This window comes from Spiroplasma endosymbiont of Aspidapion aeneum (assembly GCF_964031045.1).
Taxonomy (GTDB): Bacteria; Bacillota_I; Bacilli_A; order Mycoplasmatales; family Mycoplasmataceae.
In genome coordinates this window covers 346029-461371 of sequence record NZ_OZ034994.1, presented here as the reverse complement: position 1 = coordinate 461371, position 115343 = coordinate 346029, and the positions used below count along the sequence as shown (strand labels likewise).

At 25.8% G+C, this 115343-nt stretch carries 101 protein-coding genes, 1 tRNA gene and 1 pseudogene (1 of these 103 only partly in view); 29 read left to right on the top strand and 74 right to left on the bottom strand.

All coding sequences use genetic code 4. The features are described 5' to 3' along the window. Window positions 1–299: 299 nt before the first annotated feature. The 10 genes from AAHM97_RS02145 to AAHM97_RS02100 all read right to left on the bottom strand — a co-directional run bounded on the left by AAHM97_RS02145 (window position 300) and on the right by AAHM97_RS02100 (window position 15203). Window positions 300–3320, bottom strand: a complete 3021-nt coding sequence (locus tag AAHM97_RS02145) for a hypothetical protein (protein WP_342269311.1) — start codon at window positions 3318–3320, stop codon at window positions 300–302. Between the two features lie 194 nt (window positions 3321–3514). After that, entirely contained in the window at window positions 3515–4252 is a 738-nt protein-coding gene (locus AAHM97_RS02140; RefSeq protein WP_342269438.1) for a DUF3800 domain-containing protein, read from the bottom strand. A 256-nt stretch (window positions 4253–4508) separates the two neighbouring features. After that, a complete protein-coding gene (locus tag AAHM97_RS02135; protein ID WP_342269310.1) occupies window positions 4509–6095 on the bottom strand; it encodes a hypothetical protein in 1587 nt (528 codons plus the stop codon). A gap of 62 nt (window positions 6096–6157) precedes the next feature. Then, window positions 6158–6901 carry a hypothetical protein gene (locus AAHM97_RS02130; RefSeq protein WP_342269309.1) on the bottom strand — a complete coding sequence of 248 codons (744 nt, stop codon included), beginning with the start codon at window positions 6899–6901 and terminating at the stop codon, window positions 6158–6160. Between the two features lie 207 nt (window positions 6902–7108). Further along, a complete protein-coding gene (locus tag AAHM97_RS02125) occupies window positions 7109–7591 on the bottom strand; it encodes a hypothetical protein (RefSeq protein ID WP_342269307.1) in 483 nt (160 codons plus the stop codon). A gap of 1107 nt (window positions 7592–8698) precedes the next feature. Beyond that, window positions 8699–10246, bottom strand: a complete 1548-nt coding sequence (locus tag AAHM97_RS02120) for a hypothetical protein (protein WP_342269306.1) — start codon at window positions 10244–10246, stop codon at window positions 8699–8701. Window positions 10247–10308: 62 nt separating this feature from the next. Then, window positions 10309–11052, bottom strand: coding sequence for a hypothetical protein (locus AAHM97_RS02115; RefSeq protein WP_342269308.1), 744 nt, complete (start codon window positions 11050–11052; stop codon window positions 10309–10311). 207 nt (window positions 11053–11259) lie between these two features. Next, the gene (locus AAHM97_RS02110; protein ID WP_342269307.1) at window positions 11260–11742 is read right to left on the bottom strand and encodes a hypothetical protein; all 483 of its coding nucleotides are present in this window, start codon (window positions 11740–11742) and stop codon (window positions 11260–11262) included. A 1107-nt stretch (window positions 11743–12849) separates the two neighbouring features. After that, window positions 12850–14397: a hypothetical protein gene (locus tag AAHM97_RS02105; RefSeq protein ID WP_342269306.1), complete on the bottom strand. Its 1548-nt coding sequence runs from the start codon at window positions 14395–14397 to the stop codon at window positions 12850–12852. Between the two features lie 62 nt (window positions 14398–14459). Continuing rightward, window positions 14460–15203 (bottom strand): hypothetical protein, encoded by a 744-nt coding sequence (locus AAHM97_RS02100; RefSeq protein WP_342269305.1) that lies wholly within the window; start codon window positions 15201–15203, stop codon window positions 14460–14462. Between the two features lie 385 nt (window positions 15204–15588). Here AAHM97_RS02100 and AAHM97_RS02095 point away from each other — a divergent pair, with 385 nt between their 5' ends. Next, window positions 15589–16305, top strand: a complete 717-nt coding sequence (locus AAHM97_RS02095) for a SprT-like domain-containing protein (RefSeq protein ID WP_342269304.1) — start codon at window positions 15589–15591, stop codon at window positions 16303–16305. Between the two features lie 523 nt (window positions 16306–16828). On the opposite strand, the gene AAHM97_RS02090 is transcribed toward AAHM97_RS02095, so the two are convergent. The 10 genes from AAHM97_RS02090 to AAHM97_RS02045 form a co-directional block, all read right to left on the bottom strand. After that, window positions 16829–17080: a hypothetical protein gene (locus AAHM97_RS02090; RefSeq protein WP_342269303.1), complete on the bottom strand. Its 252-nt coding sequence runs from the start codon at window positions 17078–17080 to the stop codon at window positions 16829–16831. 492 nt (window positions 17081–17572) lie between these two features. Continuing rightward, window positions 17573–18211, bottom strand: coding sequence for a bifunctional 4-hydroxy-2-oxoglutarate aldolase/2-dehydro-3-deoxy-phosphogluconate aldolase (locus tag AAHM97_RS02085; RefSeq protein ID WP_342269302.1), 639 nt, complete (start codon window positions 18209–18211; stop codon window positions 17573–17575). 13 nt (window positions 18212–18224) lie between these two features. Next, window positions 18225–19271, bottom strand: a complete 1047-nt coding sequence (locus tag AAHM97_RS02080) for a hypothetical protein (protein ID WP_342269301.1) — start codon at window positions 19269–19271, stop codon at window positions 18225–18227. Between the two features lie 4 nt (window positions 19272–19275). Then, window positions 19276–19794 (bottom strand): citrate lyase holo-[acyl-carrier protein] synthase, encoded by a 519-nt coding sequence (locus tag AAHM97_RS02075; protein ID WP_342269300.1) that lies wholly within the window; start codon window positions 19792–19794, stop codon window positions 19276–19278. Then, on the bottom strand, window positions 19794–21305 hold the full coding sequence (gene citF / locus AAHM97_RS02070) for a citrate lyase subunit alpha (RefSeq protein ID WP_342269299.1): 1512 nt from the start codon (window positions 21303–21305) through the stop codon (window positions 19794–19796). Before citF ends, AAHM97_RS02075 begins: the two co-directional genes overlap by 1 nt. Beyond that, complete coding sequence (locus AAHM97_RS02065; protein WP_342269298.1) at window positions 21305–22213, bottom strand: aldolase/citrate lyase family protein; 909 nt, start codon at window positions 22211–22213, stop codon at window positions 21305–21307. Before AAHM97_RS02065 ends, citF begins: the two co-directional genes overlap by 1 nt. Before the next feature lie 3 nt (window positions 22214–22216). Beyond that, complete coding sequence (locus AAHM97_RS02060; protein ID WP_342269297.1) at window positions 22217–22480, bottom strand: hypothetical protein; 264 nt, start codon at window positions 22478–22480, stop codon at window positions 22217–22219. Between the two features lie 15 nt (window positions 22481–22495). Beyond that, window positions 22496–24889, bottom strand: coding sequence for a 2-hydroxycarboxylate transporter family protein (locus tag AAHM97_RS02055; RefSeq protein WP_342269296.1), 2394 nt, complete (start codon window positions 24887–24889; stop codon window positions 22496–22498). Between the two features lie 16 nt (window positions 24890–24905). After that, complete coding sequence (locus tag AAHM97_RS02050; RefSeq protein WP_342269295.1) at window positions 24906–25709, bottom strand: triphosphoribosyl-dephospho-CoA synthase; 804 nt, start codon at window positions 25707–25709, stop codon at window positions 24906–24908. Between the two features lie 285 nt (window positions 25710–25994). Next, the gene (locus AAHM97_RS02045) at window positions 25995–26117 is read right to left on the bottom strand and encodes a hypothetical protein (protein ID WP_342269294.1); all 123 of its coding nucleotides are present in this window, start codon (window positions 26115–26117) and stop codon (window positions 25995–25997) included. A gap of 562 nt (window positions 26118–26679) precedes the next feature. On the opposite strand from AAHM97_RS02045, the gene AAHM97_RS02040 reads away from it, so the two are divergent. The 14 genes from AAHM97_RS02040 to AAHM97_RS01975 all read left to right on the top strand — a co-directional run bounded on the left by AAHM97_RS02040 (window position 26680) and on the right by AAHM97_RS01975 (window position 44416). Further along, a complete protein-coding gene (locus AAHM97_RS02040; RefSeq protein WP_342269293.1) occupies window positions 26680–27882 on the top strand; it encodes an arginine deiminase in 1203 nt (400 codons plus the stop codon). A gap of 23 nt (window positions 27883–27905) precedes the next feature. Next, window positions 27906–28901: an ornithine carbamoyltransferase gene (argF, locus tag AAHM97_RS02035; RefSeq protein WP_342269292.1), complete on the top strand. Its 996-nt coding sequence runs from the start codon at window positions 27906–27908 to the stop codon at window positions 28899–28901. Between the two features lie 40 nt (window positions 28902–28941). Then, window positions 28942–30525: a YfcC family protein gene (locus AAHM97_RS02030; RefSeq protein WP_342269291.1), complete on the top strand. Its 1584-nt coding sequence runs from the start codon at window positions 28942–28944 to the stop codon at window positions 30523–30525. 17 nt (window positions 30526–30542) lie between these two features. Beyond that, entirely contained in the window at window positions 30543–31475 is a 933-nt protein-coding gene (gene arcC / locus AAHM97_RS02025; RefSeq protein ID WP_342269290.1) for a carbamate kinase, read from the top strand. Window positions 31476–32012: 537 nt separating this feature from the next. Next, the gene (locus AAHM97_RS02020; RefSeq protein ID WP_342269289.1) at window positions 32013–32138 is read left to right on the top strand and encodes a hypothetical protein; all 126 of its coding nucleotides are present in this window, start codon (window positions 32013–32015) and stop codon (window positions 32136–32138) included. Next, window positions 32131–33066 (top strand): hypothetical protein, encoded by a 936-nt coding sequence (locus AAHM97_RS02015; protein ID WP_342269288.1) that lies wholly within the window; start codon window positions 32131–32133, stop codon window positions 33064–33066. The genes AAHM97_RS02020 and AAHM97_RS02015 overlap by 8 nt, the downstream gene beginning before the upstream one ends. Continuing rightward, window positions 33059–34705, top strand: coding sequence for a hypothetical protein (locus tag AAHM97_RS02010; protein WP_342269287.1), 1647 nt, complete (start codon window positions 33059–33061; stop codon window positions 34703–34705). Before AAHM97_RS02015 ends, AAHM97_RS02010 begins: the two co-directional genes overlap by 8 nt. Then, window positions 34705–36150, top strand: a complete 1446-nt coding sequence (locus AAHM97_RS02005; RefSeq protein WP_342269286.1) for a hypothetical protein — start codon at window positions 34705–34707, stop codon at window positions 36148–36150. Before AAHM97_RS02010 ends, AAHM97_RS02005 begins: the two co-directional genes overlap by 1 nt. An 8-nt stretch (window positions 36151–36158) precedes the next feature. Then, the gene (locus AAHM97_RS02000; protein WP_342269285.1) at window positions 36159–38543 is read left to right on the top strand and encodes a type IV secretory system conjugative DNA transfer family protein; all 2385 of its coding nucleotides are present in this window, start codon (window positions 36159–36161) and stop codon (window positions 38541–38543) included. 3 nt (window positions 38544–38546) lie between these two features. Continuing rightward, window positions 38547–38837 carry a hypothetical protein gene (locus AAHM97_RS01995; protein WP_342269284.1) on the top strand — a complete coding sequence of 97 codons (291 nt, stop codon included), beginning with the start codon at window positions 38547–38549 and terminating at the stop codon, window positions 38835–38837. 24 nt (window positions 38838–38861) lie between these two features. Beyond that, entirely contained in the window at window positions 38862–40295 is a 1434-nt protein-coding gene (locus AAHM97_RS01990) for an Mbov_0396 family ICE element transmembrane protein (protein ID WP_342269283.1), read from the top strand. A 9-nt stretch (window positions 40296–40304) separates the two neighbouring features. Continuing rightward, the gene (locus tag AAHM97_RS01985; protein WP_342269282.1) at window positions 40305–42896 is read left to right on the top strand and encodes a VirB4 family type IV secretion system protein; all 2592 of its coding nucleotides are present in this window, start codon (window positions 40305–40307) and stop codon (window positions 42894–42896) included. 1 nt (window position 42897) lies between these two features. Then, the gene (locus AAHM97_RS01980) at window positions 42898–43401 is read left to right on the top strand and encodes a hypothetical protein (protein ID WP_342269281.1); all 504 of its coding nucleotides are present in this window, start codon (window positions 42898–42900) and stop codon (window positions 43399–43401) included. Window positions 43402–43600: 199 nt separating this feature from the next. Further along, window positions 43601–44416, top strand: coding sequence for a hypothetical protein (locus AAHM97_RS01975; protein ID WP_342269280.1), 816 nt, complete (start codon window positions 43601–43603; stop codon window positions 44414–44416). A gap of 213 nt (window positions 44417–44629) precedes the next feature. On the opposite strand, the gene AAHM97_RS01970 is transcribed toward AAHM97_RS01975, so the two are convergent. The 8 genes from AAHM97_RS01970 to AAHM97_RS01935 form a co-directional block, all read right to left on the bottom strand. Beyond that, the gene (locus AAHM97_RS01970) at window positions 44630–46375 is read right to left on the bottom strand and encodes a hypothetical protein (RefSeq protein ID WP_342269279.1); all 1746 of its coding nucleotides are present in this window, start codon (window positions 46373–46375) and stop codon (window positions 44630–44632) included. A 152-nt stretch (window positions 46376–46527) separates the two neighbouring features. Further along, window positions 46528–47325, bottom strand: coding sequence for a hypothetical protein (locus AAHM97_RS01965; protein ID WP_342269278.1), 798 nt, complete (start codon window positions 47323–47325; stop codon window positions 46528–46530). Between the two features lie 31 nt (window positions 47326–47356). Next, window positions 47357–48073, bottom strand: coding sequence for a YebC/PmpR family DNA-binding transcriptional regulator (locus AAHM97_RS01960; protein ID WP_342269277.1), 717 nt, complete (start codon window positions 48071–48073; stop codon window positions 47357–47359). Window positions 48074–48100: 27 nt separating this feature from the next. Further along, window positions 48101–48709 (bottom strand): deoxynucleoside kinase, encoded by a 609-nt coding sequence (locus tag AAHM97_RS01955; RefSeq protein WP_342269276.1) that lies wholly within the window; start codon window positions 48707–48709, stop codon window positions 48101–48103. Between the two features lie 35 nt (window positions 48710–48744). After that, complete coding sequence (locus AAHM97_RS01950) at window positions 48745–49482, bottom strand: pseudouridine synthase (protein ID WP_342269275.1); 738 nt, start codon at window positions 49480–49482, stop codon at window positions 48745–48747. A 2-nt stretch (window positions 49483–49484) separates the two neighbouring features. Continuing rightward, window positions 49485–50033 (bottom strand): SMC-Scp complex subunit ScpB, encoded by a 549-nt coding sequence (gene scpB, locus AAHM97_RS01945; RefSeq protein WP_342269274.1) that lies wholly within the window; start codon window positions 50031–50033, stop codon window positions 49485–49487. 102 nt (window positions 50034–50135) lie between these two features. After that, complete coding sequence (locus AAHM97_RS01940) at window positions 50136–50879, bottom strand: segregation and condensation protein A (RefSeq protein WP_342269273.1); 744 nt, start codon at window positions 50877–50879, stop codon at window positions 50136–50138. A gap of 53 nt (window positions 50880–50932) precedes the next feature. After that, complete coding sequence (locus tag AAHM97_RS01935; protein WP_342269272.1) at window positions 50933–51751, bottom strand: hypothetical protein; 819 nt, start codon at window positions 51749–51751, stop codon at window positions 50933–50935. A gap of 169 nt (window positions 51752–51920) precedes the next feature. Between AAHM97_RS01935 and ispG the strand changes: the two genes are divergently transcribed. Next, window positions 51921–53006 carry a flavodoxin-dependent (E)-4-hydroxy-3-methylbut-2-enyl-diphosphate synthase gene (ispG, locus tag AAHM97_RS01930; protein WP_342269271.1) on the top strand — a complete coding sequence of 362 codons (1086 nt, stop codon included), beginning with the start codon at window positions 51921–51923 and terminating at the stop codon, window positions 53004–53006. A gap of 36 nt (window positions 53007–53042) precedes the next feature. On the opposite strand, the gene AAHM97_RS01925 is transcribed toward ispG, so the two are convergent. The 15 genes from AAHM97_RS01925 to AAHM97_RS01855 form a co-directional block, all read right to left on the bottom strand. Next, window positions 53043–53759, bottom strand: a complete 717-nt coding sequence (locus tag AAHM97_RS01925) for an ABC transporter ATP-binding protein (RefSeq protein ID WP_342269270.1) — start codon at window positions 53757–53759, stop codon at window positions 53043–53045. Window positions 53760–53780: 21 nt separating this feature from the next. Beyond that, window positions 53781–54812, bottom strand: a complete 1032-nt coding sequence (locus tag AAHM97_RS01920) for a hypothetical protein (protein ID WP_342269269.1) — start codon at window positions 54810–54812, stop codon at window positions 53781–53783. Window positions 54813–54911: 99 nt separating this feature from the next. Then, window positions 54912–55343, bottom strand: coding sequence for a 50S ribosomal protein L19 (gene rplS, locus AAHM97_RS01915; protein WP_425288828.1), 432 nt, complete (start codon window positions 55341–55343; stop codon window positions 54912–54914). A gap of 1 nt (window position 55344) precedes the next feature. Beyond that, window positions 55345–56067 (bottom strand): tRNA (guanosine(37)-N1)-methyltransferase TrmD, encoded by a 723-nt coding sequence (gene trmD / locus AAHM97_RS01910; protein WP_342269268.1) that lies wholly within the window; start codon window positions 56065–56067, stop codon window positions 55345–55347. A gap of 3 nt (window positions 56068–56070) precedes the next feature. Then, window positions 56071–56562, bottom strand: a complete 492-nt coding sequence (locus AAHM97_RS01905; protein WP_342269267.1) for a hypothetical protein — start codon at window positions 56560–56562, stop codon at window positions 56071–56073. A 5-nt stretch (window positions 56563–56567) separates the two neighbouring features. Beyond that, on the bottom strand, window positions 56568–57011 hold the full coding sequence (rpsP, locus tag AAHM97_RS01900) for a 30S ribosomal protein S16 (RefSeq protein WP_342269266.1): 444 nt from the start codon (window positions 57009–57011) through the stop codon (window positions 56568–56570). A 225-nt stretch (window positions 57012–57236) separates the two neighbouring features. Beyond that, window positions 57237–57313: transfer RNA gene (locus AAHM97_RS01895), tRNA-Arg, on the bottom strand. A gap of 113 nt (window positions 57314–57426) precedes the next feature. Continuing rightward, window positions 57427–58644, bottom strand: a complete 1218-nt coding sequence (locus tag AAHM97_RS01890) for a phosphatase PAP2 family protein (RefSeq protein ID WP_342269265.1) — start codon at window positions 58642–58644, stop codon at window positions 57427–57429. Between the two features lie 321 nt (window positions 58645–58965). Beyond that, window positions 58966–59886, bottom strand: coding sequence for a hypothetical protein (locus AAHM97_RS01885; protein ID WP_342269264.1), 921 nt, complete (start codon window positions 59884–59886; stop codon window positions 58966–58968). Beyond that, window positions 59876–60577: an ABC transporter ATP-binding protein gene (locus AAHM97_RS01880; RefSeq protein WP_342269263.1), complete on the bottom strand. Its 702-nt coding sequence runs from the start codon at window positions 60575–60577 to the stop codon at window positions 59876–59878. Before AAHM97_RS01880 ends, AAHM97_RS01885 begins: the two co-directional genes overlap by 11 nt. A 10-nt stretch (window positions 60578–60587) precedes the next feature. Next, window positions 60588–63254, bottom strand: coding sequence for an endo-beta-N-acetylglucosaminidase (locus AAHM97_RS01875; RefSeq protein ID WP_342269262.1), 2667 nt, complete (start codon window positions 63252–63254; stop codon window positions 60588–60590). 330 nt (window positions 63255–63584) lie between these two features. After that, window positions 63585–64439, bottom strand: a complete 855-nt coding sequence (locus tag AAHM97_RS01870; protein WP_342269261.1) for a polysaccharide deacetylase family protein — start codon at window positions 64437–64439, stop codon at window positions 63585–63587. 626 nt (window positions 64440–65065) lie between these two features. Next, complete coding sequence (locus tag AAHM97_RS01865; protein ID WP_342269260.1) at window positions 65066–66559, bottom strand: hypothetical protein; 1494 nt, start codon at window positions 66557–66559, stop codon at window positions 65066–65068. Then, entirely contained in the window at window positions 66559–67293 is a 735-nt protein-coding gene (locus AAHM97_RS01860) for an ABC transporter ATP-binding protein (protein ID WP_342269259.1), read from the bottom strand. The genes AAHM97_RS01865 and AAHM97_RS01860 overlap by 1 nt, the downstream gene beginning before the upstream one ends. 406 nt (window positions 67294–67699) lie before the next feature. Continuing rightward, window positions 67700–68494, bottom strand: a complete 795-nt coding sequence (locus AAHM97_RS01855) for a MurR/RpiR family transcriptional regulator (RefSeq protein WP_342269258.1) — start codon at window positions 68492–68494, stop codon at window positions 67700–67702. Between the two features lie 221 nt (window positions 68495–68715). Here AAHM97_RS01855 and AAHM97_RS01850 point away from each other — a divergent pair, with 221 nt between their 5' ends. The 5 genes from AAHM97_RS01850 to AAHM97_RS01830 are packed head-to-tail and all read left to right on the top strand — an operon-like array spanning window position 68716 to window position 72577. Continuing rightward, window positions 68716–70284 carry a hypothetical protein gene (locus AAHM97_RS01850; protein ID WP_342269257.1) on the top strand — a complete coding sequence of 523 codons (1569 nt, stop codon included), beginning with the start codon at window positions 68716–68718 and terminating at the stop codon, window positions 70282–70284. After that, complete coding sequence (gene srlD, locus AAHM97_RS01845; RefSeq protein WP_342269256.1) at window positions 70285–71055, top strand: sorbitol-6-phosphate dehydrogenase; 771 nt, start codon at window positions 70285–70287, stop codon at window positions 71053–71055. Beyond that, on the top strand, window positions 71056–71475 hold the full coding sequence (locus tag AAHM97_RS01840) for a PTS sugar transporter subunit IIA (RefSeq protein ID WP_342269255.1): 420 nt from the start codon (window positions 71056–71058) through the stop codon (window positions 71473–71475). Beyond that, entirely contained in the window at window positions 71466–72248 is a 783-nt protein-coding gene (locus AAHM97_RS01835; RefSeq protein ID WP_342269254.1) for a hypothetical protein, read from the top strand. The genes AAHM97_RS01840 and AAHM97_RS01835 overlap by 10 nt, the downstream gene beginning before the upstream one ends. Next, on the top strand, window positions 72170–72577 hold the full coding sequence (locus tag AAHM97_RS01830) for a hypothetical protein (RefSeq protein ID WP_342269253.1): 408 nt from the start codon (window positions 72170–72172) through the stop codon (window positions 72575–72577). Before AAHM97_RS01835 ends, AAHM97_RS01830 begins: the two co-directional genes overlap by 79 nt. A 147-nt stretch (window positions 72578–72724) precedes the next feature. Here AAHM97_RS01830 and AAHM97_RS01825 read toward each other — a convergent pair whose 3' ends face one another. Together AAHM97_RS01825 and AAHM97_RS01820 are read right to left on the bottom strand one after the other, a co-directional pair. After that, window positions 72725–73507 (bottom strand): ABC transporter permease subunit, encoded by a 783-nt coding sequence (locus tag AAHM97_RS01825; RefSeq protein ID WP_342269252.1) that lies wholly within the window; start codon window positions 73505–73507, stop codon window positions 72725–72727. After that, window positions 73500–74489: an ATP-binding cassette domain-containing protein gene (locus tag AAHM97_RS01820; RefSeq protein WP_342269251.1), complete on the bottom strand. Its 990-nt coding sequence runs from the start codon at window positions 74487–74489 to the stop codon at window positions 73500–73502. Before AAHM97_RS01820 ends, AAHM97_RS01825 begins: the two co-directional genes overlap by 8 nt. Window positions 74490–74741: 252 nt before the next feature. Between AAHM97_RS01820 and AAHM97_RS01815 the strand changes: the two genes are divergently transcribed. Next, entirely contained in the window at window positions 74742–75518 is a 777-nt protein-coding gene (locus AAHM97_RS01815; protein WP_342269250.1) for a hypothetical protein, read from the top strand. Between the two features lie 110 nt (window positions 75519–75628). Here AAHM97_RS01815 and AAHM97_RS01810 read toward each other — a convergent pair whose 3' ends face one another. The 4 genes from AAHM97_RS01810 to AAHM97_RS01795 are packed head-to-tail and all read right to left on the bottom strand — an operon-like array spanning window position 75629 to window position 80311. Next, entirely contained in the window at window positions 75629–76531 is a 903-nt protein-coding gene (locus AAHM97_RS01810; RefSeq protein WP_342269249.1) for an ROK family protein, read from the bottom strand. A 5-nt stretch (window positions 76532–76536) separates the two neighbouring features. Continuing rightward, window positions 76537–76857: a PTS sugar transporter subunit IIB gene (locus tag AAHM97_RS01805; RefSeq protein ID WP_342269248.1), complete on the bottom strand. Its 321-nt coding sequence runs from the start codon at window positions 76855–76857 to the stop codon at window positions 76537–76539. 38 nt (window positions 76858–76895) lie between these two features. After that, window positions 76896–78293, bottom strand: a complete 1398-nt coding sequence (locus AAHM97_RS01800) for a glycoside hydrolase family 1 protein (RefSeq protein WP_342269247.1) — start codon at window positions 78291–78293, stop codon at window positions 76896–76898. Window positions 78294–78337: 44 nt separating this feature from the next. After that, entirely contained in the window at window positions 78338–80311 is a 1974-nt protein-coding gene (locus AAHM97_RS01795) for a PTS transporter subunit EIIC (RefSeq protein WP_342269246.1), read from the bottom strand. 227 nt (window positions 80312–80538) lie between these two features. Between AAHM97_RS01795 and AAHM97_RS01790 the strand changes: the two genes are divergently transcribed. Next, on the top strand, window positions 80539–80868 hold the full coding sequence (locus AAHM97_RS01790) for a PTS lactose/cellobiose transporter subunit IIA (protein WP_342269245.1): 330 nt from the start codon (window positions 80539–80541) through the stop codon (window positions 80866–80868). Between the two features lie 313 nt (window positions 80869–81181). On the opposite strand, the gene AAHM97_RS01785 is transcribed toward AAHM97_RS01790, so the two are convergent. Further along, window positions 81182–84181: a hypothetical protein gene (locus tag AAHM97_RS01785; RefSeq protein ID WP_342269244.1), complete on the bottom strand. Its 3000-nt coding sequence runs from the start codon at window positions 84179–84181 to the stop codon at window positions 81182–81184. Between the two features lie 831 nt (window positions 84182–85012). On the opposite strand from AAHM97_RS01785, the gene AAHM97_RS01780 reads away from it, so the two are divergent. Then, window positions 85013–85189, top strand: a complete 177-nt coding sequence (locus AAHM97_RS01780) for a hypothetical protein (protein WP_342269243.1) — start codon at window positions 85013–85015, stop codon at window positions 85187–85189. Between the two features lie 42 nt (window positions 85190–85231). Beyond that, window positions 85232–85384, top strand: a complete 153-nt coding sequence (locus AAHM97_RS01775) for a hypothetical protein (RefSeq protein ID WP_342269242.1) — start codon at window positions 85232–85234, stop codon at window positions 85382–85384. Window positions 85385–85436: 52 nt separating this feature from the next. Here AAHM97_RS01775 and AAHM97_RS01770 read toward each other — a convergent pair whose 3' ends face one another. The 22 genes and pseudogenes from AAHM97_RS01770 to AAHM97_RS01665 form a co-directional block, all read right to left on the bottom strand. Next, window positions 85437–85724 (bottom strand): hypothetical protein, encoded by a 288-nt coding sequence (locus AAHM97_RS01770; protein ID WP_342269241.1) that lies wholly within the window; start codon window positions 85722–85724, stop codon window positions 85437–85439. 83 nt (window positions 85725–85807) lie between these two features. After that, complete coding sequence (locus AAHM97_RS01765; protein WP_342269240.1) at window positions 85808–86053, bottom strand: hypothetical protein; 246 nt, start codon at window positions 86051–86053, stop codon at window positions 85808–85810. 76 nt (window positions 86054–86129) lie between these two features. Then, window positions 86130–86837, bottom strand: coding sequence for a hypothetical protein (locus tag AAHM97_RS01760; RefSeq protein WP_342269239.1), 708 nt, complete (start codon window positions 86835–86837; stop codon window positions 86130–86132). A 137-nt stretch (window positions 86838–86974) separates the two neighbouring features. After that, window positions 86975–87166, bottom strand: a complete 192-nt coding sequence (locus tag AAHM97_RS01755; protein ID WP_342269238.1) for a hypothetical protein — start codon at window positions 87164–87166, stop codon at window positions 86975–86977. Between the two features lie 212 nt (window positions 87167–87378). Beyond that, on the bottom strand, window positions 87379–87741 hold the full coding sequence (locus tag AAHM97_RS01750) for a hypothetical protein (RefSeq protein WP_342269237.1): 363 nt from the start codon (window positions 87739–87741) through the stop codon (window positions 87379–87381). A gap of 487 nt (window positions 87742–88228) precedes the next feature. Then, window positions 88229–91249, bottom strand: a complete 3021-nt coding sequence (locus AAHM97_RS01745) for a hypothetical protein (RefSeq protein ID WP_342269236.1) — start codon at window positions 91247–91249, stop codon at window positions 88229–88231. 964 nt (window positions 91250–92213) lie between these two features. Continuing rightward, a complete protein-coding gene (araD, locus tag AAHM97_RS01740) occupies window positions 92214–92906 on the bottom strand; it encodes an L-ribulose-5-phosphate 4-epimerase AraD (protein ID WP_342269235.1) in 693 nt (230 codons plus the stop codon). Beyond that, on the bottom strand, window positions 92900–93772 hold the full coding sequence (locus AAHM97_RS01735) for an L-ribulose-5-phosphate 3-epimerase (protein WP_342269234.1): 873 nt from the start codon (window positions 93770–93772) through the stop codon (window positions 92900–92902). The genes araD and AAHM97_RS01735 overlap by 7 nt, the downstream gene beginning before the upstream one ends. Further along, entirely contained in the window at window positions 93760–94413 is a 654-nt protein-coding gene (locus AAHM97_RS01730; RefSeq protein ID WP_342269233.1) for a 3-keto-L-gulonate-6-phosphate decarboxylase UlaD, read from the bottom strand. The genes AAHM97_RS01735 and AAHM97_RS01730 overlap by 13 nt, the downstream gene beginning before the upstream one ends. A 9-nt stretch (window positions 94414–94422) precedes the next feature. Further along, window positions 94423–94902 carry a PTS sugar transporter subunit IIA gene (locus AAHM97_RS01725; RefSeq protein WP_342269232.1) on the bottom strand — a complete coding sequence of 160 codons (480 nt, stop codon included), beginning with the start codon at window positions 94900–94902 and terminating at the stop codon, window positions 94423–94425. A 1-nt stretch (window position 94903) separates the two neighbouring features. Beyond that, window positions 94904–95176, bottom strand: coding sequence for a PTS sugar transporter subunit IIB (locus AAHM97_RS01720; protein WP_342269231.1), 273 nt, complete (start codon window positions 95174–95176; stop codon window positions 94904–94906). 13 nt (window positions 95177–95189) lie between these two features. Next, window positions 95190–96938, bottom strand: a pseudogene (locus AAHM97_RS01715) (PTS transporter subunit IIC). A gap of 5 nt (window positions 96939–96943) precedes the next feature. Then, window positions 96944–97936: a hypothetical protein gene (locus AAHM97_RS01710; RefSeq protein ID WP_342269230.1), complete on the bottom strand. Its 993-nt coding sequence runs from the start codon at window positions 97934–97936 to the stop codon at window positions 96944–96946. Between the two features lie 188 nt (window positions 97937–98124). Next, window positions 98125–99621: an HTH domain-containing protein gene (locus AAHM97_RS01705; protein WP_342269229.1), complete on the bottom strand. Its 1497-nt coding sequence runs from the start codon at window positions 99619–99621 to the stop codon at window positions 98125–98127. Window positions 99622–100016: 395 nt separating this feature from the next. Continuing rightward, a complete protein-coding gene (locus AAHM97_RS01700) occupies window positions 100017–100673 on the bottom strand; it encodes a hypothetical protein (protein WP_342269228.1) in 657 nt (218 codons plus the stop codon). A gap of 13 nt (window positions 100674–100686) precedes the next feature. Next, window positions 100687–102324: a 1-deoxy-D-xylulose-5-phosphate synthase N-terminal domain-containing protein gene (locus tag AAHM97_RS01695; RefSeq protein WP_342269227.1), complete on the bottom strand. Its 1638-nt coding sequence runs from the start codon at window positions 102322–102324 to the stop codon at window positions 100687–100689. Between the two features lie 17 nt (window positions 102325–102341). Then, window positions 102342–103700 carry a Sapep family Mn(2+)-dependent dipeptidase gene (locus AAHM97_RS01690; RefSeq protein WP_342269226.1) on the bottom strand — a complete coding sequence of 453 codons (1359 nt, stop codon included), beginning with the start codon at window positions 103698–103700 and terminating at the stop codon, window positions 102342–102344. 360 nt (window positions 103701–104060) lie between these two features. Continuing rightward, window positions 104061–104717 carry a deoxyribose-phosphate aldolase gene (gene deoC / locus AAHM97_RS01685; RefSeq protein WP_342269225.1) on the bottom strand — a complete coding sequence of 219 codons (657 nt, stop codon included), beginning with the start codon at window positions 104715–104717 and terminating at the stop codon, window positions 104061–104063. 740 nt (window positions 104718–105457) lie between these two features. Beyond that, window positions 105458–108514 (bottom strand): hypothetical protein, encoded by a 3057-nt coding sequence (locus AAHM97_RS01680; RefSeq protein WP_342269224.1) that lies wholly within the window; start codon window positions 108512–108514, stop codon window positions 105458–105460. Between the two features lie 614 nt (window positions 108515–109128). Next, a complete protein-coding gene (locus AAHM97_RS01675) occupies window positions 109129–109401 on the bottom strand; it encodes a hypothetical protein (protein WP_342269223.1) in 273 nt (90 codons plus the stop codon). Window positions 109402–109406: 5 nt separating this feature from the next. Then, window positions 109407–110426: a hypothetical protein gene (locus AAHM97_RS01670; RefSeq protein ID WP_342269222.1), complete on the bottom strand. Its 1020-nt coding sequence runs from the start codon at window positions 110424–110426 to the stop codon at window positions 109407–109409. Between the two features lie 143 nt (window positions 110427–110569). Beyond that, window positions 110570–110785, bottom strand: coding sequence for a hypothetical protein (locus AAHM97_RS01665; RefSeq protein ID WP_342269221.1), 216 nt, complete (start codon window positions 110783–110785; stop codon window positions 110570–110572). Between the two features lie 390 nt (window positions 110786–111175). Between AAHM97_RS01665 and AAHM97_RS01660 the strand changes: the two genes are divergently transcribed. The 4 genes from AAHM97_RS01660 to AAHM97_RS01645 are packed head-to-tail and all read left to right on the top strand — an operon-like array spanning window position 111176 to window position 112537. Beyond that, complete coding sequence (locus AAHM97_RS01660) at window positions 111176–111376, top strand: hypothetical protein (RefSeq protein WP_342269220.1); 201 nt, start codon at window positions 111176–111178, stop codon at window positions 111374–111376. Beyond that, window positions 111361–111996 carry a hypothetical protein gene (locus AAHM97_RS01655; RefSeq protein ID WP_342269219.1) on the top strand — a complete coding sequence of 212 codons (636 nt, stop codon included), beginning with the start codon at window positions 111361–111363 and terminating at the stop codon, window positions 111994–111996. Before AAHM97_RS01660 ends, AAHM97_RS01655 begins: the two co-directional genes overlap by 16 nt. A gap of 47 nt (window positions 111997–112043) precedes the next feature. Further along, the gene (locus tag AAHM97_RS01650; protein ID WP_342269218.1) at window positions 112044–112304 is read left to right on the top strand and encodes a hypothetical protein; all 261 of its coding nucleotides are present in this window, start codon (window positions 112044–112046) and stop codon (window positions 112302–112304) included. Between the two features lie 14 nt (window positions 112305–112318). Continuing rightward, window positions 112319–112537 (top strand): hypothetical protein, encoded by a 219-nt coding sequence (locus tag AAHM97_RS01645; RefSeq protein ID WP_342269217.1) that lies wholly within the window; start codon window positions 112319–112321, stop codon window positions 112535–112537. Between the two features lie 73 nt (window positions 112538–112610). Here AAHM97_RS01645 and AAHM97_RS01640 read toward each other — a convergent pair whose 3' ends face one another. Together AAHM97_RS01640 and AAHM97_RS01635 are read right to left on the bottom strand one after the other, a co-directional pair. Continuing rightward, complete coding sequence (locus AAHM97_RS01640; RefSeq protein ID WP_342269216.1) at window positions 112611–113579, bottom strand: LD-carboxypeptidase; 969 nt, start codon at window positions 113577–113579, stop codon at window positions 112611–112613. 1125 nt (window positions 113580–114704) lie between these two features. Further along, a protein-coding gene (locus AAHM97_RS01635) for a ThiF family adenylyltransferase (RefSeq protein ID WP_342269437.1) crosses the window boundary here: on the bottom strand, window positions 114705–115343 show its 3' portion. Its footprint extends 120 nt past the window's final position; only the last 639 of its 759 coding nucleotides appear in the window; its start codon lies beyond the right edge, outside the window — the gene reads right to left on this strand; its stop codon occupies window positions 114705–114707.

The following is a 115343-nucleotide window of genomic DNA, read 5'->3' as shown; positions in this document are numbered from 1 at the left end:
CTTATTTGGAACTGTCTAAGAGAGTGTTAAGGATAAATATTTTTTCACTTGTAAATACTAATTTAAATATTAATCACAAAAATAAATTTTGAAATATTTTAAAAAGATTTGAGATATTCTTGGTGTTTATAATTGTAAAAAAATAATAGGCAAACATTATGGTCTATACTTGTTAGGTTAATTAAAAAAATAAAATGTCATTTCTTTATAGAAATGACATTAAATTTATAAAAAAATATATTATATATACTATCTTACAAAGAATGTGTACAAATAACTTATATTTTAAATTTAGTTGGTTATTTTAGGTCCTGATATCTATATACATGTTCATATGAAAATACACCACCATCAATATTAGCTTGTTTACCATTAGCCTTGATATTAAAATTTTGAACATACCCAGAACCTGACGCCACTACCGCGAGTATATACATAGCACTTATATTTCCATATTTATCAGGTGGAAGATTATTAATATCTATTTCTCCAATTGCAAAAATACTTGATTTATCTGATGTGTTATATTCTGAATAAAGAATACCGTCAATCGGAGCATCATCTCGGAAAAGACCCGTATTTCCTTCAAATTGAAGTTTTGATTTAGGGGCATAAAATTCGTCAATATTGTAAATTATTGCGTGTTGTTCCATATAACCATTTAGCGTTTCTCATGTACCATTAATTTTAGCATCTCCTTTTATATCCAAACCAGCAAGACTTTGAATGTTATAATCATTGTCTTTACAATTACTATTTGAATAGATTATACCAGCATAAATAACTTCGCTTGTTGTAAGTTTCACATTAGTTGCATCAATTATTACATTTTTCTCAGCATTAACTTGGCCAATAGCACCCGACTTAATTGTATTGATAAATCCAATCCCAGCACCCATATTTGAAGATGGGATAATATTTACATTTCCTTTAATTTGAACTCCCTCATCAACAGCAATTCTGGTTGAATTTTTAATTCCAGAATTAGATGTATAATATTCACTTATAACACCACATGATTCTGCATTGTTATCATTTATACCAGTGTAATTAATATCTCCGTTGAATAATATTTTTCCACTAATGATGTTATCATATGTTACAGAAATTACACCTCTCCCAGTTACATTAACATTTCCATCAAAAGTAACATTTCCAAGCTCATTTGATTTATCTTTAAAAACAAATGGTGAATTAGAACCAGAATATGAATATTTATCTGCAAATTCTAAATTAGGAGCATTCTGAACTCCATAACTTGCAGAATATGATATAGATACAGCTCTACTTGATGCAGATGATGCTACATAGTAATTAGCAGATCCTTGTGTTTTTTGATTATTTATTGAATAGTCTCCTACGCTTGCATCAGCACCAATAAATGTTCCATAAAAAATATCAACATTTGTGCTTCCAGCTCCACTTCCATCATTAAGAGAAATTGTTACTTTTCCACTTGCAACATCAGTAGATTTTTGACCAATAAGACGCATTTTTATATACCACTTACCATTTTTTTGTTCTAATGATTGTTCTACACTTATAATTGTTGGAGCAGAACTGGTTACAGAAATATTTGATAAATCAACATTTGTATCATTTGCAGATTGAACTTGGTATGAATCGGAAAATTGTTCAGAACTGTCATTATTTAAGTGAATAGAATTTGAAAATGTTTCACCAGTATTATTTTGGCCATCAATTTTTCCAGGAGTTATTATTAAATTCTTATGTACAGGTTTTGATTGTGCATATGAAAATGTTGCAGAAGCTGCACAATAATTTCCTAAAGAATTTGTAAACCTTGAAACGAGATAAATTACTCCACCATCATCAATTTGCTTTGATAAGGCTTTAATGTTTAAATGTAGATTATTGTCACTATCAAATGAAATATCATTAATTGTAAATTTTGTAATATTATCTATAGTTTTTTGTGCATCATAGTTTTTGAATGTTTCCACATCAGTTTCTTTTGTTAAATCCAATTTTTCAACTTTTGCCCATTCAGAAGCATTAGATGATGAATCAAAAACTATAGTATCTTTATATGAAAAACCATCTTTTTTTAATTCAGCTAAATCAGCTGATGAAGTCACTTTAACGTTATTATCAATTGGATTACTTTCATTTCAATCATTAAATTTTTTATCTGAATATACACTAGTATAACCATTTTCTGTGTATATATGAGTAAATCCTGAGGGTTGAACATTATAGGATTTATATTTAACTGATAGAAAACCTGAATATGTAAAAGCATTCGCTGTGAAAATAATGCTGACATCTATTTTCCCTTCCCCATAACTATTTTTTGGGGGTATAAACTCGATATGAAGGTTTGGTTTATCATTATTTTCATTTATTTGGGAAGTGAATTTAAACTCATTTCCTCCAGATCCAGAAAAGGTTACCCCTATCTTAGGAGAATATTTTTTTATGTCATCTGCACTAAATTTTTGGCCATCTCCAAATGATAAACCTAGATCAACGCTATTTTTCAAATCAATTGGAGTATTGGCTGGAGGGTCTATAATTATTTGCTTATTAAGCTTAACATCGCTAAATTTTAAAGGAAAGGCATTTGAAACATATTTAGCAGCAGTATTCTTTAATACAATATTAGCGGCAGCAATTTTTATGGATTCTTTTGTTGTTTTTGGTTTAAAATTAGAATAATCAATTTTAAAATAAATATCCCCATTACCATCAAGATATCCACCTGTTAAAAAATTATTTGGATCAACATTATTATCTCCATCTTTTTTTGTTAATGAGACAGTAAAGTCTGTAAAATTGAATTTTTTAAAATCATCATAATTTGGAAGACTACCTACTTCTACATCAGAATCTGAATCGGATAAATCTATAGATATTGGTTTAGTATCTATTTTTGGTTGGTATGTAGAAAAATCAACAACATTTACATCAAAGCTTCCTTTCTTTATAACAAGATCATTAACATTTGTAAAACTAACTGATACTTTTGTATGACCAGCCTTAATTCCAGAAATTTGAATTGTTTGATAATTTTGAATACCATCTTTGTTCAAATTTATATATTGTGCAACACTATCATCGTCACTATAAATACTACATGCTTTTGTAAAACCATCAGCACTTAACTTACTAAAGTTTGTGACAACAACACTAGCAGCAGCCCCTTTTACAATATTGTATTCACTATGCTCAAAATTAACCTCCCCATCTAAAACAGATTTGTCTTTTTTTGGTGATGATGTTCCAAAACATGAGGTTATTGACATTGATGATGAAAATGGTAAACTAATTAAACACAATAATGACAATAATTTTTTCATATTATTTCCTCCTTATTATAAATTCTTTTATATTTTTTTAGACTTTTTGTGTCAAATATATACATTTATTATACCCTATAAAGAGAGAATTTTAAAAAAAAAAACAATAATGTGCTTATTTAGTGCTATTTTATACAATTTGTTGGAAAGAGGTAAACCGAGTATACTAATAAAAATTAGTATTATAAAACACTTTATTTATAGCTAAAATTTTGCCTTCTTATTACATCTGGGACTTCAGCATAAAAAGTATAACACTTAAAATCTACTTTTTTTGAGATAATTTTAAAAACATCGTCTATACCTTCGTCTCACCGATCATAATTTCTAGATTGATATTTGAATAAAGAATTAATCATTCCACTATAATAATCAGCATACCTAATAAGTGGCTGGTCGTGTGATTTTTTATATTTTACAATAAAATTATATTCGCCCTTAAAATTGAGATTTGTTTTTATTTCAACATTTAAGTAGTCTTCAAGGCTTTTGAGACCTTTATCTGATATACCTCTATTATCACACATAATATAAAATTTGATATTTCTATTGTCATTAAATCCAATGTAATTGCTAAGTAAAATTTTTACAAGATAATTAAAGTATAGATTACAAGATATTGGACTATTTTGATTATTTTTAATTTTTCTATACTTTTTTTGGTCAGCTGTTATTGATATATTAACTTGACCAAAATTTATTATATTTTCAAAAATATATTTTCTTTCCTCTAAAGATTCAAGAATACTTCATTTGCATTCATTATTGTTAGGATATTTTTTCATTATAGTATTTTCAATTTTCTTAATATTTCTACCAATATTTTTTCTGTTAATTAATGCATCAATAATAATTCCCCCAACCGTAAAAAATGAACTTTTCATAGGGTTACCACTCTCATCTAAAAATATATAAACTTCTTTTATATCCATAGAAATTATTATATCAAAAAAAATCAAAAAAAGGTAGAAAACTACCTTTTTTCTTGGCGTAGGGAATCTGCAGTTACACTACAGTTAAGATTTACTAATCACCTACGACTTACATATATATATTAACATTTTGTTGTGCTATTTGTCAAGTACTTTTTACTACAGGGTTGTGTAATTAATTTTGTGGTAGAAAATTTTGGTACCCCTTATTATAATTAACCTGAAGAAATTAAAATAATAAAATTGATAATTATTATTAGTTATTTTGTACATCAATTCTAAATACATATGAACCAATAGTTTTTTGGAATTGAGGAACTAATGGGACCGTCATATCCATTCCAAAAATAGTAACATTTTTAACCATGGCATCTCTTTGAACAATATCCATAATTCTTGATCCAAACTTTGGAGCAAGATATAAATAACCATCATTGTTGCTTATTAAAGATATTTCATCATCAAGAAATACACCAAAATCCAATTTTGAACCAGTAATACTATTAAGTTTATTTACAAATTCTTTTTTAATATCTATATTACTTTCAGTAGAATTTTTTAATTTAAAGTCATCAAATTCATATTCAGTTAAATAGTCTTTTCCAATATTTGTTTTTGAAAAAGCATCTTTACTTTTTTTATCACTTGTTAAGTCTTTAATTCCTGTAACTGGATGACCTAAATTATTCAAAGTATTTTCCTTTACTTCTCATAGATTAGTTTGTTCTTTTCCATTAGCATCTTTTTGAATAATATATCTTGCATAATAATCATATTCATCTGTATCTGGCATAACTGTTGTAAAATTAATATTTATATTAAAAATATTTCCTTCTCCATCTGAACTAATTAATCCAGAATCATTTTTATAATTATCTATATTTTTAAGAGTAAAATTAAGAACTCCTGCTTTGCCAGAACTATCTAGTGTTTTTTTAATAGATATTCCGCTATTATCACCACCAAGACCCATTATTCCTGAAAACAAATCAACAATATCATCTTTATAATAACCATAAAAATTATTTGCATAATTGCCTGTTGCAAAATAATAATTCATATATGCTTGAAATGGTCCCCCAGTAGTTGAAGCTCCTCCTAAGGCGGAAAAATCATCTTTAGTAATATTTGTCATAGCTTCTGGTAAATAAATATTATATATATCGTCGCAGTCAAAGAATTCATCAACTGGAATTGCATTTTTTTCTACATTTACATCAATAGTATCTGTTGAGTCATTTTTATTCACAACTGTTAATATTCCTTTTAGGTTAGGATTGGACAGATCAGAAGCATTTTTATAACTATATGTATAAATATTTGCATCCATTTCTTTTCCTGACATGTATTTTAAAACATTAAAATAATCATCAGCTAATGTTTGTTTATCAATATCTGTTTTTGCATTTTTTTCCAAAGATTCAATATATGGTATTTTAAGTTCCACTTGTGTTAATGGACACTCGTCTTTTAATGTAGACAAACTGTCATTTTTTGAAATTGAATTATAACCACTATCTAATCGATAATCGACTAATGATGTCATTGTGTTTCTTAGAGAGGTTCCAGGCATTGGAACCAGTCTTACAGTTTGAGAACTTGTTCAAGTCATTGTAAATTCATCTAGTTGAAGATTAAATTTTTTTGCAAGAAATTTTCTAGCAGAAAAGAAATCCTTGATATTATTTTCAACTAATAGATTGCTATATGCTTTTCCAGACTCAGGGTCTGTTCCGGGTTTTGTTGGAGTTTTACTTTTATTTGGAGAAGAACAAGAAGTCACTGGCAATGATGCAGATATTGCAAGGCTTAATGAACCAAATAATGTTAAAAATTTTTTCATAAAATATACCTCTATTCTATTTATAGTTTTGTTTAATATAAAATTGTACAATTAAAAAATTACTATAAATAGATAGGGTAAATATTTCCTTTTTGGATTGTTATTATTTTTGTATTTTTTATACATTTAAATAAACCATCCATTTCAATGAAATAGTTTGGCAATTGTTTATTATTTTTGTTATTGTCAATTGTTTTATATTTATAAATAAAAGATATTTTATTGTCTAAAAATTTAAAAAGTGTAAGATCATTATTTTCTAAAATAGATAATAAAGAATATTCTTTTCTTTTAATTAATTTTTTTCTTAATTTGTTATTATACGCTATTAATAAAATTAAAATAATCAATGACATTGTAAATACAATTGTACTAAGAACAATAAAGACAATATAAGCGTTGTAAAGAAGTTTATGGTTAATAAAGGTAAAAGCGTCTCTAAAGATTAAAAAGTAAAATATAAATGTTATAAAGAAATAGATTTTTAGAAATGAAGAAATTTCATTAATTACTAGTAATTTATTAATTTTTTGTGTTCTACTAATTGCATTTCTAATGATTAAATTATAGTTATAAATCAATTCTGAAAGAAAATAAGCAGCATATGAAATTCCAGCTATTATGAGAGAAAAGTTAAATATTAACAAATAAATAGAAGATAGACTAAATGGATTATAAACCCCAACTAAAGAAAGTAAAAAACTTAAAAAAATATCAAGACACCCAATAATTAAAATAGCGTTTATTGAATTTTTTATTCTTGACGGTCATTTTTGTTTTACTTTGTTTTTTACTTCTTTAAACATGCAGTCACCATTTCTTTGTTTCTTATTTTTAAAAAAATAAATGCATAATAATATTTATTAACAACATAACTAATTTTATTATATATTCAATATTGATAAAATGGCATAAAAAGTTATATAAAATTACTATTTTAAAATTAAGAAATAATTTTTAAAGTGGGAGTAACTATATTAGAAAAATCATTTCTATCCATTGGTAAAATTAATTTACGCAACTATGTCATTAAATTTTTGTTTAAAGCAAGATATTGCTTCCTTGTACTCTTTTTTATAATATTTAATATTTTTTGCAATATCAATTTCTTGATTATCCTCTGCTTGGATATATGAAGGGTCACAATGAGTGATTTCATACAATTCGGTTGACGAGGCATCGATAAAAAAATTATTTATTGCATCTAAAAAAAATTTTATTTTATCTTCTAAATTATAGTCCTTATCAACCAATTTAAAATATTTTCTAATTTTAGTATTAGCAGGTCCATTTTTTCATTTTTTTCACTTCATTGGATCGATTAAATAATTATTATTTAATAGATAATAAAAAATATTTGCCAAATATAATATTTTATATAAGCAAAATTCTCCCTCATACATTTCTAAACCATTAATTTTAATAAGTTTTCGACTTTTAAATTTATCAGTGTTTATTGATCTTAAATATTTAACAATATTAAGTGAATTTTCCACAAGAATGTTCCTTCCACGTATTTTCTTTTATCATTATTATATCAAAAGATGTTACCAATTAATACTTAAATCATCATTATAGGTTAATTTTTCAATATACCAAACAAGATATTGAAAAATTAATTAAATTGCTTACTAAATTTAAATTTAAAATAATATATCGTGATTAAGACTAGTAATTAAATGATTATATTTAACAAATAATTCTTTAGATACATAGTTTACCAATTAAAATATCTAAAATATTTTTTCTAGATTATTTTCATTAAAAATTCTATTAGAGAATAATCGTTCTATAGGAAATATAACTAAATAATTTGAATTTTTTTTTAAAATTTTCTCAAATCAGATATTAATTTTTTTATAATATACTTGCTTAAAGAGCATTAAATTCATCATATGTAGGGATGAAACGGTCCTTTAGATATACTTGTAATTTTATTTGCTATTTAATTATATGCAGATGGTCAATTTTTATCCACCACATATTTTAATGATTTTACATCTGACAGAGTTTTTGGTAGTTATTTGAAATATATTTTTATTATCTACAACATAGTTTAACTTCATTTACTTAAATTTACTTTTACCAACTATTTTTTGAGTAAGATATTGTACTTTTTTTATATAAAAGGTTCTTCTATTTTTTAATAAGTTAACTAAAAAATATTCAATAAAGGTAAAAAAATAAGAAATTTATTTTAAATACAAAATAAATTAATGATAGTTTTTTCATAAAAACATCTATTATTTTAAATCAACTCTATAAATTTAATAATAATCTATTTTTATTATTTAAGAAAATTTTTTTATTACAATATTAACATCTCAGAATGTTATCTAATTACTTATTAAAAATATATAGCTTTTAATAACAATATGCATTTACAACAAAATAAAGGCTAAATAAAAAATGATCTGAGAAAATAATAATTCACGCAGATCATAACAATTTAGTACACCGACTATAATGCTAAATTATACAGATTAATATTTATGTTACTTGCTTTTTTTATGTATTATCAATTACTACTACATTCTTTTAAATAATAGTAATTTATTATAATTAACCTATAAGAATTAAAATAATAAAATTGATAATTATTATTAGTTATTTTGTACATTAACCCTAAAAACATATGAGCCAATGGTGTTCTGAAATTTAGGGACTAATGGTGTTATTGTAATAAAATTATTCACCATAGCATTTTTTTGCATAATACTCATCACTCTTGAACCAAACTTTGGAGCAAGGTAATAATAACCATCATCCTCTTTTATTAAAGATATTTCGTCGTCAAGAAATACACCAAAATCCAATTTTGAACCAGTAACACTATTAAGTTTATTTACAAATTCTTTTTTAATATCTATATCACTCTCTGTAGGATTTTTTAATTTAAATTCATCAAATTCATATTCAGTTAAATAGTCTTTTCCAATATTTGTTTTTGAGAACTTGTCTTTACTTTCTTTTTCACTTGTTAAGTCTTTGATATGCTTAACTGGGCCATACTTAAGATTAACACCTGATGACGTATCTCATAGATTAGTTTGTTCTTTTCCATTAGCATCTCTTTGAATAATATATCTTGCATAATAATCATATTCATCAGTATCTGGCATAACTGTTGTAAAATTAATATTTATATTAAAAATATTTCCATCTTCATCTGAACTAATTATTCCAGAATCATTACTATAATTATCTTTATTATTTTTAAGTGTAAAGTTAAGAACTCCCGCTTCGCCAGAACTATCTAGTGTTTTTTTAATAGATATTCCGTTATTACCAGGACCAAAAGGCATCATTATTACAGTGAACAAATTAACAATATCATCTTTATAATAACCATAAAAATTATTAGCATAATTTCCTGTCGCAAAATAGTAATTCATAAATGCTTGAAATGGTCCACTTTCACCTGCTCCTAATAATGAAAAATTATCTTTAGTAATATTTGTCATAGCTTCTGGTAAATAAATCTTATATATATCATTACAATCAAAGAATTTATCAACTGGAATTGCATTTTTTTCTACATTTACATCAACAGTATCTGTTGAGTCATTTTTATTCACAACTGTTAATATTCCTTTTAGGTTGGGGTTATTTTGATCAGATGCATTTTTATAACTATATGTATAAATATTTGCATCCATTTCTTTTCCTGACATGTATTTTAAAACATTAAAATAATCATTAGCTAATGTTTGCTTATCTGTTGGTGGTGCGGTGTTCAGAGGATGTTCTAAAGAAGACATATATGGTATTTTAAGTTCTTCTTTTGTTAAAGGACACTCATTTTTCAATGTAGACAAACTCTCATTTTTTGAAATTGAATTATATCCACTATCTAGTCGATAATCGACTAATGATGTCATTGTATTTCTTAGAGAGGTTCCAGGCATTGGAACCAATCTTACAGTTTGAGAACTTGTCCATGTCATTGTAAATTCATCTAGTTTGAGATTGAATTGTTTTGCGAGAAATTTTCTAGCAGAAAAGAAATCCTTGATATTATTTTGGATTAATAAGTTGGTGGTTGGTTTTGTTGGAGTTTTACTTTTATTTGGAGAAGAACAAGAAGTCACTGGCAATGATGCAGATATTGCAAGACTTAATGAACCAAATAATGTTAAAAATTTTTTCATAAAATATACCTCTATTCTATTTATAGTTTTGTTTAATATAAAATTGTACAATTAAAAAATTACTATAAATAGCTAGGGTAAATATTTCCTTTTTGGATTGTTATTATTTTTGTATTTTTTATACATTTAAATAAGCCATCCATTTCAATGAAATAGCTTGGTAGTTGTTTATTATTTTTATTATTTTCAATTGTTTTATATTTATAAATAAAAGATATTTTATTTTCTAAAAATTTAAAAAGTGTAAGATCATTATTTTCTAAAATAGATAATAAAGAATATTCTTTTCTTTTAATTAATTTTTTTCTTAATTTGTTATTATACGCTATTAATAAAATTAAAATAATCAATGACATTGTAAATACAATTGTACTAAGAACAATAAAGACAATATAAGCGTTGTAAAGAAGTTTATGGTTAATAAAGGTAAAAGCGTCTCTAAAGATTAAAAAGTAAAATATAAATGTTATAAAGAAATAGATTTTTAGAAATGAAGAAATTTCATTAATTACTAGTAATTTATTAATTTTTTGTGTTCTACTAATTGCATTTCTAATGATTAAATTATAGTTATAAATCAATTCTGAAAGAAAATAAGCAGCATATGAAATTCCAGCTATTATGAGAGAAAAGTTAAATATTAACAAATAAATAGAAGATAGACTAAATGGATTATAAACCCCAACTAAAGAAAGTAAAAAACTTAAAAAAATATCAAGACACCCAATAATTAAAATAGCGTTTATTGAATTTTTTATTCTTGACGGTCATTTTTGTTTTACTTTGTTTTTTACTTCTTTAAACATGCAGTCACCATTTCTTTGTTTCTTATTTTTAAAAAAATAAATGCATAATAATATTTATTAACAACATAACTAATTTTATTATATATTCAATATTGATAAAATGGCATAAAAAGTTATATAAAATTACTATTTTAAAATTAAGAAATAATTTTTAAAGTGGGAGTAACTATATTAGAAAAATCATTTCTATCCATTGGTAAAATTAATTTACGCAACTATGTCATTAAATTTTTGTTTAAAGCAAGATATTGCTTCCTTGTACTCTTTTTTATAATATTTAATATTTTTTGCAATATCAATTTCTTGATTATCCTCTGCTTGGATATATGAAGGGTCACAATGAGTGATTTCATACAATTCGGTTGACGAGGCATCGATAAAAAAATTATTTATTGCATCTAAAAAAAATTTTATTTTATCTTCTAAATTATAGTCCTTATCAACCAATTTAAAATATTTTCTAATTTTAGTATTAGCAGGTCCATTTTTTCATTTTTTTCACTTCATTGGATCGATTAAATAATTATTATTTAATAGATAATAAAAAATATTTGCCAAATATAATATTTTATATAAGCAAAATTCTCCCTCATACATTTCTAAACCATTAATTTTAATAAGTTTTCGACTTTTAAATTTATCAGTGTTTATTGATCTTAAATATTTAACAATATTAAGTGAATTTTCCACAAGAATGTTCCTTCCACGTATTTTCTTTTATCATTATTATATCAAAAGATGTTACCAATTAATACTTAAATCATCATTATAGGTTAATTTTTCAATATACCAAACAAGATATTGAAAAATTAATTAAATTGCTTACTAAATTTAAATTTAAAATAATATATCGTGATTAAGACTAGTAATTAAATGATTATATTTAACAAATAATTCTTTAGATACATAGTTTACCAATTAAAATATCTAAAATATTTTTTCTAGATTATTTTCATTAAAAATTCTATTAGAGAATAATCGTTCTATAGGAAATATAACTAAATAATTTGAATTTTTTTTTAAAATTTTCTCAAATCAGATATTAATTTTTTTATAATATACTTGCTTAAAGAGCATTAAATTCATCATATGTAGGGATGAAACGGTCCTTTAGATATACTTGTAATTTTATTTGCTATTTAATTATATGCAGATGGTCAATTTTTATCCACCACATATTTTAATGATTTTACATCTGACAGAGTTTTTGGTAGTTATTTGAAATATATTTTTATTATCTACAACATAGTTTAACTTCATTTACTTAAATTTACTTTTACCAACTATTTTTTGAGTAAGATATTGTACTTTTTTTATATAAAAGGTTCTTCTATTTTTTAATAAGTTAACTAAAAAATATTCAATAAAGGTAAAAAAATAAGAAATTTATTTTAAATACAAAATAAATTAATGATAGTTTTTTCATAAAAACATCTATTATTTTAAATCAACTCTATAAATTTAATAATAATCTATTTTTATTATTTAAGAAAATTTTTTTATTACAATATTAACATCTCAGAATGTTATCTAATTACTTATTAAAAATATATAGCTTTTAATAACAATATGCATTTACAACAAAATAAAGGCTAAATAAAAAATGATCTGAGAAAATAATAATTCACGCAGATCATAACAATTTAGTACACCGACTATAATGCTAAATTATACAGATTAATATTTATGTTACTTGCTTTTTTTATGTATTATCAATTACTACTACATTCTTTTAAATAATAGTAATTTATTATAATTAACCTATAAGAATTAAAATAATAAAATTGATAATTATTATTAGTTATTTTGTACATTAACCCTAAAAACATATGAGCCAATGGTGTTCTGAAATTTAGGGACTAATGGTGTTATTGTAATAAAATTATTCACCATAGCATTTTTTTGCATAATACTCATCACTCTTGAACCAAACTTTGGAGCAAGGTAATAATAACCATCATCCTCTTTTATTAAAGATATTTCGTCGTCAAGAAATACACCAAAATCCAATTTTGAACCAGTAACACTATTAAGTTTATTTACAAATTCTTTTTTAATATCTATATCACTCTCTGTAGGATTTTTTAATTTAAATTCATCAAATTCATATTCAGTTAAATAGTCTTTTCCAATATTTGTTTTTGAGAACTTGTCTTTACTTTCTTTTTCACTTGTTAAGTCTTTGATATGCTTAACTGGGCCATACTTAAGATTAACACCTGATGACGTATCTCATAGATTAGTTTGTTCTTTTCCATTAGCATCTCTTTGAATAATATATCTTGCATAATAATCATATTCATCAGTATCTGGCATAACTGTTGTAAAATTAATATTTATATTAAAAATATTTCCATCTTCATCTGAACTAATTATTCCAGAATCATTACTATAATTATCTTTATTATTTTTAAGTGTAAAGTTAAGAACTCCCGCTTCGCCAGAACTATCTAGTGTTTTTTTAATAGATATTCCGTTATTACCAGGACCAAAAGGCATCATTATTACAGTGAACAAATTAACAATATCATCTTTATAATAACCATAAAAATTATTAGCATAATTTCCTGTCGCAAAATAGTAATTCATAAATGCTTGAAATGGTCCACTTTCACCTGCTCCTAATAATGAAAAATTATCTTTAGTAATATTTGTCATAGCTTCTGGTAAATAAATCTTATATATATCATTACAATCAAAGAATTTATCAACTGGAATTGCATTTTTTTCTACATTTACATCAACAGTATCTGTTGAGTCATTTTTATTCACAACTGTTAATATTCCTTTTAGGTTGGGGTTATTTTGATCAGATGCATTTTTATAACTATATGTATAAATATTTGCATCCATTTCTTTTCCTGACATGTATTTTAAAACATTAAAATAATCATTAGCTAATGTTTGCTTATCTGTTGGTGGTGCGGTGTTCAGAGGATGTTCTAAAGAAGACATATATGGTATTTTAAGTTCTTCTTTTGTTAAAGGACACTCATTTTTCAATGTAGACAAACTCTCATTTTTTGAAATTGAATTATATCCACTATCTAGTCGATAATCGACTAATGATGTCATTGTATTTCTTAGAGAGGTTCCAGGCATTGGAACCAATCTTACAGTTTGAGAACTTGTCCATGTCATTGTAAATTCATCTAGTTTGAGATTGAATTGTTTTGCGAGAAATTTTCTAGCAGAAAAGAAATCCTTGATATTATTTTGGATTAATAAGTTGGTGGTTGGTTTTGTTGGAGTTTTACTTTTATTTGGAGAAGAACAAGAAGTCACTGGCAATGATGCAGATATTGCAAGACTTAATGAACCAAATAATGTTAAAAATTTTTTCATAAAATATACCTCTATTCTATTTATAGTTTTGTTTAATATAAAATTGTACAATTAAAAAATTACTATAAATAGCTAGGGTAAATATTTCCTTTTTGGATTGTTATTATTTTTGTATTTTTTATACATTTAAATAAGCCATCCATTTCAATGAAATAGCTTGGTAGTTGTTTATTATTTTTATTATTTTCAATTGTTTTATATTTATAAATAAAAGATATTTTATTTTCTAAAAATTTAAAAAGTGTAAGATCATTATTTTCTAAAATAGATAATAAAGAATATTCTTTTCTTTTAATTAATTTTTTTCTTAATTTGTTATTATACGCTATTAATAAAATTAAAATAATCAATGACATTGTAAATACAATTGTACTAAGAACAATAAAGACAATATAAGCGTTGTAAAGAAGTTTATGGTTAATAAAGGTAAAAGCGTCTCTAAAGATTAAAAAGTAAAATATAAATGTTATAAAGAAATAGATTTTTAGAAATGAAGAAATTTCATTAATTACTAGTAATTTATTAATTTTTTGTGTTCTACTAATTGCATTTCTAATGATTAAATTATAGTTATAAATCAATTCTGAAAGAAAATAAGCAGCATATGAAATTCCAGCTATTATGAGAGAAAAGTTAAATATTAACAAATAAATAGAAGACAGACTGAATGGGTTATAGATCCCAACTAAAGAAAGTGAAAAACTTAAAAAAATATCAAGACACCCAATAATTAAAATAGCGTTTATTGAATTTTTTATTCTTGACGGTCATTTTTGTTTTACTTTGTTTTTTACTTCTTTAAACATGTGACTTCCTTCCATTTTACAAAGTTTAATTCATAAAATACCCACAATAAATATAATTTGTTATACATTTATGAACATATTATGCACTTCATAGTTAAAGTTTTACCTTTAATAATTAATAGTACAATACTTTTCATTATAATTATACAATATGTTTCTTAAACAAGTGTATTATTATCTTACTTTAAGACAAATTTACAGTTTTTATATTTTTGCAAATTTGATAATTGAACATATTATAATACTATTACCTTAAACAAGTATTTCAATAACTTTGATGGAATTTTTAATGCCACAAATTGATATTATTATGATTAAAAAATTTTTTTTCAAAAAAATACTAAAAAACAAGAATATTAACTAAATTTAATGTGATAATCATAATATGCTTAATAATAAAATTTCAAATATGGAAAATAAAAAAACCTTAATAATTGATCTTATTGGTCAATTACACAATGTTCATAGTCAGATTAATAGAATATTATTTGACAACAAACTTAAAGATGTTAATATTACAATTAATGGTCTTGCAAAAAGAAGAGTTGGTTGTTCGGTTACACTGGGTATATATAGTCATCTGATAGAATCTGATCGAAATATTTTTTCAAATAATGCTCAATTAATAACTATTAATAACTATGCGCTAACTGGAGATATCTATCAAATAATAGCTGTTCTTATCCACGAAATGTGTCACCAAATGAATCATGAACTTAAAATTCAAGATACAAACGGAAAAAGACATAATGCATTTTTTAAGGAAATGGCACTTAAAGCTAAGCTTAACGTTGATAGAGATGGATGAAGAGGATATTCTTCAACATCCCCAACTAATGAACTATTGGACATAATTAACAGTCTTGATATAGATAGACACATTTTTGAAGATATTGTATATTTTGATAACTACAAAATTATTGAAGAAAAACTATTGGAGGAGAAAATAGATAAAGAACAAAAATTGAAGATATCAAGAGAAAAAATAGTTGATTATAGTTGTGCAAAATGCAACTATAAATTTAGACTTCGTCAAGAGGTGAATATTAGGTGTGAAACTTGTAATGAACCACTATTAGTTGAAAAACCCTATATCGACTAGTGTTATAAAATAATATATTTTTAAACTTATCATCAATTAAAATCTAAAATTACTAATTAGTTATTATACTTTTTCAAAAAAGTATAATAATGAGTAAAATATGTTGCAATTTATAGTTAGTATTATATAGTATAGATAATGGCGATAACCTAACAACCCCCCAGCTATTAGTATATTCAAATGTGGATAATCTACGCTTTTTACCCCTGTAGATTATTTTTTTATTACAAAAATATATTTATTTAAAAACCAGGCTTAATTATAAAACTTCTTAATCCAATATTATCCTTTCATCAAAATAAAAGGATAATTCATTCATATTTATATAATTTAATACACCATAAAAAATAAAAAATGGTTGAAAACCACCTTTTTTTAGTACAGAACTTCCCTACTTTATAAAAATGTATACGATTAAGTTAACCCAAAGGTATACTAAGACTTCTAAGACCTACATATGTATATTAAATATCTTTATATTATTTGTCAATTCTTTTTGATTTAATTTATAAAAACATAAACACTAGTGTTTCTTATTTTTCTTTGCTTTCATTTCCTCCTCTTCATCAATTTCCTTACCAACAGCATCAAGTGCACCCTCAACAGCTACAAGCATTTTTTTTAAACTCATTTTTTTACCGATATCATTGACAGTATCAACAGTTGTTGTTCATCCTTTAAGACAACTCATACAAACTAAAGCTACTCCTTTATTTTTACATCTCCCAAATATATCCTTGGATCTACATCTGGGCTCTTTTGGTTTTGCTGCCATCTATTCTCTCTCCATAAATATTTCTCTCTTTAATTATATCAAAAAAATATATTATTGACTTATGATATATGTTAGTTTGTTTCAAAAAAATAAGAACAAGTTAAAATGGGAGAATTGTTACCTTGAAGATGATGTAAAAATAATAACTCCCCGCTTTTTTATTTATAAATGTGTGCCTATAATATTTTTTTATTGTTAATAATTTTTTGAAAGATTGTAAAAAGTAATGCGTTTTAAGAGTTAAGAAATTGTTTATTAATTCAAAAATTTTTGATTGAATTATGAGTGAATTTATAATAAACACTTATATTGTAAAATTGTATTAATGATATCGTGGTTGAAAAGCTCATATCTTGTTACTTAGTTCTCAAGGTACCTTAAATAGCTTCTCTTATACTATTAAACAAAATAAAACAAGAATTATAAAACCATTTAAAAAACCAAACTTGAATGCTTGGTTTTTTTACAATATATTAATATTTATAATATTTTTTAGTTAGTGATGCTTTTTACTATTTGCACATATTCTTTTGCTATCTTTGTTATTTCTTCAAGACTGGTTCCAACTTTAGCTCCACCCAATTCTTCAGTAACACCAACAGCTAACGCTCCGTTTTTCAATAATTCTATTACATTTGATTTATTAACTCCACCAGTTGCCAATATTTTTAGTCCTGGAAATGGATTTTTAATTATTCCCATATAATTTAATGGAAATGCTGTTGAAGGATAAAATTTAATAATTGGAGCGTTATTTTTATATAGTTCATAAAACTCAGTTGGAGTAACTGCCCCAAGCGCTGATAAAATATCATTTTTATTAGCTCATTTCAATACATCAATAGTCACAACTGGACTAACTATATATGTTGCTCCAGCCTTGATTGCTTTACTAGCCTCATCTACTGTAAAGATTGTTCCTGCTCCGATATTTAAATCTGGAAACTCTTTTGAACATCTCTCAATTAATTCATAAGCTTTTGGAATTGTCAATGTTATTTCAACAAATTTAATTCCTCCTAAATAACTACCTTTAACAATGTTATATGCATTATCATGATCATCTGTTCTTATAATTGTTGAAATTCTTTCTTTTTCTAATAATTCTAAGTGTTTTTTAATTTTACTCATTTTATTACCATCCTTAATTTTTTTTATAAATTTTATCCTTATGATTAATTGCTCTATCATATATTTCTTTACTAGATATAAAATCAATATTTGTATCTAAGCAATATTTTTTTAATAGTTCAATATCTTGGTTTAATATCGCCTCTCTTATTTGAGAGGCAGATATTGGTTTTCCATCAACTTCTAATCTCTTAATTATATTTAATTTTATTTTTTTAGATTTTAAAAATTCTTCTAATACATAATTGTAAATATTTGTTGTTCTTGAGAAGGGCTCTTCTCCAACATATCTATTGACAATATTTAGATTTTTACAATAAATTTGTCAAAATAGGCCAGCATCTAGTTTAGACTGTTCTTCTACAATTTCCTTTTCTTGATTTAAAAAATAACTTGGAAATGTTGATTTTGAAATTAGAAATTCACTACCCTCAAGTAAATATACATTATCATATTTTTTAATCGAGTTTCTTATCATCTCTACTCTTTCTTTATATGTAAAGAAAGAAACATCCTCATAAACAGGAATTATATAAACCAACTCATTTTGCGTTGCTGCTGTATTTATTAAATAATCGTGACCTTTAGATAATGGATTTGCATTAACAACAACGGCGGCAGCTTTTTCTCGATCATTTTTCTTTGATATATCAAATAAGTATCTTTCATATTTTTTTAATTTTTCATAATTATTTGTAAAGAAAATAATATTATCATTTTGATATACCTTATACAATCCTATTTGTTCAAACTTTGATTTATTCGATATTTTCGTAATTAAAAATGAACAGTCATAACCCTCTTCATTTATCTTGTAAAACATTTTCGTAATAAGTGTATTTAGAAGATTTCTTCCTGTATATTTTTCGCATATTGCACTACACTTTATAAGATTTCCATATTTGCTAACAGTAGCTATAATATTATTATCATCCCTAAAAACAATAGTATAATCAATATTATCTATTTTAAGATCAAACCTTAAGAGAAATTCTGATAGTTCATTATATTTTTGGCTATTAGTAAGATCTAACTCCTCAATTTCAAAATTGTTACTCATTTATTTACCTCATTTTTAATAATTTATAAATATCATTTTTTACAAATCTTACCAATTCATCTATAGAATGGTTTTTGTTTCTTGTACAAATTTTTGCATCATTATTGCAAATAAAACATTTTTTATTTGCAATATTAAGATCACTTCTACTTATTAATTTATCGTTTTTAATATATAAATCTAAATCTATATATTTTGAATAGTTTTGAAAGTTATTTTCTATTGCTATAAGTTCTAATTTACTTTCAACCCCGTCATTGGTTTTATCTATAACATACAATTTCGTTATTCCAGAATTGTTTTTAATAACAATAAATGATTGAGGATTAAAAATTTCATTAATTTTTACTGATATTTGTTTTTCAATTTTATTAAAAAACTTTTTATAAAGGGGAATATTTTTTTTCTTTCCTGGGAAATTTGTGTTTAAAGAAATTATATAAATATCTTTTTTAAATAAATTATTTATAATTTCTTGTTTTTCTTCTTTTCCTTTTAATATTTTTTGTAAACTTTTTAACACTATTTAACTTTATAAACAACATCGATAACACTGCCATCTCGATACTCGACAACAGCAACGGGTTTGGAATAATCAAAATCAATTGGTTTAGCTACTCCAATTACACTCTCTGCCATTTCCTTCATTTGTGATAATGTTATTAAGGGAATATTTTTTTCTTTTAGTTCTTTAATTAAATCTGTTCGTATTGGATTAACGGCAATACCAAAGTCACTAACAACAATGTCAACTGTATTTCCGGGGGTAATAATTGTATTTACTTTTTCTGAGATACAACTAATTCTTCCTCTAATTAATGGAAGTGCAATTATTGAAATTTTAGCTCCATCAGCTGTGTCTGAGTGTCCACCACTTGCCCCTCTAATAATTCCATCAGAACCAGTAATTACATTAACATTAAAATCTAAATCAACCTCTAGGGCAGATAAAATTACATAATCTAACTTATTAACAAATGGGGATTTATTACTAGGGTTTGCATATTCTGATGCAGATATTTCCATATGATTTGCATTATTTGATATTGATTCTACTGCGCCATAATCAAAACATTGTGTATCAATTAATCTTTCAACAAGACCTTCATCCAATAATTTAACTTGGTGTGATGTTATCCCCCCCAAGCAAAATGAAGCTTTAATATTTCTTTTAATCATCTCTTCTTTAATAACTTTAATAGCAGAAAGAGAGGCTCCACCAGAACCCATTTGAATTGAAAATCCATCCTGAAATAAACTAGTGTTGGTTACAATCTTTCCAATATTTTTAGCAATTATTTCTTCTTTTGGTGCAGATGTTAAACGAATCTCTCCACCAACAATTTTTTTTGAGTCACCAATTGTATCAACCTTAACAACTCAATCAACATCTGATTGAGAAATTGATTTTTTTTGATTTGGATAATCAACAATGGTGTCTGTAATTATAATTGTTTTAGTAGCATATTTAGCATCAACCATAGCATATCCCAAGGACCCACATAATGATTTTCCGATTGTTCCGTTAGAATTTCCCAAACAATCACTAGATGATGCTGCAATAAATGCAACATCAATTTTTAAATCACCGCTTTCAATAGCGCGAGCTCTTCCACCGTGACTTCTAATTATCATCGGTTTTGGACACTTTCCAGAAGATATAAATCTTCCCAATTCATCTCGACAACCAGAAGTTTCTAAACCAACAACATAACCATCTTCAATATATGTTGTTAAAAAGTTATGAGCATCTGTAAAACTACTACTTGCAATTGTTAATTTTTTTATTTTTAAATCTTTGATTGTTTCCATTACATGTTTAACAGTTAAATCACCTCCACGAAAATGGTGATGAAATGATATTGTCATTCCATCTTTAAGACCACAATTTTTTATTGCAGTTTTCATATCTACAATTTTGTCTCTAACAATATGTTTTGCTTTTGGTTTATTTTCATTTGGCTTAAATGGTGTTAATTTATAATTTAAGTTTTTTATTTGTGATAAAGTTTTTTCATCAATTATTCTACTCATTATTTAATATCTCCTTTTGAAATTAATCCAAATTCAATTGCAAGATCAATTATTTCTAATTGTTTTTCAATAACGGGTTTATCAACCATATTACCTCTAAACAAGAATACTCCAACACCTTTTTTAATTGATTCATCAAATGCTTTTTTCATTTCTAAAGCATATTCTATTTGTTTTGAAGTTGGTTTATATACTTCATTGATTAAACCAATTTGATTTGGATGAATTACAGATTTTCCTGTAAATCCTAAGGCTTTTATAAATTTAAATTCTTTTATAAATCCCTCATCATCTGTTGTATTTGAAAACAATAAATCAAAGGCATCAATTTTATTGGCTCTAGCAACATGAACTAAATGTTGTCTAGCGTATAATAATTCAGTACGATCTGGTAGTTTTTCTGCTTTTAAATCTAGAAGATAATCCATTCCACCTAAAGCAATTCCAACCACTCTTTTAGATGCTTGAACAATCTCATTAGCATTTAATACACCTTTAGCAGATTCGATTGCTACAAATATTAATGTTTCATCCTTAGAAAATTCTTTTTCATATTTTTCCATAACAGCAATAGCAGCAATGATATCTTCTTTTGATTCAACTTTTGGAAGTCTAATCATATTAACTCCACCATTAATAACAGCTTTTACATCTTCTTCAAATCATTGTGTATCTAATCCATTAACACGCGCACAAACTTCAATTCCATATGTATTATAATCAATTGTTTGTAACATTTGATTTAACAATATTCTAGTTGAATTTTTCTCAGAAAAACTTATTGCATCTTCTAAGTCAAACATAATTGTATCTGGTTTATAAAATATAACATCACGATACATTGCAGGTTTGTCAGCTGGGACAAATAGCATATGCTTTCTGGTTGTTGTTCTTTTTCAACCTTTCATAAATTATTTATCCCCTTTCATTTTATCAACAACACCAAGGATTCTTGCTTTTAAAACAGCAGGAATTGCTCCTTGATCATTTAAAAATAATTCGCCTTTTGTAAGCCCTATCTCTTTACAATATTGTGCAGATAAATGCTTTATCTCGTCACCAAATTGATATATAACTTTTGACTCAATTACTATTTTTAGTGGTGATTCTGTTTTTGTATATTTTACAAGCACATCACTAGATTCTACACTTCCACACATAAATACATTATCCATTATAATCTCCTTTTTTTAAAATACTAGTTGTCCGACTGAACCATCATTGTAAATTGAGAATAGTCCAGCTGCTAATACTAAAATTAGTGAACCACCTATCCTACATGTTATTTGACCAAAAGCCATTAATTCCATTCTATTTGAAACTCCAAGGACCGAGACAACACCGGTCCCTCCTTGGGTTGTCATACACAATCCACCAGATAAAACAGCTTCAACAGTATTCATTTTTAAAATTTTAGAAACTAACATAATTCCAACAATAGAACCAATAACAAATAGTGTACAAATAAACACTGATGTTAGGTTCAGAGCATTTAGAAATTTATCCAAATCAATGTAAACAATTCCAACACCAAGCATTAATAACCATGTTGTTTGTTTGGCAACCCATTTATTAGTTTCTAGGGCACCTTTTTTAATATCTTCTGGTAAAACGTCAGCCACGTTTATAATTAAACAAATAATAACCATTCAAGCATAATTTGGAATTGCTATTCCAATTAAGTCTTTTGTAATAATTGCATCTGAAATAATTGTTGAGAAAATAAAGATAACAGTTACCATTAAAAGTGATATTGTAATGTGTTTATGAGAAGTTTTTGTTTTTCTCTCAGCAATATGTATATCTTGTTTCATAAGTTGTCCATTACCAGAAAGCTTTGGAACTGCTTTTCCTAAGTTATCAATTATTGCTGCAAATAAGATTGAAACGATAGATGCAATTGTTGATATTGCCAATGCACCAGATAATCATGAAGACTTATCAAAACCTGCATTACCAGCCATTGTTGCAATTGGTTGGACTCCACCACCATTTCCAGCACATAGAATTGGCAATGCATATCCAAGTAATAATTTTTTATTAGACATTCCAATTAGTTTTGCCCCAAAAAAGGCAAACATAATTGAAAATATAGTTCCAATAACAATTACTACAAAGAACCCACCAAATGCTTTAATAATCATTTTTCTTGGAATTGATAGCACGGCACCAATTAGTAAAACAGAAACGTATAAGTCTAAGAATCCCTGTTTATCAAATCAAGTACTTATACAATTATACAAGACTCCGCTTTTATCAATTACTTTTGTAGATACCATAGTAACTCCAACAAGCATACAACCTAAAACAGCACCTCCCATATAACGATTAAAAATTGGAATTGCTTCAAATATAACCCCAAAAACAGTTGCTGTTACGAGTAAAAATGCAAAAGCCCAAATCATGTTTACTTTTATAACATTTATCCCATACGCTAGACATATAATTAAAACAAAAAAAGCTAATAAGTAAAATGGTATTCCTCAAATTTTTGCCCTAACAAAGTCAATCAAGCGTCAATTTCTCATCTCTGAAAATTTATCACCTAAATCTTTGAAATAATTAATAATATTTGTTTTAAAATTTACAAAGATCTTTTTAATCATAATTGTAAATGGAGTGTATAATTTATCACTTTCTTCATATAATTGAATATACTTATATTTTAAGACTAAATTATTCAATTTTGATTTTATAATTTTTGTATTTGCTTTAACACTTGAGATATTATGCCTTAATGTATTTTTTAAACTTATTTTAAGCATTTTTTTATCATAGCTAGCATCTGAAGATGCTTTAAGAACTTTCATTGATTTTCGATATTCTAGTGTTTTAAATGAAATAAAAGTATCTAACCAAATTTTTTCTTCAGGAGAAGCGTTACTATTTATTTTTGTTTGTTCTTCGGCAATTTCTTTTGCCAATTTATCTGCTAATTGGTTTTTTTTAGCAGTAAGTTCTTGTTCTGACATTGTAAATGTATTATTTAAGATTTTATCTGCCAGTTCTTGTTTATATGCTTTTTTAAATTCAGCAATTTTTATTTTTTCTTGTGCAACAGCGTTTTTATATTCTTCTTTAAGTTTAATGATTTCTGTCTTGCTTTCTGGTGTTGCTATCCATCTTTTATATTCATCTTTAATTATTTTTGCATTCATCTTATAATTCATTTTTGAATATTTTTTATTAATTGGATTAATATAAAACTTTATATTTAATTGCGCTGCCTTATAAACACCACTTTCAATATCTTCTTTTGCTAAAGCAAAATTCTTTTCAACAATTTCTAATGATTCTTTATATCATTCAAAACGACCTTTTATGAACTTTTCAATTTTAGCGTATTTTTTTTCATTTTTATTTGTGTCATTGTACTTATAATGAGCAAGTTTTAACTTTCTTTCATATTTTCCAACAACGTGTTCAATATTCATTTTAGAAATTAAGTACTCTTTTTCTGCAATTATAAGCTTTTTTATTTTAAAGTCATCAAGTTTTTGAGCTTTTTTAGCAATTTTTAATTGCGATTTTGAAATCATCTCATTTTTTGTAACAAGCATCTCTTTCGTTAATAATTCTTTCATATTTTTCCTCTCGTTTTTAATTTATAACTATCATATTGGTGAATAATAATAATACAAAAATATCAGCACTTCCTCCGGGAGAAGCATTATTTTCAATACATCATTTGTTAAAATTATATATCTCTTCTTCTTTATAACTACATAGTAATATTTTAATCTTTTTTTTGTATAATTTATATTTTTTTAGACCGATTTTGTTAATTAATGTTGTATCTTTTATCTTAATACTAATATATCCAAGTAAAAGAAATAATTTTAAAGATTTATCAATATCTTTTTTGACAATATTTAAATGATAATAATTTAAAGCCTTATAAATGATTTTATAGCCTTTATAGGCTTGATATTTAGCGCCTAAGATCTTGTATTTTCGATATAATTCATCACCAATTGATTGTGATTTTCCGTACTCTTTTTTTATATTCTTACAAAGAAGTGAAATATTTTTAATATGACTTTTTAAATCTTTTGGTTTAAATTTTAAGAGACAATAAAAATAGACTGAGGTACAAAATATTAACCCCTTGTGAGTGTTGATATTTTTTGTTAGTAAAAACATCTCTTTTTCATTTTTATAACCGATTTTTTTCAAATCATTAAAATCTTTTATTTTATCAATATTTTTTATAATGTCTTTTAATAAATTTTCTATTGCTAGACTACTCTTTTTAAATAGTTTATAATCCATATCCTTATGACAACCATTATTTATTTTGGAAACAAGGCCCATACACGGATATTGTTCTATTTCTGTTAAAACACAACTTATAAATATGTCCGCCAATTCATCTGGTTTTTTTTGTATAAAAAAATAATTCATTATTATTATTTTACACAAAAAACTATTAGGTTTTAATGTAAATGTTGGATATTTTAAACAAAAGTTAAGAAGCTTTATTTACTGATAATAAATGATAATAATTAATAAATTACTTGTTTAATAAAATTTGCTAATCGTTCCTATTTTAATTATTATTGCTTATAAAAAAAGCATAGATATTATCTAGCTTTAATTTATATATAAATATAATTATTTTGGCTGAGATATTAATAAAAAGAATAATATATTTATTAATTATAATTTGTAGTGTCAAATTATAACTTTTTATTCTTCATTCTCAATTTCTTCAATTTTAACTCCATTTGGGGTTACTTTTAGAGTGTCAACCTCATTAAAAAGAACATCATATTCTGTTTCAAAAATTTCTTTCTCGCTTTTTGGTGCCATGTTTTCTCCTTATATAGAATAGCTATTGCATCTAAACTACATATAGATTATAACATTTTAACAGTATAAATATGAAAATCAACAAGATAATTATGCAAGTTTCATAAATTAATAAAATTAAAGATATTGATAGAATATAAGGAAAATAACTAAATTATTGTTATTTTTATAGTTAACTAAATGTTGGATATAAGATCAATTAACTACTTTTTCTATAAAATCTTAATAATAAAATTTATTTGCAATAATTTTGTACAAATATTTATCATATTATTATATCAAAATTTTTGTTGTTCTTATAAATCATATAAATAAAATATAGTACTACACGAAACTTGTAGTACTATATACATTAAATTACTTTCTAAAAATATTCCTTTTTTTACAAAAAAAAAAAAAAAGCAGAAAATAACAAGTGAGATAGCTAATAAAAAAATGGCAACTATTGTCCTATCTAAACATACGAGTTTATATAAAAACAATTGTTTGACCAGTTTGATATTACAATTTTCAAATAGAGTCATAAAAATTATTGGCTATCTTTAAACAGGAGGTAATAAAAATGACAGCAAAAATTAATGTATTTTCAGAAATTGGAAGGCTAAGAACTGTTTTAGTTCATAGACCTGGTGAAGAAATTGAAAATCTAACACCCGAATTATTAGACAGGTTATTGTTCGATGATATCCCTTTTAAAGATGTTGCAATCAAAGAACATGATTTATTTACAAAATTAATGAAAGATAATGGTGTTGAGGTTTTATATATCGAAACACTTGTTGCAGAAACATTAGACCAAAACCCAAAATTAAGAACATCATTTATAAACCAATTTATTTTAGAAGCAGAAGTTGATAAAAAATATGAAAAAGTTTTTTTTGATTATTTGTTTAATCTTGACAATAAACGCTTAGCAAAAAAAATGATTGCTGGGACTAAAAAAATAGAATTAAACATCAATGAAAAAAATACTTATCCATTTGTGGCAGACCCTTTGCCAAATATACTATTTCAGCGTGATCCTTTTTCATCAATTGCACACGGAATAACAATGCATAGAATGTGGTCTGTTACTAGAAATCGAGAAACCCTATTTCCAGATTTTGTTTTTAAAAATCATAAAAATTATGCTGGAAATGTTCCATATTATTATCAAAGAGATTGAAAAGATGCCCATATTGAAGGTGGAGATATTCTCGTTCTTAATAAAGAAACTTTGATTATCGGTGTTTCTCAACGAACAACAATTGAAGCTGTCGAAAAAGTAGCTGAACTTTTATTTAAGGAAGGAATATACAAAAAAATCATTGCCTTAGACCTTCCAAAAAGTAGAAGTTTTATGCATTTAGATACAGTATTTACAAATATAGATTATGACAAATTTATTGCACACCCTTTAATCTTTGAAAGTATGGATGAATTTAAAATATATGAATTAACACCAAAAGGTAAAAAACTACTAGATATAAATTTAGAAGAACTACTATCTGATTTAACTGGTCGCAAAGTAACAATTATTAAATGTGGTGGTGATGACCCGATTTCTGAAGGTCGTGAACAATGAAATGATGGGACTAATGTTTTAACATTAGAACCTGGTAAAGTAATTGCTTACAATAGAAACACTGTTACAATTGAACTTTTAAAAAAAGCAGGTGTTGAGGTTTTATTAACAGAATCTTCTGAACTGTCACGTGGACGTGGTGGTCCTAGATGTATGTCAATGCCCTTATGACGTGACGAAATGCAATCATTTAAAAAATAAAAATAAAGAAAAGGAATAAATATATGGCACTTAATTTAAAAGGAAAAAGTTTTTTAAAATTATTAGACTTTACACCAAGAGAAATAAAATATTTGTTAGATCTTGCGAGAGACCTAAAGAGAGCAAAATACGTAGGAAATGAAATTAAAACAATGGAAGGAAAAAATATTGTTCTTCTCTTCCAAAAAGATTCAACAAGAACACGTTGTGCCTTTGAAGTTGGAGCAATGGACCAAGGGGCACATGTTACTTATCTTGGTCCTAGTGGGTCACAGTTTGGAAAGAAAGAATCTGTCGAAGATTCTGCAAAAGTATTGGGAAGAATGTATGATGCCATTGAGTTTCGTGGTTATTTACAATCTGATGTCGAAAGTCTTGCAAAATATTCAAAAGTACCAGTTTACAATGGTCTTACCAATGAATTTCATCCAACTCAAATTTTAGCAGATTTTCTTACAATTATTGAATACAAAGATACACTTAAAAACATAAAACTTGTTTTTGCTGGAGATGTTAAAAATAATATGGGGAACTCATTAATGGTTGGATGTGCTAAAATGGGAATGCACTTTGTTGGAGCTGGCCCAAAAGAATTATGGCCTGATGAAAAATTAATAAATGAATGCAAAACAATAGCTAAAGAAACTGGAGCTACAATTAATTTTTCAGACGATCTTAAAAAAGCTTGTAAAGATGCTGATGTTGTTTATACAGATGTTTGAGTTTCAATGGGAGAGGAAAAATCTGTATGAAAATCAAGAATACAACAATTAAAACCTTTTCAAGTTAATAAGGTGGTATTAAACGAAGCTAAAAGTGATATGCTTTTCATGCACTGTTTACCAGCCTTTCATGATCTTAACACAGATGTTGCAAAAGACATCCAAAAAGAATTTAATCTCAAAGAAATGGAAGTAACAGATGAAGTCTTTAGATCTAAAAACTCTGTTGTCTTTGAAGAGGCAGAAAATAGACTTCATACAATTAAAGCAGTAATGGTTGCAACAATTGGAAAATAAATTATAGAACTCAATTAGTAAATAGACGGGGGTGAAAATAATGCAAGAAAAAGAAGAACAAAATAGCAAAGTAAATAACATAAACCAAGATAATTTACATATTAGCAAAAACCGTAAAAAAATAAAATTTAAGATGTTATCTGCTTTTACTATTCTTTTATTAATAATTTTTGCAATTATTCTAATATCTTGAGTTTTGAAATGGTCTGGGACTACAACAGAAGTAAATAATGTCCCCACCAAAATAAAAGCACTTGGAATATTTGATGTATTCCTAGCACCAATGAAAGGTTTTGTACAAAAAGCAGATATTATTATTTTTATCCTAACTCTTGGTGCATTTATAAATGTATTAATGTCAACAAAATCATTAGAAGGTTTTTCTCAAGCAATAACTTCAAAATTAAAAGGTAAAGAAGTGTGAGCAATTATTCCACTTATGTTATTCTTCTCTTTCTGTGGTACAACAGAAGGAATGGCTGAAGAATCATTAGGATTTTATATGATATGTATCCCCTTAATGATGGCAGCTGGTTTTGATAAAATAACTGGGTTGTTCATTGTTTTGGTTGGTGCTGGTGTTGGAGTTATTGCTTCAACAGTTAATCCATTTTGTATTAGTGTCGCTGTTAACGCTTTAACAAGTACTAAACAAATAACCACATCTGTTGGTGATGGGATTGGACTTAGATTAATATCTTGAGTAGTCCTAACATCAATAGCAATAATTATGGTAATGTTATATGCTCGTAAAGTAAAACTTGATCCACAAAAATCTTACACTTTTGCAACTATGGAAGGAGATAAAAAATTCTTTTTATCTGAGAGTGTAGAAATAATTGATATGAATTGAAGACGTAAATTATCTATTGTAGTTTTTGGATTTGTATTTCTAATTATGATTCTTTATATGGTTGGATGAGATAGTATTCTTGGTTATAAAGATGTTGATGGTGACCCTTTAACTTATGGACCATCTATGAGATTGCAAAATTTTGTAATTGACAAATTACCATACCTTTCTGGTATGGCAGAGGGATTTGGTATTGGTGGTTTAGATACTGCTGCTGCATTCTTCTTAATTGGTTCAATAGCATTGGCTATAATCAATTGTTACAAAGAATCAACTCTATTAAAAGAATTTATGACAGGAGCTGGAGATATACTTAGTGTTTGTTTAATAATTGCAACAGCTGGTGGTGTTGGTGTTGTGCTTCAAAATAGCCATATTCAAGAATTAGTTATTATTGGATTAAGTAATTCTATTGGAGGAATTGGCTCTAGTATTGGAATAATTATAATCTTATTTATTATTTTCATTTTATTATCATTTGTAATTCCATCAACATCTGGTTTTGCAACCGCAGTCTTTCCCCTATTAACTGGGATCGTTGCAAAAGATTCAAGTATTTTAGCATCTGGTTCAATCACAGCATTTTCATTTGCAAGTGGGTTGGTAAATATTATAACCCCAACATCTGGAGTTGTTATGGGAGCTATTGCATATGCAAGAATTGATTATGCAATGTTTTTAAATTCAATTTGAAAAATAATTTTAGCCCTAACCGTTGCTTGCTTTATCTTACTTTTAATTGGTGGAGCAATAGGAAAACCTATTATTTAATATAAAGGAGAAAAATAATGTCAAAAATAGTAATAGCAATTGGTGGAAACGCTTTAGGAAGTACTCCTATAGAACAATTAGAAATTGTAAAGCAAACTGCCAAACAATTAGTTAATTTTGTAGAAAAGAAGAATGAGTTAATAATAGTCCATGGAAATGGCCCTCAAGTTGGTATGATTAATAATGGTTTTGATATTGCTCATCTTAATAATGAAGAGTCCCCTATTGTTGACTTTCCCGAATGCGGAGCAATGAGCCAGGGATATATTGGTTATCATCTCCAACAGGCTTTAAAAAATGAACTAAGGCATAAAAAAATTAATAAGGATGTTGCTTCAATAATAACGCAAGTTATCGTAGATAAACAAGACCCTGGGTTTAAAAATCCTACAAAGCCAATTGGTTCTTTTATGAGTTTAGAAAAAGCGAATGAACTTTCTAAAAGTAAAGGATGAAACATTGTTGAAGATTCTGGTAGAGGATGGAGACGAGTTATTGCATCTCCAGTTCCTGTAGACATCATAGAAAAGGATATGATCTTAAAATTAGTTGAAAACAAATTTTTAGTTATATGTTGTGGTGGTGGTGGTGTTCCTGTTATAGAAGATAAATCACAATATACAGGAATCGCTGCTGTCATTGATAAAGATTTTGCCGCTGCAAAAGTTGCTGAAGTTATAAATGCAGATATGTTAATAATTTTAACAGCTGTTGATAGAGTTGCAATTAATTTTAATAAAGATAATCAAAAAGAACTTGATGTATTGACAAAAGATCTTATCAACAAATACATTGACGAAGGTCAATTTGGATCTGGTTCAATGTTGCCAAAAATAAAAGCAGCCCTATCCTTTGTTGAAAGAACAAAAGGAAAAAAAGCATACATTGGATCTTTAAAAAAAGCAATTGATGTATTAGAAGAAAAATCTGGAACAAAAATAATTTTATAAAAATAAATTATAGACTTATAAAAATTATCAAATAATAATAAATTATATTTTCAATATCATTTCGTTTTAGAAATGGTATTTTTTTTGTCAATATGAAATATCTTATTAAGAAATAAAAAAATATAAATTATTTTATTAAATAAGTAATAATTTTTAAAAAAAAAATAATTTTTTAACAAAAAAAAGTTTTTTTTAGTATTTACTAAAAATATTGTGCTAAAATAATAACAATTTTAGTTCAAATTATTATTTGTAAATGATAGCTACGTTTACAATATTACTTGTCTAGAAGGCTGGAACAAATAAATCCAGATACAGGAATTATAAAATAGGTGAAAAAGTTTTTTATATCTTATTTATATCTACATGTAAACGTAGCTATAGTATTTTTTAATAACATTCAAATTGCAATTCAATATGGAGAAGAAATATCAATTCCTGTATTTTTTATGATTATTTTATTAGTGATTTTGAATACTTTTTTATTTATTTTCAATGTTTTCTGTATGAATTTATAAATTCAACTTAGGAGGATAAATGAAAAAATATAAAAACAAATATGTAGATAAACATATTTACGAAGAAATAACAAAATTAATAACAGATTTAGAAGCAACAGATTTTATTTATGATATTGATAAAGGAGATACTACAAATGAATAGTGTCTTACTTTATTTTAATGAAAAATACGAAGGTGACTTTGGTAAAATCTATAATGCTTTAGAACGAAAAGAAAAAATAAATAAAACTGAAATAATAAAAGATTGAACAAAAGGTTATGATTATATATCACTTACATCAAGTGAATATTGTCATCCTTTAAAGTATGCAAAAGAGCCCCCCTTTTTATTATTCACTCAAGGGGATAAAAATCTTTTAAATTATTTTGAAAGAGGAATTTCAATCGAAGGTTCGGATTATATTCGCCAAGATGGCTATGAACACGTTGAAAATATTGTTACTGAATGTAAAAGACAACAATTAATTCCATATATAAGTCCAAATAGCACATTTTCAAAATTTTTAGCAGAAACATTGGCTGTTAATCGTGTTCCTTATGTATTGGTTCTTGAAAATGGGATTGAAGATTATAAACTTCAACCAGATAATTTAATTGCAAAAACAGTTGATTGTGGTGGTATAGTTGTTAGCCATGCGTTAAATATGAAAAATAGACCAATTTTGTCTAGATCTCAACAAGCAGATGAATTTAAAGCGACAATGACCACTGGACTATTGGCTTTACCATTTGATAAAACAGAAAAATTAAAATTTATTAAAAAAGCGACAACTTACGCTTCTAATATGACACCAGTTTTTACATATAGAAGTAAAAATGAAAAAACAATTGATCTTTCAGAATATCGAGAGGTTGCTGTTATAAATAAAATTTATGATTTATGTAGTAAATTGGGCTTATCTTATAATAGCCAAGAAATACAATTTTTAGTTAAGGATGCGCAAAAACTAGCTACAAAATACTACAATTTCTTTAAAACGACTAGAGAAAAAGAATTAGAACTAAAGAGTAAAATAAATAAAGAATTAGAATCTCATATAACAAAGGATTTTAATTTTAACAATGAGTAAAAAGCTATTAAAATCACTCTTGTGTCTTGATAGTCTCTTTACATCATTTGGTTCTATTTATATTTCGACTACAAGTTTTAATCTTCAAGATAAAAAAACAGAGGGCAAAGAAAACGACCCAAATGGTCAACCAAAAAATAATAGTCTCCCTTTGTTAAATCTTGATAAAAATCAAATAACACTTTCCTTACTAAAAAGAAATGACTCTATCCAAATAATAAATTATTTAGAGTTTGTAAGTGAAGGTTGAGTCTTAAAAATAATCAATAATGATGAAAATCTTACAGTAGAACAACCATCTTTAAGTTCAAGTATAAATGTTAGATGAAATAAAAATCAAATAACAGAAACTAAAACAAGTTTTGATATTTGTTTTTCAAAAAACAATAAAATAATAAAAAAAACAATAAATGTTTTGTTGGTTGAGTATAATATAAATCTTAATAGTGAATATGATATAAATCCTGGGGAGACAACTCTTATTATTCCCATTATAAACTACCAGTTAATGGTTAGAAATGGGTATAAATTTAAACTTGATATTGATGATTATAAAATATGTAGCTTTAAGATTACAAATCAAAATATAACATTAACAAAAAGAGGTTTGGGAAGTTGTAAAATAAAATTAACAGCATCCAGAAATATATTTTTACAAGAATTAGAATTTACTTTAAATTGCAAATACACAAATTCTATTATCTTAGATACAAAAAGTATTTTATTTTCTGAAAACGAATTGTCAAAAAATGTTTTCATTAAAAATTTTAAAGAATTAAAAGCTGATAATATTTCATTATCCCTATCAACCACAGATGACAGTGTTGAAGCAAAAATAGTCGAGGATAAAATAATTATCTCTTGTAAAAAACTTAATAATTGCCAAGTAAAAGTAATTGGGAAAGTTCCAAATGGAAAGGATATTTTAAGTACTATAGATATCTCAACTAAAAATTCAGATGATATTATAACAGATCACGACCAAATACAAGTAACAGTTGGCAAAACTGTAGATATTAATATATTGAATTTAGAAAAGTTAAATCAAAAATTTAACGGGAGTCTTTCTATAACCCTAGATAATAATTTAGTTGATACATTTTCAAATAAAAATGGGAACATAAAGATAACTTCTTATTTTAACATCAAAAATTCAATAACATTAAAATATATCTACAATAATAAGTTTTTAATAAAAAAAATAAATATCAATAACACTTATTCTAACAACGCAAATGAGTTACAAGACTTATATGCAAAAAACCTTCAATCATATATTGAGTACGATGGTAATTTGCAATTTTCAATATATAATATTCATAAATATGATATTTACAAAATAATATCTACAAATTCATCTAAAGATGTAAAAATTGATGATATCACTGATAATGACTTGTGAAAAGTTAATAAAAATAATATAACAGATGTTTTAACAACTTCATATCAAATGTGAAAAATAAATCAAGATTATACAAAAATAGAAAATTCTCCATCTAGTTTTATATTTTATTCAATAACAGATAAGAGTAAAAAAGAAATTCCTATTTCTTCTTTATCTAAAAGTTACTTCTCATCATGTGCAAATATTTTTTCAAACTATATTCAAGATGATTTAAAAGCTATTTTACAAAATTAATGTATCTTGATAAATATAAAAACAACACAGATCTAATCTTTAAAATTGTTAGATTTAATCGAGTTTATGATCATCGTGGATATTTGCAAAAAAGTGGAGAAAAAAGAAGAGACAAATATATAAAACAGTTTAAACATCTCGATTATATTAGCAGAGAAATAGCTGCTCTCAATTATCATATCGAAGAAGACGATATACAAAGACTTTTATATCTAAAAAATAATAACTTAGAAAAATACTACATATATTTAGAAGAATTATCAAAAAAGGAGGAAAAACATAGTGGTATTTATACAAAGTATGGACCAATAGGACAAGAAAATATCAGCTGAATTAAAAACAAGATAAAAAATCTTGATGATAATCAAAATATATGAGAAACAATATTATGATTCAATATTTATATCGTGAAAAAATCGAGATTATATAATTATAAAAATATTAATCATATATTAAAGAATAGTCTAGAATATTTATTTTCAAGATATATGTTAAAGGAAAAAGATTTATTTTGATACTATGCAATTCATATAAATACTAATGGATTTCATATTCATTTAGATATATTAGAAGATAAAAAAACCTTAGTTGGTTTAGATAAGAATAACAATAAGATTAACACATATATTAATTTTGGAATGTTTAAAATAGACCATATTAATATATTTAAAAATATAATTAGAAAAGAGTGTGATAAATTAGCATATCAGTATAAATTAAATACATTAGAAAAACAAAAGTGGTTTTTAAAAACAAATTTAACAAATAATAATAACATAAAAGATTATGATTGAAATTGATTTGATGTTAGACAAGTATTTATAGATTTAAAATATAAAAATAGTATATTTTTAAAAAAAAGTTTAATGTTCATTCGCCATAATTATAAAAATTATGATTCGCTTAATAATAAAAGCAAATTATCAATTGATAATTTTGACAATCAGTCTAAAGAACTATTTTATGAAATTTTAATTAATTTTTTTGACACAAATAATTATTTATATGATTATGTCAAAAATAAAGAAGTAGAAAATAATAAAATAGAGTTATTTTTAAAAACAAATAAATTACAAAAACCAAATATAGATACATTCTTAGATAGTGATTTTATTACTTCAAAAGATTTTAAGAAAATTGAAAATATTTTACTAGATATTTTAATAAGTGAAATTGTAAATTCTAATAAAAATTGAAAAAATTCTTTTTTATCATTTATAAATTTAAGTTACTATAAAGAACCAGAAGTTCTAAAAAATAGTTTTGCAAATAAATTATCACTTTTACAAACAAATATAGAGAAAAAAATAATATCTTATTTTACAAGTAGAAATAACACCCATGAATTTAAAAAATTGTTTAATTTTGAAAATAAAATTGAAATGGAATTGGAAAAAAAGTTAAAAGCAATAGAAATGGAGGGTTACATATCATTTGATAGGTAACATAATGTATGCGTTCAAAACTAAATATTATTGTCTCAATTACGGTTATATTAATTATAGATCTTGTATTGGCAGCAATTATTAATTTTGCAATTGTTTATAATAAATTATCTTCAGGGGGTCATATCCCCTCAATAAAAGATTTAAGTATTCAAAATGTAATATATTACTGTTCTTATTTAAAAATAAACTATATCATTATTAGCATATGCTGTGCTATAATATCTATCATCTTGTTTACATCTTATACAAAACCAAATGTTAAGAAAACAAAACAGATTTTAGAATTAAAAGGAAAAGATGCAATTTATGGTTCATCCTCATGACTTTTAAATGAACATACAAATGAGGGAGACTATAATGAATTCAATAAAATATATTTACCCAATTTCCAGGTACCCTCTTTTCTTGTTCGGAGCGAAATAGAAAAAGGTAAAATAACATTTAATGGAATTGATGCAACAAAAGTTGTTAACACGATAACAATAGGTTCAACTGGTAGTGGTAAAACAAAAAGAGATGTAGAACCAACAGTAATTGCAAACTGTATTTTACCAGATGAAACAACAATTATAAAGGAGGAGATAAAAGATAAAAAAGGAAAAACAATAAAAACAATTAGAGAGTCAATAAAAAATAATAAACCAAATTTTGTTTTAACAGATACAAAAGGAGAACTTTATCATTCTCTAAGAGATATTTTAAAATCAAATGGCTATGAAATTTATAAAATTGACTTTAAAAATCCAGAGACATCAATGAGTTGAAATATTCTTTGACCAATAATAAACTACTTTGATAAGTATGTAAATTATAGGGAAATAAATATTGAAGAAAAAGAATTTCTTGAGCTGGGATATGCTCAAAATTATTTAACTCTGTATTCTTGCTACCTACATGACAAATTAAACTGTAATCAATGTTTAGATGAGATAGAGGAAGAAGACCCACTAGTATGAATTGATAAGTACAGAAGCACTTGATTTTTAAACAAAAAAGATTTGGAAAATAATTGCCTTCAATACTCAAAAATTTTTAGACAAAAGGCTATTGACGAGGTAGAAATAATAACATCAACATTAATTTCTTCTCAACAAGAACACGCAAATCAAAGCTGGTTTATTGGTGCTCAAAATTTACTTAAAGGAGCAATTTATGCTTACCTAGAAGTTTATGAACATACAAAGTCAGACTTTGATCTAAAATGATTTAATATTTTTAATATTGTAAATTCCCTATTAAACAAAGATAAATTTTGTACTTGAATGGAAGAACACTATGATAATTTTCCAGAAAGCATGTCTTGATTGACATGTGGAAATATTATTACAACAGAAACAAAGGTTAGAGATCAATATTTTTCAATTCTTTCAACTCAAATAACTGTATTTTTGCAAGAGAGTTTACAAAATATATTGTGTGAAAATAACATTGATATATTTAAATTTGATGACCCAGAAAAACCAAAGGCTTTATTTATAGTAATACCAGAAGAAGAAAAATCAAAAGAATCAATAATATCTATTTTTCTTGGTCAATTATATCGAGCTCTATATTATTCTGCAGATAGAAATAAAAATCGTGCCTTGAATAGAACAACAATGTTTTTAATTGATGAATTTGCCAATATTGCAAAAATCAAAAACCTAGATATATTATTAAATACTGGAAGGTCTAGAAAAATATGTACAAGTATCATTGTTCAAGATTTAGAACAAATAGAACATGTATATGGTTCTAGTTCTAAAGCAATAATGGCAGCATGTTTATTAATAAAATATTTAAAATCTATTAGCATAAAAACAAATAGTATGATTTCACAATATTGTGGTCAAAAGACTATTAACAAATCGAATATATCATTTTCAAAGGATTATAAACCAAACTATCATTTAGAAGCCAAAAATATCCTTGAAGTTTCTCAAATACCAGAATATACTTTAAATAATATCATTGTTATTAATGTGGATAAAAGACCATGTGTTGTTAAGTTGGAAAATGTTTGAGAGTTTAAACACTTAATCAAACATGAATATTTTGATTGAGAAATTACAAGAAATTATATTAATTTTAACCAAGATTATCGAGTAGATATCTTTAATATATATAAAGAAATTGAAACAAAAACTGCAAGTAATGATTTACAAAAAGCTTTAGCTCATATGGAAAATATGAATAAAATGAGTCAAGAAGAAATTGAAAAAAAATTACAAGCAGATAGATTATCATATCTTCGAAAAGAAGAAGGAATATTAAGATCAAAAATAAGTCAGTTTCGAGATATTCCATTAAATTATTGAACAACTGAAGACAAAATTGGTTATGAAAAACTAAATGCTTCATTGATGTCAATATTAGAAGAAAAAAGAAATATACTTAACAAAGGAGAATAGAATATGTATAGTTTATTAACAGATGTAACAAATAATTGAAATTCATCAGAAATTATTAATTATGTATGAGGGTGAGTATCCTCATTAGCTACTTTTTTATGTAGTGTAGTCGCAGCAATTTTAATTCTTTTTATAATTAAAATTGGTTTTAAAATCGCAAAAGCAAGTAGTGAAAATGACATAGAGGAACGACAAAAAGCAATTAATGGAATAATATGGGTAATTATAGGATTTATAATTTGTTGTAGCGCAGCCACTGGTTGTGGAATTTTGGCCCATAGTATTTTATCCTAACAATTATATTGGAGTTATATAAATATGGAAGATATTCTCTACAAACTGTTTTTAAAAACAATTTGATTTGTTTTTATTCAGGGACCATTACAAGTTTGCGGATACTTATCAACAATAATTAATTATATTAATAGTCAACTAATTAAAGATATATTAAAAGATAATAATAAAAGTTTACTAACAATATTTTCAATATTTGCATATGCTAGTATTTGTTTATTATCAATTATCTTTATTATAAATTTTATAAGCATGACTCTACAAGATGAAATAAATCTTCGAGAAAAAATAATTCAGTCATTAAAAAATTCTCTTTTTGGGGTATTTATAATTGTATTTATCCCCCAAATAATAATGTTTTTAATAATGATTATGAACTTTTCGTTTTCATTTGTAAATACACTATTTACATTTAAAACGTCAAATCTAGCAGATATTTTATATTATATAGGTGACAAAAACTTTGATTATCAAAATGTTCATAATGTTTCTAGTTACTCATGTCCAAATAATATTACAGATTATAATTTTTTTATAGAATTCATTGCAATAATTGTATGTGTTTACTCTTTATTAAAAGTTTCAATTACAATAACTGGAAAAATTATTGAGATAATAATTTTATATTTAATATCTCCATTTGTTGCAATCTTGTCTGTTATTGACAATAAAAGAAGATTAATTGAGTGGAGAAATATATTAATTGAGAACGCATTTGAAGGAGTTATCTTTGTTTTAACAATGGATATATTTTGTATGTTATTAAACTCAATAATTTCTACAAATATATCACTTGGTATCATTGAAAGACAAATATTTATCTTCATTTTTATTCTCGCTGGTAGTATTTTTGTCCTACAATCACAAAAAATATTACATATTCTTGTAAATAGTTATAACCACCAAGAAACACATGCTGGTTTTTTATCTGCAATAAATATTCCCGCAAAATTTACAAATTCAATTGGTACAAGTTTATCAAAACTCACAAAAGTGGTTGGATTTGGTAATGGTATTGGTAGTGTGTCTTATGATAAAAAGACGCAACAATACAAATCAAACTTTCAACCAACAGGTGTATTAAAATTTGGATCATCAATTGTCAATGCTGGGATAAAAACAAAAAATGGGCTTTCAAATATTGGCCATTTAATTATCAACAAACCAAATATAAACACAAATAAGGCAATAAATAAATTTAAAGCTAAAGTTTCAACACCATATCATGCCTTAAAAAATGTATTTACGTACAATGACAAACCAAAAATAAACAAGGAGGACCTAATGAATTGAAAAAATAAAATAGTTCAGAAAAGTGAATATATTGAATCACTGACAAAACAAGGTATTGTAAGTAACAAGGTAAAAAGAGAACAAAAGAAATTAGATAGACTAAATAAAATATATAATAATTCTTTAAATATATTTAATAAAAAAAATGACAGTGAAGTTGGGTAATAAATAGTTATGTTTAACAAAAAAAGATCTCGTCTAAAAATAAATAACTATCTTACTCTTGTAGACTTTATTTGCCTTATTTGTTTTATTTGTATATCATCATTATTATTTGTGTTATTAAAAAATAAAAATACTTTTATAGCAATACTTGTTTCATTATTTACGATGTCAACTCTAAGTTGTGGGTTAATAAAATATAATGAAAGATCCCTTTACTATCATATTTTTGTAATTTTTAAATACATAACTCACCTACTCAAAAAAAGTAAAAATAACCTTAAAATACTCACTTCTGACAATATAAATGTTTTAGCTAATAAAACTAAGGATGGTATATCATATATGTGTTGTTATAAAATAGATGGATATAATATTTTATCTAAAAATTTTGAAGAACAACAGCAAGCAATAAACATATTAAAAAAGTTTTTAGAAGAAATAGACAATCATTTTTATATAATAAAGGTAGATGAAAAAATAAGTTTTATTGATAACTCACATTATTTAAATAATTCTGGAAAAAATGGAGGAGAATTTGCCAAAAATTTTATTAAAAATGTGCTAAAAAATCAAAACTCAAATGAAGGGCAAATAAATAATAACGCTATTGGTTTTGCCTATTATATAGTAATTTGTTTCAACAAAATTGATGAATTTGAAATGTTAAATAGTCAAATATCTTCTAAGCTGATGGGAAACAATTTAAAAGCAAATATAATTGATAAATATAAGTTTGTAAACTTAATAAAAAATATCCATGACCCAAGCGCGAGTGACTATGATAGAAAAACCATTGATACTTTTGAACAAAGTTTAATTTCTTTATTTGAATATCAAGAATACAAAATAAAATCTAACTATATTAAATCTGGTGGTTTATATATTAATTTTAATACAATAGACTCAATTGAGCTTAATACTCCAACATGTTGGTTATGGCCCTTTATAATTTCTGACACTAATTTAATCATGAGTTGTCGTAAAACAAATAAAAATCAAATTGAAAAAAATTTAAATAATCGTTTATTAAATTTAAAAACTTCATTAACAATGTTGTCTCAAAAAAATCAAACAGAAATAGCAAAATTAGAACAAGACATTATTGAATGTAGTGAACTTATAAAGAGTGTTTCATTAAACCAGGAAAAGATTTTATCAACAAATTTAATATTTATAAATTATGGTACATCAATTGATGAATTAAATAATAAAAAATATATTTTAAATGATATTTGTAAATCAAATAATATGAAATTTAATAGTTTACAATTTAAGCAACAAGAAGCTTTTAGGTTTATGAAACTTGCAAATTTAAGAGCAAGTCTTTCAAATGAAAAGATACTTTTAACAAGTACAATGTTATCAAACTCTTTTCCTTTTATAGAATCTCAGCTATTGGATGAGAAAGGTTGTTATTTAGGAAGAGAAGAATGTGGAAAAACACCTATTATTTTTGACCAATTTGTAAAAACGGAAAATAGAAGAAATCATAACATGATTGTATTTGGTTCTAGTGGAAACGGTAAAACTACTTTTGTTAAAAAATTAGTTACATTTCATTGTGCAACAAATAAAAACATAATTATCCTAGACCCAGAAAATGAATATTCTAATTTGTGTAAAAAATTTGATGGTAGTATAATAGATATAAATAAATCTTCTCGTAGCGGAATAATAAACCCTTTCCAAATATGACACACTTACACAGAAGAAGAATACGACAACATCTTAGATACAAACAAAAAACTTATTGCTAGTCAGATAAATATAATTGAGGAGTGAATAAAAATATTATATCCTGAGATGAATTTAAGAACATTGCTTATATTTAAAAATATGGTTGCATTTCTTTACAATAATATTAACTTTAAAATAAATGTCTTTGATTCAATTAAACCAAATGAATGACCAACATTTATAAAACTATATGAAATAATGAAAAAATACAAAGTTCATTATCAAGATAACGAAGAGTTCATTACCCTATTAGATATTATTGAATCTGACTTTACAAAGGATAAAAAATATTATTATATATTTTCACTTCCAAGTTCTTTATCAACTCTAGATAATTCATTTACCAATGTGTCAACATTGGGAATGTATGAATCTTATGGGACAAATACTTTAAATGCAATAATATATTTATTAATTAACTATATTTATAACCAAATTAAAAGATCAAGAATAAATACTAACAAACAAACCATATTTGTTATTGATGAATCTTATCTTTTTACAGATTCTAAAAACCCTATTATTTTAAATTTTATTTACCAACTAACAAAAAGAATTAGAAAATATAACTCTGGGATTATTTTAATAACCCAAAACTTAAATGACTTTTTAGGAGATGAATCAATAAAAAAACAAACAACTGGTTTATTAAATAATATTCAATATACATCAATATTCAATCTTCAACCAGATGATATGAATAACTTAATTAACCTATATAAGAATACAAACCCCATAACACAAAATGAGTGTGAAAAAATATTAAACTTTAAAATGGGTCAAATGCTATTAATTAATAATGGACTAGAAAGAGTATTTATGAACGTAGATCTTTTAGATATAGAAAGAAAGGAATTATTATAACATGAAAAACAGAGATGAATTTATTGAACACGAAAAATCAAAAAATATTCGTGTAACAATAAATATAACAAATGAAAGCACATATGAGCTTTATAGTCGTTTTTTAAATATTGTAAAAAATAGTCGTTTTGCTACCCAGCAAAACGCTATTGAACATGCTCTTTATTTAGGAATGGAACAACTATTAGTAGAAGAAGAAACAACTAAAAAAAATTTATTTGAATTTATCGATGAAACTGGAAATAAATATAAAAACTTTTTATTAAAAAGTCTTGATTTAAGATTTTTAAATCTTATCAAACACAGTATTGTAAACGAAAAGAAAATAAACCTACTTTTAAATTGTTTAGCAGAATCAAAAATAATTGATAATATTTTCTTTTTAGAATCAAAAGAAAGTTTACAATTAACAGAAGATAGTCCATGAGTTAGTCAACTTAAAAAAGATCTTGATTCTGATTTTAACCAAATAAATATTAAAGATTTTGTAAAGGAGGAAAAATAGGCACCAGAAAAAGTCGCTCGACGCCTATGTTTCAAATGATACATATCTACAATTCTTTTCTGCTGGAGAACAACACAAAATTGATGCGGATGGTAAAGACACAGCCACAGATCTAACAAAAGACTTTACAGCCAAATCTTCTAGTTCTGGAACATCAAAAAGTACTGAAGGATTTAATGCTGGGGCTGATTATGCAAAAATGACTTTAGCAAAAGGTGTATCTTCAATTGATATAGATATTTCTGGAGACCAACCATCTACTTTTATACCAGATAACATTTCTATTGGTACAAGTAAATCTGCAACTCTTTCTGGAGCAGAAGTAAAAACTGGTGATGATAAAGGAAAAGTTGTTACTTGAAAAAGTAAAGCTAAATCAGGAGATACAAAAATATCTATTAATCTTGCAAATGATTTATCTTTAAACTTAGAAAAAACAAATGATATCTTTATAGCTTTTGATAATAAACAACAAAATAATATTAAAGCAGAGAAAGACAAACCATTAAACATAGGTGTAACTTTTAATCATGGAAATGATTCTTATAATCTTGCAATTCAGTATTCAGGTGATGTAAATGGTCTAGGATTTGTTTCTTTAGTTGATGCTGATAATAAATATCCATCATATTCAGCTAATACAGATGGTACTGGATCAGTATTGAATGTGAACCAATCCGAAACAGAAGACCAAAAAGTAACTTTTAACTTAGATATTGATGATACATACAAAGATATAAGTCTATTATGATATGTAAGCGCGAAAAAAACAGATAGCACAGTTGTATATGGTACTGATAATAAGGCGATAGCAATATCTGATGATGAAAAAGGTACTCCAACATCAATTTATACAAAACCATCTTCAATGGATATTCAAGCAGATACTAACTTGCCTATTAACATAAATATAGCAAAAAAAGAGGCACCATATGCTATGTATGTAATGTTAAGTGGACATAAAGCAGGAACTGATTTTAAATATAACATAACTATTAAAATAAATAGTAAATAGTATAGTAAGTATCAATATATCACTGATTATAGAATAGTATGTAATTAAATTCTATGATCAATACCAAACAAACTAAAAATTGCCCGCTGGCAATTTTCAGTTTGTTTTATCTTTTTGCAAGAAGGAATATGTTTACACAAAACAAAAAATTGCCAATGGCAATTTTTTGTTTTGTGTAGTTTAATTTCCTAAATATAAATTAATATGTTTATATTAGGCTCCTACAACAATTTTTATAGTATAAGTTGCAGGGCTTCCTGATCGAGTTCCCGCTATTGTCATGTATACAACAAATTGATCAGCACTTTCTTTAAGGCTTACTTTAACAGAAATAGGTGTGGATGCATCTTTAAAGATATTTGCAGTTGGTGTGGATGCAGCATCCTTAGACGCAGCTTTTGCAATATCAGTAGCTCCAGATTTAACTGTATCAATAGCTGTAGAATTATCAAATCATCCAAGCTTCATATCTGTAAAATTAGTAGGGTCTAATTTAAATTCAATTTCTAGATCCCCTTTACTTATTCCATTCACATTCAATACTGATCCAGTACCATCTGTATTAGCTGAATATGATGGATATTTATTATCAGCATCAACTAAAGAAACAAATCCTAGACCATTTACATCACCTGAATACTGAATTGCAAGATTATAAGAATCATTTCCATGATTAAAAGTTACACCTATGTTTAATGGTTTGTCTTTCTCTGCTTTAATATTATTTTGTTGTTTATTATCAAAAGCTATAAAGATATCATTTGTTTTTTCTAAGTTTAAAGATAAATCATTTGCAAGATTAATAGATATTTTTGTATCTCCTGATTTAGCTTTACTTTTTCAAGTAACAACTTTTCCTTTATCATCACCAGTTTTTACTTCTGCTCCAGAAAGAGTTGCAGATTTACTTGTACCAATAGAAATGTTATCTGGTATAAAAGTAGATGGTTGGTCTCCAGAAATATCTATATCAATTGAAGATACACCTTTTGCTAAAGTCATTTTTGCATAATCAGCCCCAGCATTAAATCCTTCAGTACTTTTTGATGTTCCAGAACTAGAAGATTTGGCTGTAAAGTCTTTTGTTAGATCTGTGGCTGTGTCTTTACCATCCGCATCAATTTTGTGTTGTTCTCCAGCAGAAAAGAATTGTAGATATGTATCATTTGAAACATAGGCGTCGAGCTTAAATGCTGAAGTTTTATCATCTTTAGAGGTAAAAAATGATAAAGATAATGTCCCAGCAGAAATATCATTATTTTTTAATATCAATTTGTCACCTACACTAACAGCTGTTTTATCAGTTGAAAAATTAACAGAATCATCTTTTAAAATTGTTAGAGCAACACCATATGTAATAGGTGTAGCCGCATCATCTGTTGATGATGCTGGGGGTGTAACTGTAACACTTAATTCTATTGTTCCTGGTAATGTTTTATCTGTTGTTGTAAGTGTTAATTCTCCAGCTTTTGTAATTGAACCTGTGATAGTAGTAACATCTGTTTTTCCATCAGCGGCAGCAACTGCCACAGTTGACCCAATTACAAGTTCAGTATCTTTTCCTGTGATTAAAACCTTAGCACCCATTAAAACACTTGCTTTTGCTTTTTTGTCATCTCCAAATGCAACACCAGTTGATGTTGAGTTTTTTCCCGGTTTAGAGACAAGTATTGGTTTTTTTGTTTTAACAACATCATCTGTTGAGTTTGCTAAAAGAAATCCAGCTTTTTTAACAGTTATTTCTTGACTTTCATTAACTGTATGAATTGTTCATGAACAAGAATTACCATCTTTTGTTGAATTATAGTTTGAAAATGCATCTGGTATAGAAAAGTAATTTTTATACTCATCTTTTGCAAATCCTGAATTATTTTTAGAACATGAAACAACATTATCAACCGCTGATAATGTTGACCCAGATATTCCAATTACACTTAATATACTTAGTAATTTTCTCATATTTGTTTTTTTTCTCCTTTTTGAATTTAAACTTGTTTTTTTAAAAAACAACCATAATAAAATAAAAATACTATGGTGTTAAATTGATTTTACCACAAATAAATGATTATTAATATTTTTTCTATTTAAAGTAGAAAAAAGAATTATTTTTATTAAAAAAATGTTCATGGACCCATATATTTTAATGAATCTGTCTTTTTAGAGAACTTATTTAAAGAAATCAACCAAATTTTATGCATTCTAGAATATTGTCTTGCAACATAAAAATCATAATCATACCCAATGCATTCTTTTTTAACAAAATCGTAAATATCTCTTTCATATAAATTTTCAAATGCATTTTTACAATATTTATCAATACAATATATGATCACAATAATCATAATAAACAACCCTACACCAATTGTTTGGTTAATATATCAATTAGCATAATTTTCAAATAAAAGATGGTGTTCTTGATAAAAACTACTATCTTGATTGGTTATAAAATAATGAAAAACTATATGAATTATTAAGGATAATATTAAACAAATTTTTAATATTAGAATTAAATAATTAGCAATAAAATTCATTCTTAAGAAAAACTTATCTTTATTAATTATCTTTGAAGATGCATATAATGTGGCAAATAAATAATCAATTTCATAACCAACACTAATAAACTCTCATTTAGGAATTATTATTTTTTTTGCTTTTTTGTCTACACAATTTAGACAATTTTTGTATTTATTCGATTCACGATATTCTACAACTCATTCTTGAATATTAAATTCTACCTTTAAAAGATCAATTCATTTTTTTAATTGGGTTGTTGAAACGTTATTGTTACTAGCGTTTATTTGTAAAACTGTATGGGTTCTAATCTTTATTGTATTTATTAATTCAATAATAAATAAAAATAAAACTTCAAGACCTAAAATTAATAAAAAGTCGTAATCAATTAAAACCATATTTTTCAAAACCTCAAGTATCTATTTCCCATTAAAGTTCGACATTATGATAAACTTCTTGAACATCTTCTAATTCATTTAATTTATCAATTAATTTTTCAAATTGTGCTTTTACATCATTATCATCTAATATTATTTCTTCATTTGGTTTTAATGTTGTTTCTGCTTGGAAATATTCTAAAATCCCGAAGTTATCAAGAACCTTTTTAATTGCGTTAAAAGAAGAAAAACCACCATAAACTACTGTTTGGTCATATTCTAATGTAATATCTATTATTTCAACATCTACCTCTAACAATAAGTCAACAATTTCATCTACTGTATGGCCTTCAAAGGCAAAGATAGAACAAGGAATAAATGAATGGCTTACAGCTCCTGCTTGAGCTATTTTTCCACCATTTTTATTAAATACATCACGGATTTCTGCTATTGCTCGATTAACATTGCTTGTTAAAGAATCAACAACAATCATTGAGTTTCCCGGACCATATCCTTCATATCTATTAAAGATATAGTTTTCAACTTCTCCACCTTCTGCCTTTTTAATTGCTCTAGCAATAACATCAGCTGGAATATGATTTGATTTTGCTTTATCCATTGCACTTCTAAGCACAAGATTTGAATTAGGATCGCTACTTCCACCTTTAGCTGCCATATATATTTCTCTAGCAGCTCTTCCATAAAGAGCAGACTTTAATGCAGCTGTTTTTTCCATACTTGCTTTTCTGACTTCGTGAGCTCTTCCCATAATTAATCTCCTTTATTTGTAACTATACTATTTTAAACCTTGTTTTTTTAAAGCCTCAATGATTTCATCTACTTTTTTATCTAGGTCATCTGTTTCTGCATCAATAACTAAAAAATTAAATTTATTTTTACGTTGATTGTATGCTTTATCATAAAGCATATTTAGGTTATCTCAAAACTTATAATCTGTTGGAAGCTCCTGGGCCCTACCTCTAGATATTACTCTTTCAACAGCTTTTTTTGTTGAAAGTTTTAAGTATATTACAACATCAAAACGAGCTCTTGTACCTAAGGAAGGAAGAATAACATTGTCAAAGAAATCAATTAAGACTTTGTGGTCTATGTCGTTTAGATTTCCCAATTGATGGAGTGCGTCTATAAATATTGTATCTTCTAAAATAGTTCGATCAAAGATAATATTTTCCATATCCTTTGCCATTGTTAATTGTTTACTTCTTGCAAGTAACATGTAAATTTGCATTTTAAAGGAAAAATTTTTCATGTCCCTATAATAATCATCAAAATACGGGTTATCATCTATTGGTTCTGGAAAAATTTCATGTCCTAACCGTTTAGATATTTCCTCACTCACAGTTGATTTTCCAGCACCAACTGTACCAAATAATGCTATTCTCATAAAAATGTTCCTCTCTTATATAATATTATATACGTTTATTTTTTTATTGATTTATAAATACCATAAAGTTGCTTAACTTCGTGAACTTTTAATGAACGATACTGGCCTGGTTTTAGGCCATCATCTGTTAAAAACTCTATTGCACTTCTTTTTAGTTTTTTTAAAACAATATCTACATTCTTTAGCATTTCTTTAACGTGATGTTTTTTACCCTCACAAATTGTTAGACTGATAATTGATTCATTTTTACTATCATCATAGTTTTTGATCTTAACATCAAGGGCTTTTGCAAGATAATTATCATGGATTTTAACTCCACGACTTAGGTTCTTTACTTGGTCCTTTCTTACTCTTCCTTCACAAAGTGCTTGATAAGTTTTTTTAATTTGGTAACTGGGATGGGATATAAATTGGGCAAATTCTCCATCATTTGTCATTAACAATAGACCTTCAACATCATAATCCAATCTTCCCACAGGGTAAATTCTTTCATGAAATGATTTAAAAAAATCATTTACTGTTTTTCTTGATTTTGGGTCAAACATTGTTGTTATAACTGAACGAGGTTTGTAAAATAAAATGTATATATTTTCGGATTTTTTATCAACAATTTTGTTAAAAATTTCAATTTTACAATTTTCATCAAAACATTTTCCTAGTTCTCTAATAATTACTCCATTAACCTTAACAGCCCCTTTAACAATTAATTCTTCAGCTCTTCTTCTAGAACAATATCCTCTATTTGCAATAATCTTATGTAATCTTTGTTCCATTTTTAAAATATATCTTCATTTTCTTCTACAGCAGTTAATGGTGGGAGTTCGTCTAGGGAATTGAGGTTAAAATATTTTAAAAAGTCATCTGTTGTTATATATAACATTGGTTTGCCAACAAGATTTTCTGCTTTTCCATTTTCAGCAATTAAGCCTCGTTGTCTTAATTTTGAGAAATGGATATCACAATTAACTCCCCTGATTTGTTCAACTTCTGGTTTTGAAATTGGTCCACGATAAGCAATTAAACTAAGGACTTCAATCGCAGCACTTGATAATTTAGCTTCTGTTTTTATATTTTCTAGTTTTAAATAATAGTCGAAAAATGCATTTTTTATAACCATACGAAATTTGGTTTGGGCAAATGTTTGGATCATTAATCCACAACTGTCATCATTTTTGTATTTATGGTTCAAATTATTAATAATCTTTACAACTTCGTCTTTTTCGTTAATATTCAACATTTGTTTAATATCTTCAATATCTACCCCTGCATCTCCATTTAAAAATAATAGACCTTCAACAACTGCCATTAACTTATTATTATTCATATAACAACTACCCTTCTACTACACTTTATTTTAATTATTTAAAAAATTGATTGATATATATTTCACTAACTTAAGATATTATAACATAAAAATATGAACTATTTATTTTCGTCTAACAAAAATGTCATCATTATCTTGTTTTATTTGTAAATATTGTTCTTTTGCAAGATCCAATATTGAAACAAAAACAACAACTAACATCCCAATTGAAAAATTTTCATTTTCAATCAAAGCTTCTAAATTAATTCATATTTTTTCTTCTTTTTCTAAAAATTTACGAATCTCCCCTACAACAACATCTGGAGAAATTTCAACAATTTTTAAATTTTTTTCTCCCTGTGTTGAGCGTTTTTGTTTAGCAATAACATTTAAAAAAATCTTAGAAAATTTTTCAATATTAATTGTATTTTTTGCTAGTGGTAACTTATCATCATCAATTCTTGTTACTTTTAAAATGCTTTTTTGCTTAGAAATTAACTTTGTAGTATCTTTCTGACGATCAACAAAATATTTAGTTACTTCTTTGATTTTATGATATTCCACAAGTCGATCAAAAAACTCTTTTCTTTGAACATCTTCTCAGTTATCATCAACTTCTTCTTTAGTTTTTGGAATTAAAAAAGCGCTTTTGAGCCTAATAAGATAGGCAGCCATTGATAAATACTCACTAGCGATTTCAATACTCTGTTTTTTGACTTCCTCAATATATGCTAAATATTGATTTGTAATTTCTGTTAAATTAACATCAACTATTTCAATTTCTTTTTTAGATATTAAATGTACCAAAAGGTCTAATGGCCCATTAAAATCATTAAGATCTTTAACTTCAAAACCTCTATTAAACATTTTTGACCCTCCTTATTATAAAAAACTTTTATTTATTTTAACTAGCTTTATCACTATCGTTTCTGAATATTTTTTGCTAATGTTCTTTTATCCTTAATACAAGCAGAAAGAACACTTAAAAATCTCATTATTAATATATACAGACAAAAAGAAATTAACGAAAGATTGTATTTTAATGTAAAATTTAAAAAATCATGAGAAAGGGAATTTCTTTTAAAACGAATAATTGTAATAATTCCTGAATTTGAGACCAAATTTATTCAATTGCGAAAATATGTGTCCCGCGTGCTATCGATTGTTAATTGTGAAGATAATTTTATAATTCTAGAACCAAATGTCTCTTTTTCTTCAATTTTAGGGCGTGGATGGTCACCTGTTAATCTAAAAAATAAATGTTCTAACAAACTTGTAATTTTATCAAAAGAAGAGTAAAAATAATTAAAGGATGAAATTTGTTCATGTAAAAGATGGTCATCGATAGAAAACTTTCAATCACTAGTCAGTTTAAAAATATCACTATCAATTTTATCTCTAAAATAATAAATCATTTTTTTTAGCTCTATAAAAACTGGTTGGTTCAAAAAATTAGCATTTTCATTAAAAATTATAGTTTCTAATGAATTTTTAATCTCATAAATATAAGATATTAGTTGTGAGTTTGAAATTAGTAGTTGTCTATCATCATATCTTTCATAAACATTTTTAAGGCAATTATTCTCATTTTCAAGTTTTAAAATTGTGTTGAAAATAACATTACGCTTAAAAAAAACATAATCAATGTAGTTAAATACTTCATTAACATCTTCATTTTCCAGTTTTGAGTTTGTATTGTGTTCTAAATTAAATTGTCTTAAAAAATTTATATCCTTCATTAAAAATCTTCCTACATATTAAGTATAGCAAAAATAAACTTACTTTTTTAGTAGTTAATTTGAATTGAGGGTATATAATCATAAATAATGTATTTCTTTTCAAATTATTAATAGTTTTAGATAAGAGGATGAAAATAAATATATAATATTAATAGGTTAAATATTAATAATGAAAAAATTTCGAGAAATAACAAAATCAATATTTGTTGGAGGCATTGAAATTGGGGGCAATAACAATGTTATAATCCAATCAATGACAAATACAAAAACACATAATATTAAAGCTACTTTAACACAAATTGAACAACTCTATAAAAAGGGTTGTCAAATTGTTCGTGTAGCTGTTTTAGGGATAAATGATGCAGAGTCATTAGAAGAAATAGTTAAAAAATCACCAATTCCAGTTGTTGCAGATATTCATTTTAACTACAAATTTGCACTAATAGCAGCAGATGCTGGTTGTGCTAAAATCAGGATAAATCCTGGAAATATTGGATTAAAAGAAAATGTTATTAAAGTTGTTGATAAATGTAAAGAAAAAAATATACCAATTAGAATTGGGATTAATTCTGGTAGTTTACCAAAACATATTATTAATAAATATGGGTGAACATGACAGGCTAGTGTTGAATCTTTAAAGGAACACATTGACATATTAGAAGAATTAAATTTTAAAGACATTATTTATTCTGTTAAATCAACAGACCCAATTGCTTCAATTCTTGCATATAAGGAGTGTGCTAAGAGATGAAAATATCCTGCCCATATAGGGATAACAGAGGCTGGAAGTCTCTTAAATGGGTCAATAAAATCAAGTTTTGCCCTAGGACATTTATTATATGAGGGGTATGGAAACACAATTAGAATATCTCTAACAGATGACCCTGTTAAAGAAGTTGAGGTATGTAAGAAACTTTTAAATAGTGTTGGTCTTTATGAAAATATTGTAGAAGTTATTGCTTGCCCTACATGTGGAAGGCTTGAGTTTGAATTAAATAAAGTTGTAAAAGAAATTGAAGTTTATGTTGAAGATCTTAACTTTCCATTAAAAATAGCAATTTTAGGATGTGTAGTTAACGGCCCTGGAGAAGCAAGCCAAGCTGACATTGGTATTGCCGGAGGAAAAGATGCTGGAATAATATTTAAAAAGGGAAAAATTTTTAAAACTGTTAAGCAAGATGAGCTAGTAAAGGAATTAAAAATATTAGTTGATGAATATTATTATAACTGATTAGATAAACAAAAAAAGAAATAGAATTTCTAGGTAGTTTAAATAGTTTTTTGCTATTGTTTATTTTTTTTCAAAATCAGATTCATAGAAAACATTATTATAAATAGATCTTACTAATTCAATATTATCTTCCTTATTATTAAGAGTTATTTCTTTTTTCAAAAAACCAAGTTTTAAAAACCCTATCTTATTACAAATCTTAGATACTCCATCAATGTTTGTTGTACTTATTAAAATAATTTTGTTCTTTAACTCTGCTAGTTTTAATAATAATTTAATAATTTTTTGTTTGTTTTCTTGTGAAATATTTAAACATGGTTCATCTAATAATAGACAATCAGGGTCGTGCATAATTGCAACGATGAGTGAAACTAATCTTCTTTCCTCATCATTCATTTTGCTAATTATTTTTTTCACATCGATTTCAAAATACTTTATAAGTTCTTCAATAATAAGAATATTTACAGAATTTTTAGTTTCTGCCATTAAATGTATATATTTTTCTCCTGTCATCTTTGGCGGAATTGAAGGAGTTGTTGATAAATATCCAACAATACTCATTATTTTTTTAGGTTCTTTTCAGGTTGATATATTGTTAATGTAAACAATACCACTATCTTTTTTCACCAAGCCAAGGGCTATTCTCAATATTGTAGTTTTTCCTGAGTCTTTAGGACCAATTAGGCCATAAATATCTCCCGGTTTTACAAATATGCTAACATCAAAAATACCTCTATTATTTTCATATGTTTTTACTATATTTTCAATTTTAAGCATAATTATCCTCTCTTCTTTTATCTATATATTAAAATCAAGATTGTTGACCTTAATAACTGCTATTGCACAAAACAGAGTTCCTGTTGTTGCTCATAATGGTGTATAAATATATAAAAACTTATAGTTATAAGTTTGTTCTAACAATAAATACTGAGAACCATCCAAATTAGTATTTCATTTAATTGCTTTCAATTGAAACTGATTTGAAATAAAATTAAAGACATCAGCATATGAAATATAATTTGTTTTATCACTTCCATATTTATAGGTAATTAATTTATCAACACCAAAAATAATAATGTGAAATAACAATATTAAACCTATCAATATATGAATAATTTTTACCTTATTTGGAAATCATATATATATTAGTACATAAAAATTTGTAGAAGAAAATAAGAAGATAAAAAAGCCCATTATCTGTAATAATAAATTTTTTATAAAGTCAGGGTTTATATATGTATATTTATAAGCGATAAAATATGTAAGAGCATAGATTGGAATATAGGCAATAAACATTTCAATATAAAAGAGTGACATTTTAGTTATAAATAATTTTTTTCTAGAAACTGCCATTGTAAGTCACATTGCAAACTTGCCTATATTTTTTGTGTCTATAAAATGTTTGTTATACAATATTAAAAAATAAATTAATAAAAAACATATTCCTGGCCCAGACAATAAATAATACATCAAGTTGTTAATTGCAAAATTATGGACTATCTTACCTGTTCCACCTTTCTCTTTTGGTGTTATTGTGTAGGTTTCATAAACTTTAAGATTATTACTATTACCATTTAGTCCAAAAATTCAAATATAAATTCCAAATGCTGCTACAAATGATATAGAAAAAAATATTAGAAAAATATATCAATTTTTTTTGATTGTTTCTCTTAAGATTAACCATATTTTATTCTTATTTGCAACTATACGCATACATATATTTCCTCTATTTGTATGTTTTAAGATATTATCAACTATATTATATCATATTTTTTGATAAATTATTGCTGTTCTTCCCAATATATATTGGTCAAAAACATTTTCAGTCATTTTTTTAAACAAAAAAAAAAAAAAATACTTACAGATTAAAATTTTTTAGTTGAAATTTAATTATCACAACTAAAATTGTAACTATATTAATCTAGGTAATTATTTTTTTGCTTCTGTTTTATTTGCTTCTTGTTTTTTTGTAACTTTTTTAGTTACCGGGCTAGTTGATTTATCTTTTTTAGTAACAATCTCTTTAATTCTTGCAGATTTTCCAGATAGTTTTCTTATATAGTATATTCTAGCTCTTCTTACACGCCCACGTTTAATAAGATCTACGCTCTCAATAATTGGTGATTGTAATGGGAATGTTCTTTCAACAAAAACACCATTCGAATTTTTTCTAACAACAACAGAGTATGAGATTCCAGAACCTTGGGTTTTAATGACAACTCCTTCAAAACTTTGAATTCTGAATTTTTCACCTTCTTTAATTTTTACATTAACACAAATAGTGTCCCCTGAACTAAAATCGGGTAGGTCTGTTCTTAATTGTTTGTCTAAAATTTGTTGTGTAACTTTACTGTGTAACATATTATACCTCCTCTTTTTTTATTTTTTCTAAAATTAATAACTTTTCGCTATCAAATTTTATTTTTTCTAATAAGTCTGGTCTTTTTTTATAAGTATTTTTTAATTTAGACTCAAGCTTGTATTTGTTAATATTTTGATGATTCCCTGAGAGTAAGACATCTGGGACTTTTTGTCCATCAAATTCTACTGGTTTTGTGTAGGCATCGTGGTCTAATAGACCATCATAGAAGCTATCGTTTTCTAATGACTCTTTTTGAATAACAGAATCAACACATCTACTAGTACTATCAATTATCACCATCGCTGCTAATTCTCCCCCAGTAAGTACATAATCACCGATTGAAACTTCCTGGTTAATGTATGCAGATATTCGACTATCAAATCCCTCATAATGGCCACATATTATAATTATATGCTCATGACTACTAAATTCGATAGCAAGTTTCTGATTAAAAGTTTTTCCTTGGGGAGATGTTAAGATAATATTTGATTTTGGTGTTTTTATGCTATTTATTGCTCTAACAATAGGTTCTATCATTATTAACATTCCTTTTCCACCACCAAATTGATAATCATCAATTTGCTTATTTTTAAGGGTGGAAAAGTCTCTAATATCTACTATCTCTACTTCTATTAAGTTACGTTCAATTGCTTTTTTGATAATTGAAGTTTTTATATAACTTTTAATTAAATCTGGAAATAGCGTTAGTATTGAATACTTCATTGTTTAAAATTCCTCAATATTTTGTACATAAATTGTTTTTTTACTCTTTAATGTTTTCTTTACAAAATTGTCAATATTGGGTATTCATATATATTTTGAATCTTTTTGTTCAACTTTTAAAAGATTGTATTTACCATTGTATATTACATCAACAACTATACCAAAATCATTATCTTGATACAAGACTTTTCAACCATGATAATTGATCTCTGTTTCAATAGCAACATCACCCTTTATTGTATATAAGTAACAACCAACATACGGTTCAATATCTTCAATGTTAGAAACATCCTTTAACGTAAGAATTCTTTTTTTTGATATAATTTGGTCTTTCTCTACAAAAAAAAACTCATATGATAAATCGCTTTTAATATAAACTTTTTTATTATCTAATGAATCAAGAAAAGAAATTTCCTTATCTATATCCAATTTTACTTGCCCTCGAATACCAAATGGTCTTGAAATTTTTCCAATTAATTTTAACTTATCAAACACAATTTTTATTTAGCTTTAGCTTGCTTTTCAGTTGGTTTTTTAGCTGGAGCAGGTTTATCGGCTGAAGCTGGTTTTTTAGCTGGAGCAGGTTTTTTAGCTGGAGCAGGTTTATCGGCTGAAGCTGGTTTTTTAGCTGGAGCAGGTTTTTTAACCTTAACAGTTTTTTGTTTTTTTTCTCCACTAGTAGATTTTGCCACTTTAGTTTCATGAAATGTTTTTAAAATCCCTTCCTTAGAAAAAAGACTTCTAACTGTATCTGTTGGTTGTGCTCCTTCATTAAGTCATTTTAAGGCAATATCTGATTTAATATTTTTTTCACCATTAATTGGGTTATAAGTTCCAATTAATTCTATATATTCACCATCTCTTTTAACTCGTGAATCAATAGCAACAATACGATAAAAAGCAGATTTTTTCTTACCAACTCTTTTTAGTCTTAGTTTTACCATCTAATATTTCCTTTCTTTAAGTACTATATAATTATAAATTAAAAGAAAAACCTTGTCAAGCATTTTAACTTGACAAGGTTAATATTTTTAAAATAATAAGAAAACACTATTTAATAAAAAATGTTATTTACATCAAAATTACTTAAAAATACATTAAATAATTATTAATTTAATTATTATAATAATTAAGCCACTATTATAAATAATAATTATTAATTCAAAAAATGGCGCGCACGAAGGGATTCGAACCCCTGACAACCGGCTTAGAAGGCCGATGCTCTATCCAACTGAGCTACGTGCGCACATTGGTACTTATTTATAATATCATAAAATTAGGTCTATTTATTAAAAAAATAAAATTAAGTATGAAAAAAATTACTTTTTAACAAGATTAAAATAAAATATTACAAATATTTTAAGAACTTATATATTGACTTTTTTTGTTTTTTCTGATTAAATATTTTTCTTCAATTTTATTAAAGACATAATTTGTAAAAATTATCATTAAAGGCACTAAGAAAGCTGTAAAAAATACATCTGTAAGTCAATGAACTCTTCCAATAACTAACATTGTCATCATCATCAAAATATGAAGAATTCAAACTATAGTAAATGAATTTTTTATTCAGCTTTTTTTAACATCTCGATTATATAAAAACATACTTCCATAACCAATAAAAGAAAAGGCTGTTACAACATGACCTGATGGAAAATTAATGATATCTCATCCCTTGGGCATTGTTGACATATCGGGTTTTATAAACATATTAATTGGATACCAATATTGTAAATTATGTGAGAAATTACCATTAATTTCTCATCATTTTGTATATGGATAATTTCCCCACCCTTTTTTATTTATATTATTAATAATTGCAGCCTTTAGATTATCAAGATTTACACCGTGATTAGCAAGATCTAAAAACTCTTTTGTTCAACTAACACTTTTTACATATTTATGATCAGAATCTCAATTTATTTTCCCAATTATATCCTCAAAATTAGTTCAAAAATATTCCCCTCTCCCAGTTGATTGTTTAAGAATTATCACAATAAAATATGTAAGATCTACAATTAATATCATTTTAACAGCATCTTTTCAATAAGCATGAATTTCAATCTTTTTATTTTTAATCATTACAAATCTCATGTAATATGTTGTTGAAATAACAACAATTAACTCAAATAAAAATAATACAACTGCATCAATTTGATGTGAAATAGGTGCTACAAGAAAATCAAAGTTTCCCAATGTTCCATCATTTTCTAAATTTTTGCTAGTAATTATTCCGTTTATTTTTAAATACAACCAATAAGCATAAATTATCAAATATATAAATCACATCATTCAGTTATACTTTAACGGTATCTTTTTATAAAATATAGTTTCAATTATAACTAAGACACAAATAACTAAAAAAATCATTGAGCTATTACCTAATAAGAAATAAAATAAAGCAACATTTTTAATAAAATAGTTATGCATCAAAATTCCCATAGCTCCAGAACATTTATAATCAAGATCTCCAAAAGAAAAAACTATAAAACCCAGTACACTCATAGAAAAAATAATTGCACAAAGAATAAATGGTAATTTATAATCTTTGTCTATTTTTAACTTTATTTTTTTCATATTCTCCTTTAATTATTTGTGTTCTAAATTAAGTAATTTAATAGTATCTTTTAATTACTGTACTAATGATACATTAAAAATTATAATATGGGTATTATTTTTAATATTTAATATTCTATTCTATAATCACTAAAATAAACAAGAATTAATTTATTACAATAATTAACTCTAATAGTAATTAGTATTTAAGAATAAATACATAATAAAAATTTAATATTCTGTCTACTTAATTGCTTTTTTATAAAATAAATATTAATCACATTTTTAAAAAAATGGTTATTCATAAAAAATGTTATTACTTAAGGGGATATTATAATAGAATTATCTATTGTTTCATTTAAATGAATATAATCCAAGAAAAGATAACAATGCTATATAAAGAATAGATGTTAATGGCGGTATATATGGTTTTAATCCAAAACTCATTTCTAGTCTATTAGTTGAACCATCAAATATTCAGTTTTTAATAAAGACACCATTGTAACGACAACCAAGTAAATAACTTGTCCAAACAGTATGTTTAAATGGGTTCAAATAACTAAATAAAACCAAGTTTTTAGAAACAGCAATTGTCATTGGATTTAAGAAATTGTCTGAAAAAACAATGGCATATGCTACAAATAAAATTGAAATCGATTGTGATAGTGATACACTTTTACATATTCCACTAAAGATAATTCCACATAAAATTGAGACAAGATTTGTTAAAATCATTCCAAATATGATTGATAATCATGATTCAAATGATAATAATCTTCATGCATATGACAAATTTATTGAACTATCTAATGGGTCACGAATAAAAACAATCCCAATTATATAAATAAAAAATAATCCCACACAATACATTAATATCCCTGTTATTAAACCAAAAATAATCGAAGATATAAAGAAATTTCTTTTAGATACACCCGATGTGTGAATACGCTTTAAAAAAACTGAACTTTTTCATTCTGCAATCGTTAGATTTATTAAAAAAATAACAAAGAAGCATGGTATTAAAGAGTAGCCTATTAATTGGGCAATTCTAATTTGATTTAACCCTGAATGTGTTTGATATAACATAAGCATTAATAGAAAGCCGATTGGGATTAAAAAAGCTATTAGATATGTACGCAATGATTTAAATGATGATGCAAATAACATCACAATATTTTTTCCTATTGAGTCTAGGTAATCTTTAAATTCAATTAAAAATTCACTTTTTTTATTCTGATTCTCAACTTTATTTTTATTTAACATTACTTTTCAACTCCTTATCATAAAATTTTAACATCATATTTCTCACAGATCCAAATTCACTAACAACAGCAGATTTTTTATTTTTATAAAATATTTTTGAATCTTTTAAAATTATAATCGTACTACATAATGTTTCAATTTCTTCTGGACTATGAGATATAATAACCATGGTTTTTCCCTCATCAATTTTGCTTTTAAAATATTTAATTAATCGCAATTGCATTTCTAAGTCTAAACCAGTGATCATTTCATCCAAACAAATGTAATCTTGATTATTTGCAACTGCTAATAATGTATTAATTCTCTGTCTTTGTCCCGCAGATAATGATGATAGGCTTTTATTAATAATACCTTCAAGATTAAAAACATTTTTTAATTGTTCAAAATCCTCTGTGTTCATATTTTTTTTCTTCACAAAATAAGATATTATGTTTTTGCCAGTAATCCCAGGTGGTCAATAACCTTCTTGGAATTGGACTCCTATTTTCTTATATGTGTCCTTAGAACCATTTAATGTAATCGAACCCTTATCTGGTTTTATTTGGCCAATTAATAGTTCAACTAATGTTGTTTTTCCACAACCATTAGACCCGACCAAACCAACAGATTCACCATCCTGTATTGTTAAACTTATATCATCTAATACCAAGTTTTTGCCAAAACTTTTAGAAACATTTTTTAATTCAATCATATGAAACTCCTTATATTTTATATTTATACCAGCTAATCACTGGATCTGTTGTATTGTCATAATTTATTGCTTTTACAAAAATTTGATTATCATTACTATCTAAGTTTTTAATGTAATAATTATCCGAATTGGTTTGTCCCAATAAAACTAATTTATTTGTTGCATCAGTTTTGTAAACTTCATAATAACTATATATATTATCATTTATGATGTTTTCAAAATTTAGCCGCATGCTTTTTTTATTTTTGCGCAAAATTTCATATTCAGAAGATAATTTTGGGTTAAGTTTTTGAGTATTAGTTTTATTTTTAACTCCTTGGTTGCTTATAGTTATTTCTCCAATATTAATTTTTGCCTTTCCAGTAGATTTTGGGGTAAAATTTATTCCTAAATGGTCAAAATTAGCGTTTACTGTAGCAGTTATTTTTCATCAACCATCACCAAGTGAAGTGTGAGAAGTATCACTTATCTTTACATCAGTAGCTTTTGAAATATCTCAAGATGATTTATCACCTTGTTTTTTAGCAGAAATATTAACGTTATTTGGATCAATAACGTTTGAATTATCTGATTTATAAACTATTGAAACTTTTCTAGGATTATCATTTGAATAGTTTGTTCCTAATATAGACCAAGTATAATTATGATCAGCTATCCAGTTTGCTGGAGATATATAATATTTTTCGGTTAGACTACCACCTAGGCAAATAGAATTTCCTTTTAGATACGGATTATCATAATCATAAAAACCACTAAAACCATCAACAGATGTTAAAATTTTATTAGTGCTATTATATTGGTCATCAACCATTCATTTGTATGTTGGTTGAACATCTGCAATAGTTTCGTTTGTTCAAGGATATTTATTTGCAATAACTCTCTTATTATTATGATCAAGAGAAGCATATTTTACACCTTGTCCGGTTGAGAAATTTGTTCTAAAGAAAGGATTGTTATCTGTTATTGTTGTTTTTTCACTTACAATATCTCCAACTCCAAAACTATATTTTTTATAGTCAGTGTTGTCAGTATAAACTTTTTTATTTTCAGGGTAAGCACATAGACCAACATCATTATTTGCTAACGATTTATGTACACCAGTATAAGTTTTATCGCTATAATCGTTAGTTAATGTTAGAGCAAATTTATCATTTTCACTTGTTTGCACTTTGTGTTCATCGTTAATATGGGCTTTTGCTGACGCCAAATCAGATGGTGTCTGAGAGGAAAATAATGATAATGATTGTTGAGGTGTTGTTAACTTACTATTTGGTTCATCAAATGATTCTCTGGATTTAAATGAAAAACCATTTCCAGATTTATATTCATTAACAGATGTATCGGGATTTAATAGTTTACCATCTTTAGCTGGATAATTTGTAATATCTCTAAAATCCCTTGTTCCTAAATTATTAGAGTCATATCAAATCTTGCTATCAACTCAACCACCTAAATTGTACATTCCATAAACATTATATCGTTTGTCAAAATCAGGTGAATTTTTATAATATTTGTCAAAGTAATTTCCATTTTCATTGGCAAATGTATAAAAATCGGATACAAAATGATCTGTATTTTCTTTAATTTGTTTTGATTCATCATTAATAGGTAAACCAGTGTTATCAAAACCAAGTGTACCATCATTTTTGTAGCCTACGATTTCTAATTTCTTAATGTCCTCATCATTACTTGTTGAAATCTTATTTCTTAGTTGTTTTAAAATATCAACTACAACGTCATAACCAAGGACACTACCATTTGGTTGTGAACCGTTTGGTTCATTATTTCAAAATCATCCATCAAACTTCATATTCTTTGCCATATTTATTAATGTATTGACAATCAAATAATTACCACTACTATCTTTTGTTAATAGTCCTGCAGTAGATTCTCTATTAAGACCATAATATCCATCAAGATAAACAATACCAAACATTTTTGTACCATTAATATGTGCCTTGTCTGTTTGTTCTCTTGAAGGTGGTGTAATTATTCCCTCACTTATTGAACCAGATCAAGCAATGTCAATGTCATTATATTGATATTCATTAAACGAAGTTGAATATGCACGATTTGAACCAACAATGGTACTTTGTTTTGCTGTGGAAGATACTTGTACTCCCATGTTCATTTCTTTTACTTTATCATATTGATTGTTTACCCAGTGGTTCTTTGTTTTTTTCGATGGTTGTAAAGGTATTCGAGAAGTGTTATATTTAGCATCTTTATCTTTGTTATAATCTCATCTATTTAATGTGTTGATTGTATCATAAAATTTATCTGGAGTGATTTTTGAATACTGCATCTTTTTTTGACCATTTGGCAAAAAAGTTTTATTTAAAGGTACCCCAGTTGGTGTTTGTTTTTTGATTGAATCGGGATTTTTATAATAGGTGTTGAATTTAGTCAAATCCATAAATGAACCTTTATTATCAAAAACAATATTATCGTTGTCATTATTCTCAAATTTAATGTCATCAGCTGAAACCTCATTAGAATTGTCATCTTCGCGTAAAGTTCCATCGTTTTGTTGATAATAAGGTTCTTCTTTTTTTCAATCATAATCACTAATTTCTGATAGATTAACACCATAATCAAAGTAGCAAGATGTTAAAAACGGACTACAAATAAAGATTGTAGATACTAAGACGTTTGTTAATAAAATACTTTTTTTCATAATAACTCCTATTCTGATAATCCTATGTAATGTATTTATCACCTAAAAATAAATTTATAATTATTAAACTAGCAATTAGTAATGATATAATAAGTTTTGATAAATTTATTTGCCATCAGAGACCTATATAAAGAGAATATGTAAGAGCAAATAATGTTAATAGTGCTATTAAAAATATACTTAAAGATAAATTTATGGAAATATAATATGTTAAATTGCTATCTTTAGACTTTCATTTCGATACTGACCAATAAATTAAATATATAAATCCGCATAAGATGAATATAAAGTATATTGAGAAACTTAGCCATTCCAAAGCTGTTAACTTCATTATTTAACCAACCTTCCATAGTTTTCGTAAGAATTCTCTTTAAAAGAACTAATGCTACTATCTAAGTTTTTTGGTCAAAATGTTGCAAATTTAGTATAGTTTTTATCTCTTAAATACTCAATTAATAATGGTAACCACTCTTGAGCATAATCTTTTGAATGACAACAAAATATAATTCCTTTTTTTAGATGTGTTTCATATTGGGTTAAAATTTTAGCAACCCCAGCTTCTTTTTCAAAATAATCAGTACCAAGATATCCTCTAGCAATATAACTATTTCCAGCTTGTTTTAATGCATACTCGACGCCAGGAAAATATTGTAAATATGGCATCCTTACTGGAATTTGACTGGAGGATATATCAACACCAAGATTTTCTTTGTACACTTCTTTAATTAACATATTTGTTATTTTTAATTCGTCTATTAAAGATGATATTTTATTAACATATTTCTGGTGATTATAGGTATGATTGCCAATAAAATTGCCAGAATTGAGAATTTTTTGTACAATCGTTGTTATAGAGTCTGATTTTTTACTATCTTCAACTGACTCTTCATTTTTCTTTAACTCAGGGTGTGCTTCTTCAAACTTATCGGAAAATCTATATTTAGCAAGATTGCATCCCACTTCAAAAAATGTTGCATGAATATTATTATTATTTAAAATTTTTAAAATTTTTAGGTCTGCTTCTCCCGGACCATCATCAAAAGTTAACATAGTTACATTTTTATTTGTATCAATTTTATTAACTTCACTACTTGACTTAGATGAGATATAAAAGAAATTAAAAAACAATATAAATATAAACATTATTGTTGTACCTAGAATACTGTATTTTAATTTTGCATTCACTCCATTACCTCATTTTTAAATATTATACATTAAATATAGGAGATTGTGTAAATATAGAATATAATATAATATTTTTTAAACAATTAAGAAATAGGAAATAATTAAAATTTTTTTATCATTATTAACATCTTACATGTATAAATAAATTATTTATTTAGGTTTAGATTTATCAAATAATTATTTTTTGATAATTAATATCACTATAGAAATTTTTAAGGTAAATATCTAATAAAATAAAAAAATTAAATCTAATTTTGATCATTAAATCTTGTTTGTTTTAGTTTTATGATACTAATCATTAAAAAACTTATGAAAAATTCATAAGTTACATCATAAATGAGATAGACAAAAATACTTTTTATCTTATAAATATCTTTTAAAATAGCAAAATTTATATACAGCCTTTATATATCAATAACAGATACAAAAAGTCCTATTAGAATTTAAAGTTCTTCAAGGTAAAGAAATAAATGTTAAAAGCCCTGGGTAATTAAATAAATTCTTATGATTAGATTTTTTTATTTATTATCCCTTTTTTAAATAACAAATTGATAGGTGCTTAATATTTTTCCAATAAATTAAATATACTTTAACATCTGTTATTATCAACTATTTAACATTTTAATTTATTGTTGAATATATTTAGAATATCTAAAATTTGTAGATATAATAAGACAACAAAGAATAATTAACCAAACAAAAAATTGAATAAAAATTTTATTTTTGCTATCACTAATCGTTATTTTATTATTTTTTGACTTATCAGTTGATGTAGTAGAAATATACTCATAACATCTAAGATGGGATGGAATTGGTGAATGTAATGTTAGAGCGTTATCAAGATAGGGATTAGAATAATTTATACCATATAAGAAGTTGTTCAATTGAAATAGTGGGTCCAACCAAGACCACAAATCTACCTTACTCGACATATCATTTACTGCTATACTATCTATATTTTCATCATCAAGGATTTTAACATTTTCAAAACGATTATATGAAATTAAACAAATATAACATAAAGATTTTTCATAATAATGGAAATAATCTTCCAAACTGCCATTATAATCTTCCAAATTTGGGTATACAAATAGAGAATTTTTAGAAGTATATGACCATAAATTTTCATAACGATATATCGATACTATTTTATCTATCAAAGGTAACCTAGTATTTTTAAAAATTTTATAAAAGTAATTCATTGGTGAAGTTGGTAGTTGTAATAAATGATATTCATTTTTATAATAGTTAGTTATTAATCTCCTCATTGTAGAGTTCAATTCTGTACCAACAAATTTTTCTGCAACATTATCAGTAATATATTCACTAAGAAAAACCGAATTAAAATTGTTTAATAAATTTTTTGTTTTTTCTAAGAAATTCTTATTTTCTTTTTTTAATAATTCATTATAAATTTGCAATCTTATTTCATCATTAGAAATCTGTCCCATTACGTCATCTTTAGTAAAGGTTCTTAAAGAAGTGGTTTTTATATCATTATCTTGTTTTTTATAACTAACAGATTCTGAAAAAGCAAAAGTAGAAAACGATGCCATCAAAATAAATATTATTGATAATGCAGACACAAAGAAATTTGCATTACTAAATAAAGGCATTAAAATCATAGATATAAGAAATACAATAAGAATAATAATTGGATAAAACATTAAATCACAAATAAAGAATCTATTTGCAAATAATGCATCTTTTCCAATTCATCCAAAAAGAAAAATAACACCAATAAAAGTTAATGCAAATAGTAATAAAACTATGAGCAATACAATAACTAACAACTTTATAAAGAAAATTTCACGTGGAGAATAGCCATAGTTAAGAAATAATTTGTAAGTATTTCCATCCCTTTTGTTTCAAAAAACTCTATTTACACTAATACCAATAAAGGATGTTAGTGAAATAGATATTAAAATAACACTAGTTATATAATAAAAACCCGATCTATTTATATTCCCCGAATCTAAACCATAATTATTATATAATGATGAAAATAATATTGTAAAAAATAGTTTTAAAATTATTGGCATAATAAATCCAATAATGACTGACTTAGATTTAATAGTTATTTTAAGTTCATTATAATAAATTTTAGATATTTTTTTCATTACATCAAATCTCACTCTTTAAAGTAAATATCCAAATCTTTCTTTTTAACATATTGATTAAATATATCCCCGGTAGAAATATTTGGGTCCTTTATATTGTTATAAACTATTTTGCATTTATCTAGAATAATAACTTGGTCTATTATATTATCGATCTCGTTAAATAGGTGTGTTACAACAATTACACACATCCCTCTTTTTTTGAACTCTCTAATTGCTGTTAACACAATATCTTTATTATTTTTGTCAAGATTTGCTGTTGGTTCATCTAAAAAAATAAATTTTGGTTTCAAAATAAAACAAGATATCAAAGAAACAATTTTCTTTTGACCTGAAGACAGTTTTCTAATTATCGTTTTTTTATAGTTTATTCCTTTGAGAAGTTCTTTGCTCGATTCTATAATATTAAAAACTGATTTTTTATTAACATTTGCTAGCAGCGAAAGTGAAATTCAATAATCAAAAATAGTAATTGAAAGCGGAATGTTATCATTTTCTGGATAATAATACATAAAAGAATAAATGTCTTTATTTAATAAATTATTATTATATTTTACTAAACCGGTATCTTGTTTTACTTCATTAAATATTATTCTTAAAAGTGTAGTCTTTCCCGATCCATTTAGCCCTAATAAACCATATACCTTACCTTCAACAAATTCAATATTTAAATCATCTAATATTTTTTTAGATTTGAATGATTTAGAAATGTTTGAGATTGTTATTTTGTTCATAACTAGTTTACTCCTTATATACATATCCAAAATAAAGATATTAAGTGATGTTGAATGTACCAAAAAGCACATAGTTTTTTTTCTTTTTACTAACTGTATTATAATATATCACTTTCATAAAATGGTAATATTTAACAAATTTTCTAAATCTTACTAAAAATGTTTAAAAAATTTTAAATTTGTCTAAAAATTATTTCAAATTTTTGTTTTATGCAAGTATTTATACTTTTATTACACAATTTTATATATTTTCAATACACCTCTATTTTTTAAAAAAAAAATTAAGTATATCAATTTTATTTTCTCATTTGATAACTACTTAGTTTTTTATCAAATTTTTAATATATTAGGCGATTTTTTTATTTAACATTGGCTATATTTTAAATTTAAAAACGAAAAAAATGCCCTATCTTGCTACAATTCAATTGACAAAAATAAAATCTAATAATTGAATAACAAGTTGAGCTTTAATAGAGTTAATATTTCATAATTTTATCTCATTTGTCTCAAATTGAAGATAATCATTAAATTTGTCTTTAAATTTACAAGAAGAATCAACAATACCAAATAAATCAGTTCGTCCATGTAACCTATTTGCTAAATCTGTAACTAACATATTGTTTCCAGAAATTGAAATTAAAAAGACTAAATCTTCTTTTGAGATTTTATTAATATAAGTGTCAATTGAAACAGGATCACACTCAGAAATAATATTAATATCATATCAACGCAATCTTTGGACAAAATTTTTTGATATGTTATATGAAAGATTAAAAGCAAATAAATAAACAAATCTTGCTTTATTAATTGCTGTAGTAAATTTACTCATATCCTTATTTTTAAGATATAAAAATTGATTATTAAAGGATTCTTTATGAATATCTATATACTTATCAAAAAAAACATCCTTATTTCTCGTTATTCTCTCAGAGACATTAACATAATCTCCATCAATTATTACTGAGTTAGAAATATCTAATAATCTTAATTTTAGTTCAGAAAATCCTTTCAATCCAATTCGCTCAGACAATCTTGTAACTTTTGTTGGGCTTGTGTTGCATTTCTCAGCAACTTTGGTTATTGATATTTTATCAATATTTCTAAAATTATCTAAAAAAAACTTAGCAATGTCTCTAGTTCCTTTATCTACGTGTTCATCAATGGAAATATCTTCAATTTTTTTTAAAAGTTCATGTTTCATTTTTTTACCAATCCTTGGTCTATTTTAGACAGTTTGGCATAATTTTTAATACAAATGATAGGAAAACCTATATAAAACCAACTGTTTACTATATATTATCATAAAAAATTAGAATTTAATTATATTTACAAATGTAAAATAAAATATTTTTTTTCAAAAAATATTTACAATTTGTTGTAAATATTTACAAGAGTGCTATAATATTTGTGGAGGTTAAAAAAATGGAAGAAAAAATAGAAGCGACTAGATTTGACTTAAAAAATGGTGTTAAATCTAAGTCAATAAAAGTCAGACTACAAAGAATTGGTAGTTTTATGGCTGGAATGATATTACCATCTGTTGGTGTATTATTAGCCTGAGGATTATGAACTGCAATGTTTTTGTATGATGATGTAAACAAAAAACCGTTAGGATGGTTTGACTGTCCAATGTTGGGAGCTTTAGTTGGTCCCGGAATTAAATGATTACTACCAATATTAATTGCATTCAATGGTGGTAGATTAATTTATGGTATTAGAGGGGGAATGTTTGCAACATTTGTAATTGTTGGAACAATAGTTGGAACCGATTGAATATATTCTACAAAGATATTTATGAACGATGGAACTCACCCAGATTCACCAAATCAGTTTATTGGAGCTATGGTTATTGGTCCCCTATCTGCTCTTTTCTTAAAAAAAGTTGAAGGACTATATTTAAATAGAATCAATAAAAGTTTTGAAATGTTGGTTAAAAACTTTGGAATTGGAATATTTGGTATTATTTTAGCTCTAGTGACATTCTTTGGTTGAGGATGGGTTATGTGAGGTATTACATGAACAATGATGAAAGCAATATCATTATTTGGAAATAATAAATGAATTGCTCCATTAATGGGAATAATTACAGAACCAGTTAAAGTTAGTTTTCTAAATAACGCACAAAATCATGGTGTTCTTGGACCAATTGGTTATAATGAGATATCAATGCAAAAAGCTAAAGGAGTTACCGATCCAAGAAGTATATTCTTCTTGTTTGATCCGAATCCAGGACCTGGTTTAGGATTATTGTTAGCATATATTATATTTACAAAAAATGAAAGTAGATATAACGCACTAGGGTCATCTGTTATCCACACTATTGGTGGAATTCACGAAGTTTACTTTGTCTTTATTTTAGAAAGACCAAAAATGGTCCTTTCAACAATGGCTGGTGTTGTATCTGCTCAATTTATTACATCATACTTTGGTGGTGGTACAATAGCCACACCAAGTCCTGGTTCAATTATTTCAATGATTGCCCTATCACCAGGAGTACATGCTCTATTAATCAATTTATTAGCTTTTGTTGTTGGAACTGGTGTTGCCTTTGTTATTGCTTCATTTATGTTAATTGTTTCAAAAAATAAAGGTCAATCTACAGATTCAAAAATTACAATTACAGATGAAGGAATTGATTTTGGTAACAATGAAAGCATTGAAGAAAAATCAGAAAAAAGCTCATTTGCATGAGAAAAAGTAAAAAGTATTGTTGTGGCTTGTGAAGCTGGAATGGGGTCAAGTGCTATGGCATCTGGAATCATTGCTAAATGAGTTAAACAAAATAAATTTGATATTAAAGTTACAAATGTAGCTGTACAAAACCTAACATCTGAATATGATGTAGTTGTTACAATGAAAAACTTTAAAGATTTTGCTATAAAAAAAGCACCTAATTCTTATATTTACATCATTAGTAAATTTATGGGCCCTGGTGTGTATGATCAACTTTATGAAAACATTAAAAGCGCAAAGATAGGAGAAAAAAAATAGATGCAAAAAACAGATAAAAAAAATATAATTATTGCTGGTGGTGCAAAAAGTCTAGGTAAATATTTAGCTTTAAAATTATATAATGATAATTACAATATCATTGTCTTAGACAATGATGAAAAATCGTTAGAATTATTAAAAAAAGAATCACCAGATATAAAACAAATAAAGGTAAACTTAATAGATGAGCAATCTGTCTTATCAGCTTTTGCAATAATTGAAAAAGAATTTGGTAGTATATATGCCCTGGTTTATAATGCTGGTTATGCAAATTCAAATAAAATCACAGATTTTACTTATGATGAGTTTATGAAGTGTATAAATGTCAACTTAGTTGGTTATTTCTTATTAGCTAGAGAAACTGCTAAAAATATGATAAAAAATAATATTCAGGGTTCAATTATAGAAATTAATTCTAAATCTGGGTGTGTTGGTTCAATGTTTAATGCTGGTTATTCTGCTGCTAAGTTTGGCGGAGTTGGTTTAACCCAATCATTAGCACTTGATCTGGCCAAACACAATATTAGAGTTAATGCTTTAATGCTTGGTAACCTATTAAATTCCCAAATGTTTGAGTCATTAATACCAGCTTATGCTAAAAAATTAAATATTGCCGAAAATAAAGTTAAAGATTATTATATTGCTAAAGTACCGTTAAAAAGAGGTTGTGAATTCGAAGATGTTTATAATGTTTTATCATTTTATATATCAGAAAAAGCATCATATTGTACTGGTCAATCAATAAAAATAACAGGTGGGCAGGTAATGTAAATGGAAAAAATATTTTTAAATTGTAATTTTAAAAATAAAAAAGAAGCTTTAGAAAAAGTGTTTGATATTTTTCGAGAATATAATGTTCCAGAGGATTATATAAAGTCAATTCATAAACGAGAAAAAATGTCTTCATTTAGCATTGGGTATTCTATAGCAATTCCGCATGGTACATATGAGGCAAGTATGCTTCTACATGATTCATTAATTATAATTTTACACATAAACTCACCAATTAAATGAGATGGTGAAAGTGTTCAAATAATTGTAGGACTAGCAATTAGAGAGGATAAACAAATAGATATTTTACAAAATATTGCAATTAATGCAATGAATGAGAATTTTTTTAATGATATGTTAAACAACCCCACTAAAGAAAAATTGGTCAATTTTACAAAAGAAGAAGAGAAATGAATATAATTCATATTGGGGCTGGAAATATTGGAAAAGGATTTATTTATCCAACATTATTTGATTACAATAAAAATATAAATTTTACTTTTTTAGATATTGATAGAGATATTATCAATCATTTAAAAAATACGAATGAATATGAAGTTCTATATGTAGAAAGCGAACAAGATGAAATTAGAAAATATGATAACTATAAAGCTTTTGAATTAGATGAAATATTTTATCAAGATAATTTATATTTACTAAAAAAAGTAGATTTAATAACAACATCAATTGGTAAAAAGAACCTAAAGAATTTAATAAATTGGTTTAAAAAAGCATCAATTTATATTGAGAAAAAAGTTGTTATTATGTGTTGTGAAAATGGTTACAAGGTTTCTTCTTACTTTGAAAATATTATTAAAAATAAAAATCAAAATATAACATTTGTTGATTGTTTAGTTGACAGGATTATACCAACTCAAAGTTTTAAAGATTCAAATATAATTAGAAGTGAAAAATCTTTTGAATGAGTTTGTAATGAATATCAGTGGCCAAAAGAAATTCAAAGACTATTAAATATAAAATATGTAAATAATATAGATGGACATATTTATAAAAAAATGTGTATGCTAAACGGATTACATTCTTCAATTGCATGACAACGATATAATATTGACAAGTTTATGGACATAAAAATAGTAGACCAGCATTACAAAGAATGGACACTATTAATTTTGCTAAAAATTATATTAAAGAAATATCACAAATTATATCTAAAAAATATAATATTGAAATAAAATATCTTGAACAATATGGAGAAAACATAATATCTAGATTTTCAAACAACAAAATTAATGACCAATTAAGCCGTGTTGGTAGAAATCCTATTGACAAACTAAAAATAAATGAGAGAATTATATCACCAATAATTTATGCACTAGATAATAATCTATTGTGTGATACATTATTAATAAGTTTGAAAAATTGTTTATTTTATTTTAATTTAGAAGATGAACAATCAATAATGTTAAAAAATATAATAGCTGAAAATGGTATATACTATTTTCTTAATAAAATAATTAAGTTAGAAAATGAACATTTAAAAACAATTATCAAGAAGATTTAATATAAAATATAAAACTCCACTATCGCACAGTGGAGTTTTTTTAAATAATAATACAAGTTACAAATATACTTATCGGTGTATTTTAAAATTATCGTTTAATAATAAAATAAAAAATACCTAATGGTATTTTAATTATATACATTATAATTATAATTGTAAGTCTTTGTGTTTAAATACAATTGCAGAACCAATATATAATCCAGCTGATCCTATGAAAAGGACAAGGTAGTGGGCAACTCATTTAGATGCTGGCGGTATTTCTGCATTTCAAGCATTTTTATCCTCCATTAATGGATTGATGAATAAAGTGTAAAATGTAATATATTTTAAGAAGTTCATATCACTACTTACCAATGAAATAATATATGCAACATTGAAAGCAACAGGAATACCAATTCCAAAAACATATGCCATTGTTGATGTCTTTGTTGCAACAGCTGCAAAGAATGGTATCGCTGAAAGTAATAGACCAAATATATATAAACCTGTTAGTTTAAATATATAATTTTCGATAGTAAATCCAGTATCTTTTGATGTTAATGCAACACACGGAGATACAATAATAAGATTTACAATATAACCAAATAAAATAGAAAATAACATAAATATAATTTTTGTAGAAATTATGGTTGTTCTTGAAACTGGAGAACATATAATATATGTCATAGAACAAGTATAAATTTCTCTAACAATAAAGAAACTACTTAGAACACACCCAGAAACTAACAATGCTAAAGCAAATTGATTCTCCATAATTTGTGATAATGCAGCATCAACAGTTGAAATATCTGGCGTTGGCTTATTTTTATCTAAAGGTGTATTAAGTACAAACACAACAAGAATAGACAATAAGATAATAATTAAATTAACTACCAAAATAAATAATCATTTACCCTTAAGTTGTTTTAAAAATATGTAACTATTAAACATTTTTAATTTCCTCCATATCCTTTGAATTCTTTTCATAAAATCTCATAAAGTATTCTTCTAATGTAAATGGTATTTCTCTAATAAAACTAACATTAAATTTTGATATTTCCTTGATAAATTTATCAATATTATCGTTTTTGACTGAAAATTTAATAGAGTTTCATTTTTCATCTCTACCATATATTTCAGCAACCGATGATTTAAATTCCTTGTAAGTTTTAGCATCTACAAACTGAACATCAAATTTTTTATTATCATGATATTTTATTTCTTTCATATCGATACGAGAAACAATTCTTCCAGCTCTTATTATCGCCACACGGTCACATGTTTTTTCAATTTCTTGGAAAATATGTGAACTTAGAATGACTGTTTTATTGTTTCTTTTTTCATTTTCAATTAGATTAATAAATTTATCTTGCATCAAAGGATCAAGACCTGATGTAGGTTCATCTAAAATAAAAATTTTAGGGTCATGCATTCATGCACAAACTAAACCAACCTTTTGTTTCATTCCTTTTGACATTGCCTTAATTTTAATTTTGGGATCAAATTCTCAAAATTTAATTAAATTTTCAACTTTTGATCAATCGGTTAATTTATGGAGGTTAAAGTTATAACGAATAAACTCTGTTCCTGTCATAAATTCCATCATAGCAATTTCTCCTGGAATGTATCCTATTATTTTATGTGTTTCTCTTGTATCTTTTCACACATCAAAACCATTAATGGTAATTTTCCCAATTTGCGGTTTTAAAAATCCTAAGATTTGTCTAATAGTTGTTGATTTTCCGGCTCCATTTGGTCCTAAATAACCATAAACTTCACCTTCGTAAATATCTAAATTAATATCAAAAATACCATTACCATTTTTATATTTCTTAGTAACATTTTCTAACTTTATTAATGATTTTTGCTCCATAATTTTTCCCTTTCTTTTTAATTTTTTAGTAGAATATTGAATTAAAAACTGTGAATTCATTCATCAATACTTCTACTTATTATATCAAAAAATAAAATAAAAGTAATTTTTTAAAGAGTTTAATAAAAAAAACAATATTGTGATTTTTAAATAAATTAATTGTTAGATTAACCGATCTACTTAGAGTTGTTATTTATAAATATTTATGTATAAAAATATAAATATAATAATGATAAATATGTTATTATAAGAATAGTATCAAAAATAGTTATTTTAAAATATAAAAGATATCTAACAACTACTAGGAGATAAATGGGATCAATAATTAAAAAAATACAAAAAATATCTGAATCCAGCGATAATCCTATATATAATCAAATAGCATTAAAAATAATGGATTTTCTTATAGCGAAAAAAAAAGTTCCTTCAGAAAAAGAAATAGCAAAAATGTGTTATTGTTCTCTATCAACAATAACAAATTTTTCAAAAAAAGTTGGTGTATCTGGATATAGGGAACTTACATTTAGAGTTATAATTGAATCTGAGGATGCAATTGAACAAATAAATGGAAAAGCCATTAAATATGACGATAATGAAGAAGCAGTTATTAATTGAAATATCTTCAGATTAATCAAAAAAAACATTCCCTTTATAAAAATGTTGGTGGATGAAATAATTATAGAAAATAAATTAAATATTTTATCATCATTCCAAGGTTTTCAGGCTTCTAAGTTTTTAAGAGATAATTTAGAAAACTTAGATATTAATTGTAATGTTTATACTTCTCAGGATTATTTCCAACAATCAAAAATAATTAAACATAATTTATTCTTGATTGTTTTGACAGGTTGAGATAATGATTCATTTGAGCAATATATTTTAAAAAATTTATCAAAAGAAAACGGTAAAAAAATATTTGCGATAACAACTACAGCACAATTAGAAAAATTTAATGATTGAGTATCTGTTCAAAAATTTGTTATTGAAAATGAAAAAATTGATCGTTCAAATATAACAAGACATGTTGTTCTTACAAATATATTTTATGAAATATACAGTGCAATTTTAGCTAAGTTATCTAAAAAATAACACGATAATTATTTTTATAGTTGCTAAAATAAAAAAAAAAAAAAATGAAATAGAATTTATTTCATTTTTATAGTATCTAAATGCTAATTTAATGGATAAAGTTGTACAATCTAACTTTCCTCAACCAAAAGTGCTGCCCCTAATAAATTTGAATCATTTCCAAATTTACAACGATTAACTTTAAATTTACCATTAGCAACCATTTTATCAAAATAAATAATTTTTATTTTTTTCTTTAACAATCTTAAAAAGGTATCATTCGCACTAACTGCCCCCCCAATTAAAACTAGACTTGGATCAACTACAGCAGTAGCGTTTGAAATGATTTTTGCTAATCCAAAAATAATTTCATCAACACATTCTTTTGCTATATTATCTTTTTCATAAAGAGCGAATATTTGCTCACCATTTTTTTTAGTTTTTGTTAAGTGTTCGTATTTTGCACATAAAAAATACATTCCATAAAAGCTACCAACTTTTGCTTTAATCATTGGGAACATTTTTTTAATATCTTCTGAAACTTCTCCTTCATATACAAATCCAAGCTCACCAGCAAAATAGGAAGAACCTCTATATAGTTGTTTATTAATAACTAGAGAACCACCAACACCAGACCCAACAACAACAATAATAGCATTGTCAACACCAATAGCATTTCCTATTTTTAATTCAGCTAATGTTGCACAATTAGAATCATTTTCACAATAAATTTTTTGATTATATTTTTTTGAAAAAGATTTAACATAACTTTTTCCAACAGAATTTAGAACTGCATTAATACCTAGTATTTTTCCAGTCTTTTTTTCAATTGCACCAGGTGATGAAATACAAATATCTGAAAATTGGCTAAGATCTTGCTTATCTATATAATCTTCAATTTCCTTAACAACTTCGTCAAATTGTAGACGCAAGCCATTGTGTTCAATTCTATCCCTTTTTATTATTTTATAATCCTTATTAATCCACCCTATTTTGATTGCTGACCCTCCAATATCAAATGCAAGCTTTAGCATAAAAATTATTTATCTCCTAGTAACTTAAATGCCATTTTTAATATTGCTTCTCCGTCAGCAGAACCATAGTCTTGGAAGGGAATTACATAAACTGGTATTGTTAAATTTTCTTTTTTAATTTCTGCATCAAGCTGTTCCTTATAAAACTTAACTTGTGGGCCAAGTAATATAATTTCTCAACCTTCTTTAAGTCTTTCAAGAGCCTCATTTGCAGCTAATGCTTTGATTTCAACCTCAATACCTTGGCTAGATGCATATTTATTCATCTTACCAACAATAATTGAAGTACTCATTCCACCAGCACACGCTAATAATATTTTTCTCATAATTTAGTTCCTCCATTTATATTATACTACTATTTTTATTATAAGTTGCTACCATTATTCTTAATCAATTCTTTGTATCAGAAAAAACTATCCTTTTTGTAGCGATTTAGAGTTCTAAGATCAAATTCTCCGCGATCTACATAAATAAATCCATATCGTTTTTCCATTCCTTCGTGTGTAGAAACAAGGTCAAAGCAACTTCATGGATTAAAGCCAAAGACTTCAACTCCCTCATTAATTGTTATTGCCAATTCTTTTAAATAACTTTCATAAAAATCAATTCGATATTGATCGTGAATTTTACCATCCTTATCTAATTTTTCCCTACATCCAATTCCACATTCAGTAATCACAATTGGTAAATGATATCTATCTCAAACATCTCTTAATGTGATTCTAAAACCAATAGGGTCTATTTCTCAACCAAATTGAGTTGTTTTTAAAAACTTATTTTTTGTTTGTGCAAATGCACCAAAAGATGATTTGATGTTATGTTGGTCACCAGTTTTTTCGATTTTTAAATCTTCATCATTTGGTTTTCTAACTGTTGTAGAACAGTAATAATTGTTTGCAATAAAGTCTGGTCTTGACATAGGGTCTTTTAAAAGTTCTAAATCCCCTTTTTCAATTTTAAACATTAAATCTTTGCTTTTTAGGTAATTAACTGCAAGAGAATTATATCTTCCATAACATAATGGGTCTAAAAACATTCAATTTCTGATTGCATCTAATGTTTGAGCTGCAATTTTGTCTTCTGGATTACTTGTTTCATGATAAACTGCTGATATATTAGGTGCGGGACCAATTTTACAATCTGTTATTTGATGGCATAATTTTATAACTTTTACTTGACCAAGATTCATATGGTGATTACCTTGTCAGGCATCTTTTGCTTGGGTTGGGGTTTTAGAAATAACTGCCGCTGCTAAAACATACATATTTTGCTCGTTTATTGTTTGCCAATATTTTACTTTTTTAGAGTATCTTTTTAGCAAAACCTCACAATATTTATAATATTCATCAATGGCAATTCTATTTGCCCAACCACCCATATCCTGTAATCATATTGGTGTGTCAAAGTGAAACATTGTTACTAACGGTTCAATATTATTTTTCTTTAGTTCATCAATTAGGTCGTCATAAAATTTTAAACCCTTTTCATTATATACACCTTGAGCTGGGTTTATTCTTGGTCAAGAAATTGAGAACCTGTACATTTTTAGTCCCATTTCTGCCATTAAAGCCACATCTTCTTTTCATCGATGATAATGATCAGAAGCAATTTTAAAATCAGATATTTCTGAATTTTGGGGTGTGTTTTCTATAATATCGTTTATACCTGGTGTTTTTCCATCTTCATTTCATCCACCTTCACATTGATATGCGCTAGTTGATGCTCCTCAATAAAAATTATCTGGAAATTTATTTTTGTTCATTTATACCTCTCTTTTTTAATTATTTTTTAGTTTTTTAACAGCTTTTAATCTTTTTCTATTTTGATTTCTTCTTTATTTTCCAATCTAGCTTCTTTTGAAAATAAAGCTTTTAATGGACTGTGTTTGTAGTATAGATTTGGATTTTTTTCCATGTATTCTTCATAGGTCATTTCATTGTTTTTTGCAACCATGCTGATTGAGAATTTTTCTGCACCAAATATAAATATAGAATAATAACATATTTGTATTGATACTAATATACACCCAATTGGTAATACCCTTCAATCCATTCCTGTATTAAAGTAACCTGCCAATCATAATGGAAGATATGCATTTGATGTTGCAACATCTGGTCTTACAATATGTAGTTTTGGTAGGTAAGTAATAAGTATTGCAAAGATTGTTGTAAATAAACAATATGGAATTGCTCAAACAAAGTTAAATGCAATAGGTAGTCCAAATACTAATGGTTCATTGATATTAAATATTGCAGGTACTACCTCAATTTTTGCTATTTTTCGATATGGTTTATATTTTGAAAATAATAGAATTGCAATTGTCAAAGCTCCAGTATCTCCAGTTCCACCAAATCCTAAACCAATAACTGGTCCTAATAATATTCCATTATGATATCCATATTGACCAAGATTAATACCTTTCACTGGGTCGATCATTGATTTCAATTTCAAAACTCCAGATATAGCACTATAAGCAGCTGCGGCTGCTTGTTGGTCTGTTCCTTTTTTACCTAAAACAGAATTTCCAAATCCAATTAATGATTGATGGAATCTTGGGTCTGTATCACTTAAACAAGCAGCTATTGCTTTGGCAAATTCATCTGTTCCAGTTTGCGTTCCTAATAGGTTTTTGAAATTTTTATTTGCCATTAGATATTTAACAGTATCATTATTTAAAATACCAATTGTATCTCAATATTTTTGATTTAGGTGGTGAACAAGGTCATAATAAGCATCATTTGGATTAGTTCCCGGACTACCATTTATAAAACCTTGTACAGCATCACTAGTATAATATGACCAAAAATAGATATTTGTGATTAGTAATGGCGTACAAACAACTGTAAATAATGGGATTATAATGTTTGTTCCGTGAACCCCAAAAAGTCATAAAAATGTTGCCATAAATGCAAGCACACCATAGAAGAATGGACTTGTTGCAACACTTGTAATTCCATCACCAAATTTTTTGTTAATTAATGTAAATATATTATCTACATAATAATATGTTACAGTTCCATCAGCGGCAGTAACTGCTTCTTTAATATTTGCTAAATAGGCAATCACAGCATATGCTCATGCAAATAATGCATATGAAGCTAACATAATTGAAATAATTAATATACTAGATATGACATCAGCAATTGCAGAAGGTATAGTATCTGGTAATTTAATTCTTAATTTTTCACATCTTACCAAGAAAGAATAAAATAATGGGGCTGATATACCAACAACCATAACCATTATTAGTCCATTAGCACCTATATTTTCTATTCCAATTTCACTAAAAGGATAAGAAAATTCTTTTCACGGTAGTTGAATTTGTCCACATCATGAAGCTCCAAATGGGTTTAATGCAAATCAACAAGCAATTGTAAGTAATGTTGATGTTAAAACAGAACCTTGTTTTACAAATGCTTTTGACATAAAATATGCAATTGCTACTAGTGAATATATTGCCACTCCAGCAGTTGCTACTTGTTGTATACTTAACATAAATGGGTAAATATAGTCTGTAAGTCATAACATAAATTTACTATCGTGTATTCCATTAATTTTTCCCATCAATGTTGCATTATTAAAGAAAATAACTGCTAAAACTGCTGGAAAAATTGCCCCCATGGTAGCAACACCCCCAACAGCAAAACCGTCCCTCATAGAACACAAAATTCTATTAGAACCTAACTTGTAACCAAATTTTTGTAAACCATCTTGAAATTTTATAAAAAATGATGGTTTTTTAGCTCTGAGACCTGTCTCTTGGTTATCTTTATTTTTCATATTACCTTTTTCCTTTCATAAATATATAATATCAATTATATTTTATTGTACAACATTTTTTTATATTATATGTAGTACTACACGAAATAAAAAGTATTACATTAATTTAAAATATTTAATTAATATAAGAAAATATATATAAAAATGTTAGATATTTTGTAGAATAATTAAGTATTACTTATTGTATTTTTTATTAGGTAGCAATGTTGATATATAGGAGGTTTTATATGGAAATAAATTTTGAAGAAATATCATTTTTTATAATTTCATATTGTGGGGAGGCTAAATCAATTGCGATGGATGCGATCTCAATTATGAAAAAAACAAAAAATGTTAAAGAGGCACTTGATAAAATCAATGAAGCTGAGAAACTAATGATTGAAGCAGAAAAAAAACATATGGATGTAATAACTGATGAGGCAAACGGAATTATGCACACACCAACTGTTTTATTCTTACACGCAGAAGACCAAATGTTATCAACACAAACACTTATGTTAATGGCTAGAGAAATAATTCAATTATATGATATAATTTATACTAAAATAATAAAATAAAAAATTTGATATTAAATAAGCATAAGGGAATATAAGTTTACTGGAGGATAAAAAAAATAAAAATCAATAATGTTCTTATTAATTTTTATTCAAAAATTATTGTATATTTAAGTTTTTTATTATGGCAATTTAAAAAAAGTAAATTGAATATCATAAGAGAAAAACAAGGAATAAATTAGAAAATAAAATAAGAAAGGTTTAGGTTACTGAATTATACCTATCATATCTTATTTACTTCTATTTTTTATAAATATTATGTACCCCAGTAAATTAAAATTTATTTTGACACACAAAATAGGTAAATATTGCAGAACTAGTTCCATTGGTCAAATGTAAATGTTTTTAACGATGAGTATCTATAAGAATCAAAATTTGAAAGTTTTCCTCCAATTTTAACTGTAAAATCAGAAACACTTCCAGCGCCAGTTTGTAATTTAACAACAATATCATTGTTGTTAAAGGATGAAGAACCAACGTTAACCTCTTTAATTGCAAAAACTTTTTCTGTGTTAGAAGTATTTGATATAGATGAAATTAGGGGTCCAGATTTTCCAGGAAATTTATAACTAGCTTCTCCTTTAATATCTATAGTTGCATCCGGAGAATAAAACTCATCATTATTAGAAATTATACCACTATTATTAACATTAGTTGAATTGCCAGTATCAATTATTTTTGCATCTTTTTCAATTTTTAAACCCTTAAGATTATCAAATCCCAACGGATTCTCTAAAGATGAGCTTTTTGAAAATATAATTCCAACTGATTTTGGTGTAAATGTATAATCTGAATTAAGTTCAACAGAACCTTCAACGTTCACTTGACCAATAATACCTGTTGTAATTGTATTTATAAATCCAACACCCGCCCCAACAACCATAGATGTATGTATTTTAACGTTATTCATAAAATGAATTTCTTTATTTTCCGATATTCTTACACTATTAGCTTGTCAATCACCATATTGTTCACTTATAACACCAGATGATTCAGAAGAATTATCACTATTTGCAGTATAATTAACATTTCCTTTAAATAATACGTTTCCATAAATCTTGTTTGCTCAAGAAGCGGAAATAACCCCTCTTCCAGTTACATTTATATCGCCATCAAAGGTAACATCCCCTACCATATTTTGTGCATCATGAAATTTAAATGGTGACTCACTACCAGAGTAATTGTAACCATCGGCAAATTCTAAATTAGGGGCACTGTCTACTTTATATGTGGTTGAATAATAAACATCAATTGACCTATTTGTAGCATTTTTACTAACAAAATAATTTATAGAGTCAGAAGTTTGGTTGTTTGAAATTGCATAATTTCCTGAACTAGCATCTTTTCCAACGTATGTTCCATAATAAATATCTAATGTAAAACTTTTTACAACACTTGTAAGTGTTAATGTTACTTTACCTTGTTCTACGTCTTTTCCTTTTTGACCAATAAGCTTCATTTTAATATGATATCCATCAGCTTTTTTTTCTAAATTATTTTCAACTGCTAATATATCTGTTTTATCACTTGATATTGTAGCACCTTCTAGTTTAGCATTATCATCAGCAGAAACACTAAATGAGTCAAAAGAAAGATCTTCATCTGTTAAATGAATTGATTTAGATAATGTTTCTCCTTGATTTGTTGAGCCATCTTGGCCAGCATACGGAATTAAACCTCTTGTAAATGTTACATTATTAGCGGGTATAGGTTTTGATTTTGTATAATTAAAAATCGCTGTTGCACAACATACATTTCCAACATCATCAAAAAATCTAGAAACAAAATGGATTATTCCATCGTCAGCAACCTTATTTGTTAACTTATTAATATTTAAAATTAAATTACTATCATCAACAACTGAGATGTTATCAATTGAAAAAGCTGTTATTTTTGAAAATGATATTTTTGAATCTAAGCCTTTAAATATTTTTGCATTTTCTGATTTTTTAAGATCAAGGGTCTTAAGATTATTTCAACTATAATAATCTGTATTATCATCTGTAGGAGAATCACCTGCAATTGTTAATGTATCTTTATATTTATATCCAGCTTTTGTAATTGCATCTAAATTAGTTGATGTTGTAATAGTTATAGCTTGGGCATTGGGTGTTTCTGTTTGCCAATCACTAAATTTAGAAGATGATGGATATTTACTAGTATACCCTGTTTGAGCATCTGAGGGAGTATCAAATTGATCTCCTGCACTTACTCTATGCGCAATGTATTTAAAACTTTGATTTGCATAATAAACTGTTATGCCTGATTTAAAACGAATATCTATTGTAATATTACCCGATGCGTAACTTATCGATGGAGTTTTAAATTTAATATTAAGAGTAAAAGATTTGCTGTCTGATTGTGGAGAATAACTTGAAGTTGCTATAAAATCTGGGTCTTTACCACCACTGAAAGTTATTTTTGGCTTAGCAGCCTCTGTTTGAATATCGTTAAAAGGAATATCAGTGTCAAAAGTAACAATAAAATCAAAACCTGCACTTTCCTCCAAATTAATATCCTTTTTAGAAACTTTTGGTGTTATTGAAAACCTTTTAACTTTCTCAAAAGGATTAAAGGAAATATCTCCAGTGTTTGATGTGTAGTTTGCGGATGTATTTAATAATGTAAAAGTAACTATACCAAGTTTGTAATCTTCTTGACCTTCCTCTAATTTTGGCAATTGTGAGTAGTTAACATTAAGATATATATCTCCATTATCTTTAATATCACAACCATTCAACAAAAAATTAATGTCTATACTATTTTCATCTTCCGATTTCATATTAATTGAAAAATTTTTAAAGTTCATTTTTACAAATTCTTGATAATTAGATAGATTTCCTACTTTTATTTCAGGTTTAAGTGGGTCAATTGTTTTTTTATCAGTATCTCAACTAACTTTATATTGTGAAAAATCCCTAACACTTATATTAAATGTTCCTTCTTCAACATCTACAGTTGTTAAATTTGTAAATTTAACTGTTACTTTTGTAGTTCCATCACCAATTCCACTGATTTGAAGTGTTTGGTAATTTTTATTAGTTTCATTTGCTTGTGTATCAACAAATTTTGCAATTGCAGAATTATCTATAACAACACTACAATTTTTAGTATATCCGCCCTTTTCTAAATCTGCAAAATTTGCAATATTAACACTAACTGTTCCCCCAATAGTAACAGTGTAATCTGATTTTTCAAATTTAACATCATTTTTTACTTCTTTTTCGGGGTTTTTTGCTTTAGAACAAGATGCTAACATAGTTGTTGATGGAGCAAATAAACTAATCGAACTCAATAATATCATTAATTTTTTCATTTCTTAAACTCCCATAATCTATTTTTTTATATAAAATATATTTGTTTATAAATTGTTATAGTATAATAAATCATAATAAAAGAGTGTTGATAAAACTAACTACCTATATTATAATCCATCGGTTTCTATGTATGTCAAATTTTTACAAAAAATTATAACAAAGATAATATAGAGTGAATATGCAAATTTTTTTTATAAAAATTAATAAATATTCTTTATATCATATAATTATATAGTGTTTTACTATATTAATAGAGTACAATCCTATTCTAAAATTAATATATATTATATTGCATTTAAGAAACAATAATAATATTATCATAATAATTATAAGCTTTTTCTTGCAATCTAGAAAAATTATCATATAGTTATTTTTTAATATCAAAATATTGTAATAGACTTTTACATTATAATTTTATTGAGAAAATTTTTATTGCTAATTTTTATTATAAAAAAATATACAATACATCTATCTAAACTTAATTACACGTTATTCTAGATCACTAAATTGTATATTCGAGGGTATTATAAATTTCTATATAGAAAAAATAGATAATATTTTAACATAATTATACACACTATAACTGTAATTAATTAATATTCTTTTCCTTCTATTATTATCTTATAATCATTTTAAATTAAAGATTAAGATACATTAAACAATAATTAAATAATACATTTTTAATTTTAAAAAATTTTAGGTAACGTAGATTAGATCAATACTGATACGTATATGTAGTTAACGATCAATACATTCATGGCGAGATATCGTTATGAAAATAAACAATTGTAACTGGAATTTTAAAAGGTGCAAAATCACCTGTTTGTAATTTGGCAACAATAGTATTAATATCGTGTACAAATAAAGAGCCAACCTTAACCTCTTTAATTACAAAAATATCACCAGAACCTGATGGAAATGAGATAGATAAAATTAGCGGCCCAGGTGTTCCATTTGAATCAAACCTGGCTTCTTCCTTAATATCTATGGTTGCATCTGGAAAATAAAACCTATTACAATTACAAATTATAGCACTATTTTCATAATTTATGGTATCAGTTTTATCAATTATACTTGCAGACCCATTAATAGTTAAGCCTTTAAGATTATTAATTCCTGTATTTGGTAATGTACAAGAGTTTTTTGAAAAAATAATTCCAACATCTTTTGGAACAACTAAAGAAGAATCACCGTCATTTTAACCGATATTTACAGAACCAGCAACATTCACCTGACCAATGATGCCTATTATAATTATACTAATAAAAAAACACCATCACCAACATTTGCAGATGCATATATATTAACATCTTTATTAAATTTGATTTCTTTGTCTTCTGATATTCTTGTAGCATTAAATTTATTGTTTCCAAATTGTTCACTTATAACACCACACGCTTCTAAAGACTTGTCGTTATTTGCAGTATAATTAACATTTACTTTAAACAAGATGTTTGCATAAATAATGTTTGCATATGTGACAAAAATAACTCCTCGTCCGGTTACGTTTATATCTCCATCAAAAGTAACAGTTCCAAACATATTTGTCTCATTATTATATTTAAATGGTGATTCACTACCAAAATAATTATAACCATCAGCAAATTCTAAATTAGGAGCACTATCTATATTATGAATGTATGAATATCTAACATCAATCCTCTATTCGAAGCATTTTTACTAACAAAGTAATTTGTAGAACCAGAAGTTTCTGTGTTTGACGTTACATAATTTCCCGAACTAGCATCTTTTCCAACATATGTTCCATAATAAATATCGAATGTAAAAGAAATTTTAACATCTGCAAAATTAAGTGTTAATGTTACTTTACCCTGTTCTATATCTTTTTCTTGTTGACAAACAACTTTCATTTTAATATGATAATTATTATCTTTTTTTCTAAATTATTTTAAAATACTAATATATCTGGATTATAACTTGATATTGTTAATATTCTAGTTTGCTATTAACATTAGCAGAAATAATAAATGATTCAAAAGAAAGATCTTCATCTGTTAAATAAATTGATTTAGATAATGTTTCTCCTTGATTTGTTGGTCCATCTTGACCAACATACGTAATTGAACCTCTTGTAAATTTTAAATTGTTAGAAGGAAACTCATTTGAATCTGTATAATTTAAAATCGCCTTTGCATAACATACATTTCCAACCTTATCATAAAATCTAGAAACAAAATTTATTGTTCCCGGGGTTGTAACTTTTTCTGGTAGCTTATTAATATTTAAAGTTAAATTGTTATCATCAACAACTGAAATGTTATTAATTGAAAAAGCATTTATTTTTGAAAATGATGTTTTTGAATCTAAGTTTTTAAGGATTTTAGATTTATCTGCATTTTTAAGATCAAGGGTTTTTAGATTATTTCAACTATAATAATCTGTATCATCATCCGCAGAAGAACCAACTGCTTTTGTTAATGTATCTTTATATTTATATCCATATTTTGTGATGGCATCTAAATTGGCTGGTGTTGTAATAGTTATAGATTGGGCTTTGGGGTTTTCTACATTCCAATCACTAAATGCGTTAGTAGAATATTTACTAGTATATGTTGTGTCATTATCTGAGGGAGTATCAAATTGATCTCCACGGTTCACTCTGTATGTAATGTATGTAAAAACTTTGATTTGCATAATAAACTATAGAACCTGATTTAAAACGAATATCTATTGTAATATTTCCTGATGCATAACTTATCAACGGGGCTTTAAATTTAATATTAAAAGTAAAAGATTTGATGTCTGACCATGGAGAATGACTTGGAGTTGCTTTAAATTTCATCGCCACCGAAAGTTATTTTTGGTGACTCTGATTGGATATCGTTAATATTAATAATAGATTTAAAAGTAATAGTAAAATCAAGTCCCGCATTATCCATCAAATCAATATCCTTATTAGGATCTTTTTTTCTATTTCAAAACTTTGCACTCCCCAAAAGAAGTGAATAAAATATGTCCTTCATTTGATTTGTAATTTGCAAAGGTGTTTAATAATGTAAAAGTAACTGTTCCAAAAGTGTATGGTTCATTGGTATTATTAGCTGGCAATTGTAAATAGTTAATATTAAGGTATATATCTCCAGTATCTTCAATTTCGCAACCTTGTAGTAATTAATATCTGTACTACCTTCATCTTCTGATTTCATATTAATTGAAAAATTTTTAAAGTTCATTTTTACAAATTCTTGATAATTATATAGATTTCCACTTTTATTCTCGTTTTTAGTGTGTCAATTGCTTTTGTACCTTTATCTCAACTAACTTTATATTGTAAAAAAGACATAATAGTAATATTGAATGTTCCTTCTTCAACATCTATGGTTTCCAAATTAGTAAATTTAGCTGTTACTTTTGTAGTTCCTACCCCAATTTCACTAATTTGAAGTGTTTGGTAATTTTTATTAGTTTCATTTGCTTGTGTATCAACAAATTTTGCTATTGCAGAATTATCAATAACAACACTACAATTTTTAGTGTACCCACCTTTTTTTAAATCTGCAAAATTTGCAACATTAACGATAACTGTTCCTCCAACCATAACAATGTAATCTGATTTTTCAAATTTGACATCACTTTTTGTTGTTGATTTTTTACTTTAGAACAAGAACTAACATAGTTGTTGATGGTGCAAATAAACTAATTGAACTCAATAATATCATTAATTTTTTTATTTCTTCAACTCCCAATGTGGTATATTTATATGAAGATTGGAAAAATACCCAATTATAGTAAACGATATGTATAACAAGGAACAATTAAATTAATAACTATCTAAATATATTATTGTATATTTCTTCATATAAATCTTGATTTTCATAATAGTTTTTATATAGATGAGATAATGAATAAAATAAGACCAAAATGACCATTGCAAAATTAATTAACGACATACTATAGCAGATTATAATGATTACACTTTAAAAATAATGGGATGAACCACAATTTATATTCATTAGAAAAGTGAGATTAAACAATAATTGAATAAAGATTATCTACATTTTAAATAATTATATACATTTAGACTTTTAGTTCCATTCAGCCAAATTAAAAGTTGCTAATGATGAATATCTTGAAGGGGAAAATGTTTTACTTTTATCTCCAATTTTAAAGGTAAAACTAGAAATACTTCCAGCGCCTGTTTGTAATTTAACAATATCAACATTGTTATAACGATTTGTATTAAAATAATTAATATCAACATTGTTAATTGCAAAAATCTTAGAGGATTCAGATGTGTTTGAGACAGATGAAATTAGAAAACCAGGGGGGCTAAAAATTCCAGAAACAACGCCAACACTATCATCAAATTTTATGGTTGCATGTGGTGAATAAAACTCATCATAATTACAAATTATAGCAGTATTGTTAAGATCAAAATGGCTACTATAATCATTTATCAATACTCTATTTTTAATTTCAAGACCCTCAAGATTATCAAATCCCAACGGATTCTCAGAGGATGAACTTTTTGAAAATATAATTCCAGCCGGTAAATTTAATGTGTTTGAATCAAATGAAGACACAGTTATACCACCTTCAACATTTACTTGACCAATAATACCTGTTGTAATTGTATTTATAAATCCAATACCAGTACCAATATTTGTAGTTGCATATATTTGAATATCTTTCATGAAATGAATTTCTTTGTTTTCTGATATTCTTGCAGCATTAGCTGCAAAATCCCCATATTGTTCACTTATAACACCGCATGCTTCAGAGGAATTATCGTTATTTGCAGTATAGTTAACAGCCCCTTTAAATAATATATTTCCAATAACTCTATTTCCTCAAGCAACAGAAATAACTCCTCGTCCAGTTACATCTATATCCCCATCAAAAGTAACACTTCCAACCATATTTTGTGTATCGTGATATTTAAATGGTGACTCACTACCAGAGTAATTATAACCATCGGCAAATTCTAAATTAGGAGCACTGTCTATGTTGTAATCTGTTATATAATTAACATCAACTGATCTATTTGAAGCATTTTTACTAACAAAATAATTTACAGAGCCAGAAGTTTCTGTGTTTGAAATTGCATAATTTCCCGAACTAGCATCTTTTCCAACGTATGTTCCATAATAAATATCTAATGTAAGACTTTTCCCACCACTTATTAGTGTTAATGTTACTTTACCTTGTTCTACATCTTTTCCTTGTTGGCCGATAAGTTTCATTTTAATATGATATACACCATCTTTATTTTCTAGTTTATTTTCAACTGCTAATATATCTGTTTTATCACTTGATATTGTAGCATCTGCTAGTTTATTAGGATCATCAGTAGCAGAAACAATAAATGAGTCAAAAGAAAGATCATCATCTGTTAAATGAATTGAATTAGATAATGTATCTCCTTGATTTGTTGGTCCATCTTGGCCAGCATATGGAATTGAACCTCTTGTAAATTTTACATCGCTTGCTATTGGGGTTGATGCAGAATAATTAAAAACCGCTGTTGCACAACATACATTTCCGACTTCATCATAAAATCTAGAAACAAAATGAATTGTTCCTTCAGTTACTTGCTCTGTTAACTTATTAATATTTAAAGTTAAATTATTATCAGTACCAACTGAGATGTTATTAATTGAAAAAGCTTTTATTTTTGAAAATGATGTTTTTGAATCTAAGCCTTTAAATATTTTAGCATTTTCTGATTTTGAAAGATCAAGTCCGTTAAGATCTTTTCAAGTATAATAATCTTTATCATCTGCAGAAGAACCACCTGCAATTGTTAATGTATCTTTATATTTATATCCAGCTTTTGTAATTGCATCTAAATTAGCTGCTGTTGTAATAGCTATAGATTGGGCTGCAGGCTTTTCTGTTTGCCAATCACTAAATGCATGATTAGTAGATGATGGATATTTACTAGTATATGCTGTGACATCATCTGAAGGTTTATCATATTTATCTCCAGGACTGACTCTATTTGCACTATATTTAAAGCTTTGATTTGCATAATAAACATAAACGCCTGATTTAAAACGAATATCTATTGTAATATTCCCTGATGCATAACTTATCGATGGGGTTTTAAATTTAAGAGTAAGAGTAAAAGATTTTCCGTCTGATCCTGGAGAATAACTTGAAGTTGCTGAAAAATTAGCATCTCTACTACCACTAAAAGTTATGTTTGTTTTAGCATCATTTTTCTGGATATCACCAATGGCAGGGATATCATCTTTGAAAGTAATAGTAAAATTATAACCTGCACTTTCCTCCAAATTAATATCCTTATTAGGATCTTTTGCTATTGTAAAACTTTTCACTCCCCCAAAAGGATTAAAGGAAATATCTCCAGTATTTGATGTGTAATTTGCAGAGGTGTTTAATAATGTGAAAGTAACTGTGCCAAGAGTGTATTCTTTTTGTTCTTTACCCAAAGGTGGCAACTGTGGATAGTAAACATTAAGATATATATCCCCATTTTTTTCAATTTCACAACCATTTAGCAATAGATTGATATCTGTAGCACCATCATCGTTTGATTTCATATTAATTGTAAAATTTTTATAGTTCATATCAACAAATTCTTGATAATTTTGTAAATTTCCTACTTTTATTTTTTGATCTGTGGGTTTGATTGTTTTTTTGTCTGTATCTCAAGTAACTTTATATTGTGAAAAATCCTTAACAGTTATATTAAATGAGCCTTCTTTAACATCTATGGTAGTTAAATTTGTAAATTTAACTGTTACTTTTGTAGTTCCAGCACCAATTCCACTAATTTGGAGTGTTTGATAATTTTTATTAGCTGTATTGTCTTTTGTATCTAAAACTACATTTTTTGCAATTGCAGGATTATCAATAATAACACTACAATTTTTAGTGTACCCAGCTTTTTCTAGATCTGCAAAATTTGCAACATTAACGCTAACTGTTCCTCCAACCATAACAGTGTAATCTGATTTTTCAAATTTAACATCATTTTTTACTTCTTTTTTGGGGTTTTTTGCCTTAGAACAAGAAACTAACATAGTTGTTGATGGAGCAAATAAACTAATTGAACTCAATAATATTATTAATTTTTTCATTTTTTATCCTTCTTTAGTATATTGTTGTAAATTATAGTTAACATATATTTTTAGTCTAATATGTGTATGGGCAAAACAATAAAATAAACATTATATATTTATATTATAATATATTTTCTTTATTTATTAGAGTTTTTTTTAGATTTTTTATAATAAATTGTAAAAAAAACTCTATAATTTTAAATGTTTCCAAATAATTTAAAGATTATTATTTAATATAGCCAAATAAATTACTATTGAAAATTAATATTTAATTTTAATCAAGAAAAATTTTAAACAAAAGAAAAATAATATTACTATTTTAACAAATTGTAAACCAAACTACCCAAAAACACAAATCAACTATAAAATATAATATATTTATCATTATTTATAAATGAACTTAAAATTTATTTCAGCGACTTAAGAGTAATAAATAGTTATTACTAAATTTAAACATTTAAGTAGATAACATTGTCAAATTATCGTCAAATACTATAAATCATTTGAAACCAATGTTATTATATCATTATCAAATATTAGATTTTCATATTTTACCCATAATTATAGTATTTGACTGTTAATTTTTAACGATGTAAAAATAAATAATATGTGATCTTTGAGATATATTTGAAATTTTTAATTAATATTTCATTGATAAGTGAGAAAAATCTAATATAATCAAAATAATTATAGTAGTTTATTCAAAAATGATGAAAAAAAATGATATTATTACATATTATTTATTATAATGCTTGGTGCTTTGTTTAAAATTGGATTTTTGTAAATAATTAGGTTAAAAATACAAAATAAGGAAGATAATGTATAAAAAAATACACTTAGCTTCCCTATTCTATGAAATCTTGAGTTATAAAATAAAAAGATATTGATGCTTAACAAACTATATTTATACTTAATATAGGATTAAGGAATTATTTATATTTTTTGCTAATAAATTCTTATTTCACAAAATAATTATTATACTCTATTTTTGACCATAATAAGATTTTTTACCATGTTTTCGAAGGTAATGTTTATCCAAGAGAGTTTGATTTATTTGGTTATTATTTTTATTTATAAGATAGGATTGAAATGTCATTTGGGCAACAATTTCTAAAACTTTGGCAATTTCAACGGATTTACCCGGAGAATCTCCAAATGTAAAAGGCCCATGATTATTACAAAGAATAGCAGGCATTATCTTAGGATTTAAGTTTCTTTTTATTAGGGTCTCATAGATAATTACACCTGTTTCGTGTTCATAATTTACAAATTGCTCTTCTAATAAATGCTTTGTACATGGTATATCTCCATAAAAATTGTCAGCGTGTGTTGTTCCGTGGGTTGGTAAGTCTATTCCAGCTTGGCATCAACTTGTTGCATAAATTGAATGTGTGTGACATATTCCTGCCAATTCTAAATATTTCTTGTACAAATAAATATGTGTTGGTGTATCTGTGGATGGGTTTAGTTTAGAATCAATCTTATTACCATTAAAATCAACAACAACCATATCTTCAGGGGTTAATTTGTCATACTCTACACCACTCGGTTTAATAACAACCAAATTATTTTTTCTGTCAATACCAGAAACATTACCTCAAGTAAATGTAACAAGCCCCATTTTAGGCAAAAGCATATTTGCATTATATACTTCTTTTTTAAGTTTTTCTAACATAATTCTCACCCAGTCTCTCTAAATATGTCTGTGATAAACTTTTTACTTTTATCTAAGTTATTGGTTGGGTCTGGAAAGTCTTCATATCAAGCCTCAATCAAAAAAGATCCACTATATTTTTTATCTTTTAAATACTTAAATATTTTTTTAAAATCTACACATCCTTCTCCAAAATTTACATTTTTAAATTTTCCTTTAAAATCATCTTTTACTTCTAGCGTGTCTTTGATGTGAAGTGCAACTATTTCTCCAAAGCCTTTTTCAAGTTCTATGATTGTGTTTTTTTTGTTTCAAGCAGATAGATTTCCCAGATCAGGATAAACACTAAGTCATGGACTTTGACAACGTTTTTTTAACTCTAAGTATTTTGTAATAGAATTTATAAATGGGTCGTCCATTATCTCAATAGATAAATTTACTCCATAAATATTTGCAAATCAAAGCCCCTCGTTTAATCCTTCAATAAATCATTTTTTGGTATTATCATCTTTTTCCTCGTAAAAAACATCATAACCCGCTATTTGAATTATTCTGATATTTAATTTGAAAGCTAATAGGATACACTGTTTTAACATTTCTATTGATTGCTTTCTTATATTTTCGTTGTGACTTCCTAGAGGATATCTTCTCTGTGCGGAAAAACAAATTGATCTAATGAAGATATTATTATTTTTACAAATTGATAATATTTTTTCTATATATTTATCATCCATATTTAATCTCATTAATCTTTTGTCACTTTCATCGATTGACATTTCTAAAAAATCAAATTTAGCATTACTTGCATATATTATCTTTTCCTCTAAATCACCAGGAGGTAATGCTTTTTCATAAATACCAAATAAGTTATTTTTTAAGATTTTCATTTTTCTTCTAAAGCCTCCTGAAATAATAGTGCTGCTTGTCTTGGGTTTTTACTATTTCTTATAGCTCTTCCAGCAATTATTATATATATTGGAAGATGCTTAAATAAATCAAGATCACTAATTTCAACTCCACCAGTTATAGTGACCTTGAACCCAAGGTCACAAAGTTTTTTTATTTTTTTAATATCTGACTTTTGTCATGTTCGGCCACTTGCTTGTGAATCTCGAGAACGGTGATAAACAACTTGTTCAACACCTATTTTTTTTCATTCAATTGCTTGTTCAAACGTTCAATATCCAGTTAACTCTATTTGTAATTCTTTATTGAATTTTTTTGTTTCATTAATTACACCTTGAATTGTAGCTATATCTGCACAACAAATAATTGTAATAATATCTGCTTTTTGTTCAAATAACATTTTTGCCAAAATGTTTCCAGCGTCTGCAATTTTAGCATCTCCAAGTATAAGTTTATTTTTATATTTTTCTTTAATTATACTAATGCTTTTTTTTCCTTCTGCTAATAATAAGATTGTCCCAACCTCAATTATATCAACAATTTCTCCTACATCCTCTAATATAGAAAGCGCTGACGTTAATTCTAGATTGTCCATAGCTATTTGTAATAATGGTTTATTCATTGTCTTCTCCTATCTTAAATATTTTTTATAGTCAATTTTATTGATAATATTTATTATTTCTTTTTTGTTATTTGCTTTGCATATTTGATTTACAATATTTGTATTTTCAAAGACGGCACAAATTTGTGGTAAAGCAATTTCAAGGTGATTTTTATCGTTTTTAGCACTAAATCCAATTAAAATATTTATTGGTTTATCATCAAAAAATACTGGTTCATCTAATGTTATTAGACTAAAAGCATTACCAAAGGAACCAAATTTTGGGTTTGCATGAGGCATTGCAACATTTGGACAAATAATATAATATGGGCCAAGTTTTATGGTGCTTGAAATTATTTCACTAATATAAGCATTATTAACGACATTATTTTTTAATAGTTTTTCAAAACACTTATTAATTGCATCTTGTCAATCATTTGCTTTTATTTTTACTTTAATGGTATCATTTTCAATTAAATAATTTAAAAAGTCAATGTTTGAATCATTCATCTTAAAATATATCCTTTAAAGCTTTTTTTATAGCATCACCATCTAATAAATTATCAAGACCAATTATTTTTGCTTTTGTATGTGTTAAATCAGACACTAGATAAGTAGAACACAGTACTATATCATATCCATTAACAATACTTTTAGCTTCAGAAATTGATGCTGTATCTACGCTTGCATTAAAGCCAAGTTCTTTGACAATGTTTTCAACTTTTATTTTTATTAACATTGAGCTTCCCATTCCATTACCACATGCACATAATATTTTTATCATAATTTTTTTACCTCTATTCTTTATTCTTTAATTCATCTTCTTTTTTGATATCTGTTGATTCTAAATTAGCAATTTTATTTCTAGTAATAAATCTTTTAAATTTGGTTTTTTTTCCTATTTCTGTTGTTGTAAGTTGAGCAATTATTAAGAATATAATTATAATTGAAAATATAAATATATAACTTAGTGTATTGTTAATTGTCAATAGTGACATATAAATAGACCACATTGTTGTTCAGTCAAACATACCATTGTAACCAATTGTAAATATTTCATCTGTTCTTCCAGCTGTTTTTACAATAAGAACAGCTCCAAAGACTGCAATTATTCCAAATATAAATGGAACAACAAGACAAGCTTTTCATCCTCCGGTTGAATTTGCATATATTCCAAATGCAGCATTATCAAAGAACATTGGGATAAATCCTACCATAACAACTACCTGAAAGGCATTTAACTTTATTACTTGACCTAGTAGAATTACTAAACCAATTCCAATAAAATTTCCGATGGCCCCACTTATAAAACCATATGTCACAGCTTTTTCTGAGTAGGAGAATGACCCTGCAATATCAATAGCAACGATAGCACCTGGAATCAGTTTATCACTAATCCCGATAAAAGATCTTTGTAACTCTCCAACAAATATTTTAGCTCCAACCATCAACATTTGAATGGAAGCAACTATAGTAAATATAAAACCAACAATTTGAATTAATCAAACTTGGTTGGGAAAGAAATTATAATTTCCTATACTAGTTACCATCTGATTTCATATTTTAATATCATTACATCTAATAATTGTAAATAATGTTCCAAAGAATATAAACATCAAGATTGAGGAAATAAAGATATTATCGTGAAATATTTACATTTTTTTACTTACATTAAAGGTTTCAATTGATGTTATTTCTTTATTATTAATTGAGAATAATTTACCACATTGAGAGGCAGCTCAAATACCAAACATTTGTTGATGTCCAATTGAGAACCCTGCATTTTTTGTTACTTTTTGTGTTGGAGCAAAAGCAAGATTTGAAAATACACCTCAATAAGTTCCTATTAATATACCTGTCGCTAAAATTGTCAATAACTGTCTACTAGATGTATTTTCAATATTTTTAAATACTCAAAATCATAATATTGCTGTTAAACAGGCTGTTTGTTGAAACATAATATGACCTGTAACATTAATACTTTTTACATTTGTAAATCTTTTACAAGCTACTAACAATATATTTGTTGCCATTCCCACTAAAACGGCAAAGCTAATTATTGAAACAGCAGTCCCCATTTTTTGTTGGACATCCGCTCATCCTGTATAAGGGTCCAATATCACACATTTTGAACCAATTAGATTTCCAAAAGTGACCATAAGTGGTTTTGAAATTCCTGTTAAAAATGATGAACCCAATTGAAGAATTAAATAACCAACAATACCCTTAAAACCACCAGATAACGCATCTCCAAAAGGTTGTTTTTGTAAAAGATAACCTAAGAAGATTATTAAACCAATTAGCAATGATGGCACTGCAAGAAAATTATTAATTAAATATGTATAAAATACAGTATTTATAAGATCGGTTTTATTTTGAACGATACATATAGATACAAAAGTGACTATTGCAATTAGTAAAAATATACCAACAGTGAGCAAATAAATGTTAAATTTTCTTTTTTCTAATTTTTTGTTTTTATTTTTTACACCAGCATCTCATTCTTCTAAATCATTTATTACTTTTTCCTTATCATTATTTTTCATAAGTGCTATTTTGCTTTCTTAAACGCTAGTGCTACTTGTGGGTTATTAATCAGCATATCATTTATTTGTTCTTGACTAACACCAATTTCTTTTAGCAAGGGAACAAAGTGAGTTAGCATATATGATATACCATAAGTTTTAAATCCTTTAGTTTCTGAGTATGATGTTTGATAATAGAATCTACCAGCATCCATTGCTAGAAGAATTTGTTTTTGATAGCCATTATCAATTAATCATTTAATATTTTCAGCTAATGTTGAATCTGGTAAATATTTAACACGGTCGGGTCCATCAAAGGCAATAAAAACATTTAATTTACATATTTTTTTATAATAGTACTTATCAGGGTTTTTATTTAGATGAGATAAAATAATACTACTTGCATCAACTCCTAAGTTGATTAGCATTATCGCAACCTCATAAGCCATAGTTCCCAACTGTGTGTGAATTAAAATTGGACACCCGGTTTTAATATGGGTTTTAGCAGCAATTCTAATTGATTTTTGTTCAAGAGGGTCAATAACACCATAACTTGTTCCAACTTTTATAATCCCAGCTTTTGCTTTTACTCTTTCAACGACAGGCCCATTATATGAATGAATATCCATACCCTCTTGTATTTCTGCAATCATCATTTCTACAATTTTATCTTCATCTACTGTTTTTAACCAAGAACAATATTTATCATAAAATTTTGCTTTATGAAATCCCGTTGCCATAATTATGTGAGCTTTTCCTTTAAAATGATTTGCAATTTCTAACATTCTACTAACGTCACGACCAACATTTGGTGGGTCCATTGTTACCATTGTTTTTCCTCCAGCTTTAACAAAAAGAGACAATTCTTTTTTTGCAGCTTCGATATCGATCATTAAAAAATCAATATGTTCACTCATTTCAGGTCCGCCATTTTTAATTAAATGATCATGACAATCCACAACCCCCATTTCTTCAGGGCTAATATCTCCTAATACAGTTCTGACAAATTTATTATTCATTTTTTCTATTCCTCCTCAACCTGATATTAACATATAAATTTTTTGTTTCTAATTGGCGCAATTATAAATTATATTAATTTTTTTTAATAATAATTATAACTTATATCTAAAATAAGTACATAAGACAATTAAGGCAAAAAAAAATTTACATACGTAAATAATTTTTTATTTTTTTATTGCTTGTAGTTTTAATTGTTGAAAAAGAATTTATTGTCTTTAAATTTTGTTTTTATTCCATCATAATCAAGGACATCTGTTATTAAATATTTATCTTTAAATTTTTCAATATTTTTTTTATATCAATAGATGCTAACAATTTGTATATCTTTTTGTTTACCAAGAATATTTTTAAGAGCTAAGTAAGTGTTTGTGATTTGTGCACCTTTTGATTTTGTAATTAGGACAATTTCATTGCTTTCGATATAAAGATATGGAATTGTATTAACTGAAGTATAATAAAGATCTATCATATGTGAAAAAACCTTATTATATTCAAGGTTGTATTCTTGTGAAATCATCATAAATATCTCACTAAATTTTTTTAAGTATATTTGGTCATGTTGTTTTTTTCGATATATTTTTATTTTTTCATTTATTTGTTTGTCGAAAAATACTTTTGAGAATGGACTTGTTATAATTCATAATATAAATTTATAAAATAAGTTATTCTCATCTTTATCAAAAAGTGTAAACCCATTTTTAATAAAGAATGTATCAAATCTATTAACTATAGTTTTTGCAATTATAATATCATTGGCGTCAATATCTTCAATGTTTATTGTTAAATAAGATGATATTAAATATGCTACGTGGATTTTTTCAAATAAACCAATCTTAAAAGAAATACAAATACTTTTTTCTATATTGTTAAATATTTTTGTTGAGTGATAATATCACAATGAAGTTTTTAATTTTTGTTCGTAGTTTATATATTTTATTTCCTCTTCACCCTTAATATTGTAATCTATTTTTTTAATGTGTAAAAAAAGTAAAATTAATGTCATTGATTTTTTTTGTAATTCAATGTATTTTACATTTTCATATAATTCATCAACAGATAAACAAATATTTTCATATAATTTTTGATGAGTTAAATTGCTTTGTTCTAAAATACCATAGTCATCGAATTTAAGATTATTAATTAAAAAATTTATAAGAAGGTTTGAATTATCATTGTTTATAAAGGTTACAACTTGATTAGCGAAAAGATTGTGAATATCAAAGATATTACCCAATATTGAATAACCGTTTTTAGATGAAACTAATTTTACAGACTTGAAATTATAAAAATTTAAATCCTCATTGATCTTATTAATGTCATTATATATTGTTAATTTTGATACAAAAAGAAAATCAGCAAGGGTACTTAAGGAAGTGTAATTATTAAATATTAAAAATATTGATATTATAATTCTTCTGTTATTAGAATTTAAAAATAAATATTTATTTTTTCTTATGTACTTATTGAATATGTTTGTTATCTTTTCATTATCTAATATATTTTTATCAGTTAAGTATATGTTGGTTAGTTTGTGAGCGGTTAGAAATTGGTTAATATGACGAAGATGATAGTCAAGGATCGACCTTGAAATTTTAAGCTCATCGATTATTTGATTAATAGAATCTCATTCTTTTTTGTCCAACAAGTATCTAATAATCTTAATATCAATCATATCAAATGTCATTTTTTACCTCGCAGCGATATCGTCTTCTTAATGTTACATAAAATATTTTTAAAATATAAACAATATGCATAATATAACTTATATATGCCAGTTTAATAAAAAAGATCAATTGTTTCAAAAAATATTTCCTTTTAACTGGTTATATATTTATGTTAATAAATAGAAAATATTGTCGTTATTATTATAACCTTTCTTAATCATTAATGTAATGAGTTTATAATCTATTTAATAATTTTAAAAAATTAAAATAAGATAGTTGGATTTATATTTTTAAATACTTTTATCATAAATAATAAGCATTAAATAAAAAATAAATTCAAATGTTTTAGTGATAGGTTATAAATTCAACAGTTACAATTAATAAAAAATGGAAGAAATATTCTTCCATTTTTTTGTTAAGAGTTTTTTGTTTCTCTTAAATCAATAACTTTGTAATTGTAAACATCAGCTTTCTTTAAATCTTCTAATGATTTTTCTTTTGCAAAAATTAAAAGTTTATTAATTCTTTTAACTATTTTTCTAGAATCATGTTTGATGCCGACTTTTATATAATGTGATTTTAATGAGCTTTCTAATGTCCCATAGATAAGTGGCTTTCTAGAAACAATTTGAACCTTATATTTAAAGTGTTTAGACAGTAGTCTTTTTTTAACAGCGCTTGAAATAACTTCATTATGTTCATCATCTTTATTATTGTTTATAACTGTTGTTCTTATAAATGAATTTTTTTTTCATTCAAATCTAACTACTTGATTATTTTTTTTATTTCAAAAAAAATCACTATTAATTTCATCATTTTCTAATAAAAAATCATCAGTATAATATTTTCCAACAGAATATTTTAATAAAATAAACCATAAAATATCAGATGGAATCTTAGATTTTTTTATTTTTTTAGAATATGAATAAACTTTTCTTAATGAGTCTATAACAGAGTTAGGTTTTTCTTCTCGAATTTCTTTTAAAAGTTCATTAAACTCAACTACCTTTTTAGAGTCTTCTTCAAGATGATTCTTACCCTTATATGGACTAATTTCTTCTTTATTGTTCATTTAAAATTCCAATCTATCCATGTATTTCTTTAAAGAATGTATCTAGATCCATTTTATTCTCTTTTTTAATTCTTTCAACATCTCATTTTCCTAATAAATCATTACGATATGTAAATACTCTAATTTTTAAATTAGGAAATTCTCTCTCAACACGGCTTGCTAGTGTATTAAATCCATGAACTGGTTCATAAAAATACAATTCCTTTTTTGATAATGAAGATAGCATTTTTTTGTCGATGGGATTTAAGGTTAATGCACAAATAAGATCAACGTGTATATTATTTTTATTAATATAATCTTCAAGCAAATTACATTCATTAGAATATGTTATAACAACTTTACTTGCGTTATTATCAATAACTTTTTTTCATCCGTTAATATCATTGCATAAATCATTATTTAACAATAAACCTGGGTAACGAATGACTTTGGTGTGTTTATATTTTTTAGCAGCTTCTAATGATAATTCAAATTCTTTGGTTGTTAATGGGAGGAAGGAATGAATAGAATCAAATGAATTAAACATTGCTATATCATAAACTGCGTGATGTGAGTCCCCTAAGGCTTCAATATTTCCAAAATAGGCAATTAAAATTGTCATATTTGAATTGTTACGAACAATATCGTGAATAAATTGGTCATAACACCTTTGTATAAACGGTGGACGCATAATTACATAAACTTCCTTTCCAGCCTGTGCCAATGCAGCAGCCTGAACAATTGCAATTTCCTCACTTATTCCAACATCTATTCAATTATTTGGATATTTTTTTCTAAGATTATCATAACCCATAGCATATGTTAGGCCAGCTATTATACAATATACATCATTTGATTTACTCATTTTTTTATCAAAAAAATTATTAAGTTGTTTACTAGATGATACATATGATGATTCTTTTGTAGGTTTTGGTGGTATATAATAGTGCATTGATTCTTCGGGGTTTTGTATGTTAGCACCTTTTGCTTTTATAGTCTCTATGTGAACAAAAACTGATTTTTTTGAGTTGTTATAAAAATCTCATGCTTTTTGTAGTTTGTCAAAATTATGACCATCATTAACTAGATAATATTCATAGCCCATTCCAGTAGCGATTTTCTCTCAGTCTAAATAATTAAATTTATTTAGTCCTATTCCTTGTTTATTATCGTTAAAAATAAAGAGTCCTTTTTGTGATTTATTGTCTGGAGAGAAATTTAGTAACCCACCAAGACCAATACTAGATGCTAAGGCTCCATCCCCCATAATTTCGATAACTGTTTTATTATCTTTTAAGAGATTATAACCACCAGCTCAAGCAGCAGAAATTGAAGTATGACCTCCTGAATATCAATCTCCCTCATTTATTTCTTGAAAAATACTATACCCATCATAAGTTTCTTTTTTTTCTAAAAAATCTTTACGGTCTGTTAACATTTTGTAAGCATATGATTGATATCCAGTATCATATAAGAATTTAGAATTTTTATAATCAAAATTTTTCAATAATGAAATAGTTAATTCAACAACTCCTAAATTGCTACCTAAATGTCCACCTTTTGTGAGAATTTTTTCTAATAATATTTCTCTAATATCTTCAGCCAATTCTATTAGATCTTCATTAGACATTTTTTTTAGATCATTTGTTGATTTAAAATCTTTAAATTTCATTTTATCTCCGTCCAATCTTATATTTTTAATAATTTTACCATAGCATTTGCATAAATCTGAATAATCATTTTTAGGTCTGCTATTGATATATTTTCATTTGGAATATGCATAGAACAATCTTCCATTGATTTTTCTGCCCCAAAGGCAATCACATTTGGCATTGCCTTTGCAAAAGTTCCTCCACCAATTGCCAATGGTTTTGCGTCAGCAATTCCTGTAACTTGTCTATATGCATTTAAGGTATCTTGAACAAGTTTTGAATCTTGTTTATGATAAACAGACCCTTCACTACCAGATAATACAACATTTATATTATTTTTAGCACAATATTTTTCAAGTTTTTTTGTAATATCATCTTCACAATTTCTAGTAACAGGAACACGCATATCTAATGTAAGCATAAATTTTGACTTGTCAATATTTATTATTCCATTACAAATAGTTAAATCACCACTTTCATCGGTTAAATCATCAAACAGACTTCTACCATTATTTTGTAAATAAAGGTGGTCTGCTAAGTAATTGATTGCTGGGTGGTTTACACCTAAATCTTTTAATGCCTTTGCTAAATATGTAGAAGCACAAACTGACAATTGAGGAAGGCTTGCATGAGAAGATTTTCCTTTAATAATTAAATTGCCATCTTTTTTTGTTAGTTTAATTTCCTTGATGTCTTTAAAATAATCCAATAACTTATAAACTAAAGGGCCAGAATAAGTGATAAGGTCCACAACAGCATTATAACATTCTCCACCTTTAATTGTAAAGTCACAATTAAAATTACCTGTTAGATCATAATTTAAAATAAATTTCTCAGCATAAACACAAGGAAAAGCACCATCTGGTGTATAACCAACATCTACTAATCTTTCATTTTTAACATAACTATTCAAGCATTCTCAATTGGTCTCTTCTGCTGTTCCAAATATAAATCTAACAGTATAATCTGGAACAAAACCATTTTCTAATAAGTATTTTAATGCATATAAATTAACCACTGTTGGACCTTTATCATCAAAAACCCCTCTACCATACAAATGTGTTTTTGTTTCTGTAAGTTCGAATGGTGGATAATTTCATTCTTCTAAATCTCCAGCAGGAACAACATCTAAATGACATAATATTCCAAATAGTTTTTCACCACTCCCAATATCTGCATACCCATACAATCCGTCTTTAGATATTTTTGTTTCTCAACCTCAACTTTTACAAAGATTGATTACATAATTTAAAGCAGCAGTTCTTCCAGGTTCAATGTTTGTAGATTTTTCTCTTCTATCTGAAACCTTTACAGATTCAAATTTGACAAGATCTCTAATTTTTTCAACTATTTCTTTGTAATATTTTTCTAATAGGTCTTTATTATCAACTTTCAAAATATACTTCCTTTCTAGCTATAAAATAACTCATATAACTATTTTACTACAAAGAATAAAAAAATGCATATGTATTTAAATATGAGTAATAATTAATTATTTTATAACTTTAAATAAATGCAAAAAAAAGTCTAAAAATGTATTTAGTTGAAGATTTTAGTTTTAATCTTAATAAATTTTAAAAATAAAAAATATAAAATCATAAATTTTATATTTTTTAAGCATCTTAAAATTTTTAAAAACTTATTTCGTTGAGTATTTATCTAATTAGGGTTACTTATTTTTTTAGATTTTATATCAAGAAGATTAAAATACTAATAATTAGCATTTATTATATTTGTAAATTTTATGTAATAATGATTATTTATTAGTTTCTGAATGTTCTGCAATTACAACACCTTGAGAGGTTCCAATTCTAGATGCGCCAGCATTAACCATTTTAATTGCATCATCATAAGTGCGAATTCCACCACTTGCTTTAACACTTGTTTTAGAAGATATAGACTCTTTCATTAATTTCACATCTTCAGCTGTTGCACCGCCTTTAGCAAATCCTGTTGATGTTTTTACAAAGTCTATGCTACATTTGTCTGCAATTTTACATACTTTTACAATTTCATCTTTACTTAAAAAGCATGTTTCAATAATAACTTTGATTGTGTGACCGGTTGTAGTTTCGCGAATTCTTGAGAATTCTCTCTCAATTTTATCAAATTGATTATCTTTTACATGAGCTACATTGATAACAAAATCAATTTCATCACATCCATTTTCAATTAATCATTTTATTTCTGCTAATTTAGCTTCTAAACTTGTAGTTCCAAACGGAAAACTAGCAACACAACAAATTTTAATATTTGTGTGTTTTAATTTTGGTTTTGCAAATAGCAAAAAACTCGGATTAATGCAAATAGCAAAAAAATCATATTTTATTGCTTCTAAAATAAGTTTTTCTATATCCTTTTGAGTTGCATCTGGTTTTAAGTTTGTATGGTCAATCATTTTATTTAATTTCATGTATTTTCCTCCTAGAAATTATTATCTTTTTTTAATATAAATTAACATATTAGTCTTTATTTATTAAATTTAAAAGCACATTATTGGTAACTTTCACTTGTACACTTAATTTTGTAATATATTTTAAATTTCTAATTTTATTAAAACAATTATTATTACCTTTATTTATTTTATACTAAAAACATATTAGATGTTAATATATTAGCAAAATTAATTGTGAATAAGTTATTTAAATGTTTTAAGTATTCTAAAAATTATCACTAAAATATAATCAAGTTCAATTATGCAAACTAATAAAATTTTTTTAAGGATAAATCTATTAATAAACATAAGTATATAGAAAAAAATAATAACCAAAAATTATTTAATTTTTATTTAAAATTAACAAAACAGAAGTAACCTTAATGGGGAAAAATAATATAAGAGAAAATATCCCAAATATATATCAAGAATATATAATTAAAAAATTTAAAAATAATTGAGATAAAAATTAGGAAACAAAAATTTTAAAATGTAAAATAATATACTAAAAAAATTGAGTTTTTTAACAAATTTTAGAAATAGATTAAAAGATAAAAACTAATATATATCAATTTTAGAGGTTAAAAAAATTAATAAATGTATATTCCATTCCAAATATTTATAAACAAAAAATGAGAGAGTTATTTATTTATCATCTCTTTTTAAAATTAAACACACCCAATAAATATAAATAATAAATTTATTAGATCTTATTTTAACTATTTAAATTCTTCAATTGACTTTGTGAAAAGATTGGGGACACTTCCACTTACCGGACCTCAACTATGAGTATTTATAGTAATTGTAAATGTAGATGTATGACCTGATGGACCAGTATATAAAAATATAGAGTCCCCATTTCCATTTTTAAAATCACTATTTTGGTATGAAAAATGTGAAATTATAAAACTACCTAATGCAAATTGTGAGTTTCCTGCGGGTGCAGATCTAAATACAGCACCCATATAACCATCAGTAAGAAAATCTGTATCAGACCCTTCAAAATTTATGTTACAAGTAGGGGAATAAAATTGATTATTTGAATAAAAGAGAGCACATTTATCAAAATTACAAAGACCACCTCCATCGTAAAATTTTACATTTCCCTTAATATCCAACCCTTTAAGATTGTTAAAAGATGGAGCATCAGCGCTACAAGAACTATTAGAACAAATAACTCCCCCAGTTTCGCTTCCTCTGTAAGAAGAAGGCCCTTCGATATTAATAGAAACAGCTCCACTAATATTTACCTGACCAATCTCACTTGTTTTTATTGTATTTATTAATCCAATTCCTGCACCAATATTTACTGGATCACCAGTAGATTTATAATATACACCAATATTAACATCGCCTTTTATATCTATAGTTTTATTAGCAGCAATTTTAAGCATATTTTTTTCAGATGATGCATATTTTGCACTAATCACTCCACACGATTCGCTTATTGAAGCATTACTTGCTTTATAATCAATACTACCATTAAATGTAATATTTCCTTCAATCTCTTGATTATATCTTAAAGCAATAACACCTTCACCCACAACACTAATGCTACTATCAAATGTAATATCCCCAACAATTGTATCTGCATTATCTAATGCAATTGGAGAATCTCCACCAGAGTAATTATATCCTGGGGCATATTCTATATTTGGAGCTGATGTTCTTCCGTTATTAACAGAATATTTTGAAGATATAGTTCTATTTGTTGCAAGCAAGCTCACATAATAATTCATTGGTGATAATGTTTTTTGATCTTGAACATAATATGTCCCAGAACTAACATCTTTTCCAACATAAGCAGCATAATATATGTCGAATGTTAAGAGTGGTTTTTCCTGCCCATAATTTGACAAAGTGATAGTTACTTTTCCACCGGGAGTATCTTTTCCTTTTTGTGCTTTAACATAAAGATCAACATAATATTTACCATTGTTATTTATAAGGTTTCCACCAACACCTATTATTGATGCATCAGATGTTGATAATATTACTTTTGATAAATCTGCACTTTTATCTTCTGCTGATATTTCAAATGTCTGAAAGTTCAATATTTCATCAGTTAAATGAAGTGCTTTTTCTGGTGTTTCTCCGTTTTTAGAAGAATCAAGAGTTTGTGAATTGTCGTTATATGGAATAATACCACGTGTTAATGATAAACTAGTTGGTGGGAGATTATCTGATGCTTTATAACTAAAAGTTGCTGTCATTGCACATAAGTCATTAGCACTATCAATAAAACGAGACACTAAATATATAGTCCCATCTTGATTTACCTTTTTAGTTAATTTTCCAATATTTAAGATTAGATTATTGTTGTCACCAATTGAGACATTATTAATAGAAAAATCAGTTATTTTAGAATATGTTGTTTTTGCATCAAAATTTAAAAAATCTTTAACATCTTCCGCATTTTTCAAGTCGTAACCTTTTACGGTGGACCAATCATTAGATTTACTATCAAATAATAAAGTATCGCGATATCTATACCCGTCTTTAGTCAATCCTGATAAGTCTGCAGAAGAAGTTAATGTAACATCATCATCTTTTGGGTCTATTGTTTTTCAATCACCAAATTTATTTGTAACAGGATAAACACTTACATATCCAGTGTCTGTTTCACTTGGTTTGTCATATTTACCACCTGGAGAAACTCTTTTTCCTGAGTAACTAATTGTTGCTGAACCTATATAACTAGTTGACGAGTCTAATTTACAACGAAAATCAATATGCATTGAACCGCTTATATAACTAACATTTGATATTTTATAAGTAATTTTTAGCTGTATAATTGTGTTTTGTCCGTCCATAGTTAATAAATTATTGTTATAAGAATTAGATAGTTCTCATTTTGCTTCAATATCCCTACCACTAAATGTAATATTTACAGTTGGATGAGTAGCTACAATTTCTGACGCTGTTATTTTTTCTGGAAATGTTAAATCAGCTGTAGTTGGTGAGGATAAATCAATAGGCTCTTTGGTATTGGGAAGTGATATGTCAATTGTATGTACAGAAATAAAAGGGTTAAAAGATAGAGTTCCCGATGATGAATATCTAGCATTATCATTTATAAGTTTTATATTTACCTTTCCGATCTTATATTTCCCATCAGGTGCTATTTCTTTTGGTTTGAAATTAGAACAATCAATATCATAATACATCTCACCTTCATCATTGATATGAAAATTATTTAAAAAATTATTAACATCTACTGACCCTTCTTCTGTATTTTTTAATTCTGCAGCAAAATTAGTTAAATTATACTTCTTAAACTCGCTATATTCTGATAATGTTCCAATGTAAATATATGTTTCTAAGGGATCAATGTTAAGTACTTCCTTTTGTCATACAGGCTTGTATTTTGAAAAATCACTAACAGTAATATCAAATTTTCCTGTTATTGATGAGATATTATCAAGATTTGTAAATACTACTTCAACATTTGTTTTTCCCGGAGAAAGAGCACTAATTTGGAGAGTTTGATAATTACTGAAATTTTTATCACTACTATAATCAATGAATTTAGCAATACTTTCATCTGCAACTCTTACACTACAGTTTTTAGTATATCCTTTTTTAGATAAATCACTAAAATTTGAAACATTAACTTTTACAACACCCCCAATTTGTGCTTGATATTCATTGTTTTCAAATTCTATTCCATCTTTATAGACAGTTTTATTACCGGGGCTTTTAGAACATGAAAAAACCATCGAAGATGACGAGATAAAAAATATAAATGATGATAATATAAATAATATTTTCTTCATATAACCATTCTCCTTTTTTTGAAAGATTAATTTATATAGATTAATACTTATAATGATAATAACACAATTTACCTATATTATCATACAAAAAGCAGTTATTTAGATTATTGATTGTTATTGGAGATCTCATTATTTTACAAATATTAACTAAATATTTATATTTTTAACTAATTTTAACCCTTTCATTCAACTAATTTGTAGTTAAGACCAATTTTAATCAATAGATAGTATGTAAAAACCGATTTATTTTTTATTATCATAATACATATTTTCGAAAAATTATCATATTTTTATAGATAGAATATAATCTACATAAAATATAATTATCCAAAGGATAAAAACCCATACAAACAAATAGTAATGGTGTGTATGGGTTTTTACATATCGTACTTCAATAACATTTATGTATGGGATAAGTATAAAATGAGGAAAATAAGGCCTATTAATGTAGTAATATCAAAATATTTAATTTAAAAATATGATATATTTTTAAATTTTTATTATTAAACATTTTATATTTCATAAACAAACAAATTAAGACATTTAAGCTAAGTAGTTTTAAAAAAATTCTTAATTTTCTATTCTTAGCATGGTTAACCCTAAGGGGAGAGAAGTTAAATAAATATCTCACCTCTTTTTTGTTTGTAAATATAAGTTTGTAATAAATTTTTGTTTTTAATAAATGTTTTGAATGCTTTGTAAAAATCTGAAAGTGAATTAAAGTGATTTCCAACTGATAAATAGAATTGTTCTTTAATTCAACCATTTAATGCCTCTGTTGATGAATTGTGCTTAAAACCAGAATTAGACATTGATATTATAAAATTGTGCTGATGATTTTCATAATTTAGAACTTCATAGGAAAGATTGGCTGAACCTCTATCCATTTGAACTATACAATTTGTGAAGTCATTTTTTGACAGATATTTAGATATACCATATAATGTTGAAACAACAGTTTGTTTGTTTTCACCTTGACGATTGAATATGAAACAACCTTTCTAGTAAATCAATCATAAGCAATTTCACATAATAACTTAGTTCTTTTTCCGTTTATAAATAGATCTTTAAATCAAGTTCCATCAATACCAATTTTTTGTCCTGGACATGTTGTATATGTATCATTTCCAATTAAATCATTTCTAATGTTTTGTTTAATTCGCACTGCCTTACTTCTCTTAGTTCAACGAACAGCCACAGGATATTTTAAAGGATACTTTAATTGGTAATCTCGAATGATTTTCCGACTAACATTAACATTATATGTAGTGTTTATTCACTTATTTACTGTAAAAGCACTCCCAGGATCATTAAATGCTGTATAAAATTTAGTAATCATATCTTCTGTATTAGGATTAGCTTTTGATATATATTTAGGGATGAAATGTGGATAATTTCAGTATTTGAATTCTGATTTTTTTAACAAATTAAAACGTTTTTTGAATGCATAATATTTACTTACAGATACTCCCAATGCATCACACATTTTTTTAACAGTTGCAACCTTTTTAAATTCCTTTATATATATTTCACAAAATGAATGATGCTTATATGGTTTAGTCGTCATCTTCTCCTTCATGTCACGCACCTGTCATGAAGGATCGAACTTTTTTAGCACATTGTTTTGCATCTTAAGTTTTTCATTTTCCCATTTTAATTCTTTATTTTCTTGCTCCAGTTTTTTCATTTTTTTCTTGTTTAATATTTCTTCAGATTCAATTTTTGCCATATATTCTTCTTCTTTCATTGAAGATAATTTTAATTCTTCAATATTATTATACCTAATAATCCAATATGAAATAAGCGGTGCACCAGAAGATATGTTGTATTTTTTAACTATTTCACAAATTTTCATTCCATTTGAATAGTCTAATATTGCATGATATTTTGTTTTGTAACTATATTTTTTCATAAAAAAAGTAACCTTTCTACTAGTGAGAGTAAATATTATTTCCTCCCCTTAGGGTTACCTTTGCTTATTAATTTTGCATTGATAGTAACTTCAATTTGTTTTTTGATTTTTTTTCATCACTAGATTTAGGCATACAAAAGTCATTAAAATCATATGAATCATCACTCATTATTCACTAAAATTTCATAATCCTCATTAATAACTGCCATAGAAGCAAATGTAGTCATTAAATTTTCAACAAAAGAAATATTTTTTTTCTTATTTCCCAGGCTCAGAGATATTAATTTTCAAAGATGATATTTGTAGAGATAATAATCATAAAAGTTTGCAGGTCTGGTATATTTCAACTTTTGGTTCAATAGTATCTCTTACATATTATAGTCGATATGAATACAATTGCCCAAAATCTAATTTTTCAATATCTCCTATTGATAATTTTTCATCGTTTGATAAATAGTATTTTACGTGTTTTGTATGATAAGAGCTTCATAGCTCCTTAATATTGGAATTTTCTTGAATATCCTTCAAAGTAAAAAAAAAGAATAACCACTTGCATTGTTATTAATATATAGTAATTGATGAATTATTGAGCTATTTATTAATAATATAATCTTGTATTTACAACAGATAGATAAGCTATAATTATAATAATAAGTGGTCCACTTCATTACCACAAATAAGGTAGCATAAAGGAAGATAAGTGTACTGGGGAATAACATCTTCAGTTTTTTTATATAGAGGAGTATATAATGAAAAAACACTATGACAAAACACAAAAAAAATTAGCAATTGAGAGATTTAAAAATGGTGAAAGCGCAAAACTAATTGCTAAAGAATTAAATTTAAATTCTGGTACACAATTGGTATATATGTGAGCAAAAAAAAGAAATTTTGTTATTCTAATGGTATTAATAGGCACAAGGAGTGCAAACTTATGGATAAAAAAGTAAAAACAATTTGTGAGCGTGAAGAATTAAAAATCAAAAAAAGAGAAATAAAAGAATTACAAAAAGAAATTGAAAATCGAAAAAAACAAACAGATAAAGATAGAATAGAAAATATTCTATTAAAGGCAAAATACGAAGTATTGGAAAAGTGTATTCCTTCTTGCACAGCGATGATAATGATGAATTTGATAAGGATGAGTAAGAAGGATAAACTAATCATCGAAAAAACAAAAGCTTATAAACATTATGTATGTTCGCAAATATATTTGTTAGTTGCAAGATTCAACCTAGCAACTAATGTGCTCATAAAATATTTTAAAATTAGTTGAACAACATATTATAAGTTTAAATTTAAAAATAGGCTAAAGTCTCCATTGATCTTATTTAAGGATAAATTACCTACACCTGAGTTACCAAATTATATTAGTAAGAAATATTTACAAGCTAAAAAATATATTTATTCATTTGCAGAGGAAAATAAGGCTTTTTGCATCAGTGTAATTGATATTTACAACTGGATCATAACCTTTAAGCATGCAAAGGCTTCTGTAAAATTAATTAGGAAAATTTTACAAGATGAGCCAAACTTGTTTAAAACAACAATCAGAAAAAAAGACGTATAAGCTTATCAAAAAAACATAATCAATATGTTAAAGATGATTTTATCCATATGAATTACAAAACTCCAAATGTTGTTGGAGTTGATGGAACAAACATGAAAATATTTCTTGAAGATAAACATTGTTACAAAAAATTTAATTGCTTAATTTCATATATTTGAGAAAATAAGAAAGTTCTATCATACTATTTTGATAAAAATAAAAATTCTGGAACTGTAATGAAAGTTTTTAAGGAAATATCTTTTTTTGCAAAGAAAAATAAAAGAAAATTAATTATCCAATCAGATTGTGGACTGCATTCGAAAATCTAAAAGTTTATGAATTAATGAAAAATGATCATCAAATAATCCACTTAATGTCAAATAGTGGTTTTAAACACAATTTATCAACAGAGGCATTAAATGGTTGAATTAAGCAAAAATTCATAAGAACATTTGGTGATAGGTTTAAGGACCAATTAGATTTCTTAAATTGCTTTAAATTATTTATAAATAAATGAAATTATTTTAAAGATATCAATTATAATATTAATAGAAATAAGTAAAAAAACTAGGTGTAAAACAGTACACTTAGCTTCCTTTATACTGGTGCAGTCCAGGTCGTTTCTTCTAAATAACCTAATATATTTTTTTGATTTTTTTATTTATAAAATCTATTTCAATTGTAGAATTCAATTCAATAATTGACATTGGTTTTGTATGGGCAAAATCAACATCATAAACTATAGGTATACACATATTTCTTGATTTTAAAACCTCATTTAAAATATCAATCGAATTTATTTTAGAACCCTGGTCATCAAATCTTTCATGTTTTCCTAGTAAAATCGCTGAACACTTATTAAATATTTTATTTAATAGCAAAAACGAAAAGTTTTTTTCTATAATTTCTGCATTTTTGCATGAATCTTCGATTAATAATATGTCCCCCTTTTTTACATTAAGTCCATACTCTGAACCATATGTACCGATTAGGGCAGACAAATTTCCACCAATAACTCTTCCTTTAATATTTTTAGTAAATCCAAGAAATTTTCAATCATTTATTTTTATATTCCTAATACCCTCATATTTGCTTCAATTTTTTATATCATCTGTTCAATGTTTAGGGGGGACTATTACCTCGCTTTTCTTCTCAATTACACTAACAAAATCCTTATATGTATAGTCTACAAACTCTTCTTCTCAATCTCCAAACGTTGAAATTAAAGCAGGTCCATATAAAACTCTAATCTTTTTACATTTTCTTAGAATAGCTAGTAAAATAACTGTTGTATCTGAATAACCACATACTATTAGTTTTTTATTAATTTTATTTAACATATTGTAATTTATTTTATCAACAATTGAGTTTGAATTTGAGCCCCCAATAGAGGACATCAAAATATCAACATTACTACTTATTAATGAGTTAAACTCATCAGCTCGGTCATTTATTGTAGCAGTTCTATAATAATTATTACCTCTGATCAATTTTCCACAAATTATTTCATTTCCATAATTTTCAAGCTTTTTTAAAGCTCTATTCAATCTAATTGGAAAATTACTTCCGCCAGGACTACTACACGAAAAAATTCCTATTTTCATAATTGACTCCTTAAAAATAAATATTTTATTAATTTGTAAAAATATGTATAACTCTAAAGTTAAAAATTTTATTTATCCTATTAATTAATATTAAATTATCTTTCGAAACTTTATTACGACATTTATACCCACCTTATTTTGCTTTAAAATTGAATTAAATATAATATATGGGGTTTTTATCTTTTGGATAAAAAAATTCAAAATAAATCTATATTAACAAATTAATACTTTCATATTAATATAATAACATGTTAATTTATTTTTTGTTAAAAAAAGTAAAAAATACAAGGAAATTCGTTGTAGAAGGTTTTATAATTTCTAATTTTTACTCATTTTTTAGAATATTTTGTTTGTTTCTTTTAAATTTTCCATAATAAAAATCTCCCAAATATACAATAATTTTATCTCAAAATTAAGCAAATTTTTTACAATTGCTTTTTTTATTATTGTATACATAAAAGATTATATACACCATAACCTAAATACATCTTTATTTTTTATTTTTCTTTGTTTCTACTATAATTAGACAAAAAAAATAGCATTAACATTGCTATTTCTTGTGTATTTAGATCTAATTATCCAACTTAACAATATTATTTACCTTATATATCAAAAGTTAATCCTAATACGAACGATATATCATTGTCATCATCGTTTATTGGTGATAGTAAATTATTTATTGATACTTTTCCCGGTGGTACTGTGGTTAAAAATTTTACAGAATTATTCAGATTACTTGTATCAACATCAAAATTAAAAGTAAAAAATTTAATGAATTGTTACTTTGATAATAAAAAAGTACAAAATCTGTTATATTATCCACCAGTGGTGCTAAAAGTGGAATATAAGCATAGGTGCAGATTGATTATTTTATGTTTCGACTTGATTATTCTTGGACTAATTCATCGAAACATTGATAAAAAATATTATAAATTTTTTGATCTGAATCATTAATTTCTTTTGTTAAAACAGAAAAGAGATAATCATTATAATCTTACCTCAATAATTATTCCAACATTATTTTCTAGTTTTTACATAATTTATTTAATTATAATAATAATTGATGTCTTGCTTTATTATCTTTTATAGGTACTTATAGAACCAAAAACAAAATAAATACACTTATTAAATGTTATAAGTTTCCTTTGATTTAGGTCCGCAAAATTTACATTTTATATTTTTATTAAAATCAAATAATGCTTTTTCAAAATTATTATTTGAAACTGCAATCTTCTTTGAAATAGACTGTATTTTATCTATTCTGTTATCCACAAAATTTATTATTTCCTCCGCCGCTATTGAAACAGCTATTGAATTATTAACATATCAAGATGGAACCATTTTTGAATAATTATTGATATCTAAAATAACTTCGTCAATATTATTTAAATTTAATTCAACTTTTTCATTATCACAAAAAAGACATGAACTGTTTACAATGCTTGGAATATAAAATGGACCAACTGCAGAAACATTATTAAAATAACCCAAATTTATTAACGGGATACTATTCTTAACACAAATTAAATTTGTTAATTTTATTATATCTAATTCATCGGCAGACAAAATAACCAATGACTTAAAAAATGATTTTTTCTCTAATATCTCTATAAATTTTTTGTATTCAAATTTTATTGAAATATCTAAATTTAAATCAGTAATATTTAAGTTATCAAACCTATTTTTTAGTGAATCCCTTAAAACCTCTGTTTTATATTTTCCAATATCGTTTTTTGTAAAAAGAAATTGTCTATTCAAATTGCT